General features: G+C 46.8%; 115 protein-coding genes, 2 pseudogenes and 1 riboswitch (1 of these 118 running past the window's edge). Of the genes and pseudogenes, 40 read left to right on the forward strand and 77 right to left on the reverse strand.

What is annotated here, in order from left to right:
• Nucleotides 1-174: a hypothetical protein gene (locus AC6CIF_RS09240; RefSeq protein WP_498199219.1), complete on the reverse strand. Its 174-nt coding sequence runs from the start codon at nt 172-174 to the stop codon at nt 1-3.
• Between the two features lie 263 nt (nt 175-437).
• Between AC6CIF_RS09240 and AC6CIF_RS09245 the strand changes: the two genes are divergently transcribed.
• Nucleotides 438-1,103: a zinc-dependent metalloprotease family protein gene (locus tag AC6CIF_RS09245; RefSeq protein ID WP_498199220.1), complete on the forward strand. Its 666-nt coding sequence runs from the start codon at nt 438-440 to the stop codon at nt 1,101-1,103.
• A 16-nt stretch (nt 1,104-1,119) separates the two neighbouring features.
• Complete coding sequence (locus AC6CIF_RS09250; protein ID WP_498199221.1) at nt 1,120-1,785, forward strand: hypothetical protein; 666 nt, start codon at nt 1,120-1,122, stop codon at nt 1,783-1,785.
• 169 nt (nt 1,786-1,954) lie between these two features.
• Here the strand turns inward: AC6CIF_RS09250 and AC6CIF_RS09255 are convergent, their stop codons facing one another.
• The 8 genes from AC6CIF_RS09255 to AC6CIF_RS09290 form a co-directional block, all read right to left on the reverse strand.
• Nucleotides 1,955-2,434: an SRPBCC family protein gene (locus AC6CIF_RS09255; RefSeq protein WP_498199223.1), complete on the reverse strand. Its 480-nt coding sequence runs from the start codon at nt 2,432-2,434 to the stop codon at nt 1,955-1,957.
• A 20-nt stretch (nt 2,435-2,454) separates the two neighbouring features.
• On the reverse strand, nt 2,455-2,763 hold the full coding sequence (locus tag AC6CIF_RS09260) for a hypothetical protein (RefSeq protein WP_498199224.1): 309 nt from the start codon (nt 2,761-2,763) through the stop codon (nt 2,455-2,457).
• Nucleotides 2,764-2,825: 62 nt separating this feature from the next.
• On the reverse strand, nt 2,826-3,197 hold the full coding sequence (locus AC6CIF_RS09265) for an aspartyl protease family protein (protein WP_498199226.1): 372 nt from the start codon (nt 3,195-3,197) through the stop codon (nt 2,826-2,828).
• A complete protein-coding gene (locus AC6CIF_RS09270) occupies nt 3,187-3,444 on the reverse strand; it encodes a hypothetical protein (RefSeq protein ID WP_062833241.1) in 258 nt (85 codons plus the stop codon). The genes AC6CIF_RS09265 and AC6CIF_RS09270 overlap by 11 nt, the downstream gene beginning before the upstream one ends.
• 227 nt (nt 3,445-3,671) lie before the next feature.
• On the reverse strand, nt 3,672-5,393 hold the full coding sequence (locus tag AC6CIF_RS09275; RefSeq protein WP_498199228.1) for a helix-turn-helix domain-containing protein: 1,722 nt from the start codon (nt 5,391-5,393) through the stop codon (nt 3,672-3,674).
• 45 nt (nt 5,394-5,438) lie between these two features.
• The gene (locus AC6CIF_RS09280; protein WP_498199229.1) at nt 5,439-6,215 is read right to left on the reverse strand and encodes an IucA/IucC family C-terminal-domain containing protein; all 777 of its coding nucleotides are present in this window, start codon (nt 6,213-6,215) and stop codon (nt 5,439-5,441) included.
• Nucleotide 6,216: 1 nt separating this feature from the next.
• On the reverse strand, nt 6,217-7,257 hold the full coding sequence (locus AC6CIF_RS09285; protein WP_498199231.1) for an ABC transporter substrate-binding protein: 1,041 nt from the start codon (nt 7,255-7,257) through the stop codon (nt 6,217-6,219).
• Nucleotides 7,258-7,393: 136 nt separating this feature from the next.
• Nucleotides 7,394-7,687, reverse strand: a complete 294-nt coding sequence (locus tag AC6CIF_RS09290; RefSeq protein ID WP_498199233.1) for a hypothetical protein — start codon at nt 7,685-7,687, stop codon at nt 7,394-7,396.
• Nucleotides 7,688-7,847: 160 nt separating this feature from the next.
• On the opposite strand from AC6CIF_RS09290, the gene AC6CIF_RS09295 reads away from it, so the two are divergent.
• The gene (locus AC6CIF_RS09295; RefSeq protein ID WP_498199235.1) at nt 7,848-8,219 is read left to right on the forward strand and encodes a hypothetical protein; all 372 of its coding nucleotides are present in this window, start codon (nt 7,848-7,850) and stop codon (nt 8,217-8,219) included.
• A gap of 43 nt (nt 8,220-8,262) precedes the next feature.
• Here the strand turns inward: AC6CIF_RS09295 and AC6CIF_RS09300 are convergent, their stop codons facing one another.
• Both AC6CIF_RS09300 and AC6CIF_RS09305 read right to left on the reverse strand, forming a co-directional pair.
• The gene (locus AC6CIF_RS09300; protein WP_498199237.1) at nt 8,263-8,847 is read right to left on the reverse strand and encodes a chloramphenicol phosphotransferase CPT family protein; all 585 of its coding nucleotides are present in this window, start codon (nt 8,845-8,847) and stop codon (nt 8,263-8,265) included.
• A 254-nt stretch (nt 8,848-9,101) separates the two neighbouring features.
• Complete coding sequence (locus tag AC6CIF_RS09305; RefSeq protein ID WP_498199239.1) at nt 9,102-9,341, reverse strand: hypothetical protein; 240 nt, start codon at nt 9,339-9,341, stop codon at nt 9,102-9,104.
• 338 nt (nt 9,342-9,679) lie between these two features.
• Between AC6CIF_RS09305 and AC6CIF_RS09310 the strand changes: the two genes are divergently transcribed.
• Nucleotides 9,680-10,282 (forward strand): hypothetical protein, encoded by a 603-nt coding sequence (locus AC6CIF_RS09310; RefSeq protein ID WP_498199241.1) that lies wholly within the window; start codon nt 9,680-9,682, stop codon nt 10,280-10,282.
• A gap of 69 nt (nt 10,283-10,351) precedes the next feature.
• Here the strand turns inward: AC6CIF_RS09310 and AC6CIF_RS09315 are convergent, their stop codons facing one another.
• The 8 genes from AC6CIF_RS09315 to AC6CIF_RS09350 all read right to left on the reverse strand — a co-directional run bounded on the left by AC6CIF_RS09315 (nt 10,352) and on the right by AC6CIF_RS09350 (nt 16,438).
• Complete coding sequence (locus AC6CIF_RS09315) at nt 10,352-10,831, reverse strand: hypothetical protein (protein WP_498199242.1); 480 nt, start codon at nt 10,829-10,831, stop codon at nt 10,352-10,354.
• Nucleotides 10,832-10,946: 115 nt separating this feature from the next.
• Nucleotides 10,947-11,594 (reverse strand): DUF3885 domain-containing protein, encoded by a 648-nt coding sequence (locus AC6CIF_RS09320; protein ID WP_498199244.1) that lies wholly within the window; start codon nt 11,592-11,594, stop codon nt 10,947-10,949.
• A gap of 137 nt (nt 11,595-11,731) precedes the next feature.
• Complete coding sequence (locus tag AC6CIF_RS09325; RefSeq protein WP_260632869.1) at nt 11,732-12,061, reverse strand: DUF3024 domain-containing protein; 330 nt, start codon at nt 12,059-12,061, stop codon at nt 11,732-11,734.
• A gap of 463 nt (nt 12,062-12,524) precedes the next feature.
• Nucleotides 12,525-13,442, reverse strand: coding sequence for an NAD(P)-dependent alcohol dehydrogenase (locus AC6CIF_RS09330; RefSeq protein ID WP_498199245.1), 918 nt, complete (start codon nt 13,440-13,442; stop codon nt 12,525-12,527).
• A 105-nt stretch (nt 13,443-13,547) separates the two neighbouring features.
• On the reverse strand, nt 13,548-13,874 hold the full coding sequence (locus tag AC6CIF_RS09335; RefSeq protein WP_498199247.1) for a hypothetical protein: 327 nt from the start codon (nt 13,872-13,874) through the stop codon (nt 13,548-13,550).
• On the reverse strand, nt 13,871-14,542 hold the full coding sequence (locus AC6CIF_RS09340) for a dienelactone hydrolase family protein (RefSeq protein ID WP_498199248.1): 672 nt from the start codon (nt 14,540-14,542) through the stop codon (nt 13,871-13,873). Before AC6CIF_RS09340 ends, AC6CIF_RS09335 begins: the two co-directional genes overlap by 4 nt.
• Nucleotides 14,543-14,976: 434 nt before the next feature.
• On the reverse strand, nt 14,977-15,543 hold the full coding sequence (locus AC6CIF_RS09345) for a histidine phosphatase family protein (protein ID WP_498199250.1): 567 nt from the start codon (nt 15,541-15,543) through the stop codon (nt 14,977-14,979).
• 325 nt (nt 15,544-15,868) lie between these two features.
• Nucleotides 15,869-16,438, reverse strand: a complete 570-nt coding sequence (locus AC6CIF_RS09350; protein ID WP_498199252.1) for a TetR/AcrR family transcriptional regulator — start codon at nt 16,436-16,438, stop codon at nt 15,869-15,871.
• Nucleotides 16,439-16,616: 178 nt separating this feature from the next.
• Between AC6CIF_RS09350 and AC6CIF_RS09355 the strand changes: the two genes are divergently transcribed.
• Nucleotides 16,617-17,318, forward strand: a complete 702-nt coding sequence (locus tag AC6CIF_RS09355) for an NAD(P)-dependent oxidoreductase (protein WP_076209390.1) — start codon at nt 16,617-16,619, stop codon at nt 17,316-17,318.
• 435 nt (nt 17,319-17,753) lie between these two features.
• Here the strand turns inward: AC6CIF_RS09355 and AC6CIF_RS09360 are convergent, their stop codons facing one another.
• The 5 genes and pseudogenes from AC6CIF_RS09360 to AC6CIF_RS09380 all read right to left on the reverse strand — a co-directional run bounded on the left by AC6CIF_RS09360 (nt 17,754) and on the right by AC6CIF_RS09380 (nt 26,471).
• Nucleotides 17,754-19,796, reverse strand: coding sequence for a B12-binding domain-containing radical SAM protein (locus tag AC6CIF_RS09360; protein ID WP_498199254.1), 2,043 nt, complete (start codon nt 19,794-19,796; stop codon nt 17,754-17,756).
• 408 nt (nt 19,797-20,204) lie between these two features.
• Entirely contained in the window at nt 20,205-22,085 is a 1,881-nt protein-coding gene (recQ, locus tag AC6CIF_RS09365) for a DNA helicase RecQ (RefSeq protein WP_036610632.1), read from the reverse strand.
• 345 nt (nt 22,086-22,430) lie between these two features.
• Nucleotides 22,431-22,700 (reverse strand): annotated as a pseudogene (locus tag AC6CIF_RS09370) (Rpn family recombination-promoting nuclease/putative transposase); the annotation flags it as partial.
• On the reverse strand, nt 22,697-24,658 hold the full coding sequence (locus AC6CIF_RS09375; protein WP_498199256.1) for an ABC transporter ATP-binding protein: 1,962 nt from the start codon (nt 24,656-24,658) through the stop codon (nt 22,697-22,699). The gene AC6CIF_RS09375 and the pseudogene AC6CIF_RS09370, both read right to left, overlap by 4 nt.
• Nucleotides 24,651-26,471 carry an ABC transporter ATP-binding protein gene (locus AC6CIF_RS09380; protein ID WP_498199258.1) on the reverse strand — a complete coding sequence of 607 codons (1,821 nt, stop codon included), beginning with the start codon at nt 26,469-26,471 and terminating at the stop codon, nt 24,651-24,653. The genes AC6CIF_RS09375 and AC6CIF_RS09380 overlap by 8 nt, the downstream gene beginning before the upstream one ends.
• A gap of 114 nt (nt 26,472-26,585) precedes the next feature.
• Here AC6CIF_RS09380 and AC6CIF_RS09385 point away from each other — a divergent pair, with 114 nt between their 5' ends.
• Nucleotides 26,586-27,479, forward strand: coding sequence for an AraC family transcriptional regulator (locus AC6CIF_RS09385; RefSeq protein WP_498199259.1), 894 nt, complete (start codon nt 26,586-26,588; stop codon nt 27,477-27,479).
• Between the two features lie 23 nt (nt 27,480-27,502).
• Complete coding sequence (locus AC6CIF_RS09390; RefSeq protein ID WP_498199261.1) at nt 27,503-28,027, forward strand: DUF5412 family protein; 525 nt, start codon at nt 27,503-27,505, stop codon at nt 28,025-28,027.
• Between the two features lie 277 nt (nt 28,028-28,304).
• On the opposite strand, the gene AC6CIF_RS09395 is transcribed toward AC6CIF_RS09390, so the two are convergent.
• The 6 genes from AC6CIF_RS09395 to AC6CIF_RS09420 form a co-directional block, all read right to left on the reverse strand.
• The gene (locus AC6CIF_RS09395; RefSeq protein WP_498199263.1) at nt 28,305-28,439 is read right to left on the reverse strand and encodes a hypothetical protein; all 135 of its coding nucleotides are present in this window, start codon (nt 28,437-28,439) and stop codon (nt 28,305-28,307) included.
• A 180-nt stretch (nt 28,440-28,619) separates the two neighbouring features.
• On the reverse strand, nt 28,620-29,750 hold the full coding sequence (locus AC6CIF_RS09400) for a glycosyltransferase family 2 protein (RefSeq protein ID WP_498199265.1): 1,131 nt from the start codon (nt 29,748-29,750) through the stop codon (nt 28,620-28,622).
• 227 nt (nt 29,751-29,977) lie between these two features.
• Entirely contained in the window at nt 29,978-30,724 is a 747-nt protein-coding gene (locus AC6CIF_RS09405; protein ID WP_498199267.1) for a class I SAM-dependent methyltransferase, read from the reverse strand.
• Nucleotides 30,711-32,123 carry a nucleotide sugar dehydrogenase gene (locus tag AC6CIF_RS09410; RefSeq protein WP_498199686.1) on the reverse strand — a complete coding sequence of 471 codons (1,413 nt, stop codon included), beginning with the start codon at nt 32,121-32,123 and terminating at the stop codon, nt 30,711-30,713. Before AC6CIF_RS09410 ends, AC6CIF_RS09405 begins: the two co-directional genes overlap by 14 nt.
• A gap of 66 nt (nt 32,124-32,189) precedes the next feature.
• Nucleotides 32,190-33,179, reverse strand: coding sequence for an SDR family NAD(P)-dependent oxidoreductase (locus AC6CIF_RS09415; RefSeq protein ID WP_310342424.1), 990 nt, complete (start codon nt 33,177-33,179; stop codon nt 32,190-32,192).
• 18 nt (nt 33,180-33,197) lie between these two features.
• On the reverse strand, nt 33,198-33,887 hold the full coding sequence (locus AC6CIF_RS09420) for a glycosyltransferase (RefSeq protein WP_498199269.1): 690 nt from the start codon (nt 33,885-33,887) through the stop codon (nt 33,198-33,200).
• A 319-nt stretch (nt 33,888-34,206) separates the two neighbouring features.
• Between AC6CIF_RS09420 and AC6CIF_RS09425 the strand changes: the two genes are divergently transcribed.
• Complete coding sequence (locus AC6CIF_RS09425) at nt 34,207-34,917, forward strand: GT-D fold domain-containing glycosyltransferase (RefSeq protein WP_498199271.1); 711 nt, start codon at nt 34,207-34,209, stop codon at nt 34,915-34,917.
• Nucleotides 34,918-35,144: 227 nt separating this feature from the next.
• Here the strand turns inward: AC6CIF_RS09425 and AC6CIF_RS09430 are convergent, their stop codons facing one another.
• Nucleotides 35,145-35,552 (reverse strand): hypothetical protein, encoded by a 408-nt coding sequence (locus AC6CIF_RS09430; RefSeq protein WP_498199273.1) that lies wholly within the window; start codon nt 35,550-35,552, stop codon nt 35,145-35,147.
• Between the two features lie 190 nt (nt 35,553-35,742).
• Here AC6CIF_RS09430 and AC6CIF_RS09435 point away from each other — a divergent pair, with 190 nt between their 5' ends.
• The 13 genes and pseudogenes from AC6CIF_RS09435 (at nt 35,743) to AC6CIF_RS09495 (ending at nt 45,941) form a co-directional block, all read left to right on the forward strand.
• A complete protein-coding gene (locus AC6CIF_RS09435) occupies nt 35,743-36,891 on the forward strand; it encodes an RluA family pseudouridine synthase (protein ID WP_498199275.1) in 1,149 nt (382 codons plus the stop codon).
• A 36-nt stretch (nt 36,892-36,927) separates the two neighbouring features.
• Nucleotides 36,928-37,506 (forward strand): SLOG family protein, encoded by a 579-nt coding sequence (locus AC6CIF_RS09440; protein WP_442031603.1) that lies wholly within the window; start codon nt 36,928-36,930, stop codon nt 37,504-37,506.
• Nucleotides 37,507-37,673: 167 nt separating this feature from the next.
• Nucleotides 37,674-38,489 carry an adenosylmethionine decarboxylase gene (gene speD / locus AC6CIF_RS09445; protein WP_307538777.1) on the forward strand — a complete coding sequence of 272 codons (816 nt, stop codon included), beginning with the start codon at nt 37,674-37,676 and terminating at the stop codon, nt 38,487-38,489.
• Between the two features lie 183 nt (nt 38,490-38,672).
• The gene (flgB, locus tag AC6CIF_RS09450) at nt 38,673-39,083 is read left to right on the forward strand and encodes a flagellar basal body rod protein FlgB (RefSeq protein ID WP_498199276.1); all 411 of its coding nucleotides are present in this window, start codon (nt 38,673-38,675) and stop codon (nt 39,081-39,083) included.
• 150 nt (nt 39,084-39,233) lie between these two features.
• Nucleotides 39,234-39,722 (forward strand): annotated as a pseudogene (locus tag AC6CIF_RS09455) (GNAT family N-acetyltransferase); the annotation flags it as partial.
• Between the two features lie 210 nt (nt 39,723-39,932).
• Nucleotides 39,933-40,337: an NUDIX domain-containing protein gene (locus AC6CIF_RS09460; RefSeq protein WP_498199687.1), complete on the forward strand. Its 405-nt coding sequence runs from the start codon at nt 39,933-39,935 to the stop codon at nt 40,335-40,337.
• A gap of 34 nt (nt 40,338-40,371) precedes the next feature.
• Nucleotides 40,372-40,899 (forward strand): ankyrin repeat domain-containing protein, encoded by a 528-nt coding sequence (locus AC6CIF_RS09465; protein WP_498199278.1) that lies wholly within the window; start codon nt 40,372-40,374, stop codon nt 40,897-40,899.
• 217 nt (nt 40,900-41,116) lie between these two features.
• Nucleotides 41,117-41,632, forward strand: coding sequence for a sigma-70 family RNA polymerase sigma factor (locus tag AC6CIF_RS09470; RefSeq protein WP_498199280.1), 516 nt, complete (start codon nt 41,117-41,119; stop codon nt 41,630-41,632).
• Entirely contained in the window at nt 41,629-42,945 is a 1,317-nt protein-coding gene (locus AC6CIF_RS09475) for a DUF4179 domain-containing protein (RefSeq protein WP_498199282.1), read from the forward strand. Before AC6CIF_RS09470 ends, AC6CIF_RS09475 begins: the two co-directional genes overlap by 4 nt.
• A 111-nt stretch (nt 42,946-43,056) precedes the next feature.
• Nucleotides 43,057-44,100, forward strand: coding sequence for a S66 family peptidase (locus AC6CIF_RS09480; protein WP_498199284.1), 1,044 nt, complete (start codon nt 43,057-43,059; stop codon nt 44,098-44,100).
• Between the two features lie 64 nt (nt 44,101-44,164).
• Nucleotides 44,165-44,470 (forward strand): acetyl-CoA acetyltransferase, encoded by a 306-nt coding sequence (locus AC6CIF_RS09485; protein ID WP_498199286.1) that lies wholly within the window; start codon nt 44,165-44,167, stop codon nt 44,468-44,470.
• 235 nt (nt 44,471-44,705) lie between these two features.
• Nucleotides 44,706-45,467: a threonine/serine exporter family protein gene (locus tag AC6CIF_RS09490; RefSeq protein WP_339790746.1), complete on the forward strand. Its 762-nt coding sequence runs from the start codon at nt 44,706-44,708 to the stop codon at nt 45,465-45,467.
• A gap of 18 nt (nt 45,468-45,485) precedes the next feature.
• The gene (locus AC6CIF_RS09495; RefSeq protein WP_221819265.1) at nt 45,486-45,941 is read left to right on the forward strand and encodes a threonine/serine exporter family protein; all 456 of its coding nucleotides are present in this window, start codon (nt 45,486-45,488) and stop codon (nt 45,939-45,941) included.
• 130 nt (nt 45,942-46,071) lie between these two features.
• Here AC6CIF_RS09495 and AC6CIF_RS09500 read toward each other — a convergent pair whose 3' ends face one another.
• The 10 genes from AC6CIF_RS09500 to AC6CIF_RS09545 all read right to left on the reverse strand — a co-directional run bounded on the left by AC6CIF_RS09500 (nt 46,072) and on the right by AC6CIF_RS09545 (nt 56,224).
• Complete coding sequence (locus tag AC6CIF_RS09500) at nt 46,072-46,617, reverse strand: DUF2569 domain-containing protein (RefSeq protein ID WP_498199288.1); 546 nt, start codon at nt 46,615-46,617, stop codon at nt 46,072-46,074.
• 110 nt (nt 46,618-46,727) lie between these two features.
• Nucleotides 46,728-48,596: a transglycosylase domain-containing protein gene (locus tag AC6CIF_RS09505; protein ID WP_498199289.1), complete on the reverse strand. Its 1,869-nt coding sequence runs from the start codon at nt 48,594-48,596 to the stop codon at nt 46,728-46,730.
• Nucleotides 48,590-49,330: a hypothetical protein gene (locus AC6CIF_RS09510; RefSeq protein ID WP_498199290.1), complete on the reverse strand. Its 741-nt coding sequence runs from the start codon at nt 49,328-49,330 to the stop codon at nt 48,590-48,592. The genes AC6CIF_RS09505 and AC6CIF_RS09510 overlap by 7 nt, the downstream gene beginning before the upstream one ends.
• A gap of 101 nt (nt 49,331-49,431) precedes the next feature.
• The gene (locus tag AC6CIF_RS09515; RefSeq protein WP_498199291.1) at nt 49,432-50,562 is read right to left on the reverse strand and encodes a sensor histidine kinase; all 1,131 of its coding nucleotides are present in this window, start codon (nt 50,560-50,562) and stop codon (nt 49,432-49,434) included.
• Nucleotides 50,563-50,617: 55 nt separating this feature from the next.
• The gene (locus AC6CIF_RS09520) at nt 50,618-51,352 is read right to left on the reverse strand and encodes a response regulator transcription factor (RefSeq protein ID WP_017689932.1); all 735 of its coding nucleotides are present in this window, start codon (nt 51,350-51,352) and stop codon (nt 50,618-50,620) included.
• A complete protein-coding gene (locus tag AC6CIF_RS09525; protein ID WP_498199292.1) occupies nt 51,349-52,305 on the reverse strand; it encodes an aminoglycoside phosphotransferase family protein in 957 nt (318 codons plus the stop codon). The genes AC6CIF_RS09520 and AC6CIF_RS09525 overlap by 4 nt, the downstream gene beginning before the upstream one ends.
• 106 nt (nt 52,306-52,411) lie before the next feature.
• Nucleotides 52,412-52,870, reverse strand: coding sequence for a DinB family protein (locus AC6CIF_RS09530; RefSeq protein WP_017689934.1), 459 nt, complete (start codon nt 52,868-52,870; stop codon nt 52,412-52,414).
• 363 nt (nt 52,871-53,233) lie between these two features.
• A complete protein-coding gene (locus AC6CIF_RS09535) occupies nt 53,234-54,175 on the reverse strand; it encodes a DUF1963 domain-containing protein (RefSeq protein WP_498199294.1) in 942 nt (313 codons plus the stop codon).
• Between the two features lie 343 nt (nt 54,176-54,518).
• Nucleotides 54,519-55,808, reverse strand: a complete 1,290-nt coding sequence (locus tag AC6CIF_RS09540; RefSeq protein ID WP_498199296.1) for an ammonium transporter — start codon at nt 55,806-55,808, stop codon at nt 54,519-54,521.
• Nucleotides 55,805-56,224 carry a hypothetical protein gene (locus AC6CIF_RS09545; RefSeq protein ID WP_036610699.1) on the reverse strand — a complete coding sequence of 140 codons (420 nt, stop codon included), beginning with the start codon at nt 56,222-56,224 and terminating at the stop codon, nt 55,805-55,807. Before AC6CIF_RS09545 ends, AC6CIF_RS09540 begins: the two co-directional genes overlap by 4 nt.
• 285 nt (nt 56,225-56,509) lie before the next feature.
• On the opposite strand from AC6CIF_RS09545, the gene AC6CIF_RS09550 reads away from it, so the two are divergent.
• Entirely contained in the window at nt 56,510-57,001 is a 492-nt protein-coding gene (locus AC6CIF_RS09550) for a DinB family protein (RefSeq protein ID WP_498199297.1), read from the forward strand.
• Nucleotides 57,002-57,151: 150 nt separating this feature from the next.
• On the opposite strand, the gene AC6CIF_RS09555 is transcribed toward AC6CIF_RS09550, so the two are convergent.
• Nucleotides 57,152-57,655: a GNAT family N-acetyltransferase gene (locus AC6CIF_RS09555; protein ID WP_427436086.1), complete on the reverse strand. Its 504-nt coding sequence runs from the start codon at nt 57,653-57,655 to the stop codon at nt 57,152-57,154.
• A gap of 107 nt (nt 57,656-57,762) precedes the next feature.
• Nucleotides 57,763-58,863, reverse strand: a complete 1,101-nt coding sequence (locus AC6CIF_RS09560; protein ID WP_498199299.1) for a M23 family metallopeptidase — start codon at nt 58,861-58,863, stop codon at nt 57,763-57,765.
• A gap of 220 nt (nt 58,864-59,083) precedes the next feature.
• Between AC6CIF_RS09560 and AC6CIF_RS09565 the strand changes: the two genes are divergently transcribed.
• The 3 genes from AC6CIF_RS09565 (at nt 59,084) to thrS (ending at nt 64,075) form a co-directional block, all read left to right on the forward strand.
• Nucleotides 59,084-59,845, forward strand: coding sequence for a response regulator transcription factor (locus tag AC6CIF_RS09565; RefSeq protein ID WP_498199301.1), 762 nt, complete (start codon nt 59,084-59,086; stop codon nt 59,843-59,845).
• Nucleotides 59,842-61,602: a sensor histidine kinase gene (locus AC6CIF_RS09570; RefSeq protein WP_498199302.1), complete on the forward strand. Its 1,761-nt coding sequence runs from the start codon at nt 59,842-59,844 to the stop codon at nt 61,600-61,602. The genes AC6CIF_RS09565 and AC6CIF_RS09570 overlap by 4 nt, the downstream gene beginning before the upstream one ends.
• Before the next feature lie 472 nt (nt 61,603-62,074).
• Nucleotides 62,075-64,075 carry a threonine--tRNA ligase gene (gene thrS / locus AC6CIF_RS09575; RefSeq protein ID WP_498199304.1) on the forward strand — a complete coding sequence of 667 codons (2,001 nt, stop codon included), beginning with the start codon at nt 62,075-62,077 and terminating at the stop codon, nt 64,073-64,075.
• Between the two features lie 47 nt (nt 64,076-64,122).
• On the opposite strand, the gene AC6CIF_RS09580 is transcribed toward thrS, so the two are convergent.
• Nucleotides 64,123-64,986, reverse strand: coding sequence for an SDR family oxidoreductase (locus AC6CIF_RS09580; protein ID WP_498199305.1), 864 nt, complete (start codon nt 64,984-64,986; stop codon nt 64,123-64,125).
• 104 nt (nt 64,987-65,090) lie between these two features.
• Here AC6CIF_RS09580 and AC6CIF_RS09585 point away from each other — a divergent pair, with 104 nt between their 5' ends.
• Both AC6CIF_RS09585 and AC6CIF_RS09590 read left to right on the forward strand, forming a co-directional pair.
• Nucleotides 65,091-65,633: a hypothetical protein gene (locus tag AC6CIF_RS09585; protein WP_498199307.1), complete on the forward strand. Its 543-nt coding sequence runs from the start codon at nt 65,091-65,093 to the stop codon at nt 65,631-65,633.
• A 56-nt stretch (nt 65,634-65,689) separates the two neighbouring features.
• Nucleotides 65,690-66,421 carry an MBL fold metallo-hydrolase gene (locus AC6CIF_RS09590; protein ID WP_498199309.1) on the forward strand — a complete coding sequence of 244 codons (732 nt, stop codon included), beginning with the start codon at nt 65,690-65,692 and terminating at the stop codon, nt 66,419-66,421.
• 722 nt (nt 66,422-67,143) lie between these two features.
• Here the strand turns inward: AC6CIF_RS09590 and AC6CIF_RS09595 are convergent.
• Nucleotides 67,144-68,355, reverse strand: a complete 1,212-nt coding sequence (locus AC6CIF_RS09595; RefSeq protein ID WP_498199311.1) for a PQQ-dependent sugar dehydrogenase — start codon at nt 68,353-68,355, stop codon at nt 67,144-67,146.
• 262 nt (nt 68,356-68,617) lie between these two features.
• Here AC6CIF_RS09595 and AC6CIF_RS09600 point away from each other — a divergent pair, with 262 nt between their 5' ends.
• Complete coding sequence (locus AC6CIF_RS09600; RefSeq protein WP_498199313.1) at nt 68,618-69,706, forward strand: M24 family metallopeptidase; 1,089 nt, start codon at nt 68,618-68,620, stop codon at nt 69,704-69,706.
• 291 nt (nt 69,707-69,997) lie between these two features.
• Here the strand turns inward: AC6CIF_RS09600 and AC6CIF_RS09605 are convergent, their stop codons facing one another.
• The 3 genes from AC6CIF_RS09605 to AC6CIF_RS09615 form a co-directional block, all read right to left on the reverse strand.
• Nucleotides 69,998-70,351, reverse strand: coding sequence for a hypothetical protein (locus AC6CIF_RS09605; RefSeq protein ID WP_498199314.1), 354 nt, complete (start codon nt 70,349-70,351; stop codon nt 69,998-70,000).
• 90 nt (nt 70,352-70,441) lie between these two features.
• Nucleotides 70,442-71,125, reverse strand: a complete 684-nt coding sequence (locus AC6CIF_RS09610; protein ID WP_498199316.1) for a queuosine precursor transporter — start codon at nt 71,123-71,125, stop codon at nt 70,442-70,444.
• Between the two features lie 374 nt (nt 71,126-71,499).
• Nucleotides 71,500-72,897 (reverse strand): L-cystine transporter, encoded by a 1,398-nt coding sequence (locus tag AC6CIF_RS09615; protein ID WP_498199318.1) that lies wholly within the window; start codon nt 72,895-72,897, stop codon nt 71,500-71,502.
• Between the two features lie 352 nt (nt 72,898-73,249).
• On the opposite strand from AC6CIF_RS09615, the gene AC6CIF_RS09620 reads away from it, so the two are divergent.
• Nucleotides 73,250-74,950: a methyl-accepting chemotaxis protein gene (locus tag AC6CIF_RS09620; RefSeq protein ID WP_341131368.1), complete on the forward strand. Its 1,701-nt coding sequence runs from the start codon at nt 73,250-73,252 to the stop codon at nt 74,948-74,950.
• A 127-nt stretch (nt 74,951-75,077) separates the two neighbouring features.
• Here the strand turns inward: AC6CIF_RS09620 and AC6CIF_RS09625 are convergent, their stop codons facing one another.
• From AC6CIF_RS09625 to cobD, 11 genes are all read right to left on the reverse strand, one after another.
• Nucleotides 75,078-76,622, reverse strand: coding sequence for a cobyric acid synthase (locus AC6CIF_RS09625; RefSeq protein ID WP_498199688.1), 1,545 nt, complete (start codon nt 76,620-76,622; stop codon nt 75,078-75,080).
• Nucleotides 76,623-76,747: 125 nt separating this feature from the next.
• Nucleotides 76,748-77,638: an adenosylcobinamide-GDP ribazoletransferase gene (locus tag AC6CIF_RS09630; protein ID WP_498199320.1), complete on the reverse strand. Its 891-nt coding sequence runs from the start codon at nt 77,636-77,638 to the stop codon at nt 76,748-76,750.
• Nucleotides 77,635-78,195 carry a bifunctional adenosylcobinamide kinase/adenosylcobinamide-phosphate guanylyltransferase gene (cobU, locus tag AC6CIF_RS09635; protein ID WP_427436059.1) on the reverse strand — a complete coding sequence of 187 codons (561 nt, stop codon included), beginning with the start codon at nt 78,193-78,195 and terminating at the stop codon, nt 77,635-77,637. The genes AC6CIF_RS09630 and cobU overlap by 4 nt, the downstream gene beginning before the upstream one ends.
• A complete protein-coding gene (gene cobT, locus AC6CIF_RS09640; RefSeq protein WP_498199322.1) occupies nt 78,192-79,313 on the reverse strand; it encodes a nicotinate-nucleotide--dimethylbenzimidazole phosphoribosyltransferase in 1,122 nt (373 codons plus the stop codon). Before cobT ends, cobU begins: the two co-directional genes overlap by 4 nt.
• A 45-nt stretch (nt 79,314-79,358) precedes the next feature.
• A complete protein-coding gene (locus AC6CIF_RS09645) occupies nt 79,359-80,171 on the reverse strand; it encodes an ABC transporter ATP-binding protein (protein ID WP_498199324.1) in 813 nt (270 codons plus the stop codon).
• Entirely contained in the window at nt 80,168-81,214 is a 1,047-nt protein-coding gene (locus AC6CIF_RS09650; RefSeq protein WP_498199325.1) for a FecCD family ABC transporter permease, read from the reverse strand. The genes AC6CIF_RS09645 and AC6CIF_RS09650 overlap by 4 nt, the downstream gene beginning before the upstream one ends.
• Nucleotides 81,211-82,209 carry an ABC transporter substrate-binding protein gene (locus tag AC6CIF_RS09655; protein ID WP_076209437.1) on the reverse strand — a complete coding sequence of 333 codons (999 nt, stop codon included), beginning with the start codon at nt 82,207-82,209 and terminating at the stop codon, nt 81,211-81,213. Before AC6CIF_RS09655 ends, AC6CIF_RS09650 begins: the two co-directional genes overlap by 4 nt.
• 437 nt (nt 82,210-82,646) lie before the next feature.
• A riboswitch (cobalamin riboswitch) is annotated at nt 82,647-82,795 on the reverse strand.
• A 147-nt stretch (nt 82,796-82,942) separates the two neighbouring features.
• Entirely contained in the window at nt 82,943-83,629 is a 687-nt protein-coding gene (locus tag AC6CIF_RS09660) for a histidine phosphatase family protein (protein ID WP_498199327.1), read from the reverse strand.
• The gene (gene cbiB / locus AC6CIF_RS09665) at nt 83,620-84,600 is read right to left on the reverse strand and encodes an adenosylcobinamide-phosphate synthase CbiB (RefSeq protein WP_498199689.1); all 981 of its coding nucleotides are present in this window, start codon (nt 84,598-84,600) and stop codon (nt 83,620-83,622) included. The genes AC6CIF_RS09660 and cbiB overlap by 10 nt, the downstream gene beginning before the upstream one ends.
• A 44-nt stretch (nt 84,601-84,644) precedes the next feature.
• Nucleotides 84,645-85,475 carry an adenosylcobinamide amidohydrolase gene (locus AC6CIF_RS09670; protein ID WP_498199329.1) on the reverse strand — a complete coding sequence of 277 codons (831 nt, stop codon included), beginning with the start codon at nt 85,473-85,475 and terminating at the stop codon, nt 84,645-84,647.
• Nucleotides 85,472-86,623, reverse strand: coding sequence for a threonine-phosphate decarboxylase CobD (gene cobD / locus AC6CIF_RS09675; protein ID WP_498199331.1), 1,152 nt, complete (start codon nt 86,621-86,623; stop codon nt 85,472-85,474). Before cobD ends, AC6CIF_RS09670 begins: the two co-directional genes overlap by 4 nt.
• A 189-nt stretch (nt 86,624-86,812) precedes the next feature.
• On the opposite strand from cobD, the gene lplA reads away from it, so the two are divergent.
• Together lplA and AC6CIF_RS09685 are read left to right on the forward strand one after the other, a co-directional pair.
• Nucleotides 86,813-87,817, forward strand: a complete 1,005-nt coding sequence (gene lplA / locus AC6CIF_RS09680) for a lipoate--protein ligase (RefSeq protein WP_237176486.1) — start codon at nt 86,813-86,815, stop codon at nt 87,815-87,817.
• A gap of 240 nt (nt 87,818-88,057) precedes the next feature.
• Nucleotides 88,058-88,861, forward strand: a complete 804-nt coding sequence (locus AC6CIF_RS09685; protein WP_062833159.1) for a Cof-type HAD-IIB family hydrolase — start codon at nt 88,058-88,060, stop codon at nt 88,859-88,861.
• Between the two features lie 327 nt (nt 88,862-89,188).
• On the opposite strand, the gene AC6CIF_RS09690 is transcribed toward AC6CIF_RS09685, so the two are convergent.
• Complete coding sequence (locus AC6CIF_RS09690; RefSeq protein ID WP_498199334.1) at nt 89,189-90,715, reverse strand: FAD-dependent oxidoreductase; 1,527 nt, start codon at nt 90,713-90,715, stop codon at nt 89,189-89,191.
• 156 nt (nt 90,716-90,871) lie between these two features.
• Here AC6CIF_RS09690 and AC6CIF_RS09695 point away from each other — a divergent pair, with 156 nt between their 5' ends.
• Nucleotides 90,872-91,441: a TetR/AcrR family transcriptional regulator gene (locus tag AC6CIF_RS09695; protein WP_498199336.1), complete on the forward strand. Its 570-nt coding sequence runs from the start codon at nt 90,872-90,874 to the stop codon at nt 91,439-91,441.
• Between the two features lie 64 nt (nt 91,442-91,505).
• Here the strand turns inward: AC6CIF_RS09695 and AC6CIF_RS09700 are convergent, their stop codons facing one another.
• Nucleotides 91,506-92,444, reverse strand: coding sequence for a DMT family transporter (locus AC6CIF_RS09700; protein ID WP_498199337.1), 939 nt, complete (start codon nt 92,442-92,444; stop codon nt 91,506-91,508).
• A gap of 120 nt (nt 92,445-92,564) precedes the next feature.
• On the opposite strand from AC6CIF_RS09700, the gene AC6CIF_RS09705 reads away from it, so the two are divergent.
• Nucleotides 92,565-93,986 (forward strand): aminotransferase-like domain-containing protein, encoded by a 1,422-nt coding sequence (locus AC6CIF_RS09705; RefSeq protein WP_498199339.1) that lies wholly within the window; start codon nt 92,565-92,567, stop codon nt 93,984-93,986.
• 55 nt (nt 93,987-94,041) lie between these two features.
• On the opposite strand, the gene clpP is transcribed toward AC6CIF_RS09705, so the two are convergent.
• The 4 genes from clpP to AC6CIF_RS09725 form a co-directional block, all read right to left on the reverse strand.
• Entirely contained in the window at nt 94,042-94,623 is a 582-nt protein-coding gene (gene clpP, locus AC6CIF_RS09710; RefSeq protein ID WP_017689971.1) for an ATP-dependent Clp endopeptidase proteolytic subunit ClpP, read from the reverse strand.
• Nucleotides 94,624-94,641: 18 nt separating this feature from the next.
• Entirely contained in the window at nt 94,642-95,517 is an 876-nt protein-coding gene (locus AC6CIF_RS09715; RefSeq protein WP_498199342.1) for an RNA polymerase sigma factor, read from the reverse strand.
• A 118-nt stretch (nt 95,518-95,635) separates the two neighbouring features.
• Nucleotides 95,636-96,442, reverse strand: a complete 807-nt coding sequence (locus AC6CIF_RS09720) for an MBL fold metallo-hydrolase (RefSeq protein ID WP_498199344.1) — start codon at nt 96,440-96,442, stop codon at nt 95,636-95,638.
• 284 nt (nt 96,443-96,726) lie between these two features.
• Nucleotides 96,727-97,173, reverse strand: coding sequence for a hypothetical protein (locus tag AC6CIF_RS09725; protein WP_498199346.1), 447 nt, complete (start codon nt 97,171-97,173; stop codon nt 96,727-96,729).
• A gap of 269 nt (nt 97,174-97,442) precedes the next feature.
• On the opposite strand from AC6CIF_RS09725, the gene AC6CIF_RS09730 reads away from it, so the two are divergent.
• From AC6CIF_RS09730 to AC6CIF_RS09740, 3 genes are read left to right on the forward strand one after another with little or no spacing between them, the layout of a single operon-like run.
• Entirely contained in the window at nt 97,443-97,643 is a 201-nt protein-coding gene (locus tag AC6CIF_RS09730; RefSeq protein WP_498199347.1) for a hypothetical protein, read from the forward strand.
• The gene (locus AC6CIF_RS09735; RefSeq protein ID WP_498199349.1) at nt 97,643-98,167 is read left to right on the forward strand and encodes a C39 family peptidase; all 525 of its coding nucleotides are present in this window, start codon (nt 97,643-97,645) and stop codon (nt 98,165-98,167) included. Before AC6CIF_RS09730 ends, AC6CIF_RS09735 begins: the two co-directional genes overlap by 1 nt.
• 60 nt (nt 98,168-98,227) lie before the next feature.
• Complete coding sequence (locus tag AC6CIF_RS09740) at nt 98,228-99,478, forward strand: hypothetical protein (RefSeq protein WP_498199351.1); 1,251 nt, start codon at nt 98,228-98,230, stop codon at nt 99,476-99,478.
• Nucleotides 99,479-99,651: 173 nt separating this feature from the next.
• Here the strand turns inward: AC6CIF_RS09740 and AC6CIF_RS09745 are convergent, their stop codons facing one another.
• The 4 genes from AC6CIF_RS09745 to cysT are packed head-to-tail and all read right to left on the reverse strand — an operon-like array spanning nt 99,652 to nt 103,417.
• Complete coding sequence (locus tag AC6CIF_RS09745) at nt 99,652-100,716, reverse strand: sulfate ABC transporter substrate-binding protein (protein WP_498199353.1); 1,065 nt, start codon at nt 100,714-100,716, stop codon at nt 99,652-99,654.
• A gap of 25 nt (nt 100,717-100,741) precedes the next feature.
• Nucleotides 100,742-101,806, reverse strand: coding sequence for a sulfate/molybdate ABC transporter ATP-binding protein (locus AC6CIF_RS09750; protein WP_127544178.1), 1,065 nt, complete (start codon nt 101,804-101,806; stop codon nt 100,742-100,744).
• 1 nt (nt 101,807) lies between these two features.
• A complete protein-coding gene (locus AC6CIF_RS09755) occupies nt 101,808-102,605 on the reverse strand; it encodes a sulfate ABC transporter permease subunit (RefSeq protein ID WP_498199355.1) in 798 nt (265 codons plus the stop codon).
• Complete coding sequence (cysT, locus tag AC6CIF_RS09760; protein ID WP_017689978.1) at nt 102,602-103,417, reverse strand: sulfate ABC transporter permease subunit CysT; 816 nt, start codon at nt 103,415-103,417, stop codon at nt 102,602-102,604. The genes AC6CIF_RS09755 and cysT overlap by 4 nt, the downstream gene beginning before the upstream one ends.
• Before the next feature lie 344 nt (nt 103,418-103,761).
• On the opposite strand from cysT, the gene AC6CIF_RS09765 reads away from it, so the two are divergent.
• A complete protein-coding gene (locus AC6CIF_RS09765; protein ID WP_498199357.1) occupies nt 103,762-104,163 on the forward strand; it encodes a secondary thiamine-phosphate synthase enzyme YjbQ in 402 nt (133 codons plus the stop codon).
• A 190-nt stretch (nt 104,164-104,353) separates the two neighbouring features.
• Here AC6CIF_RS09765 and AC6CIF_RS09770 read toward each other — a convergent pair whose 3' ends face one another.
• The 5 genes from AC6CIF_RS09770 to tkt all read right to left on the reverse strand — a co-directional run bounded on the left by AC6CIF_RS09770 (nt 104,354) and on the right by tkt (nt 110,010).
• Complete coding sequence (locus tag AC6CIF_RS09770; RefSeq protein WP_076209447.1) at nt 104,354-104,956, reverse strand: TetR/AcrR family transcriptional regulator; 603 nt, start codon at nt 104,954-104,956, stop codon at nt 104,354-104,356.
• Nucleotides 104,957-104,961: 5 nt separating this feature from the next.
• Nucleotides 104,962-105,594 carry a YigZ family protein gene (locus AC6CIF_RS09775; RefSeq protein WP_498199358.1) on the reverse strand — a complete coding sequence of 211 codons (633 nt, stop codon included), beginning with the start codon at nt 105,592-105,594 and terminating at the stop codon, nt 104,962-104,964.
• Between the two features lie 176 nt (nt 105,595-105,770).
• Nucleotides 105,771-107,126 carry a glucose-6-phosphate isomerase gene (locus AC6CIF_RS09780; protein ID WP_017689982.1) on the reverse strand — a complete coding sequence of 452 codons (1,356 nt, stop codon included), beginning with the start codon at nt 107,124-107,126 and terminating at the stop codon, nt 105,771-105,773.
• A 189-nt stretch (nt 107,127-107,315) separates the two neighbouring features.
• Complete coding sequence (ppnP, locus tag AC6CIF_RS09785) at nt 107,316-107,633, reverse strand: pyrimidine/purine nucleoside phosphorylase (RefSeq protein ID WP_017689983.1); 318 nt, start codon at nt 107,631-107,633, stop codon at nt 107,316-107,318.
• Nucleotides 107,634-107,967: 334 nt separating this feature from the next.
• The gene (tkt, locus tag AC6CIF_RS09790; RefSeq protein WP_036610788.1) at nt 107,968-110,010 is read right to left on the reverse strand and encodes a transketolase; all 2,043 of its coding nucleotides are present in this window, start codon (nt 110,008-110,010) and stop codon (nt 107,968-107,970) included.
• Nucleotides 110,011-110,444: 434 nt separating this feature from the next.
• Between tkt and AC6CIF_RS09795 the strand changes: the two genes are divergently transcribed.
• Nucleotides 110,445-110,924, forward strand: a complete 480-nt coding sequence (locus tag AC6CIF_RS09795; RefSeq protein WP_498199361.1) for a hypothetical protein — start codon at nt 110,445-110,447, stop codon at nt 110,922-110,924.
• A gap of 74 nt (nt 110,925-110,998) precedes the next feature.
• On the opposite strand, the gene purU is transcribed toward AC6CIF_RS09795, so the two are convergent.
• Both purU and AC6CIF_RS09805 read right to left on the reverse strand, forming a co-directional pair.
• Entirely contained in the window at nt 110,999-111,892 is an 894-nt protein-coding gene (gene purU / locus AC6CIF_RS09800; protein ID WP_017689986.1) for a formyltetrahydrofolate deformylase, read from the reverse strand.
• Between the two features lie 42 nt (nt 111,893-111,934).
• On the reverse strand, nt 111,935-113,041 hold the full coding sequence (locus AC6CIF_RS09805) for a deoxyribonuclease IV (RefSeq protein WP_498199363.1): 1,107 nt from the start codon (nt 113,039-113,041) through the stop codon (nt 111,935-111,937).
• A gap of 170 nt (nt 113,042-113,211) precedes the next feature.
• On the opposite strand from AC6CIF_RS09805, the gene AC6CIF_RS09810 reads away from it, so the two are divergent.
• Together AC6CIF_RS09810 and AC6CIF_RS09815 are read left to right on the forward strand one after the other, a co-directional pair.
• Nucleotides 113,212-113,679: a DUF2621 domain-containing protein gene (locus AC6CIF_RS09810; protein WP_036610792.1), complete on the forward strand. Its 468-nt coding sequence runs from the start codon at nt 113,212-113,214 to the stop codon at nt 113,677-113,679.
• Between the two features lie 159 nt (nt 113,680-113,838).
• Nucleotides 113,839-114,750, forward strand: coding sequence for a TIGR01777 family oxidoreductase (locus AC6CIF_RS09815; RefSeq protein ID WP_498199365.1), 912 nt, complete (start codon nt 113,839-113,841; stop codon nt 114,748-114,750).
• Nucleotides 114,751-114,762: 12 nt separating this feature from the next.
• Here AC6CIF_RS09815 and AC6CIF_RS09820 read toward each other — a convergent pair whose 3' ends face one another.
• Nucleotides 114,763-115,343: the 3' end of a DUF6382 domain-containing protein gene (locus AC6CIF_RS09820; protein ID WP_498199367.1), read on the reverse strand. 1,147 nt of this gene lie beyond the right edge of the window; the window shows 581 of its 1,728 coding nt (coding positions 1,148-1,728); its start codon lies beyond the right edge, outside the window — the gene reads right to left on this strand; the stop codon is at nt 114,763-114,765.

Raw genomic sequence — 115,343 nt, forward strand, 5'->3', positions numbered from 1 at the left:
TTAAAGAGGTTTTATTACCTTAATCTCGACTTCTTTTCGTTTCAAATAAACCGTGCCATCCACTTCAATGAGTCTATCGCCAAATGCAAATGCCATATCCTTGCAGTCTTTGTGATACTGGGTCTCTCTTGTTTCTGACCACTCCGCTTTATCAATAGAATGCCGTTTTCTCATAATTTTAAAATCCTCCTTTAAGGAAACACCACTATTTACAGCAAAAAGGAAGCCTGTCCCACATCATTAACACTTTGTTATACGATATTGATGAGCCTTAGGGTTCGTTTATTCCTACGACTCACGAATTTTTTACAGAGGAACTGTCGCACTTTTTTTACAATATGTCATATGGTAAGCCAATAATTGACATATTATGTATCATATTGTATTGTAAACCTCTAAGACTAGAAAACTATCCCATAAAAGAGAGGTGTAGGGTTGTGAATTTCAAGAAAAAGTATATGGCGTTCTTTCTAATTGCTGTAATCTTAGTATTCTCTAGTAGTCCGAGTCTAAGTGCCCACGAAATGTATTATTCCGGGTCAGCTCCAAATTGGACAGCAATCCCTGTTAAATGGAATAACTTGAATAACGGGAAACCTTATCTTAAGGTGAACGGGGATCGATTAAATTCCGATTATACAAGCGCTTACACAACAGCAGCTACGTTATGGTCAACATATTCTCAGAAAATTGTAATTGATAAAGTCGGTTATGGTTCTTCAAACGTTGACATAGCCACAGGAACAAAGGCATATTGGTCTGATAGATTTGGTGTGGGTGGAGCCGGGACACTAGGAATAGCAGATCTGAAGACAACAGACGGAATTGTTATAGATTCATCAACTGTGCAACAGTCTTCGAAAAGGATTTCGTCAGCTCAAATATATATGTCACCATATGTCGCTAACTATAGCAGTTCTAACCCAGGCAATCACAAGGTTGCTACTATAGTCCATGAAATAGGCCATGTTCTGGGTTTAGGTCATCCCAATGTTAGTTACTATCCTACAAGTGTTGAGTCAATCATGAGATCTGGTGGCCAATATGAGGGTTATTATGTACCTAGACAACACGATTTAAATGATATTAACAACAAATATTAAGATGGAGGAGATTAAGATGAGAAAAATCTTGATAACTATATTATGTTTAAGTGTAGTATTAGTTGTAATGGGTTGCTCAAGTAATAAACCAATTACCTCAAGTCTTTCGGATGAAAGAATTTTAGAACTTCGCAAAGAATATCCTCTTTCAGAAGGTAATGCTAGTTTAGCCCAATCCGTTGATGTTCCCTTCGAACAAATATTAGAAATGTCAGATGCAGTAATTATTGCTGAAGTTGTTAAGCAAAACCCTAGTTTTCAATCTACCTTAACTGCAGAACCAGGAACACCAGAGGGTGATGCAGCAGAGAAAGATAAAGCTCAAGGTATTGAGCCATATAAACCTACTTTTGTTTCATATGAAGTAAAAGTGGATGAGGTGATTGTGGGGGAAGAGGTTGATGAAACTACTAACTTGTTCTACAATGCTGATTTCATAGGGGTTGAACCAGATTTAGAACCAGGTATGAAGATTGTTGCTTCAGTGAAAAAAGGAACAGCGCCAGAACAACAAGGTAGTTATTCTTTCACTAGGTATGCCACTTATTATGTTGTTGATGATGATTATGTTTTGTCTGCGTACCAAGGGAAATCTGAAGAAATGAAAAATTTCACAAATCAAACAGATGGTAAAACGTTAAATAACTTGGTAGAGCAGATTAAAGAACTCTGGTCTAATTAGTAATGAAAAATAGAAAAGTTCACTATTATCCCCTTTAAGACTATTTGGAGGGGATTTTATGATCTGATGGATTGTAATATGAAGTGCGACACTACTGTAAATAAATAAAAAAGCGCCTAAAGCCGGATTCGTGTAGAATGAAGGTTCCTATACCACATTCACACTTCATTTAACTTTCCAACTTAAATACTTCACTATAGATTTTACGCAGCTCAGTGGAGTTATCATGCCACTGAATGGGCTTACCATTGATAATTTGGACCAATACATCCAGGCACCTATGCCATCCTGCGGCGGTATTCACTGCCCATGAATCATCGTTAAACGTATGGGTAAAGATCATTCGACAGCCTTTATCTTCTTTCTGCAATGAAATGTTAACAAGATCATCAACTTCACGGAAACCAAATACATATGGCTTTTCTAACTCTGTAATTGTCCCCTCATATGTCGTTCCTTCACCATCATCGAAGGCAATCCTGCCACCAATTCTCAGATCCATCTCTCCTGTTGCGAAAGGATACCATTGGACGAAGGAACTAGGCTTCGTGATCACAAAGAAAACATCTTCTGGATTATGATGAAGAAATCGTTCAAACCTCAAAGCATAACGACCGTTTGACTCAAGTAATGCACCATATTCATTCACCTGTTCATCCTCCTTTTTCATCACATATATCCATCTTCGGGTTCACCAACATCGAAACCCAACACTTTTGACGCTTCCAACTTAAATGTTTCTATCCAAGACATCCATACATCGTTATTCATCTGTGCATAAAATGATAATCCACTAGGTTCAACGGATGCTTCAATAAAAACATCATCCTCTTCAGACCCAAACCAATATGGAATTCCACTTTTATAACCAATCCACCCTGGCATGCGCTCATATACTTTAGAAACTTTATCCCATACCTCATCAGGTAGGTCATACCTTATATTTAGGTTGCAATTATGAGAGTTTATGTTGTTCATTTACATTCTCTCCTTCTAAGTCGATTTCACCATAGCCGTTCAAAAGAGTTTTATTTCAAAATTCACTTATGTAACTCTAATCTCTTCAAGTCAATAATAAACTGTTGTTGTTTCAGAATATCCAACCCGAGAAGACCTTTATGATCTTTGGGCAATATGCCTACATCAATCTCTATATTCTCAATGCTGTTTGTGCCTATTACAATCCTGTCCATGATTTTGGTATAGAAAGGAATACTCCCTCCAATCCCATATGCTTCAAAAATCGAATCCCCTGTTTCATAAGTCACGCCGATTTCTTCTAAAACATCAGGACTAATAATCGTATGTGAAGATCCAGTGTCTATAATAACATCGTCTATTTTCAGTGTTCTTCCTCTAAATGTAACGGTAAGTGACGTTGTAATTAGCTGTCCATCATAGTTAATTTTCATTCGTATTACGTCTCACTCTCATTAATGGATCTTTACGGAGATGAATCACAAAGTCTTGATTCGAAGTATGATATACAACGTTACCAGGCTCTACTCGAAAAAACTCTTTATTCGCATCTTGTTCTGATACGGTGCGAATTGGTGCAACTTCATCTACGATTTTTTTGTTATCTTCCTCATGATAATGAATGATAGAAACCAAAACAAATTGGTCAGGGAACAGTTCTCTAACCTCTTGCCATTTCATGTGTCATACCTCCTGTTATTCGTATTGGTTCAACTTTCTATCATTTTAACATATACCTTGCTTCATATATCATTCCTGTATTCATAACACCAAACCTAGTCCAATGTATTCTTACTCAAGTATGTACAATGTACAAAGAAACCGTCTCCTTTGGTATATGGTTGCTCTCACTTCCATTTACTACGGAACGGTTTCTTTTGTTTTTCCTTCATGAAAAAGCTACCTGCTCAACCCAACAAAACCTGCGCGACCTGATCCACAATACCATTGATGCCTGTTGGCCCATAACAACCGATCCATGTCGCGGCATCTACGGAGTGTATTTGCTGTCGCTCATCCGTATCAAGCATCCCCCAGACACGTTGCTCTGTCGCAGATATCCCATCCTGCATGAGTTCATTGCTCAGCAAAAAGTAATGGCTTGCCTGCACAGCCGGTAATCTCTCAACCGAGATATGATAGGCCGTGTCGGTGGTATCTGCCACAAATAACGGAACGGGCAGACCCAGATCCCGGTACAACACAGCGCCTGTGCGATGAGCAGCAGAATGGACGCGCACGAGGGAATCGAGTGGACGAATCAATGCCACACTTTTTCCTGCCAGTACAGAGGACAATTCCTCGGATAGCAAAGCTGTTCGGCGATGATAATCCGCGATAATCTGCTTGGCCTCTGCTCGCTTGGCTGTCAGTTCACCGAACAGACTCAGGATGGTCTGCCAGTTTTCATTACGCTTGAACATGAGTACTGGAGCGATCTGGCTTAACCATTCATGATGCTGATCATGCACCTCGGTGCAAATAATCAGATCCGGCGCAAGTCGCTCTACCGCCTGGAGATCGGGGTATTCATACGTACCAAGTAATGCTGTATGCTGGAGTCCTGCCCGGAGTGATTGAGGGAACGTTAACACGGTACTTCCTAGTCCGACACTTCCTACCGGAGACAAGCCCAGTGCAAGCAAATGATCAGCATATTGCACATCGAGGACAGCGATACGCTGTGGTATCTCGGTGACGGTGTACTCCCCGCGCATATGGCAGATGACCGGGCCTTCGGCTGATTCATAGGAAGAAGCTGTACGATTTTGCAGCAAAGCATTTGCATAGTCTGCATCTCTTCTCGAAGCGGCGGCATGCCGGTAGTGTAGCGGTGGGACGCCATTATATTTTTTAAATGCTCTGCTGAAATAATACATATCGCGATAGCCCATTTTGTCCGCAATTTCACCGATGGAAGCATCCGTATGACGCAGCATGCGTGAGGCACTATCCATACGCAGCTGAATGACGTATTCCATCGGTCCGAGCTGCTTCTCCTGTTTGAAGCGGCGCTGCAACTGTCTTACACTACAGCCCGCCAGGGCTGCCAGCTCTTTTAGCTCCAAATTCTGACGATAGTGCGATGTGATATAAGAAGCGACTACATCCACCATGTCGGACTCCGCTCCCCCTTGACCACGTTCATACTCCATGATCAGCTCGTAGATCATTCCTTGGAGCAAAGCGTTGGCATAGAAACGTTCCAGTCCTTCACCGCGGCGCCATTTGGCAACGATTTTCTCGGCGTTTTCGATCCATTCCGCATGGGTTGCCGAGTTTTGAACAAATGACCTGCGCAGCGGATGCTTGCGATATGAAGGTACAACAAGAGAGGCTCCCTCTATGGAAGAAGCCTTGTACATAATGACAATATAATGAATGTCCTCTGATCTGGCCGTCAGTGTAAAGGATGATCCCTTCACCACATGACAGGCAAAAGAAGCTCCAATGTGGCTATCCTCGCCATCCATTGCAAGCTCCCCTTCCCCTCCATATGCCAGCAGCAGCACATTTGAAGTTAAATCCGTTTCGTGTAAAACGCTGCCTGTCTGCAAAGTACCGCTATACCCGTCAAGCATCTTGATCGTTGTATCACTCCATAGACTTGTCTGTTCTTGCAGCGGCATTTCTCTCATCTCCTGACAATAGCAAAGGTAAAGTTGTTGCTGTTGTCATTTTAGTTGAGATTCTTTCTCATTGTCAATTTTCGGACATTTGAGACAATATTCGCCTGACATCTGGTAATAGAAACAGCAGGTAATTCGCTCGCTTTTGGCAACATGCACATTGTCCTTACAATCGGTGAAGCGGGTTAACGGATTCTTCCTCTCACCAAACACTTCCCCGGATGCCACCTGCGTCAGATATGAAAAGTCCTCTCGAATGATCTTACTTTCCTGCTCAGTCTCGGCTTCATCAGGAGCGAATAGTCGGCCGATACGTACCATGATATTCTCCCAGAGAATACTCATCGAAAGAGGTGCAATTGCAGCAAGCGTTTTTAACAGTGGTGTAAGCTGTACCGCAAACATCTCCTGGGCCACCTTTTCCCGCCACATGGCTCTGTCTCCCGTTAGTTCTTCAGCCTGAATTCCATTCACCGCTAGAAAAGGAAACCGTGTACCGCCCTCCTGATCTGAGAGCACCGGATGATAGAGAAAGCTGTTCTCCAGCTGAAAGGTTACATGCTGATGATGAAATGTCATTGCGGTCACCAGCGGAGCCGTCCACAGATAGCCAAGTCGCTTGGCTAACATGGAGGCTGCGACTTTCATGTCAGGCGCATCGATATAGTTCTGAAACCAGCGGATATACTCTCGGCACGCCTTTTCGTCATGCAACTCACTCAAAGCAATGGTACGGACACTATGTTCAGGCGGCTCACCGAGCAAAATCGAATAATCCTCTACCGTCTCTTTCCATAAGTTTGTCGAGAGATATCGGTTCATATTAATTCGATCCGAGCAGGGCTTCCGATGCCTGATCTACAATCAGATTAATCGCAAGCGGTCCGTAGTATGCAATCCACAGTGTGGAGTTTACATCATACGTGCGGTTATTTTTCACAGCATCAAGAGACTGCCATACCGGATTGTTCACCATCGCCTCCGCTTCTGCCGCAAACAGTTCATCCGACAGCACAAAATAACGATCTGCCCCGATCTCAGGCACTTTTTCCATCGAGATTTCTACGGAACCATCTTCATTAATCTCCTGTACCAAAGCAGGCATCTTCAGCCCCAAGTCATTGTACATAATACCGCCAATGCGGTGCTCAATACCGTGAACACGAATTCCTTCTTTTCGTGGACGAATGATCGCCACCGTTTCATCGCCCAGCTTCTCTGACAATTTTGTCTTCAGCCCGGCGATTTTCTCTTCATACGCTGTAAGCACTTTCTCTGCCTCGTCCTGCTTGTCTGTAATCTTAGCCACTGTAGCTAACGTATCCCGCCAGTCTTCGTAGAAATCGAGTACCAGGGTAGGAGCAATTTTACTTACACCCTCATATTGCTTCTCTTGAAAGTCGGTCATGATGATCAGATCTGGGTCGAGTGCTACAATCGCTTCCAGGTTAGGCTCGTCCCGTGTACCCAGAACTTCTACGCCATTCGGTTGGTCTCCTAAATATTCTGGAAAATCGGTATTCCCTCCTGCAATAACACTTCCTGCTGGCTTCTCGCCAATCGCTAACATCTGATCCAAGAACTTAACATCAAGAATTGCAATTCTCTTCGGTTTTTCGTTTAGAATAATGTCCCCCTTCATGCCCTTGATCGTTACGGGAAAAGCTCCATCCGTTTGCGTTTCCACATTCGCAGGTGTCTCCGCTGGCGTTGCTGCAGATTGCTTACCGCTATCTGTACCTGTTGCGGCACCGCAAGCCGTCAGGACTAGAATAAGGGCCAACATCAAGCCCATGAATAATCGTGATTTGTGAGCAGCATATGTCTTGCTTCCGGCAGCCTGCCCCTTTGTTCCTTGATTCATGATGAATCCCCCTTATGTATAATACTGATAATGATTTTCATTATCGAAACATAAAGAGAGTATAAACGATCTCCACATCACGTTACCATGTACTTTTGCGACATTTGAGCCGGACTAATGCGACATGGCGAGCGACTTATCCGCCCTTTAATGTCTCAGCGATATACGCTTGCAGTCGGTAAATGTCTGAAAGAAGCTCTTCTTCCTCCGGCGTATTTCCATACTCCCCTAGCCAGCGCGGTGTGCGGATATGCCACTCGTTAGACATGTATTGTTGTTCATCCCGATACGCTATAATGTGCTCCAAGAAATATTCCAAAGAGCCAAAGGATTGTTTATGACTATCTTTGATAATGGATTTTGTTTTCTCAATGATTGCCTTTAACATGTGTTGGATATGATCTTCTGGATTCTTAGCGTTAATTTCCATCGGTGACCTCCCCCTATCTCTACAAAAAAAATGAATTAGTATATTATTTAAATGAGCCTAATATTTCTAAACGTAGAATTCTGTTCTGATTAAATACAATAAATCGATGCCCAATGAGTATTGAGACATCGATTCATATCATCTAATTATGAGGTGAATCATGAGTATGCGACCAAACATGAAGTATAGCATTATTGTTAGCGCAGTTATTATTGTCGTTATTCCTATTATCATTGGATTGTACATGTTGAATAAGGTTGTCGATCCTGACGAGACAATGGTTACGAGAACTGAAGTTTCTCCTGAGCTTATTACTATACAAGGTGGATTTGCAGACAGTATTAGCAGATATCACGGCTACTACCTCTCACATCATAACGATTCACTTTTCATTCAGATTAAAGGCAGTAAACTTCCTATCGGTGGTAGTAAAGACTTCACAATTTCATTCTCTAATACTTATGGGAGTGTTGATGAAATATACTTATTAGGTCCTGGCAACTCTAAGAAAAAGATTTGGTCGAATCCCTAACTTTCATTTGCAATAGATATCATATGATCTGACGCAATCAGCTTCAACCTCTTCTGCTTAACTTCTTAAATGCCAAGTATTCCTGATCAGATTTCATATAACTTAATATCTTTTCTGCACATGCAGCTGAGCTAAGCTTTTCCGTATTCACTTCCAGATCATATTCATCATAGGAGTAGATGTAGTCGAACTGGGAATGGGCAAGTCCAATCTCGCGATCTCCCCTGCTCTGCTCTCTTCTGGTGAGTTCTTCTTTCGAGCACTGCACACCTACAAACAATATCGGATAATCCGATAGTAACTCATAAAAATCATTAAACCACTTGTCATTGCTGATGACCGTATCCACGATGACATTCAAACCCATCTCCGAGAACAGTTTAATGGTTGCACAGTACAACGAATTGATGGGGTCGAACAGGATATCTGTCATCACATGGTGTTCCACTTCTCTTGTTGGCTTCATATCTGGATATGTAGTATCGATGAATTGATCATAGTTATGCAGAAATTGATCTACAGATAGATGGTGAAACGGAACCTCTCCCTGATTTTTCATTTCCATCGCGATGCTGGTCTTCCCCGAACTTGACGTTCCGTTCAAAAATATAATGAGTCCTCGTTCCATATTGATCACCCTTATCTATGAAATTAGTGCTGCAATTCAGGTACATACCAAAGAAGTCTCAACTCATTTGATCTAATGTTTCCAAGTTCCTTCAAGTGATTTCTCATAATGTATCGCATTTAATCGCTGAAGCAAACTTATTTCCATCATGCTTTGGCCTTCCCTAATAGCTGTTATTCTTACTCCTCTATTTCTTTTGGTTCAAAATTACGTGTCCTGAATCACTTTTTCAAACGACGAAATCATATACAATTTTATTTTGATGCTTCTCTTTCCTTCATAATATATTGTTTAAAATACTCCCTAAACACATCATAGAGCTCCTGCATTTCATGAATTTCGCCCCGAAACTTACCCCGTATCTCTTCTCTTTGTTTATGCTCAAGCTCAATGTTGAATTCTTCGGCTTCATATTCATTCAATAATTCAAAGAAGTATTCACAAGGCTCTTTCACAGCTGTTGATCCATTCGTACCATCTCCTCCTCTGTTCACCGGATTACCACTCTTTCCATTCTCCGTAATATCTTCATCCTCTTATTTTCTAATCCTGCCATCCTAGCTCCTTGTCGAAAAAATCGGCCAATTCTTCACGTTTCATCGTTTCTATGAAATAGCCATTTTCCTCATTTATCTCATTAAAAATAACCACACAACTTCTTATACGGCTTTCATAATATGTTCAGCATTTTTCGTTTCTTGTACTGCTATTAACTGGTTTGAAAAGTTATAGGTTTCAACAATTAATTTACAATAATTTTCAGATTTGTGTATAGTAGAAATGAAGCAAGATGCTTTCAACAGAAGTTAAATCTAACGGAGAGGATGAGATCATGTCTTTTTTCAAAAAGAAGGTTGTACTAGTCTCTTTATTTGTATTGGCTATCTCTGCTGTTGCACTCGCTTACGCAAGTGGTCAATCGAAACCGGACGTGCCCATTCATAAAGTCGTCAATCTTTCAGCCAACGCTTTAACATTTCATGAAATAGATAAGCTGGATGCATTCGCTGAACTGATCGTTATTGGTTATGCAACAGAAGATTTCAGAGATCGAGAGCATGTTCTTACTGCATTTGATGATGGAACGATGCAGTCCTTTCACACCAATACAAACATCACAATTGAAAAGATATTGAAGAAACCCGAAGATTTCCCTTCAGATCAGAACGAATTGACAATCATTGAACCCGTTAGCCTCGAAGGAGACGTCAAATATACAGTTGATGACTATGTAGAACTGCAGAAGGGTGATAAAAGTGTGCTCTTCTTGATGAAAAACTCCTTTGGTGATTATGGATTAATCAATGATAACTTAGGTAAATTCAGCCTTGAAGGGATAAGTCAATATAGTTTACCTCAATCCTCCACTGTACAAGAGTTATCAAAATACGAAACTTTCCGTGATTCCGTTATGGAGAAGTACCATTTGAATTAAGGTTTTATCATACAACACTCATCCCTTTAACAGTTGTCTTAATCACCGGTAATAGCAGTCCTCTTCTATCTATTGCACTTCTTTATCAAGGCTTACGTCAAATGATGAAGTTATCGATTTTTGTCTAAAATCATTAGGTATCACTTTAATCTCCACGTTTAGATGTATAGATTCAGGCAGATTCATTTGAGTTATATTCTCATAACCAATGAAGTAATAATGCTTTTTGTCCAGTTCTATCAAACCTCCACCTGTTGAGCCAGAAGTTGAAATCAAATGTCCGTCACGATAAAGCTTACAAGCAATATTATATTCCTCCAAGCTGAACCCTCTCACTTCATATCCAACCTTGATTTGATTTTCCGTGTAATCAGCATTTCGTAAACTGATCTTACCGCCATCCACCATTTGGGTCTGAATTGCAATATTTGCTTCGGGCATCTCCGGTTTCCTTAATAGATAGCCTACTTTCAGGTACCATATAACTCCTAATACAACTACAGCAAGTACAATCATAACAATGAGTAACTTCTTTTCTTTTTTATCCATAACCCTAACTCCTTACATCTGAACACCCTTGAAGTTCTTTCCAAACCTGTGTTTCAAATAATACATTATCCCTGCGCGATCAACATCAGAAAATTATCTTGGATCATCCACCCCATTATCCTATAAATATATTGTTAATTCTGTCTCTATCATAATCTAAAATCCAATCGTTATATTCTGTATAGATATCCGTTAGAGCTTCTCTTGATGCTGAAATAACATCGCAACCTCTATCATCATAGATATGAAATATCGTTTTCTTACTTATATTAATGAAATACACCCTATGATAAATCATTGGCTTTATTCCAACATCATGATTACATATAGCTTTAATTAACTGATTATATTTCAAGTCCTCAACTCTACATTTAGTCCAGTACCTATACATGTTGTTCCTTGGGTCTGGGATTTCATCCGGTTCACAATCCAAACCTGAAAGTATCTCAAGTCTCAAGGCTCTAATCGGCTCTTTCTTCTTGATATATTTCCTATACAGGTTCAACTTCTTCACTTTGTGTTTAGATTTATCTGCAAAATAAGCTTGAGTTATTAATAGGACTTCATCTTCTTGATCATGAAGAGCCTTAAATAATTCAAGTGATCGATGATAAACTCGTTCCATGTAATGCTCCGTATTCATTCCAAACATCAGAGGATTGCCAAGTTCGAATCGTATTGCAACATCCCAATCATAGAAAAGAGGCGGTTTTTCTAATGTTAGGTTTGGAAAATGCTCTACCAGGTATGTCTTCAGGTCCATTTTGTGGCCTCCAAATTCTCTTAAAAATGAATGCCAGCTAAAAAATGAATCCGTCTCTTCAATGGTTTCCGGTTTGACATTCATATCTTTTAATGTTAATTATCTTACTCAACTCTCCAACTCTTTTTTTCGAAAAATTAATTCCAGAACATTCCGTTATGACCTTCGTCAACGATCTTGAGTTGTGTTTCAAAATCTTCGTTCGGTTCGATATCATCGATGAAATGCCATCTGCCTTTACTGTCCTGCCAATACACTTTCCATGCCTTCTCATCCAATCTGAACTGTGCTACCGGCATCTGTACCCATTGCTCGCTTCGAAAGGCTTGCCTTTCTTCAATCAACGTCACATGATTTCCTCTAATTTTATAACTTATCTTCATCTGGCTTTTCACGTGCTCGGGTACTGCATTTTGGGTGTAATTATCCATAATCTTTTGAATCCGCTTCTTAGTAAAATCATCCATTTTCTATAGCTCTCCTGCCCTAATCGGTTTTGGTTTAATTATATCACGATGTTTTCTCAGACCTATATGATGCTTTTAGTGATGTAAAAGGTAAAACGGAGCTCAGCTTATACAATGGCAAGCCGCGTCAAGGTGAGGTGCTGCGTACAATGGGTGCAGCACCTCATAGAGTTGCACCGCGTTTTAATAACCGCGGTGCTCATCATTCCAGCAGCATTACGGTGGACTACGCCGTGATGCATGCAATAAAAGCGCCACGACCGCATAGTCGTAGCGCTTCTCTCTGCTGCATGTCGCCAATTGGCCATGCAAGCTAACCACAGAGCCGCTGCATTTACATGGAAGCGGCTTTACGCTCCCTGTGGTATCGCAGGGATTGACCTTTTCCTCAGCCGATCTTCAGCACCTTTTTCCCTAAAACATGGCCTCAGCGTAAAGCTGATTCCTATATACATCCTTCATTCTATCTGATCGTTATTGCCACATTGCCTTTCTTTCGCCCAGTATCCACATATCGGTGGGCCTCCACAATTTCATCCAAAGCATAGGTTCGATCGATGATCGGTTTTAGTTTGTTTTCCTCGATCAACTCTTTGAGAAAGAGTAAATCGGCTTCTTCCATTTTCGGAAGGCGACTGTTGTTTAGAAAAACACCATTGGGTGTTAGGATTTTTTGGCATTGTGAGGGTTTGGCTTTTATTACGGCATCATAAACGATATCGTATTTCGTTTCTGATTGCGTAAAGTCTTCTTCGGTATAATCGATTACTTTATCCGCTCCTATAGATTCTACCAATCCAAAATTACTTTTACTGCACACCGCTGTGACTTCTGCCTCATAGTATTTCGCAAGTTGAATTGCATACGTCCCAAGGCTACCGGATGCTCCATTGATCAATATTTTCTGACCTGGCTTGATTTTTGCTTTTTGCAAATTTTTCAAAGCTGTAAGTGCTCCTGATGGAACGACCGCAGCTTCTTCGTAGGATAAATGGTTGGGCTTTATTGCAACCATTCCTTTTTTTTCACCGGTTCCGTTTTTCACTTTTTCAGGTAAACAAATGTATTCGGCATAACCCCCACAAAACCCTGTAAGCCCAAAGACCTTGTCTCCTTCCTTAAAGGATTGTACGTCTTTCCCTACCGACTCAATCACACCGGATATTTCCAGGCCAAGTATTAAATTTTTCCTGGGCTTCAGCATGCCAAATACAAGTCTCACCAAGAATGGATCAGCTCTTCGAATACGGGTATCACCAATATGTGCAGTGGCTGCAAAAACTTTAATTAAAACCTCATGGTCTTTCGGTTTAGGCTTTTCAATCTCTTTCATCTGCAGCACTTCTGGCGGTCCGTAATTGGTGCATATCACAGCTTTCATATGAACCCTCCTATTTCTTAGTGTTTCACTGCCCGGTTCCATGATCGTTGTTAATACATCTGCAGTCCATACTGTTGAGCCTCTCGTGAATATGCTGTTTATTACTCATGATTTATTATCTTTCTCATTGCCGCGTTTAAAATTTCCAGTAATTTTGGCCATTACTAATTGGGTACCCTTATGATCCTTTCCTTCTATTGCTTTTAAAAATTTATCACTCGCCTTACCAGAAAGTATAGTAACTTGCTTTCCCTTCCAGTAAATGAATACTTTATTGTCTTTAGCAGTTTTATAAGTGAACACTTCTTCACTAAGTCTATTTCGCTTGTCAATTTTACTAATACGATCACTTCCTTTCTCAATAAGTAAAGAGTAAACAGCGTAAATCAGAACTAATTGTTCTGATATCCCGCAGCGTGAATACATTGTCATCGGATGACTGTGTCTTCTTCGACGATTTGCATAATAAACTCCTTGCATTTCTCTATACATTCCACACACTCATGGTTATTGTATGCACTATAATATGGGTTCATAAATCCATGTTCGGCTTCTATAACTTTTATATTCGTATGCTTTTTAATCCGTAATTTTGCTTCTAAGTCTAATACATTCACTGATTCCTCATGTCTTGCGAAAATTAATAAGGTTGGACAACTTGGTTCTATCTCTAAATAATTTCTTATTCTCGATCCATAAAATCCAATAATTCCATCGACTCCATGCTCGCTACTCATCCATGCAATTGTTGCACCTACGCTAAAACCTATAATGAAAATATATTCATACTTATCTCTTTTAAGATTTACTACATCTACTACTTTAGATAATGCTTGGGTTAATCCAATTTTGTTATAAAAATGTTGATATGCCCTATCCTCTTCATCATATGTAAATGGCTCCCGACCAATGAGATTTGGAATTACGACATCAAAACCTTTCTTGATCAACATGTCACTAAAGTACTTAATATGATCGTTTATTCCATAAATCTCGTGAAGTATAATCATTAAAGTTTGTTTGGAATTATCTTTATTCATAGGTATTCCATCTTTCATAATATACTTTGCACAGGTTTCCGATAACGTTCCTGTATTCATGACCTTATCAGCTTGGATAGCTCTATATCCTAACTTCCTTTGAAATTCCACTAAATCACTTTCATTTGCTGGTACATTAAACTGACAGGTGGCTTGAGTTAAATAACCTTCTTGTATTCACGACGGCTGATTCCGCTTCCTTGCTGTTGGCATGCCTTTCCGAATCCTCTTCTAACTTCGTACCAGACCGAGGGCGGATGCCCGATGCGTGAATATGGTGTTAGGTAATGTTCCCATATTCTCATACATACTTAACCGTTCGATGCTTAAAATAATTTATGCGGTTTCAGAACACAACAATGTAATATTATTCTCAACCATTCGCATGTTTTCTTCATTTACTATCCAGGTATGCATCATCCAACACCAATCACCATCTAACCTTTGACGTTCTGTTCAAAAATATAATGAGTCCTCGTTCCATATCTTTCACCCTATTCGCTCCATAGCCTTGTCACGTTCTCTAATTCCATCTCGTCAAATTGTAATCGATAAATGTCCGGTTTCTTGGTTTGATTCATGAAATCCAATCCGTAACTCGAATCACAGTAATTCATCATCAACGTCATTACATGTCCGTGTGTGCCGATCGCCACTTTTTTACCCTTGTATTCTTCTAAAATCTGTTTCAAAACGCCCACTGCTCTATTCTGACAAACCGTGTTCGACTCGCCTCCTGACAATGCATAATCCGGGTCATCAAACATCTTCTTCGAAGCAGGCTCGAACTCTTCATCCGCAATCATATCATCTGAAAAATGCCTTTCCCGCAGATCCTCCATGATCTGAATATCGACGTCCAACACGGTTGCCAACCCCTCCAAGGTTAGGACAGCTCGGGCATATGGACTTGAGATAATGGTATGTATTCCTTCGTCTTTTAACATTTCTGTTATTTTAGCTGCCTTCACCTTGCCCTCCAAAGTAAGTCCTCTGGTCCTTTCCGTTCCTTCCGTATACGGTGACTCCGCATGCCTAACCATATACACAATGGTTTTCATAGGATCCTCCTTGAACTCTTTCTGACTTATACAATTAAATTTACAATAAATTTCAGATATGTGTATAGTAGAAATGCAATAAAATCCCTTACGCCAAATGATAAAGTTATCGAATTCATTCTTGGCGCTGTCATATTTATAAGTCACATTGAAGTCACACATATAACTAGGTGACTGTCCGACAGACCCTCGACGGCTACCTTGAGATGCCCAAAATTCACAGCATCACGTTGGCTAAACTGTGATGCACGCCAATAAGGGCCACGATCTCGTCGTCGCGGCCCTCCTCTCCGCTGCATGATGCCAATCGGTCATGCAGCTTCTTTTAACTATCCACATCAAGATTCCTTTCAAGCAATGCACCTATACGCTCGGCCATCACGTATCGAGGAAGTGGCTTTTCTTTTTTAAACCACCATTCTACTACGCCAACAATTGCCGCCCCCAGAAACTGAACCTCCACATTTATCCCTTCCGTTTTTGCTGCAATGTTTCCCTCTTCGGACATACTGTTCCCTTTCCCCAGTTCTTCAATGAAAAAGACCAGAAACTGATTGCGAAAAAAAGAACTTCCCTTACTCGCCAGCAATGCGGAGAAAAACAAAGAGTGCTTTTCGAAATACTCGAACCACATTTCTACCATATCTCGATAACTGTCATCATCTTCTGTAGCTTCACAGATCTCCCGCAGGTTCGTAATATGTTCTTCGATTAGTTTATCGAGAAGATTGAATTTGTCCGTGTAATGAAGATAGATCGTTCTGCGGCTAACATCCGCTCTGTCAGAGATGTCTTGTATTGTGATTTGATCAAAATCCTTTTCATTCATCAGTTCAATAACTGCCATTTTGATGGCTTCCTGGGATTTACGTACCCTTCGATCCACCTTTAACACTTGAACCCCCCCAGTTTTCTTCATCGTTCATGCACAATTTCATTGAACCTGTGAACTAATGCACGAAATTCTACTTTTTAAGAATGGTAATGTTTTAATTTCAGTATACCATTATACATAGATGATAAATAATACACTACTGTGCATTTATGTAGAAATAGGAATGGAGTTAATAAACATGAAAATTGCAGTTGTTGGGGCTACAGGAGGAACTGGAAGGAAAGTAATAGAGCGTGCGCTTGTTTTAGGACAGGAGGTCATCGCGGTCGCTCGTCGACCGGAAGCGGTATCGCCTGCCGAGGGACTCACCGTAAGAAAAGGAGATGTACTAGACGAATATAGCATGGTCAACGCCATTGCGGGGGCAGACGTTGTGATCAGCTGCATAGGTCCTCCTAGTAATTTGTCGCCAGAGTCTGCAGCGAAGAGCTTGGGAAATATCAGAGCTGGAATGCACACAATCGGGGCTAATTTCTCACCCGGTAGGGTCATGTCCGAAGGAATCCCGAATATCATATCAGCATGTCAGCGTACAGGTGTGAAGCGCATTGTTATGCAGAGCGGTATTAATTTGAGCGATGGGAAAGAGCTTTCTCTTATCAACAGGTTGGCGGTGCGTTTGATGCGCAGCATCTTTTGGAAGGCGATTCAGGATAAAGGTATGGCAGAGCAAGCACTCATCCAAAGTGGACTGGATTGGGTCATTGTACGTGCATCCGTGCTTCAATATGCGGAGGGTACGTTGAATTATACAGCAGGACCACTGGCTCGCATCAAACCGCTAGGGGCATTGCCCTTTGCAGACTGTGCCGACTGCCTGGTGCGGGCGGCGACCAGTGAGCCCGAGTGGAAAAATAAGATTGTTAATGTAGGAAGGTAACATTGATAGCGATGACATGGTACATACCACACATCCTGCCAGATATTTCAACTACGTATATGATAACTTATGCGGTACTCTCTTTTTACTGAAATTGGATATGCGATGTTATGGATTGTGAAAAGAAAAAAGAAAGATCATACTCATCCCATAGGGGAATCCAATGATCTTCCGATGCTTTGTGAACTATGCTGTTGTAAAAGGTTGAGCTTGGCGCGGCTTGTGCAATGGCAAGCCGCGTAAGGGTGAGGTGCTGCGCCCAATGGGCAGCACCTCATGGGATGGCACCGCGTCCATAACCGCGGTGCTCACCGTTATAGCATCACGAGCGCATAGCCGTGATGCGTACAAAAAGCGCCACGACCGTTAAGCCGTGGCGCTTCTCCCGTTGCATGCCGCCAACGGGCCATGCAGCTAACCCCAAAGTCGCTGCATCTACATAGCAGCGGCTTCTTCTCCCAGCGGCAGCGTGTAATACTGCGCCTGCTGCCCTTCGTGCTGCTGGTACACAACGACCAGCAGCGTCCGGCCTTTCGCGGCAAGCGGGCTGGCGCCAGCTAGCACACGCTCAAGCCGGAACGGAAGCACATCCAATACGGTGTGCTTCTGCAGTTCCTTTTCGCCGAGACCAAGGTCGGCGAAAGCACGGGCACCCATGACCGTCTGTGCGGTCATGGCCGAGGTCATCGGCAACGCACGCGAAGCGTTGCCGTCCACCATGTCCGCCGCTCCATCCGCGGCGGACCCTGTTGCGTCGCCCGAAGTGAGCGACGCTGCACCCCCGGCTTCGCTGCCGATCACACCCGCCGCATCTGCGGCAGAGTCTTCTCCGGCAGCAGCCGAACTTGCCCCAGCGGCACTCGGACCCGTGCCGCTGCTTTCCAGCCATGCCGTGCCTGCGGCACCGGCAACACGTGGCAGTCGAACGTCTTCCGGACGTTCAGCCAACGTTTTCATATAACCCGCCCACTGGTCTTTCTGCAGCGGATCTTCCCACCAGATTTTGCGTGGTTTGTATTTGTGACCAAGGAAATAATCCAGCTTCATCAGGCCGAGCACGATATCCATATGCGGCGTGTTCCGCGACTCCAGGAAGCTGTGCAGACGAGTGAACAGATCCTCCAGTTGGTGACCGATCTTCTGCCAGCCCTGACCTTCCCAATAATCCCCAAACGCCTGGAAGAAATCAAACGGCGAGTTGAACTCCTGCTCCATCAAATACTTCAGCGTATGGTCCATCCGGTGTGCATTCCAGTATTTCTCCAGTACATCTTCCAGCCGCTTCAAGCGCACGATGTCACTGAACGGCAGGACATCACTGCCCAGAATCTCATACGGAGCGTGATCCATATACGTATAGTTGTACTTTTCCGCATCCAGACGCAGACCTGTACCACGCAGCATTTTGAGGAATCCGAGTTGAAGCTCTTCTGGCCCCAGTGCAAACACATCATTAAACGTTTTGCGGAACGTATTGTAATCTTCCTCCGGCAGTCCAGCGATGAGATCCAGATGCTGGTCGATTTTGCCGCTGGCTTTTACCTTGTTCACGGTCCGGCTCAGCTTGGTAAAGTTCTGGCGACGTTTCACCAGTTCATTTGTCGGATCGTTCGTAGACTGTACCCCGATTTCGAACCGGAATGTGCCTGGTGGCGCATTCTCTGCCAGATAGTCGAGTACCTCGGGACGCATAATATCCGCCGTAATTTCAAACTGAAATACTGTCCCCTGATGATTCTCGATCAGGAATTTGAACATTTCGAGCGCATAATCCCGCTTGATGTTGAACGTCCGATCCACAAACTTGATCAGCTTTGCGCCCTTCTCGATCAGGTACAGAATATCCGACTTCGTTCTCTCAATATCGTAATACCGCACGCCGACCTCAATACTGGACAGACAGAACTGACAACTGAATGGACAGCCTCGGCTGGTCTCAAAATAAACAACCCGTTTTCCAAGCTCCGGGATATCCTCTTCAAATCGATGCGGTGACGGCAGATCATTCAGATCCGCCTTTGGCCGTCCTGGCATGAGAATGACTTCTTCCCCTTTGCGATACGCCAGTCCATACACGAAGTGGAACTTCTTGCTTCCTTCCAGCTCCGTCAAAAGCTGATGCAGCGTCTCTTCCCCTTCACCCATCACGATGAAATCCACATTGGGAATCCGGTTCATCCAATATTCCGTGTCGTAGGACACTTCCGGCCCGCCCAGCAAAATTTTCACGTTCGGCATAACCTTTTTCAGATTATCAATGACCTTAATCGTCTCTTCGATGTTCCAGATGTAACATGAGAAACCAATCACGTCCGCGCCGCGCTGGTACAGATCAGACACAATGTTCATCACCGGGTCCTTGATCGTATACTCCGCCAGGTCAATATCAAAATCCTTCTCACTGTACGCCTTCAGACAACGCAAGGCCAAGGAGGTATGGATGTACTTTGCATTTAATGTAGAAAGAATAACCTTCATGGTTCACAACCTTTGCCTGGACACCCAGACCATATTTTTTTTGGTAAAAGGAAAGCTGCACAGCCATCCTACCTCGGATGCTGTTCATCTAAACCTCTTTTGAACTAGCCATTCCATGTCTCATGGACATATCCAACTTTTGTCTTTCAAAGAGTGGACACTCTTTTCAAAAAGACATATACACCTCGCCAAACCAAAACCACAACATACATTATAAAATTCGCACCTTCAAGCTACATGTTGTATACGATACGGTCAGCCATTCCTAACGCCAATGTCCACCCTTTGAAAGACAATTCGCCACCATTTGTCCACTCTACAGAGACGCGGCAACCAACTTTAAAGATTGGAAAGTGAACTTTTTAACAATTCATACTCAATTCACACTTAATCATACTCATTTCACACTCACTCGTACTCGTAAAACGCATCATCATCCGTATCCACTTCTTCGCCCGATTGCTTCTGGAAAAACTCCAGGAACGGCAGTCCGTACTTGCGGTATTTGACCTCACCGACCCCTTTGATATCCAGCATGTCACGTTCTGTCTGTGGACATACCACACTCATCTCACGCAGGGTCGCATCATTGAAGATAATGTACGATGGTACATGCTCTTTCGCCGCCAGATCACGCCGGATCAGGCGCAACTGTTCAAATACCGTCTCATTAACCGCAGATGGCATTGCATCGCGTCCGCGGCGTCCGCCATAGTTCGTACCCGAAGCCGTTGCCGCTGTTTTGCGGACAACACGTTGCATCACTTCACGCTGGCCTTTGAGCACTTCCACCGCTAGTGGTTGCAGACGTACAACCGGATACTGTCCCTCAGACAGCATCAGATACCCTTCGGATACCATCACGTTGATGATCTCCGATATCTCACGCTCTGTCCGATTACCCATCACGCCGTAGGTTGGCAGTGAGTTGAAGCCGTAATCAAGCACTTTTTTGGCACGGGAACCTTTGAGCACCGAAGCAACCAGCGATACACCATACCGTTCGCGCATGCGGTGAATGCAACTGAATATTTTTTGTGCATCAATCGTCATGTCTACCAGCTCGCGGTCGTCCGTACAGGAACTGCAAGTACCGCATGGTGTATCGTCATGCACCTCACCGAAATAATCCAGCTGCGCACTGCGCAGACAGCGCGTCGTGTAACAGTAATCCACCATCTGTTGCAGCTTCCGGTAATCGTTCTGTTTGCGGTCGCCGTCCATCGGATTCTGCTCAATCAGGAACTTCTGGGTGATAATGTCCTGTGCCCCGAATAACAGAATACACTGGCTTGGCTCTCCATCCCGGCCTGCACGTCCGGCTTCCTGCACGTATGCCTCCATATTTTTCGGCATGCTGTTATGAATAACGTAACGCACGTTCGACTTATCAATCCCCATCCCGAACGCATTGGTCGCCACCATCACTCGGATATCATCGTACAAAAAAGCTTCCTGGCTCTGGGACCGTTCATCGTCCGTCATCCCGGCATGGTAGCGTCCCGCGGGCAATCCCGCTTGCAACAAACGCTGATGCAGATCGTCCACGTCCTTACGAGTCGCGGCGTACACAATGCCCGGCTCGCTGGCATGCTCGCGCGCATAATTCAGGACAAAATCCTTCTTGCTCTCGCCACGCAGCACGCTAAACGCCAGATTATCCCGCCCAAGTCCGGTCACATATGTCTGCGGGTCCTGCAAACGCAGCAACCGCAGAATATCGCCCATGACCTCGGGCGTCGCTGTAGCCGTGAAGGCCGCAACCACCGGCCGCTCCGGCAAACTATCCACAAACGGCGCTACCGCCAGGTAGCTTGTCCGAAAATCATGTCCCCACTGCGATACACAGTGGGCCTCATCCACGGCAACGCAAGAGATCGGCAAATAGCCCATCTCCTCGCGGAACCAATCCAGCTCCAGTCGCTCAGGCGCGACATAGAGCAACTTCAGCTCACCGCGCTGCGCCGCGCGGATACGATCATTCACTTCTTTGCCGCTAAGTGTACTATTAATATACGCGGCAGCAATTCCGGCGGTCGTCAACGCATCGACCTGGTCCTTCATCAATGAGATCAACGGGGAGACAACAAGCGTCAGACCCGAATATAACAGAGCGGGGATCTGATAACAGATCGACTTACCGCCCCCGGTTGGCATAATGCCCAACGTATCTTCACGTTCGAGCAGGCTGGCTACGATCTTTTTCTGTCCCTCACGGAAGTCGGGGTAGCCATAATATTTTTGCAGGAGACCCTGCGCTTCTTCTAATGTAGGTGTTTGCACACTCATGTAAAGACTCCTTACTTATCACCGGTGTTTTTCCACCAGCTTGGTCCGATCCGATTCTGACATCCGAAAGCGGCTCATATCCCGCATCCTTGACAACAAAATGGCGTTCTCATGACTTGTCCGTCAAGCAAACGCCGCTCCCTTTAGTTTAACGGCCCAGCCCCGAATGAGCAACCGCGTTTTACTGTAAATGTTTGAAGCTTCTTCACCAAAATAAAAACAACCGTCCTGCCCTAGTTGGACAAAACGATTGCTTTAAACTTATATTTACGAGCCACACTCATATCACGCTAGTGTATCCGTACCAATTCATCTGGTGGACCTACTACACATTATAACTTTACTTTAATCTTTTAACGACTCTACCTCAGACTCCGGCAAGCCACTTGCCTTTGCAATAACAGCAACTTCGAGACCTAATGAGAGCATGTTTTTCGCAATTTCTATAGCCTTCTTTTGTTCGCCTTTTGCTATTCCCTTTTCCGTAGCCCACTCAATCATGGAAACTTCATCATGCAAATACTTCTGCCGCTTTTCATACAAACGACGTGCTTCACGATCCTGACTCAAGAACTCCAGCGTATCCATTACTTTCTTAACCCCAGATTCATTCATGTTGTATCACCGCCTCTTGCATTCATGCGATAATACATTCCTTTCCTCTGCATTAGCTGTTCATGCGTTCCATCCTCGGCAATTCGGCCATGTTCCATCACAAGGATGCGAGAACACTGGCGAGCAACCTCCATGCGATGCGTGACAAGCAATCCTATGCTGCCTTTCATAAAGTTCAGCAAGTGATTCATCACCTTCTGTTCTGTCTGAATATCCAGTGATGACGTTGGTTCGTCCAGAATATACAGGTCAGATGATCTCATGAAGAGTCTAGCAAGCGACAATCGCTGTTGTTGGCCTCCAGATAGATTGGCTCCTTTCTCATGCAACATTGCTGCGTATTGTCCTTCCTGTGCCTCTATATATTCATGCAAACCTGCCTGCTTTGCCGCAAGCTTCACTCTGTCCAATGTAACGTCTGAACTCAGACGAATATTTTCTTCGATCGTTCCTGTAAAAAAAGTTGGTGTCTGTGGCATATACGTCAGTCTGGATTGATTATCCATCTCTATATACTCTGCAACATGTTTATCACCCAGCAACACACTTCCGTTTGTAGGCTCAATCAGCCCTGCACACACTTGGCACAGTGTAGATTTGCCAGCACCGCTGGCGCCAACTACCGCAACCAGTTCACCAGGAACCAGATTAAGCGTAATGTGATCCAAAATCTTCCGACCACTGTCTTCATCGGTTACTGTTACCTGTTGAAGACGTAGCATAGCAATTTCTTTCTCTTGACATGCTGTTTGTTGTGTATACCCTTGATTTTCGTCATAACTTCCTTGTACAAGCTCGTCGTGCTTAGTATTGGATACGTCTGTCTTCTTGTTCTCCGCCAATTTCAACCATGCAGAGATACGTCCAAATGCACCCACGCTGGCTTGCATCTGACTCCACTGGCTGGACAAGCCGAGTACTGGCCACACCACCAGTTCAAACAGCAGACTACTTGCAACAACCATGCCCGGAGACAAAGTACCCCTAGCCGCTGACAAAGCAATAAGGAACAACGCTGCCAATTGAGCCAGACCAAACACCGCCATCGCCACGTTATCCGACATGCTCAGGGTCATCTGCAACTTAGCCTGAACACGATTCAGTGATTGCTGTTGTGTCCGAAAACGAGCGAGAAACCACGGTGAAGCATTATACATCTGAATCACCGGTATCCCTTCAACATACTGTTGGATCTGTTCTTGGGACTCGCCTTCCCTGGATTCGACCTCATCGGACAGATGTACAATTCGCTGATCATACAACCTCGCCGTAAACCAGATTGCCCCTGCACTTACCAAGGCGATAACCGCAACCCATGCATCTGCTCTGTACAAGTATCCCAGCGATAGAGCAATGATGAATACAACCGTAACACCCTCTGCAATAGCCTCCACAACTTCTGCACCATGCTTGGTGTCTTCCTTGATGCGAAGCATCACATCCCCGGACTTCTGTCTGCGCACCCAAGAATAAGGCATCCGGTTTAACAGTTTCAACAGATCCATGGACATATCCCGTTGCATCGATTCTTTGAGCCATACCAGCACGTAACGATGCATCGCGAGCAATACAATAAACCCTGCCAGAATGGCGATAAAGATCAACGCTGTAGCATTAAGCTGCTCCTGTCCCCCATCATGAATAGCATCCACGAAGAATCCCTGTACAAAGGCAAGTCCCCAATCAAAGACCGCATCTGCTGCGATAAAAATGAGCAAGATCGCTACAGCTAATCCATAAGGCTTCATCCAGCGAAAAATAACGGGCCATACCGTTGCCAATGATACAGCTTGTTTTGGGTCATCTGGAACATCACTTTCGTTCATCTGATGATGAGCTTCATTTTCAATATTTTCATTTTCATTATTTTCATTTATCTCATATGCTCCGCTTTTCTCATGACTGCTTTTCATTTCAACCTCATCGGCATATGCTGCATCTTCGATCTTGTTACTCATGCTGTTCCTCCACTTCCGTATCCTGCTCCGCAATATAACTTCGATATCCGTTTGGACGATGCAGCAATTCACGATGAGTCCCCATATCTTCGACGCGTCCCTTCTGAATATAGATGACCTGGTCCGCCCGTTCTATCAGCGATAATCGATGAGTAACTGCAATAACCGTTGTGCCTTTGTCAGCAGTGATCCGGGCAAAGAGATCATTCAATCGTTGCTCATGCCACGGGTCTTGAGATGACGTCGGTTCATCCAACAATAGAATATCCGGGTTCCTCAGCATCGCTCTGGCTAGACTGATACGCTGAAGCTCACCACCCGACATCGTCCCGCCTTGCGGCTGAAGCTCTGTCCCATAACCGAGCGATTGACGCATAATCGCGTCATGTGCATGCGTCATGTGGGCCGCAACCTCTACTTGATCGGCAGATATCTCCTCTTGTCCAAAAACAATATTCTCTTCCACTGTACCTGTGAAAATAAAGGCTTGCTGCGGAACATACACCTGATTGACATGTGCTGTCTGAACTTCGTTCGCACCATTCAGTGAATTCTTCTGATTCATGACCTGAATCGAACCAGTAACAGGTGTATCTAATCCGGCTATTAATTTCAATAACGTGGTTTTCCCGCATCCACTTGGCCCCGTGATTACAGTAAGCTTTCCTTTCTTGGCCTCAAAAGAAATATCTGTTAACACTTCTTCTTGCTCCGCATACCTGTAAGACACATGCTGCACGTTGATCCCAGCTGGTTTAGATTGCTTTTCATGTTCCACTGAACCCGGTTCGGATCGTACATATGCATTGGTATCGGTATGAGCAACCGTGTTCTTTTTCTCCAGATCCAGAACTTCAAAGATTCTGGACGCATGAGAAGCAGAACCGATAAAATTATTCCACAACCCGGATAGTGACTCAATCGGACGAGTTAACTGACTGCTCGCCACCAGAAAAGCCGCCAATCCTCCCACATCCATATGTCCGTTCAACACCTGCATGCCGCCTAGATAGAGAATCAGAATCATCCCACCATACGTCGAGACCCGTCCAGCTGCCTCCGACAGACGTTGTAACACAGATACGGACATCGTATGTCTGAACACTCGATCCATTCGATCTTTAAAATGTTGGTGCACATAACCCGCGAGTCCGTAGCTCCGGATCTCCACAGGGGCTTGAATGATTTCAGTCAGCATCTCATCTCTTGACGCCGCACTGGCATTCAACTGATCATGTCGTCGTTGCAGACGTCTACCCAGTCCTACCGTTACAAGAGGATAGATCAACGTGAATGCAATAATAGCCAATGACAATGGCAGGTTCACCCAGCTGAAATAAGCAAAAGCAAGAATCAGTTGTATCACATTTTTTGCAAGTTCAATGCCGTGTTGGTTTATCCCTTTCTGTGCTTCCTTGGCAGAAGTCCAAACTCTGGAAGATAGATCCCCCGTATGATAGTTTGCCAGATCCCGTGTTTCTGTGTTGCCAAGGGATCCAAACAACAGGGACTGCACAGACAATAATGTTTTTTGCTGGAATAACGTCTCAACCCACGTCATGAATGCGGTTACAATAAATCGTAATACTACAATGGACACGCCTATGATCATACCTGAGTAGAGTAACGAAAACTTTGATTCGGTAGCTCCTTTGACTAATCTTCGGATCGATTCCAGATATCCGACCTCAATCAGGGAGACCATAAATGCGGCGAAAAGCAATAGAATAATGAACATTCGGTACTTACCTGTTAATGTCCACAATCGAGTTAGCATGCCTGTCGTCGTATAAGTTCTTTTGTCAGCTAACATGGATGGTTTCTCCAATCTTGTCATTAAATTATGTACTTGGTTATGATATCATCGGTGATAAGGAAAAAATGAACATTTATTGCTGTAAGTACTATTAGAAGTAGGGAGATTGATATGCAACACGATCTGCTAGACACATTGGATAAGCTATTCGACTACATAGAAGATCATATTCAAGACAAATTAACGCTGGATCATCTGGCATCTGTGACTCATATATCCAAATTCCACCTGCATCGCATGTTCAAACATGTAAGCGGACAATTGCCTGGAGAATACATTCGTTCACGCAAATTGGCACGCAGCCTCGAGCAATTGGTGAATCTGAACTGGAAGATTATCGATATCAGCGGACATTACGCTTTTGAACATGAACAATCCTACATACGTGCTTTCAAACAAGCCTTCGGCATTACACCCCTGCAGTATCGCAAACAGGGAGCTGGAAACCTTGAATTCACAGCCCGCATGACTTCGTCCATGATCACAACGCTTCCATATGGATATATTTTCAAACCAACGTATGTACGAAAACCGGCTATGAAACTTATTGGGCAACGGTCCCACATTCGGTATGCAGATAACGAAGAGCACTATGAAGCCAATTCAGCAGGCAACGACTTTTTTGAAAAACACTTTCATTCGATTCCTAACGTGTTGCAACCCAACGTATATATCGGATTTACCAATGAAATTAACGAGGATTACAGTACATATCAACCTTCTGTGGAAGTCACCCACCTGGATGATATCCCCAACGAACTGGATGGAATCGAAGTACCGGCCAACCAGTATGCTGTATTCAAATTCGTCTGTGATTTCCACCCAAGTCTGATCAACATCGACCACCTGGACAGTGTCTGGACATTTATTGATGAATATTGGCAGAGCCATTCGGGGTATGAGAAGAGTGATCCATACTATTTCGAAAGAATTGATGGCAGCCTGGCTCAAGACCACTACGGAGAGATGGACATATATATCCCTGCTAAGCAAATTTCACTGTAAGCTGTCAATGGAGGTTCGATCCTATGAATCAAAATACTCAAACTAATTCAAGTTCATCCCATACAGATTCTCGCAAATCTTGGATACGTAGACACTCGATTTTCACTACATTTACATTATTGATGATTGTGCTGTTTACCACCGTATTCCTGTATTTCTGGCTCCGTCCATACTTCTCCACATTTGACCGTTCTGAGAAAGGCGAATTGAGCTATTCCATGCCTTCACAGAATGGTGAGTATACTGCCGAGATTTATGGTGTGCCCTATGGTGGTGCGGCAGGCGGGGTTACGATGTGGGTCGATGTGAAGAAGACGAATGCCCCTGAGGACTCCACATCCCAAACGATATATCGTGCCGAGCACCACGGGAATAACCATTTGGAATGGGAAAATGAAAACACACTCCGAATCGAAAACTGGAATGAATACACGGATGAGACCATTACCCTCAAGATTGATGATGAAATATATGATGGATGGGGCTGGGCGTGCAAAAGCTTACGTATGAAAGACCATTCTGTGCGATGCCTGGCACCCGAAAAGTAAAACAACTTAGCAGCTAATATGACGGCCCTAAACACTCGACAGCTGATCTTGATGCGTAATCCTCACTGCACCGCATGTCAGAAGTTCCAACGCGGCACGAGAAGCATAAAAAGCCCCACTCACCGACTCTTTCGGTTAAGCGGGGCTGCTCTTGTTCTACAAGTTATCGTTTATCAACTTATGCTTCATTGTGGTCTGCATAAGCTCAGTCACTAACAATATCGTAGCTATCGGACTTAAAACATATGGTAGCATTATAATTTATCTATTATATCTCTTAATCCTCTTCTGCTTCTGCTTCTGCTTCTGCTTCTGCTTCTGCTTCTGCTTCTGCTTCTGCTTCTGCTTCTGCTTCTGCTTCTGCTTCTGCTTCTGCTTCTGCTTCTGCTTCTGCTTCTGCTTCTGCTCGCAATTGTGCCTCACACTCTATTTCCACTCAACCCTTATTTTCACTGATCCGTCCTATCGTATCCTACCAGCAACGGATTAGTTTTTGTGTTATTTCACTTCTACTTCAATCTATTTCCCCTATTTCCTAATCCCGCTTCAAACCCTTCTGTCTCATCTGTCTCATCTGTCCCAGTTCGTCTCCCTACTTACCCTGTGACACTTCACCACGTTCTTCCCGCTCCTTCATCTCTTTGCGTACCACAACTTCGAGCTTCTGCCGATTGGCAAGTAATCCGGGATCGTTGGGCAAGTACTCACGGGCTTTGGTGTTATGCATGAGTGCCTGCTCCCAGTTGCCCAGATGAGCATAACAAAGGGATAAACGGGCATGTGGCAGCCATGTACGGCAAGCCATAGGCACCGGGCGCAGACCCGGATCGCGGCTGCTCACGTCCACCGCCTGCATATACCAATAGATCGCAAAGACAGGTTCCTGCCGTTCATGGAAGCAGGCCGCAATGGCGCAGCAGAAATCGGCATGCGGCAGGTCATACTGGAACGACTGCAGCAATGCACCGAGCTTACGCCCCGGCTCACCCAGTCGTTCATAACATTCCGCCAGCCGCGCGCAGGCAATCAGGCGATCCTCGCGGTAACCGCTTGGCTGTTCCAGCAGCTTCGCGTACCCGCGTGCCGCCGCCACATAACGCTGGCGGTCATAACATTCGCCTGCATAATAAAACAGCAGGCGACCTTGGGCTACGCCCTCTTCGGCGATCCATTTGCGCAGAATGCGCACGTTTCGCGCCGAATGATGTCCCGCTTCGCGGCGATGCGTAACGGCAATGTCTGCCGTAATGACCTCGCCCCGCGGGAAGTTAAGCTGCTCGTGCAGCCGGCCATGCCAGCGGCACCCGGCATCCCGCTTGACCAGGCGAAGGCGTCGGTCCGTCACAAGTGGACTCCCCTCCGCTCCCTCGGCCAGCGTGTAGTTCAAGATCACAGCTTCCGTCTTCCCCCCGGACGGAAGCTGCTGCTTCAACACCTCCAGCTTCGCCCGTTCCGCGGGCAGCAGCACATCATCCGCATCCAGCCACAGGATATACTCCTGCGTGGCCATGGCGAATGACTCATTCCGCGCTGCGGCAAAGTCTTCCTTCCATTCATACGTGTAGACATGGTCGGTATACTGCGCAGCGATGTCCATCGTGCGATCCGATGAACCGGTATCCACAATGATGATCTCTTCCGCGATGCCGGCAACCGAGTCCAGACAGCGCGCCAGCGTGCGTTCCTCGTTCTTCACAATCATGCACAGACTGATGGTGATCACGTTTTGAGCCCCTTCCTGTCGTACGCGTATTGCAAAATGTCATAACGATTTGCTTTCGTTGGTTAAATACTTCGAACAAAATACTATCGTAAGTTGAACTAAAGAGATTTACACTGGACACTCCGATGACAGAAACTTTCTGATCGTTGTTATCCATGCAGTGTCCTTAGCTTTGGCTCCTACCCTTGCCGCTGTCGCTGTCTTTGTCTCTGTCCCTACCTTCACCGCTACCCTTCCCCACTCTCCTGACGGCGAAGCCGTTTCACCTGCTCCACAGCACTGTCCAGTGTCTTCTTGCGCTGTTTCATTACGCGGAGATGATTATGTTCCACCTCGGCAAAATGGACATGATCCAGTTCCATCCACTCCATCAGTTGATCCAAAGTCGGCGACATATGCAGTTGTGTACTCCGCCGTTTGCGGGCCACGCAACATAGATATTTATGATGAACTTCGAGTTTCAAGACTTCAAAATACGGCATCAGGGTCATCGCCAGACTTCCCGCATAGAAGGTCTGCTTGTGGTCATAGAACGGGTGATACCCATACGGCACGGTCACAACCAGCGTCCCATCCTCTTGCAGCAGCCGATAAATCTGGATCAACAACGTCTCCGGATGAGCAAAATGCTCCAGCACTTCTCCAAGCAGCACAGTATCAAAGGTAGTCCTTACTTTCCATTGCGTAATATCCAGCATTCGAAAATCCACATTGTTCCTAACTGGCCTAGACTCTTTGGCAAGCTCAGCTTGCGCATATCTTACACTTTCTTCTTCCAAATCAATGCCAGTGACACGAAATCCTTCACGTGCCAGCAGAATGGACGTAATGCCCTGACTGCACCCGACATCCAGGATGCGTTTGCCTGTCGCCTCACGACACATCCAGTGGATACGCGTTCTTGTCGCTTCATGAGAATCCTCCGAATTGATCTCGCCGTAATAGCGTTCACTCACTCGATCATGATTCGCCATAGGTTTCTCCCGTTTTCACTCGGTGAATCGGCTGACCCATCACCACAATATTTCCCCCGTGGCATCCGGCCGTTGCATTGCGTGTATCAAAAATCAGCTTGGCATGATCTGCCATCTCCTGATAATCGAATCCCGAATGATCCGTGGTGATGATCACCAGATCAGCTCCTGTCCACAATTCCGCTACAGCAGGCCGAGACTGGAGCATCGTACCGTCATCCTTCCGGAAGACAGGCACCATTGGATCGGTGAAAACCACATCTGCACCCGCTGCGCTCAGCAGCCGAAAAACGTCCAATGCTGGCGATTCGCGTAAGTCGTCAATATCTTTTTTATAAGCCATACCCGCCAGTACAACACGTGCTCCTCGCACAGTTACACCATGCTGCTCCAGCAGCTCCGCGGCACGCTTCACCACTCTCTCTGGCATTTGCCGATTGGTTGCATCCGCCAGCTGGATGAACTGCAGTTCCGATCCCTGCCGGTTTGCAGCCCAGGACAGATAGATCGGATCGATTGGGATACAATGTCCGCCGATGCCGGGACCGGGATAGAATGGCATATAACCAAACGGCTTGGTTGCCGCCGCATTCAGTACCTCCCAGATGTTTACCCCCATCTGTTCGCAGGCCGGGGTCAGCTCATTCACGAGTGCAATATTGACACTGCGAAATGTATTTTCGAACAACTTTGCCGTCTCCGCTACCGTTGTTGAACTAACCGGAACAACTTCGTTCAGGAACGAGCCGTAGAACTGTTTACCATAATTCAGACACGCGGGTGTGGAGCCACCAATAATCTTTGGGGTATTTTTCACACCATAATGCACACTGCCCGGATCTACCCGCTCCGGAGAATAACAGACGTAGAACTGTTCTCCAGCTCGCCAGCCTTTTGCCACTTCAATTGGTTGTTTCACGCGTTCCTCCGTTGTGCCCGGATAGGTCGTGCTTTCCAATATAACCAGGCTGCCTTCCTGCAAATACGGAGTCATGCCATCCACCGCGGCCGAGATATACGAGATATCCGGTTGATGCTCGGCAGTCAGTGGAGTGGGCACACAGATCACAATGACATTGGCCTGTGCCACCGCTGCATAATCAGTGCTTGCCGTGAATAACCCAGCCTGCATAAGCGACTGCACAACATCATCTTCTATACCTATGACATACGAATGCCCGGCACACAGCTTAGCTACCTTCGAAGTATCGATGTCAATCCCGTGGACTTGATAACCTGCCTGTGCCATCTCTACGGCCATGGGTAAACCAACATAGCCTAGACCGATGACAACAGCCTTCAGGGAGCGGTCATTAATATGTTGTATGAGGGTACGTTGCTGTAACTCTTCATTACCTTCGTGCTGGTTGTGCTGATGATTCTCTTCCATTCCTTCCACCTCCAAACGCTCCGCCTCCCCTCGGTGGGCGTGTCTGAAAACTCCGAACGAGTTTTGAGACACGCCCTAGTCGATATAGCCACCTGCACGCAAAAACCGGGCAATCGCTGGTTTGTTCATCATGGCACTGTCCGAGCGATACTCGGAGAAGTTCACACGTGGCAGACTGCTGTACTGATCTGTCAGCCCCTTGTCCGGGTGCTCCGGCAGGATCACATAATACTGCGCATCGTATTGACGAGTGCGTGGTGCTTCAAAGGGCGAGATCAGCACCTCATGCAATTTCTCGCCTGGACGTATGCCCGTCACCTTATAATCGAAGGATGGACGACCTGCCTGTTCCAGCATGACGGAAGCCAGATCCGTCATCTTGCAAGCTTTCATTTTCATCACAAATGTCTCCCCGCCCACAGCCGCCTCAGCCGCCTTAAGCAGTAAATGTATAGCTTCGGTACGTGTCAGGAAAAAACGGGTCATGCCTTTGTCCGTAATGGTCAGGCTCTTGCCTTCATCGATCTGACGACGGAACAGAGGCACGACACTACCGCTGGTTCCAAGCACATTACCGCCGCGGATGCAGACAAACCGGGTACCTTCACTCAGCCAATTGGCACGGATCATCATTTTTTCACCCAAGGCCTTTGTCATGCCATATACGTTAATCGGATCTACCGCCTTATCGGTGGACACATCAATGACTTTGGGAACCTGCATCCGAATTGCAGCCCGAATAATATTCTGCGTCCCGATCACATTCGTCTTGAACGCTTCATCCGGCTGGTCCTCGCACACTGGTACATGCTTCAGCGCAGCCAGATGAAAGAGTACATCCACGCCTTTGCACGCATCTTCCACTGCCCGATAATCCCGGATATCCCCAATGATGAATCGCAGACGCGGGTCATGGTTGAACTCACGCTGCATCGCAATCTGGGCATATTCGTTACGAGACAGGAGGCGAATCTCTGCCGGGTCCTGTTCCAGCAGCACCTCGGTCAGCTTTTGACCCCAGGAGCCTGTGCCCCCGGTAACCAGAATCGTTTGTCCTTTAATCATGCATATACCCCTCCCTGATCAGATCATGAATTCGCGTAATACCTTTGCCATCTCATCTTGGCTTAACCGGTCTTTAGCTGGTACCTTTTTGACCGAAGTATTGCTCGAATGGACGATATTCACGTAATTGCGCGGAGCCAGCAGCTCATGCGGCAGATCAATGACATTGCCATGCGTACCTCGGCCCGGCAGCTTCACCCGATACCCGGATGCGTACTCCGCTGTTTTATACAGGTAGACATAGAATTGCGGAGAACGATGGAACGTCGGTGCCATATCGTTGTTCACGCTATCCCAGAGATAGCCGTTCTGGTTAATCAGCGCCATCGTCTGCGGCTGTGGCTGCACGTCATATAGCTGCTGTACAAAGGTCCGGTGATAGAGGTCATCTGAATCCAGACGGGCAATATAGATGTGCTCCGTCCCTTCAGCAAATGCCAAAATTGCACGTACACTCTCAATATGAGTTCCGAAACGAATGTTGGCTGGCAGCGGCTCCTGTTCCGCGAGAATCTCCTGCACTAATTCTCCCGATTCCTTGGATAACTTCACCACCGTCAGGAAATCCTGATTCGTCTGAGCTTTCAGGCAGTGCAATGTAAATGTGCGAAAAATGCCCATCCGCCGCTCCAGCCATTCTCTCGTCAATCGCTGTGGGTCGAACCCATAATTGTTGAAATTAATCTCAATAACCACTTTCCTTGACATAATATTCCTCCTCATGAACTCTGCCATTTTCCTTCAGCGGATACAGACCATTTTCATAGTTTCAACAGTCGCTTCCATGCGTAACACAACCTCAGGCTGTCTGGAAGCCGACAATCCATCCGGGTCTCGCTTGCGAATCCTGCCGACTCTATAAAGTATGAAATGTTAATAGAAGCGGTACGGACATATGCACTGATTCTCACCGAAATAGATTAGTATACAGCTGAAAATGGTGCCCTGCGGGTCGAACGTACATATCATTGCTGCAGCCGCAACATAGAATAGAGCAGTTCAATTTTCAAAGGAGGCAATCACTCGAATGGATTCGATCTATCTTGAAATGGATGGTGTGCTTGATCAGCTTGAAGCGGCACTGGTTGAACAGCGCCCTCTCTCTCTTGTGCGAGTCGGCGATGGCGAGAATATCGTCATGTCTCAAGAGACCGTATGGACCACGGAACAGGTCCTTCAGGAGCGTTGGGCCATTAAGGCCAATTTAGGACAAAAAGGACTAAGCCTTCCCAACCCGCAGCTACGGGATGAAGTCGCCGCTTCCTTGCAGCGGGCGGATATCGTCGGCATTCTTCCTCGTGGTGACAACACTATTAATGCTCCGGATTATCTCAAAAGACCCCTGACCGATATGGTATTTGCACACTTTGGCATCTCTCCTCCGATGACTTGTCATGCCTGTGTCAATCGGGAACTGGCGCAGAACCCGCGTTTCTGGCAGATGCTTGCAGGCAAGCGTGTGTTACTCGTTACTCGTGAGATTGAGGCACTGCGTGTCATGCTTGAACGTGAGCCGTATAATCTGAACATTGTGACTGCCCTGCCCTTCGACAGCTATGATCAAATGGATGAAACGCTGCACTGGATTCAGACCAATCAGCATACCTTTGATGTCGCTCTCTTCTCCTGCGGTGTCAACGCGGTTATTCTTGCTGAGCGAACAGCCTCACTCGCCGGTAAAGTCGCCATCGACTTTGGCAAAGCCAACAACATCATTCTGAAAGGCCGTGCCAACTGATTTTCAGGGCACCTTCAACCTCGAATCGCTGAGTTGCATCGAAACATGCTTATGCTTGTAAGACATAACCCCCCCGGCTCATTGAGCCGGGGGGGTTATGCTGAGCGATAGTCAAACTGGTCGCTACATTACTTTGTACGTCTGGTTTTTCTGAGGTATGAACCGAACTCTGCCGTCAACAGAAGTGATGACGAAGCACTCTGCCTGTCATATTACGCCTTTCACTACTAGCCGGTGGCTGCAATACCATAGAACATCTCCGGCCCGGTTCTTACTACTGTGGACACCCCCGAAATAAACGAAGTATACACACTCTCCAGTGCAGGTGGTGCAGACAGATCCTGAGCTGTGAACGAATGAAATTCGGCACCGCCGTTCTGTCCGATCGTACCTTCAGCACGGTAGATGACATAGAAAGGATCATATAAAAACCCCCGCACAAGCTCTACAACAAAGGTATCTCCCAGTTCTCCCGTAACACCTACTGTCCCGTTCAACGTAATAATGGGATTCACCACTCCCTGCGTCTGTAGACCAATGGTCCCGAACGCTGCCGGGGATACCGACAGAGACAAACCGGGCTGTCCTACGGTTGCCGAGTTCATCGAAGTTCTCATATCGAGAAACACGCCCATGAGTAACACCTCCAATGCTATGGGATACCCTATCCTATGAATCTCATTACTCTTATGATTGGATGTATAGCAGATTGCATGAACCTATTTTTATTTGTCGACGGTTAATGGTATATTGAACTGCATAACGAAAATGAACGGATCGTATGCACACAAGCGGTACAGGCTGTTCAGAAGGAGATTACTATTCATGAATAAACGCAAACGTCCAACAGGCAAGACATCGGCCTCGGCCAAGGGGAAATCTTATGCAGGTTCATCTTCAGCACGTTCCGGCAAGTCCAACTTCTCATCTGCAAAATCATCAGGTGCTTCTGCATCACGCAATACGGAGGATAATAAGAAGCCATTAGCCGCGAAATCGTCGGGTGCACCCAAGAAAGCTGGAGGCAACAAACCCAAAAATGCCAGCGCATCCAAACGACCAGGCAATTCCTATTATCGCAAGCAGGAACCACCACGCCAGTACAAAGTAACCGAACCGGATGAACTGTTGAACTTCCTGTTGCAGCATTTGAAATCCGGACGGAACGCAGTGAAGTCCATTCTGGGTCGTGGACAGGTATCCGTGGATCAGAAGGTCGTAACCAAGTTTAATGAAGCGCTGACGCCAGGTCAGATTGTCTACATTCGAAAAGAAGGTGCAGTCGCTGCTCCATCCCTGACGGGTATTAACATTTTGCATGAAGACGATGATATCATTGTGATCCGCAAGGAAGCTGGACTGTTGTCCATTGCCGCTGACAAGACGGATGACCTGACGGCTTATCGCCAACTGACAGAGCATGTACGCCGCACCAATCCGCTCAACCGGATCTTTGTTGTCCATCGACTGGATCGGGATACATCGGGTGTGATGATGTTTGCCAAAAGTGAAGAGGTACAGCAGAAGCTGCAAAACAACTGGAAAGAAAATGTGCAAGACCGCGTTTACGTTGCCCTTGTTGAAGGTTCGGTAGCCAAAGAAGAAGGCACCATCTCTTCCTGGCTGAAGGAAACCAAAACGCTGAAAATGTACTCCAGCTCTCGTCCGAATGATGGACAACATGCCATCACACATTACAAACGTCTGAAGTCGAACCGTGAGTTCTCCCTGCTCGAAGTGCGTCTGGAGACAGGGCGTAAAAATCAGATTCGTGTGCATATGGAAGATCTCGGACATCCGATTGCCGGTGACAGAAAATACGGCGCACGCACAAGAGACCTTGGCCGTCTTGGACTTCATGCACGCATACTCTCGTTTATCCATCCCACAACAGATGAGTTAATGTCATTTGAAACGGATATTCCGAAGCCATTCCTGTATCCGTTCCGTGCAGATGCTCCACCTGCGAAATAACTGCATCTTGATCATGCCTGAAAGGAGGAACGGACACTGAAAAACCTGTTAATTACCGGTTACCGGGCACATGAATTGCAGATTTTTGGACAGAAGCATGAAGGTATTCCTTTTATCAAAAAAGCCATCTCCTCCCGCCTCACTCCCCTTGTCGAGGATGGTCTGGAATGGGTGCTGACGCCGGGACAATACGGTGTGGATCTGTGGGCCTGTGAAGTGGTGATTGATCTGAAGAAAACGTATCCGCATCTGAAGCTGTCGATCATCACTGCCTTTCAGAACCCGGAAGAACAATGGAAAGAAGACAAGCAGGAGTATTACCGTTCCATCCTCTCGGGTGTGGACTATTACGGTGCGATTAGCAATCAACCTTATATCGGGCCGTGGCAGTTCACTGCACGGGATGACCTGTTGCTGCGTAAAAGCGACGGTCTTCTGCTCGTCTATGACGAAGATGCCGGGGAAGGCAGTCCCCGTTTTGTGAAGGAAAAAGCCGTGAAGAAACAGCAGAACGAGGATTATACGATCATCAGTGTCACTTCAGAGGATATCCAATCGGTAGCTGAGGATGAGCGCATGAACGATATTGTAGACTTCGACGATTCTTCCTTCTGAATCATGCTGGATCAATGCAGACCGTTCAAGGTCCATCCGTTCACATCCATCATCAGAGGAGATTAGCATTTCGTATGACGTACATATGTTTTTTTTCGAGGCAGGTTGGGTATAAGTAGTATTATAACTGCGATGAAATGTCGTATGGGATAAGGGGAACTGCAACCATGACAATTACGCCAGAGCAGCGTCTTCAACTGCATGGATTTAACAACCTGACCAAGTCGCTGAGCTTCAATATGTACGATATCTGTTATACCAAAACCAAAGATGAACGCGAAGCTTACATTGAATATATTGATGAACAGTATAACGCCGCCCGGCTGAGTAAAATTCTAAACAACGTTTCCGATATCATCGGAGCCCACGTTCTTAATGTTGCCCAGCAGGATTACGTGCCTCAAGGCGCGAGTGTTACGATGCTTGTCTCGGAGGGTCCAATCGTGGAGATCCCCGAAGAATCACTCGATGAATCTCCCGGCCCTCTGCCCGATAACGTTGTCATGCAGCTGGATAAAAGCCATATCACTGTGCACACCTACCCTGAATTTCATCCTAGTGAAGGTATCAGTACTTTCCGTGCGGACATTGATGTCTCCACCTGCGGTGAGATCTCACCGCTTAAGGCGCTGAATTATCTGATCCACTCATTTGATACGGACATTATGACGATGGATTACCGGGTGCGTGGTTTTACACGGGATACAAGCGGACGCAAGCTGTTCATTGACCATGAGATCGGCTCGATTCAGAATTATATTCCGGACGAGATCAAGAGCAGCTTTGACATGATTGACGTGAACGTCTATCAGGAGAATATTTTTCACACCAAGTGTAAACTGAGGGAATTTGATCTCGACAATTATCTGTTTGGGTACACCAAAGATAAGCTCAGCACGAAGGAACAACAGGAGATTACGGAGTGGCTGAAGCTGGAGATGGACGAGATCTATTACGGCAAAAATATTAATCGTCCCTCTTAGAGAGGTTGTTCAACGTTGATCCATAAGGGCAAGGGCTAAGACAAGACTTCATGAAGGCAGGGTTCTTCTTTTCGGGGGACCTCCGGCATGTACTTGTCTTTTTCTTTGTTTTGTTGACAGTGTGCAACTTTATTTCTTATTATAGAAGTAACTGTACAATCTACAGTGAAGGAGACTGAGCCCGTGATCGAAACGAATACGACAAGACGTAACGAATCACTGTTACAAGCACTGACTGCACAACACAATGCCATCACCAATAACATTGCCAATGCAGACACGCCCAATTACAAAAAGAAAACGGTAGAGTTTCAGGAAGAGCTTAGACGTATCGTTGAAAATGGCAAAACAGATCAGCTCGTCATGAAGCGGACTCATGACAAACACTTTCCTGTCAGTAATCCCCATTCTTCCATCGTACAGTACCGAATTGTCGAGAACAACGAAACAACAATGAACAATAACAACAATAACGTTGACATTGACAAGGAAATGGCGAATCTTTCGGAGAACCAGCTCATGTATAACTACATGGTTGATCGGGTCAGTGGACATTACAAAAAAATGAAGAATTTATTGAATGATCTGAAATAATGAATGTACAAGCAGCCCGAAATGGCTGCTTTTTTTTATGGTCTTTTCCCCTGAGTGTAGCTCGTTTGGTGCCATTTTTCGGTATCCTCTCCTGTTCGTAGTATAATGGGAAGAAACGAATGATTTCATATCGTATAAAAGAGGTGCAACATGTCTCCACGTCATTTAAATGGTTTTCAAGGTTCCAAAGTCAGATTAGCGGCCCCATGCCCGGAAGATTGCATGCGTCTCTCCCGCTTCACAGACGATTATGAATATTTGCGCAACATGGATACTGATATCGCGATCCCGTTAACGCCGGATGAGACGGGGTCCTCCTCTGTCCGCCGAGACAACGGATTTGAATTTGCATTACGTACACTGGAGGGAAACCGATTCATTGGATTCACAGCCCTATACCGGATTGAATGGAACAATCGATCCGCTCGTCTGGCCATTGGTATCGGGGAAGAAAATGATCGGGGGAAAGGATACGGAAGCGACGCTCTGGCTCTGATTCTTCGGTATGGCTTCCATGAATTGAACCTGAACCGGATTGCGCTGGAAGTCATCGAATACAATGAAGCCGCGAGACGCGCATACCTGAAAGCCGGATTCCGGGAAGAGGGTCGCCAGCGTTCTGCAGTTTTGCGGGATGGCATGCATTATGACCTGATCTCGATGAGTATCCTTGCCGAAGAATGGTCCGCACAGGCTGGGCTTCCCTTGTCATTCCAGTCTACTCGTACTCCTGAATCTGGGGAAAGGGTAGCGGGTGGTTTCTCACAGCGTAATGGGAACGAACAAGCTGCGCTGTCCCTGTCGGAATTAAGTTCAGATCCAAAAGGTGAATCTGAAATTTCACCTCGCATCGGCGTAGGTGCGGTCATCCTCAATGAACGGGGCGAAGTGCTTCTCGCCTGGCGGAATCGTCAGCCCGAGCAGCACACCTGGAGTATTCCCGGCGGGAAAGTCGATCCCTACGAATCACTGGAGACTGCCGTCATCCGTGAAATCAAGGAGGAAGTGAATCTGGATATCGCCATTGACAGTCTGCTCTGTACGGCGGAGACGATCCAGCCACAACAGAAGGAACATTGGATATCCGTGCTCTATTCCACCAAGGTGATTGGCGGCCATGCTCGTAATCTGGAAGAAGGCGGAGCCATCGGTGAGATCGGCTGGTTTCCATTGAATGATCTGCCCTCTCCACTCGCTTGCTTTGCAGTGCCTGGGCTGGAAGCTGCGAAGAAGCTGTATAATGAATCCCTTTAAATTCTAATATCTCATCAGATGGAGGTATTCCTTTATGAATCATGCAGAACAGATGAATCAACTATTTCAGGCTGCACAGGCTGGAGATGTGGCCAACCTGCAATTATTGCTCGCTTCTCACCCGGAACTCACCAATACTGAAAATCAGGATGGGTTAACTCCGCTGGGATATGCCTCTCATTATGGACAAGCAGAAGCAGTTCGTCTCCTTCTGGAGCATGGAGCAGATGTTAACACCCTTTCTCATTCCAAGATTTCCTTTATCCCTTCCAATACTGCACTGCATGCCGCACTTGCCGGAGAACGTTCACCAGAAGTTATCCAACTTTTACTCGAACATGGGGCATCCACGAATATTCTGGACAGCGATGGACAATATGCGTTGCACTCCGCTGCATTTCATACGGATCAGATCGAACTTATCGAGATGTTACTTCAGCATGGAGCTGATCCAAACGCGCTAAACTCGGCGGGCCAAACCGCACTGGAGATTTCACTTGAGCGTGGTAACACGTCTACAGCTTCATGTCTGCGAGCAGCTGTTACAGCGCATCAGCAATAATGATTAGATAACGTGAGCAGTACCGCGAATAACCGTCAGGACTCTTTTTGGAGTACAAAGAGAAGGTCTGGCGGTTATTTGTTGTCCTCTACGTTCTCGTATACATACGTAGTTCAACTTCTATAGAAATCCGATACATTATATTTTTTAGAAAATAAGAACCGTTTGGTGCCTTACGCGGTCTAATACTCAACATATCCATGAAAGGAGGAGCCATGTGACCCCTACTCAGCTCACCATAGCCGCAAAAAAAGGGGATGCCGAGGCTTTTGCAGCCTTAATGGAATTACATCAGAGCCAACTGTACCGTATCGCCTATGCCTACCTGCATAACGAAAGTGATGCGCTCGAAGCGATTCAGGAATCAACGTTCAGGGCGTTCCATAAACTCAAAAAATTAAAAGAGCCCTCCTACTTTGGCACTTGGCTCATCCGCATTCTGCTCAACTACTGTGCGGACGAACGCAAACGTAAAAGTCGGCTCAGTCCCGTCACCGAGATTATTGAATCCAGCAGTTGGGATCGTCCTGCGGACCCCGATCTTGCTGCCGCCGTATCCACTCTTGACCGGGATTGCAAACAGATTATTATTCTAAGTTATTTCGAAGGTTTCTCCTTAACTGAAGTTGCCGATATTCTCGAAATCCCGACCGGAACCGTAAAATCCCGATTACATCGGGCACTCGGACAGCTCCGTGATCAACTTGAAACGAAAGGAGATGTACCCTCATGACGGATGAACAAAACTCATTTGACACATTGGAAGAACGGCTGAATGCTCGCAAGACGGAGTACGAAACAATGCCCGTACCGGATGCCTCATATCAGGCTGTTCAGTCCGGAATCCGCCAGGCTGCCCGCAAACGTAAGTCCCGGCTGCGCTGGTATATGAGTTCCATCTCAGCAGCGGCCCTCATCCTGCTGTTTACTGGATGTATCCGCGTCTCTCCCGCCTTTGCGTCCTTCGTGGAGCAATTGCCCGGTATGGAAGGCATTGTGAGTATGATTTGCCAAGATAAAGGATTAATGATGGCGATTGATCAGTCCCTTTTACAGAAGGTCGGGGTAACCGACGAGCATGATGGGGCTTCCGTGACCGTTGATGGCATTATCACGGACGAGTCACGTATGGTTATTTTTTACACGATGAAAGGCATGAAAGATCTGGAGAAGGGTAGATATGACATCGATTTGCTGGATGAGAACGGTAAAGATCTTCCGGTTGGATTTAGTTATTTCTCTCCTAATCCAGATTCAGAAAGTGGTGTTTACGAGGACAAAATCGATGTCTCATTCACAGAATCTTTACCGCCACAAGAGCTGACCGTTGTATTTAAGAAACGAGGTAAGGACCCGAATAATAAGTGGAAGGTCACCTTCCCCGTGGATCACAGCTTAACAAAAGGCATGAAAAAAACCATTCCCGTAAACCAAACTATGACCGTGGACGGGCAGCGTATTGATGTAAAACAGGCCGTTCTGTATCCCACTCGCCTTGTACTTGATATCGAATATGATCAGAACAACACCAAAAAAATCTTCGGAATTCGTGATCTGCACTTGGTAGATGAGCAAGGCCGAGCATGGAGAACAGATTCATCTTCCATCGGAGGATCTGGAAGTTCCGTCTTTTTCGAAAGCATGTACTTCTCCACTCCGAAAAAACTGACTTTGCAAGGGTCTGGCCTTTCAGCGGTGGATAAGGATGAACTGGTTATCAGCATCGATCCCTCTTCAGGTGAAATACAAGGCGGCCCATCGAGTTTGAAATTGCTGCAAAGCACGGTCCAAGGCAAAAATCTGATCCTCGAGTTTTCAATTGCAGACGCTCAAAATGCTACTTCAGGGCTATCATTTACCAATATCCAAGACAGTAAAGGAAACCCTTTCGACATTAATGAAGTAGGCTGGAGCCCTTCCGTCTTTGAAGCAAGAGTTGTCATTAAAAATGGAGCCGCAGCCAAAGGAAATCTGACAATGGAGATATTCTCTTACCCTGATCAAATTCGTGCACCGTTCTCTATTGAAATTCCTGTGACTCCCTAAAGAAAATGTAACAACGATAATTGCAAGCCACACGACGTAGTCATGCACTATAATGAAAATATTAAACAACTACATTAAATCGATATGTTCACAGGAAAGGGTGGTTCCACAATGAATAATCGTTCTATCCGTTATCCGCAATCACTCGCGCAAGGGGACATGATTGGTGTGGCAGCCCCCTCCAGCGGTGTAGGCGAATCCCTATACCACTATCTTGAGGAAAGCAAACGAAATATGGAGCGCCTTGGTTTTAGCGTGATGGAAAGCCCATCGCTCCGCCACAACATCAAATGTGTGAGTGCCTCCAAAGAGGAACGCGCTGCAGAGATGAATGAATTTTTCCGCAATCCAAATATTCAAGCGATTATCCCTCCATGGGGTGGGGAATTCCTCATAGATATCCTTCCCCTGCTGGATTGGGAAGCTTTAAAAACATTGCCGCCCAAATGGGTCATGGGATATTCGGATATCAGTACATTCCTGTTCGCTTATACCCTGATCACCGGAACAGCATCCGCACATGGTACCAATTATGTTGATCTAAGATCAAATACCCTCGACCCCGTGACTGCGCGCTGGATTGATGTGTTACAGACCAAATACGGCGGACAGATCACACAATCGTCTTCCACACATTATCAATCAGCATGGAAACCGGAATCTCCCGGATTTAACCTGGATACACCTTCCCTCTGGAAACAGCTCGGCCATTCGGAGGATGCAGATACCGATGTGTCATTCTCCGGTCGGCTGATCGGCGGTTGTATGGATACGATCACTTGTCTGATTGGTACGCCGTATGCACCCGTCCAATCGTATTTGGATCAGTACTGTGCAGACGAAGGGACGATCTGGTATCTGGAAAGCTGTGAGATGAATGCGGGGGATATCTACCGTCATCTGTGGCAGATGAAACAGGCTGGCTGGTTTGCTGGTGTGAAAGGTTTCATGTTTGGCCGACCTGCGGGTTATTCCGATATAGCCGATTTCAATTTTACCGATGCCCTATCCTCTGCACTTGGGGATCTGGATGTCCCTGTACTGTACGATGCGGATCTCGGCCATGTTCCACCCCAGCTCACCTTTGTGAATGGAGCATTAGGCAAAGTCGCTTATGAAAATGGACGCGGGAGCCTTGAGATGGCGTTTGTGTAATCACCTTTTATAGGCAGATGCATACCTTGAAGTAGGAACTTATTTTGAGGAAGGGTTGTGCATCATGTCTGAATCCACATCCACGCCATCCACACGTGTCGTGTATCAAGCCAATCAACCGATGCTTCAATCCGTGCAAAGTGTGCGGAATATGCTTCATCATACAGCTCGGCAGTATATAGGCAAGAAGGTACAAGTTCAGAATATCGATGGGCAAGTGTGGGAAGGTGTCATCATCAGTGCAGACCGGGGGATTTTGTATCTCCAGGTTACCCCGATGCATGGATACCCTGAACCGCGCGCCTTGTTTGGACCAACAATTTTGCCGCTTGTGCTGTATGAATTGTTGGTTATCACACTGTTAATGTAGTGGTACTGTGCCTTTATATCCAATCCTGTTCCAAGAAGCTTCGCTCCTGAGATCTTCAAGTCTTGGGAACGAAGCTTTTTTATGGTCTTGGCAATGGTGCGTTATGATTCCTTGCGAGCGTGTGAAGTATGATACAATGGTGTCGCACCATCCCATATCTCATATGAAACGGAGCTTGATCCGGTTGGAATACATACGTCATGATTCTTCACCCGTATCACAAGTCGAGACGGGTATGATTGGAAGCAACCCTACTGAACAATCCCGCGTGATTGCCATCTGTCTGCTCGCAGGCAAAATCATGCTGCAAAGCGGTGGTGAAACCTACCGTGTGGAAGATACGATGAAACGTATGGCGGCGGCGCTGGGTTTACCCCATTCGCACAGCTACGTTGTTCCGACAGGCATCTTCTTCTCTGTTGATGCAACCGAACCCGCCAAGCTGATTCGCATCTCTGAGCGTACAACGGATCTGGACAAGGTGTCCGAGGTGAATGCGGTATCCCGTCGCATTGGACAAGGTGAGCTATCCGCTCAGGAAGCCCATGATCTGTTGGTACAGATCGAAGGCAAGCCCTCCTCCTATTCAACGGCTGTGCAGCTTACGGCCGCGGCGTTATCCAGTGGTTGTTTTACCATTATGTTTGGCGGGGGCTGGAGCGACTTTCTTCCGGCGCTGATCTGCGGGGGTATAGGTTATGCAGCCGTTATTGCCTTTCACCGGTTGGTACGGGTCAAATTTTTCGCCGAGCTTACAGCATCCTTCGTTATTGGCATACTCGCTTTTCTCCTGATCTATATGGGAGTGGGTCATGAACGGGACAAAATCATCATTGGTTCGGTTATGCCGTTGGTTCCGGGTCTGCTGATTACCAATGCTGTACGCGACCTGATGGCCGGACACCTGGTCTCCGGATTATCCAAGGGAGCCGAGGCATTTCTGACTGCTTTTGCCATAGGTACAGGCATTGCAGTTGTATTTTCACTTTTTATGTAAGACGGAGGAATGCAGGATATGCTCCATTTTATTGAACAAGCCTTAACCAGTTTTGTCGCTTCAGCCGCGTTTGGAATCATCTTCAACGCACCACGGCGCATGCTGCTCCACGGTGGATTTGTCGGCATGATCGGCTGGATTATCTATATCGTGCTTGAATATGCAGCGGATGCGGTGCCTGCTACACTTGCAGCGACCATAGCCGTAGGTGTCATCAGCCAGGTATTCTCTCGCATGTTTCGCGCACCCGTTATCATCTTTAGCGTTGCAGGCATCATTCCTCTGGTTCCTGGTGGACTCGCGTATAATGCGATGCGAAGTTTTGTGCAAAATGACTACAGTGCCGCTATGGAGATGGCCGCCAAAGCACTCATGTTATCCGGCGCTATTGCCGTAGGCCTGGTGCTCTCCGAGGTATTAAACCAGATGATACGCCGAATTCCTGCCTCAATTCGGGAAAAACCATCGAAATAATCGTTCTTTTCACATATCTAGCACACGTAAGGCCCGTTAGCATACAGGATGAAATCTTGTATAATTACGGGCCTTACGTATCACTATCCTATAGAGCACTATAGTTCAGTGAGACAATCAAAGCAGTCTATTACTTCACAAACGTATTCTTCACACGTACCGACTTTAGGAAATATGGGATAAAGATACAACATGTCAGAAGCGATCGGATTGTTAAATTAAATGCTGATGTTGGATCGAGCACATGCTGCTCTCTTGGAACTTCGATTCGTGCGATCAAGATCCATGTCACAATTCCAATCAATACATTTGCAATGTACAGAATAATCATCATGCGCGGAAACTGTTTCTTTTTCTTATACAACAATACGAGATTCACGATAACAACTATTAGTAAAATGACGCTGCTTATAACCCCGAACCAAAGGAGCGGGCGTATCCCTTCAGTATAAAGTTCCGGATCGACACCACGAACACCCTCCCATCTTACCGGATCCATAATGACATTTACCTGCGACATATCCGCGAACAGAAGCACCAGTGAGACCCATAGGCCAATTTGAATTAAAATGAGCCAGCCGCCTAATCCGGAGATGCCAGGCCGTTCCGGTCTGATACCACTCTTAGGCTGCAGCGAGCTTGTATCCAGTTCCGAGTTCCTATATTTATAGTTCATTTCAGCCTCCTTTTACGATAGATAAGACACATATTATACATTAGAAGCTATTTTCTGTGTTATCCAAGAGAAGGAAGGAACCGTATGGGCTATGGTCTCTCTCTTGCATTCTATTGGGTAGCACGTCTCATTACCGTCGCGAACAACTCCGCTGCAACACCACTTCCTGATCTCATATAATGTTCTTCATCCGTATGATCAAATCCCATCCAAACCGCCGCAGTCCAGTTACTCGTATAGCCCACAAACCACAGATCCCGATTGGCCTCTCTTCCCACACCAGGTAATGCAGCCTGTGTTGTTCCCGTTTTCCCTGCTACCTTGTGCTGACCGAGTTGTGCCCGGCTTCCTGTTCCCTGACTGACTACATTTTGCAGCATTCTGGTCATGGCATTCGCCGTACTGGAGGAGATTACCTGCTTATTTTCCGACTTATGAGCAAATATTGTCCGTCCTTGTGAATCTGTAATCTTGCGTATCAGATGGGCTGTATTCAATTTCCCATGATTCGCAAACACCGTATAGGCCTGCGCCATCTTCATTGGCGACACTCCCTGATGCACACCTCCCAAGGCAATTGAGAGGTTTAGATCTTCTTTCCCCAGTTCAATACCGAGCCGCGCTGCAAATTGATGTGCATCGTTCAGTCCGGTCTCATGAAGCAGCCATACGGCTGGGGCATTGATGGACTTTTGCAAGGCTTGGGACATGGCAATTGAACCACTGTAACGCCCACCGAGATTGGAAGGTTGATAGCTACCATATTGCATGTGTTTATCCGGTAGTATGCTCTCTGGCTTGAACTTCCCCGACTCCAACGCAGGGCCATATGCAATAATCGGTTTAAAAGAAGAGCCTGGCTGCCTTGCATCCATAATCGCCCGGTTGATGCCCCCTTTTAAAGGATTACGTCCACCCATCATTGCTTTCACTTCACCGTTGTGCTGGTCGATAATAACCATACTTGCCTGGACCTGCTCGTCTTGGCGATCATCGGGGAATCGGGTAGCGTCTGCAAATGTTTCTTCCATCGCCAGTTGTGCCTGTTCGTCTAGCCCAGTTTGAATAACCCAACCTGCCGATTGAATCTCTGCTTCACTTTTACCTGTGAGCCGAGAAGCCTCCTGAATCACAGCATCCACGGCAGACACATATGCGGGCTCGCTCAGGCCCGGTGAAGTTGCTGCATTTAATACGGTTTCAGGCGGCGTGAAATCGACGCTACGGGCTTCGAGCATCTGCTTTCGTGTAATTAGTCCCTGTTCATGCATGAGTCCAAGGATAACGGCACGTCTTTGTTTGGAAAGTTCAGGATGATCTACTGGATTGTAGATGGATGGACCTTTGGGCATTCCGGCCAATGTAGCAATCTGCCATAGTTCCAACTGGTGCATATCCTTAATTCCAAAATACCGCCAGGCTGCAGCTTTCACACCATACTGCTGGCGCCCCATGTAGATCTGATTCAGATACATTTCCAGAATTTCATCCTTGCTGTACTTCTTCTCCAGGGCCATCGCAATCGATATCTCATTCACCTTTCGACTCAACGTTTTATCCCCATTCAAATACAGATTTCTTGCCAGTTGCTGCGTAATGGAGCTTCCTCCCTGACTCAGATTCATATGTAAGATGTCTTGCATAATGGCCCTGCCAAGTCCGATGAAATCCAGTCCATCATGGTTGTAGAAACGTCGATCTTCTGTAGCCAAAAAAGCCATCTTTAATAAATCCGGCATAGCGTTCAGTTCAGCATATTCGGAATACCCTTTGGTCTGCGTATGCAACCTCGAAATTTCGGTCCCCTCTGCATTCGTAATAATGGTTGAAGAGGCCACCTGCATGGCCTCTTGACGATTGCGAAGTATTCCTTCGCCATAAGTAATCAGATAGAGATAGAAAAGGGTCAACATCAAAACGACAACCACTGCTGCATCGAATACGTAATACATCCATTGCTTGCTCCCCAGCTTCAACATTCAGTCTCCTTGTGTACCCTTTCAATAGAAACTTCGTGCACCTGACTATCTCGTTGTGTAATTTCCAGAGCTTGATGAAGCAGCAATGTCTGTTCATACGCCAACTTGACCCAATGCTGAACTTCCACCTCGTCCTGACAGCGCCCTTGGATGATCTCATCCAGAGAAGATTGAATACAGTAGAGAGTAAGTTTTATCGGTAAGTCCACCTGTGTAGATATAGCTTCAGCATTCTCCTTGTCTTCTGCAATGTGTTGCTGAAGTCCGGGTTGCTCATGCTTAATAGACGTTCCCTCTATCTCTCTTCTCTCCTGTTTCGGTTCTGATCTACTCAGCCCATCCTCATGAAGGAGAAAAGCAATCGTATTCAGATTGGCAGCAATTTGTCGTAGTTCACCACCACTGAGAACATCAATTCTTCCAGGATGGTGGCCCAATGCAAGTTCGGCTGTTCCGCGCGCAAGTTGACTGAGATCTTCCGCAATCTTCTGGGATCGAATCCAGAAAAAGACCGCAAACACGGCTCCACCAATGAAGATGAAGAACGGCTTTGTTCCGATATGGTTAATTCCCCAGTTCATCATACGCGTTATCCATGCTGTATCAGGAAGGACATGGTTATGCGCGAATCGCAGCACATGATAAACGACAAAAAGGAGCGCTGCGCTCAGTAACGCGCTTGCTCCTCCAATGTATATGTATCTTAGTCTTACAGTACTGAATTGGGTCTTCATATTCGGTATCCTCCTCTATACAACAATAAGTAATAGAGGTAGCATACCGAATATTTCTTAATAAGGAAGTAGTTAACTTCTTACCAAATTCTTAATTATTACTACTCTTCGTAATTACTTGGCGGAGCAGTAGTTACAGGGAATCGGGTAACAAAATCCGTTCTGCCCTTTTCACTGTAGGCAACGATACTTCCTCGATGTAATTCAATCATCGATTTGGCAATCGCCAGGCCTAGACCCGTACCTCCCGTTTCACGGGAACGTGATTTATCCACACGATAGAATCGATCAAACAGATGTGGCAGATCTTGTGCCGGAATCGGTTCACCATAATTACTGATGCGGACTACAGCCTCTTCACCTTCAAGGGCCAGCCCAATCTCCATTAGTTTACCTTGCGAACCATACCGAATGGCATTGCTGAACAGATTCTCATACGCTCTTACAAGCTCTCCTGGAGCAGCTTGTATCCATAGTGGCTCTTGCCCGCCGATGATCTTGTAGGTCATGCCAGCATCCTCCAGCATGGGAGCAAACTCTTCAGCCAGCTGCATCAGAAACGAATTCAGGTTCAACGCTTGCAAAGACAACGGAAGACTCCCGCCACTCACACGCGTATATTCGAACAAGTCATCGATTAACTTGCGAAGGGTCAAGGATTTCTCATAGGCAATGCTAACGTAATAGCGCATCTCAATCTCATCCTGGTAGCGATCCTTCTCAATGTACTCCAGAAATCCCAGAATAGAAGTAAGTGGTGTTCTCAGATCATGTGATATACCCGTAATCAGATCGTTTTTGGCAGCAACTGCATTACGCTCTTCCTGAAGCGATAATTGCAATTGTTCAGCCATCTGATTAATGCTTGCAGCAACCACTCCGAATTCATCCGAGGTTTTTACCTCGATGCGATGGGATAGCTCTCCTTTGGCGACTTCCTGAATTCCTGCCGTTATTTCATCCAGAACTCTCATCACCTTGCGAGAGAACAGGAAAAAAAACAGCACAAAACTGAGCACGCCTATCACAATCATCAAAGGCACCGAACCAATATTATTCACCAACCACCTGATCCCCTGGGCCGGAATGGAATAATCCGGATACGTCTGAGCTTCCAGGATGGTCTGCCCCACCTGACTGCCCCCGTACAAAATAACTGCAGTTAATATGCCGCTCAGCAGAAATGCATAAATAAATTTCCATCGGACTGTATTAATCAACTTTGAATTCATAGTAGGTACTCCCTGAATGTGTTCATGTCACATGACATCCTGTGGATGTACATGTTTATTGCGGTTTGATCATCTTGTAACCCACACCCCATACGGTCTGAATGAACTTGGGATGTTTGCTGTCGAGTTCAATCTTCTCACGAATCTTGCGAATATGTACCATGACGGTATTATTCGACTCCATGAATTCTTCCTTCCAGACCTGACGATAGATCTGTTCCATACTGAGTACTGAACCTTGGTGGCGAGCCAGTAATTCAAGAACAGCAAATTCACGCGGAGTCAGACGAACCGGCTGCTCATCCACCCAAACTTCATGTGTATCGGTATTAATGACCAGATCATCAATAACCCACTCGTGCTCTTTGTTCTCCCGACCTTCATTGAAGGTATGATACCTGCGCAGCTGGGATTTGGCCCGTGCCACAAGTTCAAGCGGGTTAAATGGCTTGGTCACATAATCATCAGCACCGATGCTTAGCCCTGTAATTTTATCCATATCCATACTTTTGGCGGACAGCATAATAATCGGCATTTTCTGCTCTTCCCGAATTTTCATACAAGCTTCGATTCCGTCCATATTTGGCATCATAACATCCAGAATAATGAGATCAATCGACTCTTTTTTCAATTGTTCCAGCGCTTCAAGCCCATCATTTGCAGTGAGAATCCGATAACCCTCGTTGCCAAAATAAATTTCCATCAGTTTAATAATCTCCTGCTCATCATCCACAAGCAGAATGGTTGCTGGCTGTGCCACGGCATTATTCCTTTCCCTTCCATAATTCATGATCTGTTCAAAGTATACCACCGAGGGATGAAACTGCGAAAATCATCGTGATCTTCACGAACACGCTCGATCTTGGTCATCATCTCATGTGTCTCTTCCGGCTTCACCTGCTGAATCCACACCACAGAAGACACCAGCGCCATAGCCGTATACAGTGAATACAATCTCCAGAATAACTCATCCGGTTCATTGCCATCGAAATAGCCCTGAATTTGACCTATGGAATATGGAATACTGATCTCCGAAGCAAACAAACCCAGCTTCAAAAATTCATGAATGGGATCACCTTGATCATAACGATTAAAATCAATCACTCCTGCGAGTTTGTCCTGCTTAACGACAAGATTGCTCGGGTGGAAGTCATCATGTTGAAATCCATCTGGACGATTTTTCATCCAACCGAGATGGTCTGCAATAAACGTTAGAATGGCCTGATCCTCTTTCATCACGATAGGACACTGTTTATAGCGCTCCACATAACGTTGATGCTTCGTGCTCTTGCGTATGTACCATGATTCGGTCTGTTCCTCCATCGGCGACTGGTGAATCAGCTGTAGCTGCGCTCCTGCTTCGAAACCAACCGCCCACTGCTGCTGTTCATTCAGTTGAGGCAGTCTCTCGGAAGCATCTTCGCCTTCAATGTAGCTAAGAATCATATATCCGTTCTTCTCATCCAATCTCCCTGTGCCCAACGTTGCTGGACACAGTACACCTAATTGTTGCATGCTCTTCAAACATTGATATTCCCTTTGCTTCATCCATTCCTCAGCAACATCATATACCCTCACCAACACATGGCCTTGGCCAGGGACAAACATTTTGAATTTAGCATCCGCTGAATACCCCTTCATAACGGGTTCAATCCGTGTAGCCTGATCAAGTTCAGGAATTTGTTTTAACCTGTCAATCAACGTATTGTCCATCGATGCATTCCATGTATCATGTCGTTCCATACCAGAATCCTCCGTTATTTCACGTATAACGTGTAGTATCGTCGGTCTATTTCCACTTTAACCCATGATGTTTCCTATAACATGCTTATATGTATTCGATCTGTTTCTATTTAAAAAGTACTGATTCGGGTTCTTTGCCCGTTAGGGTCAGCATCGTATACAATTGTCCTCTGTGATGATATACATGCCCCATAATCTCAAGTAACCACTCCAGCCGACTATAGGAAGCTCCCCAGTACGAATCCGTCACATGCAGTAACTCTTCCGTGTTAAATTGCCTGTACCGTTGGTATAGATACATCTGGTTATCAATCAAAGCCTGCTTGATCTCACGGAGCGAATGCACCTGATTCTCTGCATAGAATTGAGCCATCTCTTCCTCCGATGCACCTTCGGAAATATAAACATCCGCTCGGCAGATCACAGACAGATGGGCTAGTAGTTCTCCAACAGGCCGTTTACCTTCAATTGGAGTCAAAGCCAAATCTTCTTCCGACAACTGATCACATATATCAATCAACGATGTTACAGCCACGTCAATATGTTTGAACGCAGATTGAATCAACAGATACACTTCCTTTTTATCCCATTATACAGAACATATGATCGGTTATCAACCAAGATATCCCTCCTTAATATATACCCCAAATCTATATAAATTGAACAAAACATTTACACAAAACGGAGAAGACAGAAAGGACCTGAAGAAGCGGAGCGTTCGCCTTTATCCCCGGATTTCCCCTTTATAAGAGGAATCAAAAAAATCTGGGGATAACAGCGATCGGAAGGTTGTTCTGTCATCGGAGTGTGCAGTGTAAATATTCTTTAGTTCAATTTATATAACAATCCACGAACAAAAAAAGTCCTTCCTCCTTCTTATAGACGGGATTCAGGACATTTTGTTGCCTATTTGTTTTCAAATCTTTGCTCAACTTGAGTATAACGAACAATACGTTTGCTCGAATCGTCCAGCCTCCAAGTCAGACTTGCGAATGAAAAATTGCAGTTCCCCGCAATCCCACCATTGGAAACCAATAGCATCATGCGTATCTATCTTCAACAGCAGCAGCGTATCGGATAGTTCCTGCCATGTTCGATCCTCATCACCGCCGTAATGCTTGGTCAGCTTCTTCTCACACTCCTGCTCATTATAATCGTACTCTTCTCCCAGTGCGATCTGTAACAAGGCACGATGCTCGGCATCCGGATGCTGCCCGTCAGGATATCCAAACATACCACCCCAATTCAGCGTACTCGGATGATTCCAGCTCGACTCGAATTCAAGGTATCGGTCATACAGACTCACTTCCGATTCGGCCTCATCCGTCTCAAGCCGAAGCGGCGAGAGCTCATTCAGCGCGTTGGCGTCAATATATGCATATGTAGGAAACTCAAGATTAGGTAGCACGGTCACTGAATGTGCAACAAACGGGGCTCCATCCAGCGCGGTATCACCTTCAGGCTCTCGCCTTATCAGGTTATGAGAACTCGGCTCAAAAATCACACGATGTTCAATGGGACAAGCAGATTCATCCTTGCCAACGAAAAAGTATAACATGCCACGTTCAGGCAAAGTCCCGCGCCCATCATTCGGCGTATACGGCGACAAGTCCACCAGGTTCAGTTGGGCCAGGAAAGTCATCGGGACTCCTTCTTGTGTTACGGGCCATTCCATGCGACTTGGCAAATCCGGATGTCCACCCACACGTGAGTTTCCTGTTCTGCGATATTCGTCCAGTGTGGATACATCGAGACGAATTCCCCAGCGGCTTGAAGACAACAGCAGATCGGCAGCAACTCCCAAACCATACTCCTCAAGTGTTTTACGGGCTTTTCTGGTCAGACGTTCACATTGTTCTGGCTTAATCATATAGATCCTCCCCTTTTGACAATACACCTATGCTGAGACATATTCAGGTTCACACCTGTATATTCTTCCGCCCAGACGTCTTTCCCTGCTTCTATATAAATTGAACTTAAGAATATTTTACACTTACCACTCCGATGACAGAACAACCTTCCGATCGCTGTTATCCCCAGAATTTTTTAGATTCACCTTTGCAAAGGTAAAAATCCGGGGATAAAGGCGAACTCTTCGCTTCTTCAGGTTCTTTCTGTCCTCTACGTTCTCGTGTAAATATGTAGTTCAATTTGTATAGAAAAAAGAGACTGACATCCCCTGTCAGTCTCCTTCCTTAATTTTATATTCCATTTCAACGATTCGGATCAGAAGACTTTTCCTGGTAAGCACGCATATGCTCCTCACCGTCCAGGAATTCATGGGCCTGATGGGCTGCCATCACACCATGATAACTGATATCCAGACCTAGATCTTCCTCTTCTTCTGTCGAACGTACAGGCACAATTTTTCCAATCAACTTTAACCCGATCCAAGTCATGGCGAATCCCCAGATGACCAGGGCTGTAAGGCCAAGTGCCTGAACACCCAGCAACCTCCAGCCGCCGCCCATAAATAATCCACCGTCCGTGGCAAACAGACCTACAGCAATCGTGCCCCACACTCCTGATGCAGCATGCACCGGGAAAGCACCAACTGGATCATCAATCTGCCGACGGTCCAGCCAGTTAGTGGCAGCCATCATCAATAAGCCGGATACTGCCCCAATGAATATCGCTGCTACATCACCAACAAAAGCACAGCCTGCCGTAATACCGACCAGTCCCGCAAGCGAACCGTTAATGACCGAGGGTGCATCTGAACGATTGAAGCGGAATAACGTATACAACAGCGTAACTGCACCACCCGAAGCCGCAGATAACATCGTGACAATCGCAATGTGACCAATTCTTACATCTGTCGCGCTGAGTGTACTACCAGCATTGAAGCCAAACCAGCCGAACCATAACAGAAATGCACCTACAGATGCCAGTGGCAGATTGCTTGGGAGTGCAATGGCACTTACGCCAAGTGGCGTGTATTTGCCTTTACGTGGTCCAATGATAATCGCAGCCGCCAGTGCCGAGAATCCGCCGAGTGCATGGATAACAGCAGAACCGGCAAAGTCCTGCATCCCCAGCTGACTAAGCCAGCCGCCGCCCCATGCCCAGTGTCCACCAATTGGATAGATAATCGCCGTCATCAATATGATATACAACAGATAGGCACGGAAATTGATCCGCTCGGCTACCGCTCCTGAAACGATGGAAATAACAGCAATGGTAAAGGCAGCCTGGAACAACCAGAATGTCTCCAGAGATACCGGTACGTTAAGGTGAGACAAATCCCCATTCAGGAAAAACCCCGTTACTCCCGCAAAACCACCCACGTCCGAACCATACATCAGTCCAAAACCGATAGCATAGAACAGTAACGTCCCAATCGTAATGTCAGCAAAAACCTTCATAATAATGTTCACACTATTTTTATAACGCACAAAGCCAGCCTCGAGCAGGGCGAATCCACCCTCCATCAATAAAATCATTGCTGCACTCAGTACGACCCAGACCGTATCAATCCCGGTGCTTAACGTCTCCAAAGTCATGCTTGTACATCCTCCGTTTCACTAAGCTGTCTGAGCTCACGGATTGTATCGGGCGCAAGCTCAATCTCGTCCCGCTCAATGCTGTCCGGATGCTTAATTCGTTCTGCGATCTGATCCAATTCACGTATGCGTCTGCGAATCTGTTCCATCTTGCGAAAACGTTCCTTCACCTGCACCATATACTCTACCGCCTGATGATGGGATGCGGGGCGTCCCGCAAACCATTTGCGTACGGGCGACAACGATTGATAAGCAACCTCTTCCGCTCGTCGCTTCTGTTCGAACTGTTCGATCTTCTGCTTGAGCGTTTGGATCTCATTTTCTTTTTTGACCTTCAGCCGTTCGATAAGGTACAATAAATCGGACGATGATATTTGCAATGCTGTATGGTGATACACCTCGTCGATTACTAACATATCATGTCAGGACTCCTTACATATCAAGTTACTTGTACCGATTATAGTTTGCCGGGGTCTGCCCGTCAATCTTTTTTTGGACTTGGGATGGATTTAAATGAACCGTTCATGGAGAACGGCTTTTTTTATTTGCCACGAATTACATCTAACAAGGATAATCTTGCCTTGGTTCGCATTCACTCTTTCCATTCTCAATGTTATAGAATAAGCATCCACATTTGGGGTAATGAACATACACAGACTACTCGCATCATAGAACCTGTATATAAAGGAGAGGATTGCACAATGTTTACTCGTAATGACAATATACGCAACCAAATCTGGGAAGCAGTCTCGGGACTCGAAGAAGAACAATTGAACCGAAAACCTTCACCCGAACAGTGGAGTATTATGCAAGTACTACGTCATCTGAATCTGATGGAAAATGTCATTGGAAAACAAGCCCGCCTGGCACTCGAGAAGGAACAGACCGTGTCTGTGGACAAAAAACCATATGAATTATCGTTGGACCGCAGCCGCTCCGTCGAGGCACCACCCCATCTTCAGCCTCCAGCAGCGCCTGAAGCACTTGCACACGTACGCAGTGATCTGGACGAATCTCACCAAGCGTTAAACAACTTTACATTGGATCATGATCCTGACCTGCTGCGCAGCAAGTCCTTTCCTCATCCCGTATTTGGTGAGATGGATCTTACCCAATGGATTGACTTTGCAAGTTATCATGAGGAACGTCATCTCGGACAGATTCAAGAGATTAAGCATCAGCTTGGCGTATAAACACGCCCCTACTTTCACATAGCGAAGAATATAGTTGAACGACAAAAAACCTCCAATCCTATTAATTTAGGTTGGAGGTTTCAACGTTTCAATATAGTGTTGAACCATTCAGACATCCCCATGCTCTCAAATCACAAATAAGCACAGCACTTATATTTTTTTGCCCAAAATTGCCAGATCTCTATTCACACCATCCAACACGGCCACTTCGGGATAATAACCCCACTGTTCAAAACCATGCTTGCGCAATAACCCCAGACTCGGTTCGTTATGCCCGAAGACAAATCCCAGAATGGTCGTAATCCCAAGTGCAGGACATGCCGCAAATACCGTTTCGAGCAAACGTCCACCAGCCCCAATTCCGCGACATTGCTGATCCACGTATACACTGACTTCCACCGTTCCGTTATATGCAGGGCGCCCATAGAACGAGCTGATACTTGCCCAAGCTACCACCTGCCCTGCCTGCTTCATCACCCAAAGAGGACGATGATCGGGTGAATGTTCCTCGAACCAAGGCACACGTTGCTCCACTGTCACCGGCTCCAAATCCGCTGTTGCCATACGGCCCTCAATGGTAGAATTATATATTTCCACAATCCTCGGCAAGTCCTCAAGGCGCGCATATTCAATCTGCACATCTTCCAGTTTCATCGCTATTCCTCCATCATTCCAGATCGTTCTATTATCATAGAGGATATTATAACGGAGAAGAGAAGTTTTCGTCACCTCTAACATTCTCACAGAGAATTACTCCATCATTACTCTGCCAGTCCCTGTATTGTGTTCCCACGAGTGAACTGCTGACTCTGGTCTGCCCAACGAATGTTAATTGAGCGAGATGTGAACAGATCCGGGCCGTCCGACACTTGGAAATGCAGATGAGCTTCACTGGAGTTACCCGAATTACCGAGCTCACCGATAGGGTCTCCTTGCTTGAGCTTATCTCCTTTTTTGACCGAAACACTGCCTTCCTTGATGTGTCCTGTGATGCTGTATTCACCATTTCCATGATCGATCACCACATAGTTACCCGCCGGCTCTTCCGGATTCATGACACCCGGTACATTGTCCGGAATATCGTTTTTGATTTCGACGACTGTTCCGTCCGCAGCAGCATAGAGTGGTTCACCAAAAGCATAGTAGTTTTCGTTTGCCGTTGCCTCACCTTGATAACTTGAATTATTCTGTGTACGAACAATATCCAGGGCGTAGCGCTGGGTTTCATGCGCATAATGATAGTTGGACAACACATCATTGCCTCCCCAGAATACGTACCATTCCCCCTTCATCGGCAATTGAAATTCCGTTTTGGTGAATTTGGCATCCGTGTCCTCATGAGCTTGCAGCGGTTGGATCGAGAGACCTTCAATTTGATTTTCTTCGGAAAAATAGGCTCGAATCCCTTTCGTCCCAGTCTGATCCTTCCAGGCCACCTCGGATATTTGATTCATTTTGGCGTCTACCACTTGCTCCCACGATTCAACACCCTCCAGAAAAGGATCAGCGGTCGTTTTGAACTGTTCAAGTGTTACCGTTTCCTTCAATTCCGGAGAGAATTGATTATAGATTACATCCTTTGAACCGTTCATCAGCGTATCTATGAAATTGTCCGGTGTAACCACCGCGCTCACCTCTGAACTTGAGTTCTGCTCCTTATTGGAGTTCTCGCTCGCTTCATTATTGGACGCCTGTTCGGCTGACTGCTGCTCCGCCTGGTCAGAAGTAATGGAGTTACTGTTGCCGCAAGCAGACAGCATTACGCAAGCTCCAAGGGTAATCGCAAGCACCTTCCAACCCCTTTTATTCTGTAATTTTGAATGTGTATGTTGCTCTGATTTCAGATGACCTTCTCTGTTCATTCTCAACATCCCTTCTGCTAATCATTAACCTTTCCAGTTAAGTGTACAGAATGAGTCTTATCCTTCGTCTAACCCCAACTTAACAGTAGTTAAACTTGCAACGCCTTTTGAGGCTGCATAATTAAGATTCCGTTAAGATAGCTCGTACGCTATACAGCCCTCTTGGGTGGTATGATTAGCAATACACACAACGGAAGGATCAGGAGGTCATTTTTAAACTATGGATAACGTCTCATTACTGCTTGTGGATGATGAACAGGCTATTCTGCATATGCTCAAAACCGTTCTGCTCAAAGAGCAGTTTCTCGATATCGATACCGTTACAACAGGCGAAGCTGCCATCGAGGCATGCAACAACAAGACGTATCAGTGCATCGTGCTCGACATCATGCTTCCTGGCAAAAGCGGACTGGAAATCTGTCCTTTTCTACGGCAGGTTACCGATGCGCCTATCCTGTTTCTGACGGCCAAAACAACCGATTATGACAAATTAACCGGATTCGCTGTTGGTGGCGACGATTATGTTGCCAAACCCTTTAATCCGCTGGAAGTCGTTGCTCGAATTAAATCATTGCTGAAGCGTTATTTACCTTCTAAAACCGCAGCGATCTCGGAACCCATCCCATCCAACGTAAATACGTCATCTCCCAGCATGCCGGAAGGCGTGTACGACTTTGGACGATTCCAGGTGCTGGAATGGGCTGGTGAGCTTCGGGTTGAAGGAGAGTCCGTATCCTGTCCGGCACTTGTGTTCCAACTGTTACTCTTTTTCTGCAAGCACCCCAATCGAATCTTCACCAAATCAGATCTATATGAGCGAGTCTGGGGCTCTGAAGCCATTAGTGATGACAATACCGTGATGGTTCATATTCACCGCATTCGGGAGCGCATTGAAGCCGATCCTTCCAATCCGGTGTTTCTCGTTAACGTCCGAGGTTTGGGATACAAGCTCATTCAGCCGGAACATGTGTCACGCCCATGAGTATTCGTCGCAGATTAATGACCCGGTTTATCGGGATGCTTGCGGGAGCCGTCATTCTCATCATCCTGCTTGGGGCTGTGGCCACCTACTGGGTCGTGCAAAAGGTAAATGAAGTGAATCTGGTGGATGATTTTGCCGTTAATGGTCTGGATCAATTGATTAATACAGCAGAGATCATGCCGGATAACACCATCCGATATGACCCCGAATTGCTGAAACAAGTGGATAAAAATCAAGGCTGGCTCCAGGTCCTGGACGAACAAGGTTACGTCATTGATGAATACCACACCCCCGACGATGTTCCCACTCACTATAAACCGGGGGAATTGATTGCATACTGGGAACTCCAGAAGCCGTTTCCTTATCAGATTGTCATGCTGATCCGGGAGAAAAACGGGAAGGAATTCACCTTGTTATATGGTGAGAGTAACCCGGCCAAGTCCTTAATGAATAAGATTCGTTCAGACCTTGCTTTCACCAACGGGAAGCTTGATCTTCAGCCCCACCAACAGGAGGCCCTCCGTGCCGTCAATGCTTATCTTCAAGTATTGGACGCATCAGGAAGAGAACTCTCCTCCTTCAACAAACCGGCCATGGGCATACCAAGCGAATACACCATTCAGGAACTGGTTCTGCAAGTTCGCTATCCGAGTCGATCAGGCATGTCTGTTGCTACGTGGTACGACGAACAGAATGAAACCACCTGGCTGATTAGCATACCTATCGATCCACTGGCTACCGGAAATCAGAATCCATACCGTTTTATTCTGGAACCGGCATTGGTTGTATTGATCGTGTCCATCATCATTTTGCTCATTTTGCTTGCCTTCTGGTATGCCAACCGATTCGGTTCACCCATGCTGCATATGCTCCAATGGTTACAGCGTCTGGAACGAGGACATTACGAGGAACCTACCGGAGCCTTAGGAGTGCCTCGCAGTCAGCGTCGTAACGGAAAGTGGAAGCGAAAATACAACGTGTATGCTGAAGTGCTTCGCTCCATGCAGGCCTTGTCTCACACTTTGAAGCAAGATGAAGAACTTCGGAAACAGACCGATTCTCTGCGGGAGGAGTGGATTGCTGGCATAACGCATGACCTGAAGACCCCCCTCTCCTCCATTCAGGGATATGCTCATATGCTTGAGGCGGATAAATATAGCTGGACCGCGGAGGAAGTCAGGGAATTTGCAGGCATAATGCTCGATAAGTCCATGTATATGGACAGGCTTGTCAACGACCTTGCCATGACCTATCGATTACGCAGTGGAGGATATCAACCTGTGGTGGAAGAGACTGACGTAAATACGTTGCTCCGTGATCTGATCCAGCGCGCTGAACGGAATCCGGCATACGGGGAAGGTCGCATCCTATTCCAACCTTCTGAAGTGCCAGTGTATGGCCTTGTCCATATTCCGTCGTTTGAACGAATTGTGGATAATCTGGCCGCCAATGCCCTCCTTCATAATCCGACCGAGTCCATCCTGGTTGTCAGCGTGCATTCTGGTGAACACGCAGATGCATTCAGCATTCAGTTTGCCGATAATGGACGCGGCATGGACCCCGAGACGGTATGGAAGTTATTTGAACGATACTATCGCGGTACAGATACAGGTACATCAGACGTTGGATCAGGGCTGGGTATGGCGGTAACCAAAGGGTTGATCGAAGCCATGAATGGTCGTATTGAGGTACATTCCACGCCTGGTGAAGGAACGATTATTCGCTTAATATGGGATGGGCCGTCCGAAACGAATTAAAATGTTCCGCTTGACCTTTCCATTTTCAATCTATATAATCGACACTCAATAACACTTGTTCCAATATATTGATATTGAATGCAACACATTTCAGGATAACTGTAATGAGTTGATCTAACATATTTGGCGATGACCAGAGACAAGATTTCGTTTGCGTGCTGCCCAGAGAGAGAGGGGATTGGTGAAACCTTCTTCAGCGAACGGACCGGAATTACCCCTCTGCAGCCGTGACCTCGAACCTCAGCATTTCGAACTTCCCTCGGATGTTTGGCTTGCTGCCAGTAGAGTTCACCGCCTGATCCCCGATAACGGATTCCAATGAGGGTTATGATGTTTTCTGTTCCGGCGGCTGGCCGAGAACAGGGTGCACCATAACCAAAATTAGGGTGGAACCACGAGCCAAGCGCACTCGTCCCTTTTCCGGGACGGGTGTTTTTTGCGCTTTCATTTTAAGAAATGGAGAGTGGTTCACATGAGCAAACAAGAAAACAGTAACTCAGTAAGCAACAAATCAGGTAACGAAATAAACAACCAAGCAAATGATCTTCAACCATCCAGTCATTCCATTGAGGTCCATCTGCAAGGTGGCGCGATACGTTCTTACGAAGCAGGCATCACTGTAGGTGCGGTTGCCTCATCTATCAGCACAAGTCTTGGGAAACAGGCTATCGGCGGTATTGTAGATGGTCAAAATGTCGATCTCGATTGGGTGCTCCAGCAAGATTGCGAACTTGTTATCGTTACTTTGGACAGTGCGGAAGGTCTGTATCGTTATCGTCACAGCGCAGCACATGTGCTCGCACAGGCACTCAAACGCATTTACGGTGCAGAACAAGTGAAACTGGGTATCGGCCCAGTCATTGAAGATGGATTCTATTACGATGTTGATCTGGAGCATGCCTTGTCCATCAGTGATCTGGCTGCCATCGAGCGGGAAATGAACAAAATCATTCAGGAAAATCATAAGATCAGTCGCCGGGTCGTTAACCGGGAGGAAGCCCTCCGTATCTTCGGAGAAATCCAGGACCCTTACAAGCTTGAACTCATTCGGGATTTGCCAGAGGACGCCGAGCTTTCGATCTATGATCAAGGAGAGTTCTTCGATCTGTGTCGCGGTCCCCATCTTCCATCCACTGGTCGGATCAAAGCGTTCAAGCTGTTGAATGTAGCTGGTGCGTACTGGCGGGGTAACTCGGATAATAAGATGCTGCAACGTATCTACGGCACTGCTTTCCCGAACAAAGCCCAACTGGATGAACATCTGCACATGCTCGAAGAAGCAAAGAAACGGGATCATCGTAAACTTGGCAAAGAGCTTGAACTGTTCATGTTCTCCGAAGAAGCGCCCGGCATGCCCTTCTATCTGCCCAAAGGTATGACTGTTCGCACTGAACTGGAGCAGTTCTCCCGTGAGTTGCAATTGCAGGAAGGGTATCAGGAAGTTCGGACTCCTCTCATGATGAACAATCGTCTGTGGGAGCAATCGGGCCATTGGGAGCATTACAAGGACAACATGTATTTCTCGGAAGTGGACGATGCCACTTTTGCACTGAAACCGATGAACTGTCCTGGGCACATGCTGATCTTCAAAAACACACTTCATTCCTATCGCGAATTACCCATTCGCATGATGGAATTTGGTCAGGTTCACCGCCATGAATTCTCAGGTGCCCTGAACGGTATGATGCGTGTGCGAACATTCTGCCAGGATGATGCCCATCTCTACGTCATGCCAGAGCAGATCGAAGACGAGATCAATCAGGCGATCTCACTGATCGGACGTATGTACGATATCTTTGGGTTCGAATATAAGATTGAATTGTCCACTCGTCCAGAAGATTCCATGGGATCTGAGGAACTGTGGGATCAGGCGGAACGCGCATTGCAAAATGTTCTGGATCGTCGGGGCGTGGAGTATCGCATTAACGAAGGGGACGGTGCCTTTTATGGACCGAAAATTGACTTTCATATCCTTGATGCGCTGAAGCGTAGCTGGCAGTGCGGAACAATCCAGCTTGATTTTCAAATGCCGGAGAAGTTCGACCTCACTTACATTGGCGAAGATAGTCTGAAACACCGTCCTGTCGTGATCCATCGTGCCATCTACGGTTCCATCGATCGTTTCATCGGCATCCTGACTGAACACTATGCAGGAGCGTTCCCACTCTGGCTCGCACCTGTACAAGTGAAGCTCCTACCTGTGTCAGATCATTATGCAGACTATGCGATCCAAGTACAGAGCCAACTCCGGGCTGCGGGCATTCGGGTAGAAACAGATCTGCGGAGCGAGAAGCTCGGGTACAAAATCCGTGAAGCCCAGATGGAAAAAGTTCCTTATTCGCTCGTGCTTGGTGAGAATGAAAAAAATGCCTCATCCGCCTCTGTCCGTGCATACGGTCAGGGAGATCAAGGCATCCAACGTATTGAAGCTGTTATTGAAATGATCCAACAAGCTGTGAAGGCAAAAGTATAAAAGATGTAACGACTCTATTCATTGGTCACTCATCAGCTTGTGCTGAATTACAACTTCTCGTCATCTCTTAGCCCCACCTGTTCTTCGCTCCACGTCCAGAAACGCTCAGCTGAAGCATCGTCAACGGCATGTGCCTTCAGCTGCTGCTCTTTCTGTTGATAGAAGTAACGACCGGTGATGCCGACGACTTCAGGGCTTGTGGCCAGATAAACAGCCGTTCGCGCCCCTTCTTCAGGGGACAGAAAGAATGGAAGTTTACCTGCAAACGCCATAATGCGTGTGCCAAATCCGGTATTGCGATCTACGCCAATACTCGTTCCCACCGCACCAGGGTGTAGACAGTTCACTGTGACAGACGTACCTGACAGTTTGCTAGCCAGTGCACGAGTGAACAGCACGTTCGCCAGTTTGGATTGAGCATAACTTTTGATCGGATTATAACCTTTGTGCAGATGTGGATCTTCGAAGTGGATTTTGCCGGCCTTGTAGGCACCTGACGAAACGTTCACAACCCGTCCCTGCTTCGCAGCTTTCAGAGGTTCTATCAAAAGTAAGGTCAGCAGGAAATGTCCCAGATGGTTAATACCGATACTTTGTTCGAACCCGTCTGAGGTTTCCTTCCGCTTAACCATCACTACCCCCGCATTATTAACCAGAACGTCAAGGTGATCATGACGCTCGCGGAATGTGCCGGCAAACTGGCGTATACTTTTGAGTGAACCCAGGTCACACAGCATCAATTCAATCGCAGAAGAACCGGACTGACGCACAGCTTCCTGAAGAGCCTCCTGTCCGCGCTTCTCACTGCGGCATGCCATAATTACGCGATATCCTTGCCTTGCAAGTTCAATGGTGGTTGCCAACCCCATACCTGAGTTAGCTCCTGTTACAATTGCTGTCTGATTGGACATGAGGTACTTCCCTTCTGAACCTGAGGTTCCGAAATTAGAGGCGCGACGACGGACAATATGAGATAATGATAGGATCACATCTCGGTTTCCATGGGAGGACAAGTATGCTGACCAAAGAGGATTTTAAAAAAGTTAAAAAACAAGCCAAACTTGAAATCGCACTACTCGAACAGGAATATCAGGAAATCTTGCAGAACGTTGATTCTACGCTGTATGAAAAATACGGTATTTTGGACAAAGAAGAAACACGTGAGCTCACCCGAAAACGCAAAAACCGAAGATATGCTTCACTGGTCATCGAACTATGCGCCATTATTGAACAAATGTTACATCAACTGTACAGAGACGTATATCAGAAAAAGTTTAATTCGACTCAGCTGATGAAAACTCCTGCCTACCGTGCACGCTCCAACATGGAGATTATTCAAGCCGAACTGAGTAAAGAGTTCATTGCTCTGGAATCCGAAAAGGAACACTTCGCTGAAGCCCTTAGTCTGGTGTTTCAGACGAGGAACAAACTTGTTCATGATAACTTCTCGTTTGTCTCCATCGTTAAAGATGGCAGTAATGAAGAAGAAACGTTCGAAGCACTGCTCCATACCGTTAAAAAATATAGAAAACACTTAAAATACAATCGCCCTGAATAACAACAATCATCGCTAAAAAAGAAAAGGAGGTGTACCGGACTACGGTCCGAATAACCATGAGCCATCCAACAACTTCGATTACTGTGCTAAATCTTCAGATTCCTACGCCTTCTGGGAACAGCCCCATATTCCCCGTCATGCTTCGTGATGTAGATGGCGTTACCCTGGTGGATACAGGCATGATTGGACAATTCGCTGAACTTCAATCCGCATTGGAACAAGAGGATGTACAGCTCTCGGACGTCAAACGTGTGATTATTACTCATCAGGACATCGATCATATTGGTAATTTGGGCGCTCTGCTGGATGCCATCCCTGATCTGGAAATCTGGGCACATGCCGATGAGATTCCATATCTAACAGGTGAGAAACCTTTGATCAAATTCACGCCTGAACGTCGTACTCTGCTGCCCGCGCCCGTTTTGGCACTGGCAGACCAACTGCTCCTGCAGCTGCCCGAAGTGAACATTAGCAGAACTCTGGCAGACGGAGACTTGTTACCCCTTCAAGGTGGTACACAGGTCATTCATACACCGGGACATACGCCAGGTCATATCTGCCTGTATTTCGGGGAGCAACAGTTCCTGCTCGCTGCCGATGAACTTCGTGTGGTCGATGATGAACTGGTTGGCCCTGCACCACAAGCGACACCGGACATGCCTGAAGCGCTGCGAAGCCTGAAGAAACTGACCAACCTTAAGCTCAATAAAGTTCTCTGTTATCACGGTGGAGAGTACATGAATGATCCGACTCAGCGTATTGCCACACTTGCGGAGAGCGCAGAATAGTAAAGAACGCGGAGCTGTGAGTATTTTGGGAATGACACAAGCATCCTATTAACGCTGTTTCTCTTCGTGCGGCACTGTGCGTTGTAGCTCATTCAAGATTAGGATGACACATACATTACAATCAAGGAGCTGTCCCAATGTCATGAACTTGACAGGGACAGCTCCTTTAATTAATTAACCATGTGTATCTACTACTCTACTGCACTGGTGTTGACCGTATGGTAGCACCTATTGCGCACGCTATTCATACAGTATGCACGCAGTATCTTATATTGCACCACGGCATGTGCACAGTATCTTTCCCCTGCCCGTTTGGCAAATCAATTCACCGGAAAACCGTAACGTAAGTGTCTACTTATTGACTGAGGTCCGTCTCTAACGAATTGGGCACAGTCTAAACGTTATAGTTGTTTTGTAACGAATCTCAGACACCCTAGTTACTCATTTCATTGGTTTTTCGGCAGGTTTCGAGTGAATTTTGGCGATATAGCGCGGCTGAGGTTCGTTAAATTCTACGAACGCCACCAAACCTCTATTTAAGGTGCGTCAGGTTCTTTAGAAAAATTTTATTTAGAGCGATTCAGATTCAGGGCACTTCAGGGCTTTGACTCAAGTTAAGCGGCATCCGTTAATTTAAACTCACTCCATCCACTTCCTTACGGAGAGACGAGTTCGGTTCGACGCTGTCCTGCAACACTGATTTTCTCTCCCTTGCCCCCGACTCAGCTCTCCGGAGTAAGTACAATCAGCTTGTCATCCCCATCTCGTGGCGATCCCCGTCCATCCCGATTGTTCGTAAGCACATACAACTTCCCGTCCTCACCAGCACTCACATTGCGAATTCGACCCCACTCATCTTCGAAGATCGGTTCCACCTTCTCCACCTGTGTGCCATCTTCCGAAAGAGTGACCTTCAGCAGCTGCTCTCCACGCAGATTTGCAGCAATCAGTGATCCAGCCCAAGGTCCTTCTTCTACAAAAGCTACACCAGACGGCGCCCATGTATCGTTCCCACTATGTGCAAGCGGAGCCTGATATGCGCCATTGTCATCGTCGTCTCCCTCCACCTCGGGCCAGCCATAATTCTCACCAGCTACAATCCGGTTAATCTCATCATGATTACGCTGACCATGCTCCGTGGCATAGAGATAACTGTTGTCCGGGTTCCATGCCAGTCCCTGTGCGTTGCGGTGTCCCATACTGTATACAGGTGAATTCGGCCATGGGTTGTCTGCCGGGATCGATCCGTCGAGGCCTATCCGCAATATTTTACCTCCAAGGCTATCTTTGTTCTGTGACAGTTCCGGTTCATAACGCTCACCTGTCGTAATATAGAGCAACTTGTCCGGGCCAATTTTGGTCCGCCCACCGTTATGATTTGTTCCGCCTGGAATGTTACCAAGCAGCTCTTGATCTATGACGGCTTTGCCATCATTCACCTTGAGGCGTAACACTCGATTGGCAATGTCATCGCCTTCCAGATAGGAGTGGTACGCATACAGATAACCGTTATCCTCGAAGTCCGGATCAGCTGCAAGACCCAACAGACCTCCCTCACCTTCTTCATTAAACGGGGCTGAGAATTCAATCAGTGGTTCAGGGGCTAGTTTTCCATCCTCAATGACCCGAATCGCACCAGGGCGTTCCGTTACAAACATCCGACCATCAGGCACACTCACAATCTCCCATGGTGCATTCAGTCCTTCAACCAGTATGGAAGCCTGATACGGAATAACAGTCTCTCCCTGCGCTCCACTCTCATTTCCACTTGCACCGGTATTGCCTCCGTTGGCCGTCTGTCCCTGACCTGTTCCCTGTCCCTGAGACGTCTGCTCTGTTCCTCCCGTAGAAGGTTCGCCTGAAGAACATGACGCGGTTAACAGTGCCACACTTAATAATGAAGCATACAGTGGAACGGTTACTCGATTATTCATGATTACATCTCCCTTCGCATATCGTTCTTTTGTATAAAATAACTAAGCCAAGCTTCAACGTATTGTTAATGTATTGTTCTCTATAGTTGTAATGCTATTATTCATCTGTAAAGCGGTTTCGCCCTGTATTACCCTTCACACCAGCCACTTAAACGGCGAATTCAAGGGATTCCGAGGACATGAAATCACTGCGGTTTGGAATTCCATCATAATCTTTTATAATAGAAGGATAGTATGAATGGAAAGGTGGACAACTACACTTATGAATCAAAACCCTTTATCTCGTCTCGAAGCCGATCTGTCCGGGCAAGGATTGGACGCCATGCTGATCACAGATCCAAAACATATCTACTATTTTACTGGATTTGCGAGCAATCCGCATGAACGTTTCCTTGGTTTGCTTCTCGCACGTGGCGAAGAACCCTTGTTGATTGTACCCGCACTGGACGCTGAAGCTGCCGCAGCCGCTTCCTCGGTATCCAACATTGCCACTCACACGGATACGGATAATCCGTACGCTTTGTTTGATCGTTATCAGGGGCGCTTGGGCCGGGTAGGTCTCGAAAAAGAATACGTGACGGTCGCACGTTATGAGCAGCTGACCGCCGCTCTGGGTACTGCCAGCTTTGAAGATGTTGGCCCGTTGCTTCGCACATTACGTGTGAAAAAAACACCAGATGAGGTAGCCCGCATTCGCCACGCCATTCACCTGATCGAAGAAACATTGCGTCAAGGACTCTCTCATGTTCGCACAGGCGTAACCGAGATTGAACTTGTCGCCGAGATGGAGTATCAGATGAAAAAGCTGGGTGCCGATGGCCCTTCCTTTGATACCATGGTGCTCACAGGACCCAAAACAGGTCTGCCACACGGTACACCGGGTGAACGGAAACTGCAACATGGTGACCTGTTGATGTTTGACATGGGTGTGTATGCTGGAGGATATGCCTCGGATATCACACGTACATTCGCCTTTGGTGACATCTCACCTGAACTCAAAACCATCTATAACACTGTACTCGCAGCGAACGAAGCTGCTATCCAAATCGTGAAACCAGGCATCACCTGCGCCGAAGTGGATCGTGCAGCACGCCAGGTCACGGAAGAAGCGGGATACGGCGAGCGTTTTATGCATAGAGTAGGCCATGGATTGGGTATTGACGTGCATGAGTATCCTTCTCTCCATGGAGAGAATATGGACATCCTGAATGAAGGTACCGTATTCACGATTGAACCGGGCATATATACCGCAGCAGGCGGCGTCCGTATCGAAGATGATGTAATTGTAACCGAGACGGGTGTGGAAGTTCTGACAACATATCCAAAAGAACTGCAAATCCTTACTGACTAATCCAATTGGATCTATGTCAAAAACAGCCCATATACATCAATGCTCAGCCGATATTGTGCATCATGAACTAAACTGCACGAAACTGTGCTGAACTGTATCTTCTAAATAATATACTCCTTTCGCGTACGCCTCAGGCCTGTATACAGAAAAAGTAGCACGTACACACGCGAACGCAAAAATCCCGCAACTCCATGAATATCATGGGTTGCGGGATTGTAATTAATACGAAGCATATCCTAAATTACTCTGTCTGTATTCTACGTAATCTTATTCCTGCTCACTCATTTACCATTAACCAAACTCATGCGTGATATCCTGCCAAGACTCCAGCTGTGGCAACTGTTGCTTCCCCCAGTAATCCAGAAACCATTGAATAATCCCAGTTGTATCTGTTGTGCTGCAGCTGTAATGCCGGAAACCGTCCTCGCCTTCCTGCAAACGAATCTCCGCCACCATTTGCCCTGGTTCCTCAAGCGCAGCAGCCTGCATATACATACTTCCCTCCACCAGCTCCGAAGGTTTAAGTACTACGTATTCATGCAATTCCAGATTGGAGATCAACTCCACCAATAACGAGGCATTAATGCTATCATTCTCGTAGGTTGTGCCATTGCTTTCCAGTGTATAACGCAGTGTAGAGTACATGTGCGATTCCCCTTTGTATGAAGTCATTGTTGGCTAATAATAAATGATACACGCTCATAACGACAGGTCATTATACTCTTTGAATATTGTCTAAGCTTCATCCTTAAACTTAAAGCTGCGTGCGGCATACAGAAATGGCGTTCCGACCGCAGTTAATACAAATTTGATAATATACGTCGTCAGGAAGATTTCCAGCCAAACATCCCAAGGATAGATGAACGCAAACGCGATCGTACAGAACACCAGTGTATCCACAAATGAACTGATGATCGAACTACCGTTGGTGCGAATCCACAACTGATTGCGCCCTGGGGCCACCTTGCGCAGCCAAGAGTACAATCGAACATCCAGGAACTGGCTTATGAAGTATGCCGTCAGACTTCCGAGTGCCAAACGTGGCAGCAGTCCAAACAGCTTCACCATAGATTCCTGTGCAAAGTCCGTTGGTGCCGGGTCAAAGTACAACACCATCTGCATCAGAACCGTTGTCATGATGAGCGTGAAAAAACCGAACCATACGGCTTTGCGTGCCTCACCTGGTCCATACTTCTCATTAAGAAGGTCACTGGTCAGGTACATGCTGACATACATCGTGTTACCAAGCGTCAGCACAATTCCCATGATATCTATCGTTTTGGTCACCTGAATGTTGGCTATAACCGTAGCCACACCAATCCAGGCATAGAGACCTTTTTTACCGAACAAGCGGTAACACAGCAGGAAAAATCCATAAGTTACGAGAACAAAAACTGCTCCCCACCCTAAGTTAAACATAAATACATACACTGCCTTCCTAGTTTTGATTACGCGGGATGGTTACGAACCGCGGTTTGGCTCAGGGCCAAAACATGAATACTCTATCACATTTCTCGTCCCATGAACAGAACTAAATAACTCCAAGTGTGCCTGAGTGACTACGATCCCTTTTATATTCCTCCTCTGTCTCTCTCGACCATACTAGTTTTTCCTACCCCGATTCCCCTTGCCCCGTTTATCGAAAAAGAAAACTGCTTCACCACCGTGCACAGCATAGTTTGATTGCCGCAAAAAAACCGCCCTCCGGATTTACCCGAAGGACGGCTTTTCTCACTTGATTTGTAGACGGCTCTAGCTATCTTAATGTGAGCTTTTATCTACTCCATTCTGTATTAAGCGTGAGCCGCAGAATCCAGTTCACGGCTTTGATCGTTAAACGTGTCCCGATCGTTTTCCTTCAAAATTCTGCTCGTCACGAGTCCTGATGTCATTGACCCGTTCACGTTAAGCGCTGTACGACCCATGTCGATCAGCGGCTCCACGGAAATGAGCAGTCCAACCAGAGCCACAGGCAGATTCATGGTGGACAATACGATCAGGGAAGCGAAGGTTGCCCCGCCGCCAACGCCAGCCACACCAAACGAACTGATCATGACTACGAGGATCAAAGTCACAATGAAGTCCCAGCTCAGCGGGTCGATGCCGACCGTCGGAGCAATCATTACCGCCAGCATGGCCGGATAGATCCCGGCGCAGCCGTTTTGCCCAATCGTAGCCCCAAAGCTTGCAGACAGGTTCGCAATACCGTCCGATACGCCGAGTTTCTTCGTCTGTGTCTCCACATTCAGCGGGATCGCCGCTGCACTTGAACGGGACGTAAAGGCAAATACCAGTGTTGGCAGCACCTTCTTCAAATACGTAACCGGGTTGAAGCCGGACAGAGAGATAATGATCAGATGAATAATAAACATGATCGCCAGCGCGATATAAGACGCAATCACGAATTTGATGAGCTTTAATATCTCTTCCGCATTGGTTGTCGCCGTTACCTTTGTAATCAGTGCTAAAATCCCGTAAGGCGTAAGCCTCAGCACCAGTGTAACAATTCGCATAACCACCGCATATACCGCATTAACCATACCGCGGAACGTCTCCGCCTGCTGAGGTTTTTTGCGATCCAGTCCAAGTACGGCTACACCGATAAACGCGGAGAAAATAACCACCGCCAGTGTGGATGTACGGCGTTCTCCTGTCATATCTGCAAATGGATTCGAAGGAATGAATTCCAGCACTTGCTGCGGGATGGTCTGATCCTTCACATCAACAAGCCGTTCCTCCACCTTCTGAATCTGCGCATTCTCCCGGTCTCCTCCTTGAATCTCAATGGAAGTCAGGTTGAAGCCCAGACTGGTCACAATGCTGACCCCTGCGGCAATCGCTGTCGTGATCAACAGAATGGCAATAATGGAAACACTCATCTTGCCGAGATTTTGTTTGCCCTTCAGATTCATAATGGCCGAGATGATGGACACCATGATCAATGGGATCACGACCATTTGCAACAAACGAACATATCCTGAACCGACCAGATTGAACCAATCGACTGATTTCGTAACTACATCAGAACCTGATGTGTACACCAATTGAAGAATAACCCCGTACACAACCCCCAGTCCCAGACCCGCAAATACGCGTTTCGTAAAGGAGATATGCTTTTTCTGCATCCAGTAGAGGATGCCAAGTAAGACAAGCATAACCACTACATTCAATATGATTAGAAAAGTATCCATTTCTTTAAATCCTCCTCAGGCATGTGTGTAACCGGAACATATCCGGTTTTCTCTTCTATCTTTTGTACTTCCGACAAAGACATTTTACAATATAACATATAACAAACTATTCTGGTAGGTATTAATTGATATTATGTAATATGCATGTAACAGATTCATCTATTTCTGAAAAAAATACATCAAATCGTGAAAATTGTTCTATTCAACCTCCGGTTAATTTTGTAATATAGGTATATCCGCTTATTCCCAAGTTTTCTCAATGTTCAATTTAGGTCTTTCTTCATTGGTAGATAGGTCTTAGGATTACGGAAAAGCGACAATGTTAATGAACTTGACGTGAAAGGATGATCATATGTTTCGTAATCGCACCGTTGCCGGTAAAATCAGAGGCACCTTGTTCCTCGTCTTGCTGGTTGCTTCCCTGTTGTTCAGTATCAGTTTTTATGCCGTATCGATGAATATTATTCAAAGCTACGTGCTGCCGCAGTTTGACAAAGTCCTTAACACGTCCATTCAGGATATATACAAGAATACTTCAGCATCCAAAATCCTACAGGTACAGAGTGGCGGAGCCGGTTCTGAAGGTGCTGCCATGACCGTGGAATCGTACCTGGCAGATAAAGCAAAAGAACATAATCTGGATGCGGCTTACGTTGTTGCTATTCAAGATGGCTCAGCCAAAGTCGTTGTGGCCAACCCTTCTTCAAACATGAAAGCCCAGGATGAGATTAGTGTAGAACCCGCAATGAATGCAGCTATTGAGAACAAAGAAATGGTAATCAGCGAGGTCTACTCCGATTCCTTTGGTGTACATAAAGCAGCCTTTATCCCCATTGCAGGAAGTAACATGATTATGGCTGTCAGCATGGATGCCCAGTTCATTCAAGACAAGATTACCCAGATTTTCTGGTTGTGTCTTGGGATTACAGCATTAGTGTTTGTGCTCGGCTGGCTTATCTCCACTAGTATGATCAAAAGAGTGACCAAACCGATCATCAAGCTGGTCCAACATAGTAAACAAATTTCCCAAGGTGATCTGACCGCTGAGCTAGAGATCAAAGGTAAAGATGAAATTGCCCAGCTTGCCGCTAGCTTCCAGACGATGACGCATAACCTGAAAGAAATGATTAGCCGTGCCTTGTCTACGTCCAATGAAGTTGTATCAGGCTCCAATGACCTGCTTCAGCGGGTTGAATCGATGTCCGGTATGGTTCGAAACTCCAGCCGCTCCGCAGAAGATGCAGAAAAAGGAAGCATCAGCATTGCGTCAAGCGCATCCGAGAATGCCAGAGCTATGGAAGAAATTACGCAAGGTATCATGCATATTGCTTCATCTTCTGCCGAAGTGTCTGACCAGATTGGTGAAGCAGCGAACGAGGCAGTTAACGGTAACCGACTGGCTCAGAATGCCATTGAGCAGATGGAGCGTGTAGGCCAGACAGCAAGCGAATCGTTGCGTTATGTGGAAACTATGAATGAACGTTCGGTAGCCATCGGCACCATTGTTGCTTCCATTTTTGAGATCACCAAACAGATTAACATGCTGTCACTCAACGCCTCCATCGAAGCAGCACGTGCCGGAGAGCATGGTCGCGGATTCGCTGTTGTTGCTGGAGAAGTTCGCAAACTTGCCGAGCAATCCAAGACAGCCACCGAAGAAATTTCGGATTATCTGGGTACCATTCGTGAAGACGCTGAACGCTCCGTTGACGCCATGAACCGTGTAACCCGGGAGATTGGTTCAGGCACAACTGTCGTTCAACAAGCAGGCTCAGCCTTCCAGCAGCTGAATGAATTGATTCAGAACGTGAATCTGACCATCCAGACCGTCTCTGCTTCTACACAACAAGTATCCGCTGGTGCTGAAGAAGTGAGTGCATCCGTAGAAGAAACGGCACAGATTACGACCAAATCTCGTGAGAGCATGTTACAGATTGCTTCAACAGCAGACCTGCAGCTCAGCGAGATGGATTCCCATTCGAATACAGTTCGTCATCTGCATGAACAAGCTGTAGAGCTTCAATCCGCCATGAAAAATTTCAAAATAAACTAACAGGTTAACCATTAACCTATCATCACCTGTTTTAAACCTCATACTAATCATAGGATATACAATGCCCCCATGCCGCTAACATTCCGTTTCTAGAGAACGGGTTGTCGGACATGGGGGTATTGTTGTTTCACTCGGGTGCCTGAACACCCATAATCTCGTACACACGCTTCATATCCAATGACGAACGCAATGATTCAGCTACTCGATCGAACTCCATCTCCTTACGTTCATGCGCACTATATGTCTCCTGAAGCGGCGGCAGTCCTTTACCTTCACGCAAGGCATTCAGCCACGAACGTCGGAATTGATCACTTTCAAACAAACCATGCAGGTAGGTTCCCCACACGCTGCCATCTACTGAGCCCCAGCCTTCTTGGAAAGGTTGACCACCTGGATGTGAGATTTCAAACAACGCGGTTACCCGTTCAGGCTCGTGGCACTCCGTAACACCCATATGAATCTCATATCCATTAACAGGTAATGAAACATCTGTTACATCTCGCTCACCATACAGACGAATCGGGTGATCAGGCTGCACCCGTCCGGATGCTCTGACAGTCTGCTTTTCCTGAAGAAACGTTGTCGATAGCGGGAGCCAGCCAAGTCCTTTTGCTTCCTGGATCTGATTCGCCTCCACAGCAAACGGGTCCTTCAGATGACGTCCCAGCATCTGGTATCCGCCACATATTCCTACGAGCTGAACATGCTCACGCTCGGTCTGACTGGCAATCGCCTGCTCCAGCCCAGACTCACGCAGATATGCCAGGTCACCTATGGTATCCTTCGTACCCGGTAGAAGAATGGCATCCGGACTGCCCAATTCCTCTGGCGAGGTCACGTAACGTACATTCACATCCGGTTCACGGGAAAGTGCATCAAAGTCTGTAAAGTTGGAAATTCGCGGATATCGGATCACCGCCAGATCCAGCTCGGTTTTGCCGGATTTTCCATGGCGCATGGAGTCCAGCACCACTGAATCCTCTGCTTCAATCTGAATATCTCTTATGTAAGGCAATACACCCAATACTGGAATGCCTGTCCGTTCTTCAAGCCAGTCGAGTCCTGGCTGCAACAGGGACAGATCACCGCGGAACTTGTTGATAATGAACCCTTTGACACGCGCCACCTCATGGGGTTCCAGCAGCTCCAGCGTACCTACAATGGAAGCAAACACCCCGCCCCGATCAATATCGGAGATCAGAATCACCGGTGCATCGGCCCAGCCTGCCAGATTCATGTTGACGATATCCCGATCCTTCAGATTGATCTCGGCCGGACTACCCGCTCCTTCCATCAGCACAATATCATAGGTATCCCGTAGCCGGTTCAGCGCATCCATCACCGTCTGCTTTGCTTCAGGCAGGAAATGCTGACGGTAGTCCGATGCACTCATCTGGGCAAAAGGTACACCATGTACCACGATCTGCGAATGCATGTCCCGCACCGGCTTGATCAGGATTGGATTCATATCGGTTGTCGCCTCAATACCGCAGGCTTCGGCTTGTGCCCCCTGAGCCCGACCAATCTCCTTGCCATCTTCTGTCACATAGGAATTCAGTGCCATATTCTGTGACTTGAACGGAGCAGGCTTGAAACCATCCTGCTTAAAAATCCGGCATAATGCCGTTGTGATGACACTTTTGCCTACATCCGAAGCCGTTCCTTGCAGCATCAGTACCGCCGCTGGTTGTAATGGCCTATCTTCCACGCTCTCTCCCCCTGTCTCCGTGTTATATCCAGATCACCTTGCTCCCAACCTCATGCGTAACACTTTCATACTGCTTCATACTTCAAAAGTTACAGCCAGAACAGTCCTTGAAGCACACTCAGCACGGTCAACAAAGCCGCCTCCAGCAGCTCATTCATGGCACCATACGTATCCCCGGTCAAACCGCCTAGCCGTTCACTGATCCGGGCAGCCACGAATCGGCCGATATAATAACACGCCACAGGCAGTATAATAACTGCCGCCACCGGGTATAGCCACCATGGCAGTGTACCCAGACCACTCACCATTGCATCCGCAATCCCCATATCCGGCTTGAAAAGCCACACCGCGGCAAACGTAATTGCCCCTGCGATTAAGGTCAGGCCCACAGCTGAACTTCGTGCACGCTGGACCTCCTTCCGCTCACCCAGACCTTTGAACAATACAGCAAGTCCATCATCTTCGCGCGCATTCGGCCAGGCGGACATTGCATACACCATGAACCAGCGGCTCCAGATCATGGGCAGGATCAGCAGCGCACCATACACCCAGTGGCCCCGGGCAATAAAATCGGCGATCAGCGCAGCTTTCATCATGAGTAGAAGCACACAAGCAATTACCCCCATCGCCCCGACACGGCTGTCCTTCATAATCTCCAGCATCCGTTCACGGGTACGATAACTGAGCAAGCCATCCGCCGTATCCATCCATCCGTCAAGATGGAGTCCTCCGGTGAGCCATACCCATAACGTCAAGGTCAGGACGGCAGCCGGAAAGGCCGGAAGCACTGCACCACTTAAGGCTCCCGCGAGCCAGACACACAGACCGATTGCAGCACCGACCAGCGGATAAAAGACTACACTTTCCCGCAGCAATGGCGGGACAAAATCGATTTGCATTTTGACAGGGAAACGGGACAAAAATTGAAAAGCGGCTGCCGCCGCATGTTTACGCTGAGGAGCAGGCGTACCATCCTTCATAAGCGGTACTCCTTGCTTTTTAGTTCAATCGCAATGCCTACGGTCACCAGAAACACTTCACCGCATATCGCCGCAATACGCTGATTCAGTACACCGGCCAAATCCCGATATTTTCTGCCAAGGGCATATTCCGGTACGATCCCATCTCCCACTTCATTTGTAACCAAAACAAGCAAACCTGGATAGGTTCGAATCGCTTCAACCAGCGCGTCCAAATGTGCCTGTAACACCTGCTTCTCGTCATGCTCATGTGCTAACAAAACATTTGTCAGCCACAGCGTCAGGCAATCCACCAGAATGGTGGGTGCAGAAGTCCCTGTATGCCCTTCACCCATGCGGCTTATCAAAGCAGGCAGATGTATCGGCTCTTCCATCGTGTGCCACAGATACCCTGATGCCTCGCGCTGATGCTGATGCATGGCGATACGCTCACGCATTTCATCATCGTACGCCTGAGCTGTCGCCACATACCACGCCTCCGAGGAACGCTGCATGCAGAGACGCTCGGCAAAGGAGCTTTTGCCACTGCGTGCGCCGCCTGTCACCAGTACGCTCATCGGGAACTCTCTCCTTGCAGCGATGAATCAACCGACGCTGCGGAGTCCGAAGCATGGCTTGCCCCGTCTGAGACACCCGCGCTTGCAAAGGTAGCCATCTCGTTCAGAATGAGACATGCTGCGTCAATCAGATGAAGACTAAGCACGCCGCCTGTGCCTTCACCCAGACGCATATCCAGATCCAGCATCGATTTTAAATCCAGTTCACGCAGCAGCGCTCCATGTCCATTTTCGTGTGAAGTATGTGAAGCGATCATATAAGCTGTACTCAGAGGTGCAAGTTGTCTTGCCACCAGCGCTGCGGCGGTAGAGATGAACCCGTCTACAACGACCGGGCAACGATGAGCCGCCGCCGCGAGAATAACCCCTGTGAGTCCGGCAATCTCCAGTCCACCCACCTTGCACAGAACATCCAGTGCATCTTCCGGGTTCGGTGCGTTTACGCTAAGCGCCCGGCTGACTACAGCAGCCTTGCGCTGCAAGCCTGCATCATCAATGCCGGTTCCTCGCCCCACGGCGGCAGCTGGTGCAACTCCGGTTAACGCGCTCATTACCGCAGCACTTGCAGTGGTGTTGCCAATTCCCATCTCCCCGGTGACAAACAGCTGTGTTCCCTTCGCCACTTCTGCCGCTACAACTTCGGCTCCTGCAAGGATAGCCCGAACTGCCTCATCCCGGGTCATCGCTGCCCCTCGGGCCATGTTGGCCGTGCCTTTGCGAATTTTACGGGAAAGCAGGTCCGGATGTTCAAGATCGGCATTCACACCGATATCCACACAGATCACATCAGCTCCGGCGTGACGAGCAAGCACATTCACCGCAGCGCCTCCAGCGAGGAAATTCAGAACCATCTGCGGGGTCACTTCAGCAGGAAAAGCACTGATGCCTTCTTCCACTACGCCGTGATCTGCGGCCATGACAATGACCGCCCTGTGATCAAAACGCGGACGTGCATTACCCGTCATGCCTGCCAGGCGGATCACCAGCTCTTCCAATTTGCCCAGGCTCCCGGGCGGCTTCGTCAACGAATCCACATGCGCAGAGGTTTCTGCCGCGACTTCCTGATCAGGAGCAGTAATCTTACTTATTAAATGCTCCAACACCTGTTCATTATTCATACAACCAGCACTTCCTTCATCAAAATATGGGTTGCCCCGCTTCATTTAATCGATGTCCCGCCGCAGCAGCAATTGAGGTATGGCATGGTCGGGATGGGAGACAATCGCGGGTTTGACGCGAAATATGTCCTGGATATTCTCATCGTTGATCAACGTATGAGGCGTGCCCTTTCCAACCGTCAATCCCTCACGCAGCGCCAGAATGTGATCGCAAAATAACGCGGCCAGATTCAGATCATGCAGCACAGCCACAATTGTAATGTTAGTCCTCTGTCGCCATGCCGATAACAATTCCATGAATTGCAATTGATATTTAATATCCAGAAACGTGGTCGGCTCGTCCAGCAGCAGTAACCTCGGCTCCTGAGCCATAACTTTGGCTAGTGCGACTCGCTGCCGTTGCCCGCCGCTGAGTGCATCCAGCGGTCTGTCCGCCAGCTCTGTCAATCCTAGATCTTCAAGCACCTTGTCCACTACAAGTGCCCCATCACCCGCTTCACGCCCCAGCCAGTTCTGGTACGGATACCGCCCCATCTCCACCACATCCCGCACGGGATAGGAGATAGCTGGCAGGCCGTCCTGCTGCAATACAGCGATCATGCGCGACAGGTCCTTACGGCTGTAAGAGCCGATGTCTCGACCATCGATACGGATCTGACCTTCGCTTAACTGTTCCGTTCCGGCAATAAGCTGGATCAGGGTGGACTTTCCGCTGCCGTTTGGACCAACAACTCCCCACCAGTCACCTTCACCAACATTCCAGTCTACACTACGCAATGCCTGATGATTGCCATATGACTTCCCTGCTCCCTTAATGGAGATAAGTGAAGTCGAGTTGGAACTGGTACTGGAATTCATGGCATCATCCCCTTCTGCAACTTTTTGTTCCGGTGCAGCAGGTAAGCAAAGAACGGTGCACCAACAAAGGCGGTGACAACACCGAGCGGAATTTCAGTTGGCGCCAGCAACGACCTTGCGATGGTATCGGCCCACACCATGAAGATCGCTCCACCAATTGCAGACAAAGGTACCAACAGTCGGTAATCCGGTCCCACCAGCAGCCTCAACATATGCGGGATCACCAATCCAACGAATCCGATGACACCCGATACCGAGACAGCCCCAGCAGTCAGCAGTGTGCCAACTGCCAGCACGGACAGCTTGAGTCTGTCCACTCCGATCCCGATATGTGCGGCTTGACGTTCTCCCAGTGCAAGCACATTCAACGAGCGTGCGCGGCTCCAGAGAAAGACCAGCCCTAACAGAAAATACGGGAAAAGGATGGCCGTATACGACCACCCACGCAGAGCCAGACTTCCCATCGTCCAGTATATAATTTCATTAATCGTCTGTTTCGACATGGTCGACAGGAAGGAAACAACTGCGCCCAGGAAACTTTGCATGACCACACCAGCCAGTATGAGGCTATGTGTAGGTATTTTACGCCCTTCACGAGCCAGTGCCATAACAAACCATAACGTGATTACACCCGTCAAAAACGCCACCAGTGGCAACGTCCAGATTCCGATCAGTGCATACTGCAATCCGAAGAAAATCAGAAAGGCTGCACCCACCGAAGCACCGGATGATACGCCCAGGGTGAACGGGTCTGCCAGTGGGTTCCGAAGAACCCCCTGGAATCCCGCACCGGCAATCGCCAACGATGCGCCCACGAGCACAGCAAGCAGTACACGTGGGAATCTGACTTTCCAGATAATCTGTTCGGCTGCCTTATTCCAATCCGGTGTAATCCAATCTCCCACCCAGGGGATTTTGTGAATCAGGATGCCTGCAATATCCCGGATCGGCAACGCTACTGAACCAATGCTCGTGCAGATGAGCACGGTGAGCACCAGCAGCACCATGCCCGTCGTTCCGAACAGGATCAGCTTTTTACTCATTGGAACAAGTCAGGGTAGATCGCTTTGGCTACTTCTTTCAGCCCTTGAGTTACCCGTGGACCCGGACGGCTCAGCAGGTTGGCATCCAGGCCAATAACCGCGTCATTTTTCACAGCGGTAATTTGATCCCAGCCGCTGCGCGCCTTGATGATCTGATCCAGTGTTTTGGAGTTTTCATCAATGACATCATTAGCATACAAAATCACATCCGGGTTGGAGGCGATCACATTTTCTTCATTGATCTGGTACCAGCCTTCTTTGTCCGAAGCAATATTGGTTCCTCCGGCTACGGTGATCAGTTCGTCCATGAACTCACCTTTACCTACCGACCAACCTGGGGAGAATTCAACGTATACTTTTTTCTTCTCTTCCGGTTTAACGGCCTTCACCGCTTCGGTTACATCTGTCACGTCCTGTTTCATCTGGGTGATGATTTCTTGTGCTTTTTCCTGATGATCGGTGATTTTACCGAAGGTTTCGATATTATTCATCACATCGTCAATGGATTTAGGATCCGTTTTGAAAATGGTAATGCCCAGTTCGCGCAGCTTTTTCACTGCATCTTCGCTCATCGAGATACCTGTGAAGACGATGTCGGCTTCTGCGGCAATGATGGACTCTTCATTGGGCTTGGTGATACCGCCCATTTTAGCTTTGGTTGTTGCTGCTTCCGGATAATCGTCATAGTCCGATACACCAACGATCTGATCGTCCAATCCAAGGGCAAACAGGGATTCCGTCTCAGCCGGAGACACGGATACAATTTTGGCAGGTGCCTTTTCAAAGGTGAATGATTCACCCGTTGCATCCGTAACTGTCAGTGGATATTGTGTTTTGAGGTCCGTCTGCGCCTGGCCTTGGGACTGCTCCTGTGCCGGTTGCTGTGAAGTACCTGTGCCCTCGTTTGTTGTTGCATTGCCACATCCGGCCAAAGCCAGTGCAAGTGCCGCTGCACTTAGCAGTGACGCTACGCTTTTCCAATTTTTGAAATTCATTCTGTTATTCTCCCCTTCTCTATCTGTACTATTTTCTTGCATCGTGCTTGAACTCTTACTCCCCATGTCTTGGTGTTCCTGTACAAGTTAAACCCATCCATTTTACACAAGTCCACTCCGATTGCAGTACCATCTTCCGATCGCTGTTATCCCCGGATTTTCCCTTTTCGAAAGGGAAAATCCGGGGATAAGCTTATGCTTCCGATGTAGCTTTCTTGTAGAAAGCTTTAAGCGAACACTCCGTTTCTTCAGATCGGTCCTGCACTCTTCGTTAACGTGTAAAAATTCGGTTTATCTTACATGAACAATAAAAAATCCCCAATCCTTGGACAAGGATCAGGGATGACGTCTCGCATATGGCGATCTGTACATGTTCAACCAAGGGTTGTCCATGCGCATAGAATAGCCCGAAACGCTGTCCTTTCCTCGAAGGAACACCGGTTTGTACGTCCAGGGCAGGTAACCTGACTTACAGGAATCATCCTGTTTTACAGTGGCGGGACCGTGCCGGATTTGCACCGGCTTCCCCATTTCACCCTGTGTGTTTCATGACTCGTAGTAATCTGCCATGAAAACAGCCTTCACACGCGGGACCCTTGGTCGCTGATATGGTAAACCATTGCCGTGTAATCTCTGCATGCTACATACTCGTTCAGGCTTCACAACCTGCAGCGTATCTGTATCCATGCTGAAGTCACACTTCTGTTGTGATTATAGGGTATATTGTACATCCTTACAACCCGATTGGCGGAAAAGTCACTCTGCTGCCAAACCACTGATTCCCCTGTTGATCAAGCTGAACCTGAATCGCCTGTCCCGGTACGACATGTGTATCCCTGAACCCAAGCCCGGCAATCAGACGGGACAAGGCATACCGGATGACACCACCATGTGTGACCACAACTATGGTTGGCACTCGCCCCTCATTAACGTGCGTCGAAGGACGGCCCTCCAACAACATCTCTTGGAGAAAGGAGTTCAACCGTCCAGTAAAATCCTGCCACGATTCCCCCTCAGGCGGAGTGACCTCCTGCGGGGCATCTATCCAGTTTCGGTACACACGGTTATCCTTGAGCTGATCATAGGTCAGCCCTTCCCACTGTCCAAAATCATTCTCACGCAGGCGTGAGTCGAACTTCACCTGTCCGCTAGCATCAGGAAGAATCTGTTCCAGCGTCTGCCGACAGCGAAGCAGATCACTGCAGTATACCTCGTGCCACGAAACACTGCTCAATTGTTCATGAAGCGGAGCCAGTTCTTCTTTGGCATTTGGCAGCAGACCGATGTCGGTATGCCCCAGATATCTTTTTTCCACATTCCACAGCGTTGTCCCGTGACGGACCCACAGAATGTTTCGCTTCAGTGAGCCGGGTTGATTCGTATGTACTTCATTGCCTGCATTCCCTTTGTTTACGGCCATAACAGCGTCCCTCCTGCCATCCACACACCCAGCGTTATGAACACGCACAGTACAACAAAAGCCCCTGCCGACCAGAACATCAGACGTGACGTTTGCACAATATCCTCGGCTTCCATCGGCCTTGTGGCCTCGCCCATGTAGGCACGAAACGAAGCAACGCCGTGATACACGTTATGTCCGCCAAGCCGGATGCCCAGTGCTCCAGCCACTGCAGATTCGGGAAAACCGCTATTCGGACTTGGGTGCAGTCTTGCATCCCGTGCGACCATGCGTGCTGCTCCTTTGGCGTCCTGCTTCATGACCCAGGCACCCACGATTAACAGAATCGCGGTCAGCCGGGCAGGTATCCAGTTCGCCACATCATCCAGACGGGCCGAGGCCCAGCCAAGATGCAGATACTTGTCATTTTTATATCCGACCATGGAATCCAGCGTGTTGACGGCCCGATAAGCCATGGCAAGCGGAGCGCCTCCAATGAGCGCATAGAATAACGGTGATACAATGGCATCCACGATATTTTCGGCAACTGTCTCTACCGTTCCCCGCACAACCTCCGGTTCGTCCAGATGCGCCGTATCACGTCCAACAATCATGCCCAGTGAACGTCTTGCCGCTGGCCAATCCTGCTGCTTCAGATGACGATACACTTCCATACCTGCATCCTTCAGCCCTTTTGAAGCAATGGTCGTTGCAATGAGTACCACTTCAGCTGCCGCTGCAATGACAGGATGAATCAGCCCAAGCACATATACGAGTCCCCAGGTGATGGCAAAAGAACCCCCTGCAATCACAATTGGGAACAACAGCCCCGCTCTCTTCAGCCCCAATTCTGTGCGCACACGCGAGCGAATGACACGCTCCAATGCCGAGATGCCTTTTCCCATGCCAATCACCGGGTGGGGAATCCACCGCGGATCTCCGATACATCGGTCCAACAGGTACGCCAGTATAATAATCCAGGCTCCCGCCATGCCTGTCCAGAATGGCCAAGTCCATAGATGCTCCAGCTCAAAAGTCATTTGTGCCTGATCCTCTCTTTCCATAACAGTCCGGCCTGAAGGCTCTCCGTCACCGTGTCGTATACCAATCTGCCAATCGCCGCCCCTGCCGTAGTCGCTGTCCCGGCATAAGTGATCATCAGCTGAGGTTCCTCCACTGCCTGACGTACCGCCAACACAATGGCATCGGTTGTGGTGCCGGTAGCAGGCAGCCCATTCTCCGAATCCAGAACACCCGCATCCGCCAGCGCTGCCGCTTTGGCTTCCACCGCTGTCTGTACCGCATTCACCATCGCCCCGGTGGTCAAGCGTCCATTCAACCAGAGCATGATGTTAATTGTACCCGGGACATAGGGTTGCATAGTTAGATCCCGTGCTGAAGGAGCAGAGCGCTCCCTGCCGGAAGACATCGTCTTATTTCCCGCCGTATCAAATACCGTTCTCTCCGACCCCGCTCGTGCGGCATTTGATACACCCGCAGTGGTGCAGCACAGAAGACCAAATTCATCACTTGTATATTCCTGAATGGAGGTATGCTCCAGCCTTACGGCCGTCAATAATCCGGCACATTGATCGCGTGGCTCATACCATTCGTTCAGCGCTTGTTCGATATCACGCGGCGGATCATCACAGCGGTAATGCCTGTCCACATAGATGTTAAATATGCGATCCAGTTCAAGCATCCCGCCGCCATATACCGCACTCGACAGCGCTTGGGCAGACCTTGGGCTCTGAGCTTTGATATGTCGTTCATGTGCGGATATGTTCAGTCCCGGCCAGGAAGAGGAAGCATATTTATTCTCTCCTGTTTCTCCATTCGCAAAGTAGTTATAAAACGGGAGTGTCATTGCCGCTCCCCTCCCTGTTCCTCATCTTTCGTCTGATCGACATTCGGAAATCCCTTGGTTTCCAGCACGCTGCCCAGCAGTTCGAGTAATGTAGCATTGGCGCCTGCATCCTTGACCGCGAAACGTACATGCCCTTTGTCAAGCCCCGGATACATGGCACAACTGCGAATCAGAATGCCCCTTCGGCCCATCGCCTCCTGCATTGATGCTGCTGTCCAAGGGGCCGGTACACGTACCAAAATAAAATTCGCCTCCCCCGGTGTCACCGTACATCCGTACGCCTGCAGTCCTTCGATGAGACGCCCCCGTCCCCGCGTGATCTGTGATATGGTCTCCTGTTCGTACCGTTCTCCGCTGCGCAGACAGGCTTCCCCTGCCATGAGCGCCAGACCGTTGACACTCCAGGTCACCTGTTTCTTCGTCATCGCCTGGATGTATTCCGCACGGCCCAGAGCATATCCGAGGCGCAAGCCCGGAATGGCATAAAACTTCGTCATCGAGCGAATGATGATCACATTAGAATAGTCATTCAGATGTGCTGCCAGGGACTGGCGCCGGGCTACCGGAATAAAATCCATAAATGCCTCGTCAATGACAAGTACGGTTCCCGTTTCTTCCGCTTTGCGGGCAAGCCTTTGTAATACCTCAAGTGGATATTGTACACCGTTTGGATTGTTGGGTTGGCCGAGGAAGAGCAAGTCTACCTTTTCCATGAGCTGCTCGATGTCCTCGGGTTCCGCTCGCCACGCCAGTTCTTCTCTGCCCTCCGTATGTACAACCTCGGCACCGAATTGTCGTGCCAACGCCCGGTACTCCGAAAACCCCGGTTCCACCGTACCCACCTTGCGCGGGGCAAGCCCCAGCAGAATGAGAGCCATGCTTTCGGCTGCGCCGTTGCCCACGGAAATCTGCTCCTGCATCACACCAAGACGCTCGCTCAGCAGTGCTTTGAATCCACGATGCGCCGGATCGGGATACCGAATCACCGACTGCAATCCTTGCTGTATAGCCTCCAGCACCCCTCCCGGCGGACCGAGCGGATTAATGTTGGCACTGAAATCCAGAAAATCAGCGGCATCCCTCCCAAATCGTGACGCAGCCGTCTCCACGTCCCCACCATGTCCGAACACTTCGATATAACCGGTCATTCTTCCGTCATCCTTTCTGTATGTCCTTTTTATTATGGATGGCACGGGAGGTGTGGGTCAATCCTGTTTTCTTTGTGTCCCAACCATAATTCGTTTACAATAGAAGAGGAATTTCGGTTCCTTTTGATAAACAAGGTTCACTACATAAGGGACTAACAATCCCTCACATACATTAATGGAGGAATGACCATGCTGTTTGTAGACAACCAGGGCATTACAGATCCTTCTGTAAACCTTGCCATTGAGGAGTACATTCTGAAACATCTGCCGATGGAGGATGACAGCTATCTGCTGTTCTACATTAACCGTCCGTCGATCATCATCGGAAAACATCAAAATACGATTGAAGAAATTAATATCGAGTACGTTCAGGATAACGGTGTGCAGGTGGTTCGTCGTCTTTCGGGAGGCGGAGCGGTATATCACGATCTGGGCAACCTGAATTTCAGCTTTATTACAGCGGATGACGGTCAATCCTTCCACAATTTCCGCAAGTTCACCCAACCTGTGGTTGAAGCTTTGCACGAGCTTGGTGTAAATGCCGAGTTGACCGGGCGTAATGATCTGCAAGTCGGCGAAAAGAAAATTTCGGGCAACGCCCAGTTTTCCACACGTGGGCGCATGTTCAGTCATGGCACATTGATGTTTGATCTGAATCTGGAGCATGTTCAGGCTTCCCTGAACGTCAATCCCGAGAAGTTCAAATCCAAGAGCACCAAGTCCGTCCGCAGCCGGGTCGCCAACATACGGGATCTGATTGACACCAACCTGACGATTGAGCAGTTCCGCGATGAGCTGTTACGTCACATTTTCAGAATGGAGCCTCAAGACGTTCCGCAATACAAGCTGACTGACAAGGACTGGGACAAAATCAAGGAAATTTCCGCTGAGCGTTATAACAACTGGGACTGGAACTATGGCTTGTCTCCGGAGAGCAATGTGAAGCACACACGCAAATTCCCTGTCGGTATCATCGATCTGCGCATGAACATCAAGGATGGACGCATCGAAGATATCAAAATCTTTGGCGACTTCTTCGGTGTAGGTGATGTGGCGGATATCGAAAATATGCTGCGTGGCAAGCGGTATGAGGAATCCGAGGTGCGTACTGCACTTGAGGGCCTGGATGTAAAACATTACTTCGGCAACCTTGAGCTGGAAGACTTTATCGGCCTTGTTTTTTTGGAAGAGTAGGATTTAGATGTAAGTATAGTTTTAGAACGAAGTCTAAGATTACACGTTAACGGAGAAGACAGAATTCATCGGGAGAAGCGAAGCGTTCGCCTTTATCAACGGATTTTCCCTTGGGGAATGGAATCAAAAATCCGGGGATAACAGCGATCGAAAGATGAATCTGTATTCGGAGTGGCCTCGTGTAAAACTTATTTTTTCGTTCGTTAATATAGATACAGATAAAAAAGGAGAGAAACACAGATGACCTACAAATTAATCGCAATCGACATTGATGACACACTGATCAACGACAACAAGGAAGTAACCCCTGCTACACAGACTGCACTGGAACAAGCAGTTGCCCATGGTGTAACTGTAACGCTGGCGACTGGACGTGCTTATGCCTCCGCACAAGCGCTGGCTCGTCAAACCGGACTTAACGTGCCGATCATCACGTATCAGGGCGCACTGGTGAAAAACCTGCTGGACGAAAAAGTACTTTATGAGCGTTACGTTCCACAGGAAGCTTCCCGCAAATTGTATGATTACTGCCTGGAGAACAATCTCCACCTTCAAACATACATTGACGATAAGTTATATGCCCGTGAGGAAAACGACAAGCTGCGTGATTATGCCAAATTAAACGGCACCCAATATTACATCGAATCTGATTTCATCAAAGTCATCGAACAAAAAACTCCGAAGCTGCTTATTATTGATGAGCCAGACTACTTGGATAAGGTTGCCGTTGACCTGCGTGAGTTGCTCGGACCACAAGTGCATATTACAAAGTCCAAACCTTACTTCCTGGAGATCATGCACAATGAAGGAACTAAAGGCCACGCCCTGACCTTCCTGGCTGACCATTTCGGTCACCAGCTCAGCGAGTGTATTGCCATCGGCGACTCCTGGAACGACCATGAGATGCTCGAAGTTGCTGGTCTTGGTGTAGCGATGGGCAATGCCATTCCTGCCCTGAAAGAGCTGGCGGACTACATTACGGCAAGTAATAACGAAGACGGTGTAAAAGAGGTTATCGAGAAGTTTGTGCTGAACGCAGAGTAAATAAGATCAACGAACAGCCCAGTCCGGCGAATTTCGCCGTGCAGGGCTGTTTTTTTGATTTTAAAAATATGTTCATTATCCTGTTTAAACGATTATATTAGGTATATTTTTCTGTTATTTTTTATGTTTTGAGAGCAACAATGCAGTAATCAAGGATAATTGTAGTGAAATCGTAATCGCCATAGATAAGATGACACGAGTTGTATCTGGGACATCGGCAAAAAACAAAACAATAAAAAATACAATAAATGAGATGACAATGCTAGCTATGAAATTTAAAATTATTCGTTTCATGTTTTGCCTACTTTCGCCCCACGATTCATTGTTTTACTTGCTCATGGCATGCTGGAAAGACTCCAGCAGTTTCTTGATTTGCCCATCAAATTCCAGTTGAAATGACGGAATGATCTCATCTATTCTTTGCTGGAATAACTCCGGATCTTGGACACCAAGCTCTGCTCTTAACTCCATTTCTTCTTTGGAACCATTGTCGTTCAGGATCATGTTCAGGATTTCACCTTTAAAGTATTCACTTGGAGGAAGGATTAGAGCATTCATCAGGAACTGGGTAAAAAAGAGATGTTTATTATTTTCCTGACTCGCCTTTTTCATCGCCTGCTTAGTAAACAAGTTTATATACTTCTGAGCAAACGTAACCCCTTTCATTCGGGAAGGCCCAACATGTTCGACCCCTTTCCAACGCAGATCGGCCACAGAACTAAGCCACCAGGCCGGTTCAATGGCCTGCTGCATACGAAGCAACACTTGGCGCTCAAACTGCGGCTCAGGATGCAATCGCTGCTCATCCAAGCATTTTCCTATGGTCTCGACTTCAATTGCAGCGACCGTCATGCCTTGACCATGGATTGGATCGAAGCTGCAAAATGCATCGCCAAGGACGAGTAATCCGGAGGGCCAATTCTCCATCAGTTCAAAATGTTGACGAACAGACTCGGAAATACGGTATCCCCTCGGTCCTTGAAAAGGCTCCAGCTGTTCTGCCAACGCTACGATTTCATCCGAAGCAAACAGATGTTTGATTTGCTCTTGAAACTCATCCGGATGGGTTGGAGGATATTCATCTCCTCCTGCGTTGAACAGTAATAGTCCAGCGATATCATTTTCAATGCGCCACAACATGCCTGCACGAGTTCCTTGCACAGGATCGGACTCTGTTATCACCGTGCCCCAGTCATTTTGAATAGAGGATGGTATCTTATAATAGCGGGTGCTGTAACCAAGCGACACCTTCAGCACTTCCGGCTCAGGCACGGACAACCCTATCTGATCAAGCCATCTGATCAATTTGGAAGAACGTCCCGCGGCATCAATAACCATATCTGCTGCAAGCATTGCTTCCCGGTTATCCCGACCTCTTTCTTTGGTATACACGCCTGTAATCGAACGCTGATCTTCTGATGCCATTAACCCAGTAACTTCCGTGCTCGTTAAGAAGCTTATATGATCTATGCTCTGGACTCGCTGACGCAGTACCCACTCCAGCAGGGCTCTGCTGCTTGATGCAATTTTAAATGAGGAATCAGCATTTGCCTTATTGACTAATGTACCGTAGCGATTGACAATCACAATTTTCTCTTCATGTGAAGGAATGGCACCAAGCGCGACCAATTCGTCATTGTATCCGGGAAAGTACTTTTCCAGAATGAGTCCGCCGCGCGGTAATACACGATGTGGATGAAAGGATTGAGGCACACCCTGCCGATTCGCCGGCTCAGAAGGTAATTCATCTCGCTCAATGATACATACCTCATCATAATAATCAGATAACATCCTTGCAGTGATTAACCCTGCAATACCTGCCCCAATTACCACAGCTTTTTTCATATCGGGCATCGCCACTTCACCCTCTCTAATCCATCATATTTTATCTACACTTGTAGCCCTATCAAAAAATTACTTATAATACCAATATACACTTAGAATCTCGTATCATGTAAGAATCAATGTGTTGATACTATATAGCTAAACTACAATAAGGAACTGATGTAGATGAAAATGATTGATAAAAAGGTGGATTTGAGAGTTACCCGAACTCATAAATTGTTAACGATGGCGCTACTTGATCTGTTATGTGAGAAAGGCCAACTATTCAGCAACATCACAATTAATGAGCTATGTGACAAAGCTATGGTTCACCGAACAACGTTTTACAAACATTTCAAGGATAAATTTGCTCTACTGTCCTCCACCCTAACTTGGGTCCTTCGGGATTATTTACACATGAATGTAGAAGACCGGTTACAGCAGCCTTTGCAAAGCGTATCTAAAATTCTGTTTGGAAATGTACTGGAGACAATTGTGCAGAATCAACAGAAGGATGAGGGGTTTAACAACTTTTTCATACATTATATCGGAGAGATATTCAGACGGGATTTTCTGGAATTGAAGAGAAGAGGTAAACAATTTTCACTTCCCATAGAACTGGTAGCCGAGTTTCACTCGGGGGTGATTCGTTTACTTGTGACGTGGTGGATACAACATTTCGAAGAAAATGTTACGGCAGAACAGATGGATGAATATTACTACCTACTGGTTAACGAGAACATCATGTTGGAATAACAAACAGCTCAACCTAAAATCAATGGCTGATTTTGAGATTGAGCTGTATACCTTCCAACTTTACCTATTTCAAAACAGATTCGGAAGCCTTCACTGTCATCCTCGTACGACTTCTTTTCTTCAACCAGCCGCTCACCTTCTCATTCATCGCCAGCAGACCTGAAACAACCAGTACCACGCCGATCCATGTAACCCAGCTGACATGCTCACCATAGACAACAGCACCAAGACCTACAGCAATGGGCGGAGAAATGTATAACCAGGTTGCCGGAAACAACGGGTTGGTACGCAACATGATCCAATAGAACAGACTATGCCCCACCATGGAGCCAATGACAGTCAGATAGATGACCGACGAGACGGCAGGCACCCAGTCCAGAGCAGACATATTCCACGATTCCGTTCCGACCGAGAGCAGGGATAACAGCAATCCCCCATACATCATCTGCACCGCATTGATCGCTACAGGACTAGCCTCCTTGAACTGATGAATAACCTTTTTGGAGTACAATGCACCTGCTGAATAACAGACCTCCCCCACCAGTACCGCGATACAACCCCACATGAACAGGGAACCTGCACCAAGCGATACACCTGGCAACACAACCAGTACCACACCAGTGAACCCGATCAGGCAGCCTGTAATCATACGGGCAGATGTTTTTTGCCGTAACAGCGCCGTCTGCATCAACATAATCATCAGCGGCCCTGTCGCTGACAAAATGGCACCCACACCCGAGCTCACATGCTGTTCAGCCCAATATAATGTGGCAAAGGTGCCGAAGGTCAACCCCGCTCCCGTTAACAACATCTCCTTGCGGAACAGGAGCGACCAGCTCACTTTGCCCTTCATCCTCATCCATGCAAACATCAGCGCTCCCGCGATTACAAATCGCAATCCGGCTGACAGAAAAGGCGGCATGCCTGCCTCTACTCCAATTTTAATAGCCAGAAATGTTGTACCGAAAATAAGACACATAACCGTAAATGCAATCCCCACCATGATAACCACTCCTTTATCTGTTCTCCATCATATCTCATGGTCTACAGAACAGAATGAACAAAACAGAACAGTTTTCTCCCATTAGCTGTTACAATAGAGTTCAAAAGGAGTGTGAGCCGGGTGGGCAGAACCATGATGATGACAGATAACAGCCTGAAATTATATGAGCAAGTCATCCATTATCTCGTTGTACGTATAGAAGCGGGAGAGTGGGCCGAACATGAAAAACTGCCATCTGTACGAAGCCTGTCCGAGCTACTCGGCGTACATCGTCTGACTGTTTTCAAAGCCTATCAGGAGTTAAAAGAACGTGGGAATGTTTATGTGAAAGATAAGTCTGGCTATTATGTCAGCCCAGCGACTCCATTCTCAGTAACGGATCAGGCGGATGATCCCGCCGTGTCTGCCTGGCTGCATTGGGATTCACTTGCACGGGTACAGTCCCTTGAAGCAGAATACCAATTTTCCAAATCGTTAATCGATCCCTCTCTGTTGCCCAACCGTTATTGGGGAGAACTGATGCGTGATCTGCTAGATCAATATCCCCGTTTGCTCGGAACGTATTCCACGATTCAGGGTGATCTGGAATTGCGAAGTGCGCTGGCAAGCCATCTAACGAAAAAAGAACGCTTCTATCTCTCTGCAGACGAAGTGCTCATTACTTCGGGGGCCCAGCAAGCGATTGACGTCATCTCGCGGACGCTGGTCAAACCCGGGGATCGGGTGTTGATGGAACGCCCTACGTATGGACCAGCAATGGAGATTTTCCGCAAACAAGGTGCTCGTCTGATCTTTACGGATATTCACTCGGACGGGTACGATCTGGAGCAGATCGAACATCTGATGAAAAGTGAGAAGCCGCGCCTCTTTTATATGACACCGACCTTTCAGAATCCAACCGGCCTTAATGTTCCAGTAGAACAGCGTAAGCAGTTACCCGAACTTGCAGAACAGTATGGTTGTTTTCTGCTCGAAGACGATAGCACCTATGATATCTATTTTAAGGAGAAACCTCCTGCACCCATTTTCACCTACGATACCACTGGACACACCCTGTACATTCGCAGTTACAGCAAGTATGTTGCACCCGGACTGCGGATTGCAGCCATCATATGCCGTCAGCGTTTCATGCCAGGACTACAGGCTGTAAAATCACTGACAGATAACGGATCGCCCCTTCTGAACCAGAAGCTTTTTCTCCGTTATTTTCAGTCAGAACGTATGCATCAGCATCTGTCCAAGCTGCGGACCGCGATCCAGCTACGTATGGAAGTGATGGAACAATATCTGCTGGAAACGGACTGGACGTGGACCCTGCCGGAGGGCGGACTCAACTTTTGGGTGGAGCTTCCTGAGGGTGTGGATACAGGAAGACTGCTTCACCGATGCATGGAACAATCCGTTGCCTTTGTACCCGGAACCGTATTTGATTCTTCGGATCATTCAGCCAGTCGCAAGCTGCGCCTGTCCTTCTCTTATGCACATGAGCAGCAGATTCGGGAAGGCATGAGTAGACTTATTACGCTGGCTAAAGAAATGTAAGGTTTGGTTATAAATCAAAAAAGCCCGGAAGGTCACATGACCTTCCGAGCTAATGTTATGAGCTGGATATGACCTTATCCACCAATCCATATTCGACTGCTTCCGCAGCGGTCAGGAAATAATCTCGATCCGAGTCCTTCTCAATCCGCTCAATTGACTGTCCTGTATGGTCGGCTAACAGCTTGTTAAGACGTTGACGATGCTGAATGATGCGGTTAGCATGAATCAGCATATCGGACGCCTGCCCTCGTGTACCGCCATGTGGCTGATGGATCATAATCTCACTGTTTGGCAGCGCCATACGTTTACCTTTTGTTCCACCCACCAGCAATATCGTACCAAAGCTTGCCGCCATCCCTGTACAGATCGTGGAGATATCCGGCTTCACAAATTGCATCGTGTCATAGATCGAAAATCCCGCGGTCACCGACCCACCAGGGCTGTTGATGTACATCTGGATGTCCTTCTCCGGGTCCTCTGCAGTCAAAAACAACAACTGGGCCACAATGGCATTTGCCATCTGATCCTCAATCTCTCCGGACACCATAATGATCCGGTCTTTGAGCAAACGTGAATAAATATCATAACTCCGCTCTCCACGAGCTGTTTGTTCCACTACATACGGCACTACATTCATATGTGTCGCCTCCTCGATTTAGGCAACCATGTTGACCGTGTACCCACCTCCATATGACATCGAGTTCATGCCAGAAGTAGAGTACCCGTACATCATTGGCTGCATAGATGGAGACGGCAAAGTCTGCTGCAAAATCGTTCCCGCCACAGCCATCGGATCATCGGTCCGGTTCAGGCACAGATCAATAATTCGGGCTGTATCTCCATTACGAAATGCCAGCAGATAGCTGCGCAGTTCCTCCCGATTATCCTCCACTGCGCCTTCCTCATACTGCAATTCTGTGTCGTCCGATTGTTCCAACCTGTGCCTCACTTCAGCTATGGCAGAGCGGGCTCGACTTAACGCTGCTTTCACAGCACCTTCTGTCGTATCCAACATCTCCGCAGTCTCTGCCGCCTTATAACCCATTAATTCACGTAATACATATATCACTCGCTGCCACGGTGGTAGCTTATCTACAAGAAGTTGAACGGCAGACTCCAATTCTTCGAATCGCCTTTCCTCCTCCATCTCGTGCAGGAGCGGCTTCAAGCTATCCAGTTTATATGCCAATCTCTCCCGCTGACGTAGGATATCAATCCAACTATTGCGTGCAATACGAATCAGATAAGCTTCCCAGTTTATATCTTTATTCATCCCGGAAGTTCCAACCACTCTCGACGACAAGACTTTGAGACAGGTCTCCTGTACCAGATCCTCCGTGTCTGGAACTGATTTCGTCAGAGATAAACAATACGCATACAACGAACCCATCAGATCGGGTAGTACAGTATGGATGCTTTGATTCAATTGATTTTTTCTGTCGTTGCCCTTGAATTCAATATCGAATTTATCTTGTTTACCATCATCATGTGGTCTGTTGATTCTGCAATCCACGGACTTCACAAAGGCCATCTTGGGGGCCCCCCTTTGCTGGTTCCTGATTGATTTTGACTTACAATATGTAAACGAAGAACCCCTTGTAAAGGATACGCTCTTCTGAATTTATTTTTGTTACGCTAGTTAAGTTGAGTTACGCATTCGTTTCCACCTTTAATGTTCCAAGCGGCACCTTCATCCCGGTAAGGGCAATCGTAATGCCTTGATCCAGATTATAATTCTGCCGTACATCGACGTCATGAGACATATGTGTAAAATAGGTATGACCTGGCTTCAGTTCCCGCAGCAGCTCCTGCGCCTCGCGCATATCGTACACGGAACGTGTCGAGAATTCCGCAAGCTCATGCACAAAGCTTGTTCCAAGCACCAGCATATCCAGTCCGTGCAACGGCTCTTTCTCGGTTGTTTTCAGGTCAATGGCATCCGAACAATATGCCCAGCTATACCCTTCCCGTAAGAGTCGATACGCATAGGAATAACCGTTTTTACCGTGGCAGACCTTCCATGAATGTACCTTCCAGCCGCCCAGTTCAATACCGTCATCCGTTTCCAAAAAGTCCATATGACGCCCCAACCAGGGAAACTGTCCCTGAATGGTGGCAATCACTTCACGTGGTGCATACAAACGTCCCTTTACCCCCAACCAGCGGCATGCATCCGCCCATTCTGGCAATCCTCCAATATGGTCAAAATGGGCATGAGTGATGAGCAGCGTATGCACCATACGTAATCCCTGATCCTCCATCTGTGATCTCCAGTCTGGTCCGCAGTCAATCATGAACTGTTCACTCGCACCATCCCCACCACCGTCAATCAGAACAGAAGAGCGTTTCCGTTTATTTTCTCCCGTAAGCCTCGCCTCTGTACATACTTCGCAATCACAATACACACGTGGAACGCCCATCGCATCGCCAGTGCCCAGAAATGTTAGCTGATTCAATCCGCATTCCCCCTGAATTAATGATATGTAGATTGTAATCGTCAACCTCTGTTTTTGCAAAAAAAAAGACCATCCCGCTGCAGTTCTCCACTGCAATTCGGGACAGTCTGTGGTCTGACCGTTCACCGTCAGACTTTAATTCCATGCTTCGCTCCATTCGGGAGCGTACGCTTCGTCAGCATGTGATGCAACCTTATAAGCGGGTCATCCGCATGAAGATCAGGCCTTACCTTTTAAACAGGCCACGACCGATTAATTCGAGTCACATCCACTCCGCGCTGGAACTATACCAGTGCCCGCAGCTTCAACGTCAGTTCCTGACCCGCAGGTACATCCTTCGAATCCGTAATGACCCAGTTCGATGCAAGCCGCTTCGCCAGTACCTCTGCCTGCTCCGGTTTCAACTGTAATCCGGTGATGATTCCTTCACCCACTGTGAAGTCTTTCTCAGGCTGAACCTTGAAGGCTTTCTCCAACCAGATTCCGAGTCCACCACGCGTGTTAAAGGTAATCCGGTAGCCATCTTTTACTGCTGCCTCCAGATTTTCACCATGTTCATCCGCATACGAGAAAAATTCGGTATATCGGTATTCCTCTTCAGACACGGCGTCAAAAGCGGAAACGTCTTTCGCTTGAATGGCTTTTAATAGTTCTTCCTCAGGCATCCCCTTACTGCGGGCCTGCTCCAGTCGAATCGCTGTACTTTGGGATAATTTGATCTCTGCACTCATCCAATTCACACCTTCCTGCTAGTACTATGTAACAATCATGATTCAGTATACCTCTATTATAACCTTTTGGCAGTAAAAAACCTCCATCTCTACTTCCATTGAAATGAAGAGTGAGCTTCCGGTCTCAAGTTTACTTTCATTATTTTGAAATAGTAACTATCATATTTAAATAGAACAAAATAAAAATATTTACAAAATATACAATTTAACCTAATATATAGTTGTCCAAACTTAGTTCAAATAATCACATTGTTAAGGGAGGATTTTTCATGAAATTTGGAAAAATTTTAAAAAGCACTACTTTCACTCTGATTTTCACTGGTTTGCTAGCATCAAGTGCTTTAGCTGCTGGTACCGGTGATAATCCAACACCAACGAAAGATATTCCAAGCTTAAAACAACAACAAGTGCTTCCAAAAAAATTAAAAGATTTACAAATTCACAAGGATAAAGCCGAGGGTTCCAAATAATGGCAATAGTTGACTTAAAAACGGTAGGTGTTACCCCTTTCAAACAGGAAACAACATATTGGTGTGGACCAGCTACGTCTAAGCAAGTATTAAATTACCTAAATGGCAGTTCAGAATCACAATCATATTATGCGCAAAAATTAGGAACCACAAAAGATGGAACTGACTTTACAGTTGTTGATGACGTACTAAATAATCTTCAATCAAACTATACTTATTCATACTCTACGTCACTTCCAATTGAATCATGGAAGTATGCCATCATGTATTCATCGGATAACTACCATCCAGCTGTATTAGATTTAAAAATTACCGGAAATGAATTAGAAAATTATACGGGAACTGTAAGCGGTCATATAATAAATGTCTCAGGTTATGATTTTAGAACAAATGATGCAAAAGTAAGACTCACTGATCCTTACGATCAAGGAAATAGAGGGAAAACGCATGGTAATAAGTGGTACACGCTTGAAAAAGTGTGGCAAGCTAATCAAAACCACTTTAGACAAGCAATTATATGGTAAAATCAGGTTAAAGAAGGGAAGCATGCTTCCCTTCTTTACTACTCTACAGGAGGCTTCAACATGAAAGAGAAGTATAGATGCATTTATTTCTATCTCATCATTGTGCTTATATTACTACTTACAGCCTGTAACCAATCAACTCCAGCAAATCAAACTATAGATCAACATTCACTTGAAAAACCTTCTAGTACATTGGAAACTGCACCTGAAACTAATTTAACAGATTTATCTCAAAAGCCAACGTTATCCGAACTTCCACAAGCTAAACCCGATGTTAAATTTAAGCTTCCTTACACAATCGATTCAATTACAATTAAAAATGATATTCTAGAGCGTAACACCATCGTTTCCAGCTATAAAAATGACAACGGCATCGTCACTTTTAGTAGAGATTTTTCTACAACTGAAGAGATGGAGATGGAAATCATTCAGTTTGATACGAAAAATAATACCTATATCTCCCAATACCGTGCTGCGAAAGGCATGATTATTAATACCCTAGTGTCCGTTGGCGATGACTTATTTTGGGTAGAAAATCCATCCAAGTCAACAGATAATACTACTCCATGGAAAATTAAACGAATGAAACGAGATGATCTTGATGCAACCGCTACCGTTTTTGCCGAAGGGATTAGCGAAGATCAGATAGCCGTTCCAGTATTAAGATCCAATCAAGATGAAATTAGCTGGATAGAGAAGAAGATTACCAATCACATCGTGAAGAACGAAGCTTACATTTATAATGTAAAGACTCGTATTAAGACCACGGTAGCCACACAATTTCTAAATGAACAATCAAAGAACAGAGAAGGTATCTTCCTTGATTTACAAAGGCCTGTAAAAGAAGGATTATTGATACAACAAACGGTTTTTGAAAATAAAGATCAGAATAATGAAAAACGGTTTGACATTGTTATGTATCCTAAAGACCATTCCAAACCTGAGCTTATTGTTAAAGATCGTGAAGACATTTATGATTTCACAGTAAATGAGCAATGGATTGTATTGACAACGGAGAGTACTACTGAAATCTTAGATAGAAAAACTAAAAAACTGATATATTCCATTATTCACGACAGCTCGCTACTCGGTGGATACTCGCCTTTTTTATTTAAAAATCAGCTTATCTACAAACAATCCCCCTATATTATGGCTGTAGATTTAACCACAGGTAATAAACAACGGTTAACCACAAAAGAAGGAAGTTATACCCCTATTACTAATTTCGGGGATATTCTTACCTTTACTCGTATGGATCTTGGAAAGGACAGGACTCAAGCAGAATTATTTTTTGTCAACTTGAATCCCTAGAATACCAACAATACTGATTAATAATATTTCTAGAGAAATCCTGTAAATGGCCTCCCCATGGTTAGACATTATCTAACCATGGGGAGGCCATTTCAATAATATTCTAAACGATTATCATACAAAACTTTAAGACTCTGTACTAAGTAAACAAACGTCCAAATTCATAATTCAACCTATAATCCAGCAAGCACCTGATACCACACCCCGCGTTTGGAGTACAACGTACTGCGTACCTCATCCCATCCCCCTAGATAATTGATATCAAATAGTCCTTCTGGCGTTGGGAATGTCGACTCGGTCTGTGCAAATACATCAGGATCTACTGAACGAAAACCATGCTTGGCAAAAATGTGCTGTGCTTCTGGTGTACGCAGATAGGCGACAAAAGCTTCCGCCAGTTCACGATTCCCATGTTTATCGGCATATTTATTCACCACAACTGCCGGGTTTTCAATCAGGATCGTATTTTTCGGAATGACGATGTCATAATCTACACCTTTGGCGATCCGGGCAAGCAATTCATTTTCATACGTGACGATTACATCACCGACACCATACTCGAATGCCGCCATCGAAGAGCGCCCACTCTTGTCCAATGATTCAACGTTACGATGTACCTGTTCGAGAAAAGCCTTGGCTGCGGCAGGATCTTTCTTCCCCTCTTGCTCCTCCGACAGTTTCAATCCGGCACCATAAATGGCATTAATGTCCCATTGCGCGCCTCCGGATGTCTTTGGATTGGGGTACAGTACCTTCACTCCTGGCTTGGTTAAGTCCTGAAAATCACGAATACCGAGCGGGTTGCCCGCTCTTGTGCCCAGAACAACAATTGAACGGGTGATCATGCCCTCATTAGGGGTCTGTTTCCAATCGGAGCTAACCAGATCGGCTTTGACCAGCTTCTCGATATCACTCTCCATCGCGAGCAAGGCCACATCAGCCTCAAATCCACCAACGATGGCTCTTGCCTGTGTACCCGAAGCTTCGTAGGACTCCTGGAAGTTAATCGTCTGTCCGGTTTTTGCCTTCCACTCCTCCTGGAACTTGGGCAGCATTTCGCCTACAGCATCTTTCGCTACACTATAAGCACCAATCACCAGCGTATTGGATGAATCGTTACCAGCGGGCTCGTTCTGTTCGCTTGCCCCCTCCTGCTTGCTGCATCCAGCGGTCATGCAGACGAGCAGAAGCATGAGGGCAACATATAAGAGTATGGCTTTCTTCTTCCTCGTCTGCATGGGCAGCCCCTTTCTTCCACTTGATCTAAATCATCACCGGCATCGGATCTTCCTTCAGTCGGTTCTCAACCACCCAACTGTTGGAGTCATTGAACAGGTATGCACGGTGTACAAGGACTCGAATCTGTTGACCGATCTCCAATGTCGTTTTCTCCAGGGAACGATACGTGATTAACTTGTGACCCTGTACGTCCACCTCTACCATCCATTCACTGCCGCGGAAATGAAGATGTTTGACTGTACCTTTTTCGGTTGCAGACAACATGGTGAATTCATTTTTCAAGCCGATCTCAATATACTCCGGTCGGATCAGCGCTTTGGTACCTTCACCCTCAACCGCATGTTCGAACCCTTTCAGCTGTGAAGCATCCTCCACAACCGTTGACTCCCCGATAAATGTAGCCACAAATGGTGTCTGCGGGTTTTTGTAGATATCCCAAGGTGTGCCCTTCTGCTCCAGACGACCTTGGCTGATAATCATAATCTCGTCCGCCACTTCAATCGCTTCATCCTGGTCATGCGTTACAAAAATCGAAGTGATTCCCACTCGCTCAATCAACTCACGTAACCATGAACGCAGTTCCTGACGGATCTTGGCATCAATGGCCGCGAACGGTTCGTCCAGCAATAACAGCTGCGGCTCCGGGGCGAGTGCTCTGGCAAAAGCAACACGCTGACGCTGCCCACCAGATAACTGATGTGGATAGCGCTGTTCGAAACCTTTTAACCCGGTCAGTTCAACCAGTTCCATCACCCGATCACGGATCTGGGCTTTTGGCGTCTTCTTGACCTTGAGTCCAAAGGCAATATTCTCAAATACCGTCATATGTTTGAACAAGGCATAGTTCTGGAATACAAATCCGATGCCCCGCTCCTGTGGAGGCAGATGGTTCACGACTTTTCCGTGAAAGCGAATCTCTCCGGAACCCGGATTCTCCAGACCCGCCAGCATCCGCAGAATGGATGTTTTCCCACCTCCGCTGGGTCCAAGCAGACCGATCAGATGGCCTTTGGCAATATCGAATGAGACATCTTTTACCGCATGAAAATCACCGAAATGTTTGTTCAGATCACGGACTTCTACATGCATATCAATGCACTTCCTTTCGCTTCTTGGCCCATTCCATCATAAGCAGCAGCAGGGCGGAGAAGGTGACCAGCACCAATGCCACACCATTTGCGGCAGCCACATTAAAATTCTCAACATCCTGGTACACCAGGGTTGTTGCGGTCTGCGTTTTGTTCATAATATTCCCGGATACAACCAGCACTGCACCGAACTCCCCAAGCGAGCGCGCAACCGTCAAGACTAGACCATACACTACCGCCCAGCGGATCGAAGGCCAGGTCACACTCCAGAACGTCCTCCAGCCGTAGGCGCCAAGTGTAGATGCAGCCTCCTCTTGCTGTGAACCGAGTTCCTGCAGTACAGGCATAACCTCTCTGACCATCAGTGGAAAGGTAACAAATAACGTTGCGATCACCATACCCGGGAAGGCATAGACCACATTGAATCCAATCCCTTCAAAAAAAGCACCCATAATGCTGTTAGGTCCCAACATCAACACAATCATCAAACCGCCAATGACAGGAGATACGGCATAAGGCAGGTCTACAATGCTGTTCAGCAGCCCTTTTATCCGTTCACTCATCCATCCGGCACGAACCAGATACAGAGCCATCATGATGCCAAACAATGTATTTAAAAGGGTGACCACCAGAACCACCAGTCCGGTCATCATCAAGGCATGTAACGCCTCAGGGCGCATTAACCCTTTCAGGAATCCACCTGCCCCGTCTTCAAATGCGCCAATAAAAATGCGTCCAAGTGGGATGATCAGCAGTACAATAAATACCGCAAACGTCATTCCGATTAACAGTCGTCTCATCGTCTTCTCCCCCGCATCTGCACCAGATTGATCAGCCAGAGGATCAGGAAGGAGAGCGTCAGGAGCAACACGGAAACCGCAGCGGCTCCCGTTGGATTATCACTTTCAATCTCCCCGTAGATAAATACGGAAGCAGTCAGTGTTCTTCCCGGAATGTTACCAGCCACCAGCACAACAGCCCCGAATTCAGCGAGTCCTCTGGAGAAAGCCAACATCCCACCGCTGATCATACCAGGTGCCATGGACGGCAGAATCACCTGCATGAATGTGCGAGCCTTGGATGCCCCCATCGTGTACGAGGCCTCTTCCTCGGAAGGATCTATTTCTTCCAGCAAAGGCTGCACTGCACGGATAACAAACGGAAACGTGACAAAGGTCATCGCGATAACAATGGCGGGCTGGTGAAATACAATCTCAAATCCCATAGATTCTGCCAGTTTCCCAATGGCACTGACCGGACCCAAAAGCAGCATAATCATTAAGCCGCCCACCGCTGTTGGCAGTGCAAACGGAAGATCAACCAGACTGTTAAGAAACGATCGGCCCACAAAACGATACCTTGTCAACACCCAAGCGATCATCGTGCCCAAAACCACATTAATCAGCGTGGCAATAACGGCCAGCCGAATGGTCAACAGTACGGCTTTCCACGCGATGGGGTCCATAATGCTCTGAACAAAGTTGCTCCATCCTTCAGAGAAGGAATTGACGTACACACCGATGATTGGAAGTACAATAAGTACGATAAAATATAACAATACGGTACTGCGGAATCCCCAAGTCCATCCCTTATGACGAAGAACGGTATTCATTGCTGCGTTCCCTCCCAGCCTCCGGCTTTAACTCCGGTCGGCAGTCTTCCTGGCTTTAATACGACATTTTCCTAAGTTGGATGATATTACTTTAATATTATTCCCATTAGTCTACTTGGTTTTGCTTTTCTGATACTTTACCAGTTTGCAGTGCTAATCGTCAATGCTTTTATTGAATATAATTAGGCCACATCTGAGATTAATTAATAAAATCACTTCAGATTATTTCTGTCCTCTCCGTTATGATGCAATTCCCATAATCAGCGTTATATGTGGTTTGTTTGGTATGTAGTGGTTAAGGTACAATCGTGGGTAAGAAATGAGATCCTAAGGAGTGATTTAACATGTTATACAAGAAGAATATATCCACTTCCACACGAGATGAAATGAAGGATATCACATGGGACGTGAAACAGGTTGTCCAGCGTAGCGGGGTGCAGAATGGGACGGTGCTCATCTACTGTCCACATACGACGGCGGGTATAGCCATCAACGAAAATGCAGACCCGGATGTGAAACACGATGTCTTGTTGCGCCTGGACGAAGTGTACCCTTGGGAGCACCCCGAGTATCGACACGCCGAAGGAAATACAGCCTCTCACCTCAAATCGATCACAACAGGACCATCACAGACGGTGATTATTCACGAAGGCAGACTGCTGCTTGGCCGCTGGCAAGGCATTTACTTTTGCGAATTCGATGGACCACGTGAGCGGGAGTACTTCCTCAAAATCATGGAAGGTTAGTTGGGTCCAATAGGCCTGCCACCCACTCGTTCATTTTTTGCAAACACAAACAGGCGGTCCACCCTCATTCCGGGTCGGAGTCGCCTGACTTGGTCTGCTGCGCACATTAACTTTCGCGAGACAACGTTATAAAGAATTAAAGTTATGACAAATCACCGCCCTGAAGTGTAGGGGTGCAACAACAGCGCCATTATTGGTCGCCAGGCTGCTGACCCAGATTGCGGCACAGCACTTTGACATGAGACAGCGCAGACGATTCAATCTCCACAAACGTTAAACGGTCCTGAATGTAATAAGAAATGAATCCGTGCATAGCCAAAAATAGCGTACGCGGTACCCTTTGAATGTCCTCTTCCGTACAGTTCTCTTCATTCATATACTGCCTTATAATCGATGCAAACAATTCGAAGCAACGTCCCTGTTCGGTACGACAATAAGACAACAGTTCTTCATCCCTGATCATAAACATAATTTCGTATTGGTATGGATTCTCCAGACCAAAGCGAATAAACTCCATCATAATGTGCTCTACCTTGCTCACATCATCACGAACCGGCCTGACCATGGCTTGCAGTAGCAAATGCCCCAGATGATTAAAATCTTCAACCACGATGGCATAGAACAGCTCTGCCTTTTCCTTAAAGTGATAATACAGCGACCCATGACTATAGCCCAGATGCTGGCCGATGCTTCGCATCGAAATGGCGCGGTATCCTTTGGTAATAAAAAGGTGCCTCGCCGCCTCCAGTATCCGCTCCCTCGACAACTCCTGTTCGACTGCTCTTCTAGCCATATATTTTATTCCCCTTCAATAAAATAAAGCCGCTGTCCCTCCGTGATCCGGGATTGCCCTTGCGTCAAATCCATGATCCAGGCTATAAATGCCTCGGTTTCACTATCCGGCGGAAGACAAGTCAACGTAACCTTATCGGTGAATCCAGTTTCACCTGTACGGACTTCCCGGCTTCTTAACTCATTTTCCACTTTACCCAGCCACGTATAATCCAGTTCAACAAACACTTCACGATGCAACACGTTGGTAATGGCTTCTCCGGCTTCAATGGCTGCTACAGCTCCATCCGTATAAGCACGAATTAACCCGCCAGCTCCAAGCATAATTCCCCCGAAGTATCGCGTAACCACAATTGCCACATTTTTTAATTTCTGATTTTTGATCACTTCAAGAATGGGTTTCCCTGCTGTTCCGCTGGGTTCACCATCATCGGATTGCTTCTGGATCTCGTCCCGCTCCCCAATCATGTATGCAGAGCAGTTATGAGTTGCATTCCAATGTTTTTTCTTGATCTCATCGATGAAGGCAACAGCCTCTTCCTCTGTCGTGACCGGCATAATATGACCGATAAATCGCGACTTCTTGATTACAATTTCCAGATTGCCCGGTCCTCGAACCGTGCGATAACGTTCAATCATCCTAAATCCAACTTTCTGATCTTTTCCTGAGTCCATTTTACAAGAAAGCAGTTCACCGCGCGAACGCGGACGAACTGCCCTGGTTATCTACATCCGGGAACCCTGCATCTTACACGAACAGTGATTCCCGGTTAGATTTACATTACCTTATTCAACTATATGAGCAGACCGATGAATTATTCGGAAAGTCTCGCTTCGAGCGCTGCTTTCTCTTCTTCAAAGCCTGGTTTGCCCAGCAATGCGAACATATTTTTCTTGTAAGCTTCCACGCCTGGTTGGTCAAATGGATTGACGCCCAGCAGGTAGCCACTGATACCGCATGCTTTTTCAAAGAAGTATACCAGATATCCGAAAGAATATGGAGTCATATCTGGAATGTTCACAATCAGATTTGGTACTTGACCATCTGTATGTGCAAGCAGTGTTCCCTGGAATGCTTTTTTGTTAACAAAGTCCATAGTTTTGCCTTCAAGGAAGTTCAAACCATCCAGATCGTCCGGATCGGATTTGATTGAGATATGCTCAGCAACTTCAGTAACCTGGATAACAGTTTCGAAAATATTCCGGCTACCTTCCTGAATGAATTGACCCATGGAGTGCAAGTCTGTAGAGAAATCAACGGATGCAGGATAGATCCCTTTGTAGTCTTTACCTTCACTCTCTCCAAACAGTTGTTTCCACCACTCGGATACGAAGTGCAGGGAAGGCTCATAGTTTACAAGAATCTCAGTTCCTTTGCCTTTGCGATACAATGCGTTACGAACAGCAGCATATTGATATGCTTCATTCTCAGCTACATTCGGGTTGCTGTATTCTTTGGATGCGTCAGCCGCACCTTGCATCATTTCTTCGATGCTGATACCCGCTGCTGCGATTGGCAGCAAACCTACAGCTGTCAGAACGGAGTAACGTCCACCTACATCATCCGGGATAATGAAAGATTCGTATCCTTCTGCATTTGCCAGTTCTTTCAATGCACCACGTGCTTTGTCTGTTGTAGCATAGATGCGTTTGCGAGCTTCTTCTTTACCATATTTCTCTTCCAGTGCTGCACGGAAGATACGGAAAGCAATTGCCGGCTCTGTTGTAGTACCGGATTTGGAGATGACGTTGACGGAGAAATCTTTGCCTTCAACCAGATCCAGCAAATGAGTTACATATGTGGAACTGATATTGTTTCCTGCAAAATAGATTTCAGGCGTTTTGCGTTTGTCTTTTGGCAGATTGTTATAGAAAGAGTGGGTCAGCATTTCAATCGCTGCACGTGCACCCAGGTATGATCCACCGATACCGATAACGATCAGTACTTCGGAGTCGCTTTGAATTTTGGCAGCCGCTTTTTGAATGCGGGCGAACTCTTCTTTGTCATAAGCCGTTGGCAGGTCAATCCAGCCCAGGTAATCGGAGCCTGTTCCTGTTCCGTTGTGAAGCTGCTCGTGAGCCAGACGAATCGGTTCTGCGAAATAATCCACTTCGTGCTGATTTACAAATTGCAATGCCGTGCTATAGTCAAATGTCACTTTTTTTGCCATGATCTCAAAAACCTCCTGATTTCGGTTATATTTTTTCCATATCCGTATTCCATTCTAAACAACTTGCCTTAAGGATACTTCAAATCCACGGGGCTGACAAGCTTGCAGCTCGAACTTTGTCGTTAGAATTCAAGAAGCAAAAAGGGTAAACCGAATCCGCGGGTTGCGGTTCTGCTTACCCTTCTTATGTTATTCCGCCGGGTACGAGCAGACGTAGTCAGTAACGCTGCGTATCTCCAGTTTAAATTTGGATTCGGCAGGCACGTGGAACGTAGCTTGGCCTTGAATCTCTTGCCATTCTTCTTCTCCGGGAAGCAATACTTTCAGATCTCCGGACAGAATCTCCATAATTTCACGGGAATCCGTACCGAACTCATAACTGCCTGGAAGCATGATACCCAGAGTCACTTTGCTGCCATCCCCCAAAATAACCGTTCTGCTGGTTACCTGACCATCATAATAAATGTTGGCCTCTTTCACTACACTGACTTGATCGAATTGTGACATGCGTACCCGCTCCCCTGAAGTTAATGAAAACAAAAGGCAAAACAGATCAGGGCGATAACAAGTTACCGCCCATGCTCTGCGGAAATAACTACTGCCATGGATCAGGACAGCATGACGCCCTCCCAACCACAGCAGCGCTTATGAAGCTATAATTGCGTGTTCAAAAAGTCAGGTTTTCAGTACCGAGAAGATGGGATGAAGCTAGAAATGGAGTAGCGGAGCGTAGGAGAAAACTACGTGAGCAACGGACATTTCGGCTGAATCCCATCTTCGACGCTGATGACGCCGTGAGGCATCCTTCGTAATCAAAAGCAGACTTTTTGAACAACCTCTATTACAGCAATGCTTTTACGCGGCTAACCACGTTATCCACTGTAAAGCCATATTCTTGGATAACACGGTCGCCAGGCGCGGATGCACCAAATGTGCTGATTCCGAGAATGTCACCTTGATCTCCAACATATTTCTCCCAGCCCATTGGATAAGCCATTTCAATCGCAAGACGAGCTTTAACATCCGGAAGAAGAACGGACTCTTTGTAAGCTTTGTCTTGTTTCTCGAACAGATCCCAGCTTGGCATGCTGATTACGCGAACTTGGATGCCTTGTTCAGCAAGTGCTGCTTGAGCTTTAACAGCCAATTGCACTTCAGAACCTGTAGCGATAATTTGTGCTACCGCTTTGCCATCTTTTGCATCAGAGACAACATAAGCACCACGTTTCACGTTCTCACGTGAACCTTCAACCGTACCTTCCAGGATCGGCAGGTTTTGACGAGTGAGTACGAGTGCAACCGGGTTGCTCTTGTTCTCAAGCGCGTAAGCCCAAGCAGCCGAAGTTTCATTACCGTCAGCCGGACGAATAACCGTCAGGTTAGGAATGATACGCAGGGATGCCAATTGCTCGATCGGTTCGTGCGTAGGACCGTCTTCACCAACAGCGATACTGTCGTGAGTCAGAACATACGTTACAGGCAATCCCATCAGGGCAGCCAGACGAACAGCCGGACGCAGGTAATCGGTAAATACGAAGAACGTACCTCCGAATACTTTCACACCGCTGTGTAGTGCCATACCGTTCATTGCTCCAGCCATACCGAATTCACGGATACCGAAGTAGATGTTACGGCCGGAGTAATCTTCAGGTGTGAAGTTCTCCAGGTTGTTCAAGTGAGTCATTGTGGAGCTTTCCAAGTCAGCAGATCCACCTGTCAGTTGTGGCACGTTGTGCGCCAGACCGTTCAGAGCGTTACCGGACGCTACACGAGTGGAAAGAGCTTTGTCTGTTGCTGCATATTTAGGAAGATCACGGTCCCAACCTTCTGGAAGGTCGCCGTTAATCGCTGTTTCGAATTGAGCTGCCAGCTCAGGGAAAGCTTTTTTGTACTCGGCAAATTTCTCATCCCAAGCTTTGTTAGCAGAGATACCACGATCTTTCACTTGTGCAAAGTGATCGCGAACTTCAGCTGGTACGTGGAAGTTTTCTTCGTAAACCCATTTGTAATACTCTTTCGTCAATTTGGCTTCGTCTGCACCCAGTGGAGATCCGTGAGTACCGCCGTGGCCGCCTTTACCTTGTTTGTTCGGGCTACCATAACCAATAACCGTTTTAACTTCGATCAGTGTAGGACGCAGTGTATCTGCTTGACCTTCCTGAATTGCTTTTTCGATTGCAGGCAGATCGTTACCATCTTCAACGCGCAGCACTTGCCAGCCATAAGCTTCAAACCGCTTCGCGATGCTTTCGGAAGAAGACAGATCCAGTTTACCATCCAACGTGATGTCATTGGAGTCGAACAACATGATCAGTTTGCCCAGGTGCAAACGTCCAGCTAGGGAAGCTGATTCATGAGATACGCCTTCCATCAAGTCGCCATCACCACAGATTGCGTAAGTGTAGTGGTCAACTACGTTGAATTTGTCTTTATTGTATGTTGCGCCCAGTTGAGCTTCAGCCATCGCCATACCTACAGCCATTGCAATACCTTGACCCAGTGGGCCAGTTGTTGCATCAACACCTGCAGTATGTCCGAATTCCGGGTGACCCGGAGTTTTGCTTCCCCATTGACGGAACTGTTTCAGTTCTTCCATTGGAAGATCATATCCGCTCAGGTGCAGCAAGCTGTACAGCAACATGGAGCCATGTCCTGCAGACAGGACAAAACGGTCCCGGTTAACCCAAGTTGGGTGGTCCGGGTTATGAGTCATCGTTTTTGCAAAAAGTTGGTACCCCATTGGAGCGGAGCCCATAGGCATACCCGGATGTCCCGAATTTGCCTTCTCAATTGCATCAATCGCCAAAGTACGTACGGTAGTAATCGACAGGTTGTCGATTGTAGTGTTCTCGTCCTTTTGAATCGCTTCGTTCTTGTCAGTCATGGTTTGTCCTCCTCATGTCTTTAGATAAGTCGGGTGCGCAAGCGAATCCCTCTCATCATACAAGCAAACCGAATTTCACAATAAGTGAATCCGCTTGAGTGTTTCATTTTGACTTATTCACTTTTGTATTGTATCACTTGGCGTGAAGCTTTTCCATAACCTTCTTTGAGAAGTTCATGAAAAATCGATTGTTTGTGATGAATAATCCTTGGCCAATCAAGCAAAAATCGTACTTTAAAAGGTACTAAATTCCAAAAGCAGACTTAAGGAGCCTCACAAATCCATCGCATGAAGTATAACCTTTAACCTGAAAACCATGCATTTTTTAGATATTCATCCTCAATTCACATATAATGTTCCTGAATATGGATTACGAAATTTGGCTGTAGTTTACTTTTCAGATGTACACGCGTCAATCATAGGAGGTCACGGTCATGCCAGATCCTGCTGCTCACCCATCAACATCGGTAAAACAATCATTACCCTGGCTATCCGGTATTTTAACGGGAATTCTCTCGGGAGTTGTCCTGGGATTTTTCCTCAAAATGATTCAGGCCATCACAGGTGAACAAGTATATACCCTGCTGCTGAATATTGATTTTGTGCCTGGTCTTCCGCCAACCTTACCCGAATTCATTGAATTTGCTTTGCATCTCATCGTGTCCGTTGTCATCGGTATCTTCTATCTGTGGTGGGTAAGGCATTCAGGCCGCCCTATGATCAAAGGAATTTTACTTGGTTCAGTCTCGTCACTGCTCTACATCCCACTCTCTCAACTATCGCCACGTGTGCCGAACCTGTACGATGTGACCGCCATCCTCTGCTGGATTGCAGGACATCTGCTATTTGGTATTGTGCTTGGTTTGTGCGGAAAGTATATCAGCACAACAAAAAAAACGACTCCCGTTTCGTAAACGAATTGGGGTCGCTTTTTAGATAATCTATTGCGTGGTTCCGAATCAACCTTGCGCAGTATTAAAGCGTGAGCTTAAAATACAACGGTTTTATTTTCGTGAACAAGAACACGGTCTTCGACGTGCCATTTCACGGCACGTGCAAGCACAACACGCTCAATGGTACGTCCAATACGCTTCAGCTCGGTTACATCGTCCCCGTGGCTAACTCGCTGCACGTCCTGTTCAATAATCGGGCCGCCATCCAGTTCTTCCGTAACATAGTGCGCTGTCGCACCGATAATTTTAACACCGCGGTTATACGCTTGCGCATACGGTTTACCACCCACAAAGGCTGGCAGGAACGAATGGTGAATATTAATGATACGATTGCGGTAGTGCTCAATGAACATCGGAGAGATAATCTGCATATAACGAGCCAGAATGATCACATCCACATCGTTGCCGATGACGTCCAGTTGACGCTGTTCTGCTTCTTTCTTCGTATCTGCTGTTACCGGAATATGATGATATGGAATGCCAAATGATTCTACATAATCCTTCATGTCCAGATGGTTGCTGACCACAAGAGCAATATCGGCATCCAGGTCGCCTGCCTGCCATTGCCACAACAGTTCAACCAGACAATGATCTTCTTTGGATACAAAGATAGCCAGTTTCTTCTTGCGGCTAACCGCAGATAACGTCCATTCCATCTGAAAACGGCTTGCTACTTCTGCAAAATCAGCTTCCAGTTTCGGCAAATTGACCAACAATTGCGGAAGATCAAACTCAATCCGCATAAAGAACATGCCGCCAGCAGGGTCCATGGTGTACTGGTCCGACTGAACAATGTTTGCACCATGCTGGTGCAGGAAGTGAGAGACGGCAGCTACAATTCCTGGACCATCCGGACAGGAAATAAGCATGCGCGCACGATCGGCGCGGTTTTTAGAATCAGGGCGTACTTGTTTAGCGTGGATCTCCATCGGGTTATTCTTCCTCCTTCAATTAAGCCATGACCTGCGGGATTAACCCGCAAGCCATGCAATCAAGCGATGATTCAGTTGTTCTTCATTCAAATGCGGGAACAATGCAGCTTCAGTCACCATGTCATAGAGACGTTCCAGCGGTTCGCGCGGATCTGCCTTTTTGGCTTTGGCATCATTTTTGAGCAACGTCCACACATCCAGAATATACGAACGAGACTCAATCTCTTTACCTTTGAAAAAGTGTTGCAACTGTTCTACTTCTGTCAGGAATTCCTGGCCGAATCGACCGGCAACATCCCCACGAAGCAGCGCAATCTCCACCTCATACATTGGACGCTGTGTCTTGGCCTCTTTACCAATCCAAGGTGTCTCCAGAATAAATGGACGTCCTTGAAGCTTCTCATGGTTGACGATGCGGTTAATCGCCTCAAACCCGATCCAGCCAGAGCCAATTGGTGTATGACGGTCCTTGTGCGCACCCACAGCATTCTTACTATCATTAATATGCATTACGGCAATGCGGTCAAGTCCTACCGTACGATCGAATTGTTCCAGTACACCGTCAAAATCATTAACGATATCATATCCGGCATCATGAATGTGGCATGTATCCATACACACAGTCAGGCGCTCGTTATATGTTACTTTCTCGATAATCTGAGCGATCTCTTCGAAACTGCGACCCATCTCCGTACCTTTGCCAGCCATGGTCTCCAGAGCGATGTTCACATCCGTGTCTTTCACACCCTCCAGCACTTCATTCAATCCTTCTGCGATCCGTCCGATCCCATAGTGGGCATCTTTGTCTGTAAATGCGCCGGGATGTAATACGATGTTCTTCACACCAATAGCATGTGTCCGACGAATCTCTTCCTGAAGGAAATCTACAGCCAGTCTAAACGTATTATCTTTGTATGAGCCAAGATTAACAATGTACGGTGCATGGACAACGATATCTTCCATTCCACCCTCTTGCATGGCAAGTTTGCCTTCTTCAATATACATGGATTCAATTGGCTTGCGACGTGTATTCTGTGGTGCACCCGTATATATCATAAACGAACTGGAACCGTACGAAGACGCTTCCTTCGTTGCACTCAATAATCCCTTGTCCGAAAAGGACACGTGGGAGCCGATTTTCAGCATTATTGATCCCCCTTAATCTGAATTATCCCTTATTCTAACGCGATTATCGAAATAAATCTAGAAATGCGCTATAATTCGGGATAGAGGCTATTTTTTACAGCTAATATGTGGAACATGGGTAGGCGGAATCCGTCTTTCCGTGAAAATCAATGAACCGAGGTGACTCCGCAATGATTTTCGACTCCTACGCGATAATACTGAACAGCTATTCCCCCAGCAATTGGTTTATGAATACGATCGCATTCTGGACTTTTTTATTGCTAGGCAGCATGTGTATCGGTGGATTTTTCATGATGCGCAAGTTTTTGAAAGTGCTACCAAAAGCAGACGGAAAGTCCAAACTGGATTGGCAGAATTATTGGGTTGAAGCCAGCCGTCACTTATGGACAGATGAAGCCAAAGCTTTTTTGGATCAACTAGTGGAGCCTGTGCCCGGGCCATTTCGTGACATCGCCAAACATTCCATTGCTGCAGAGATCGGTAAGATTGCAGTCGAAGACAATGCCACGGAAGTATCGAGAGATCATTGCATTAAAGGATACATTATTGCCACACCGAAGCGGGATAATAAGTTTTTGGTAAAATTTTTGGAGAAAAACAAAATCGATTATTCCCCTTATCAACATTTGATTAAATAAAATAAAAGATGAGTTAAGTGGCATATAGATTTGGTTAATTAGATACAGATATGCTCCGTCAGGTAAGTTGTTCCCAACAGGCATTACTTACCGTACGGGGCTGTTTGTCGATCCAACGGTATATATCAGCGCAGTGAAAATACAGAAAGGATGTTTGATATGAAAATTGCCATTTGTGGAGGTACCGGATTTGTGGGAGGAGCACTTGTAGATTACTGGCTGCAAGCCGGGCACCATGTAAAAGTTATTACACGAAAACTGCCTGACTTGCATAATCCAAGTAATAATCTTACATATATATCGTGGGAACAAGTCGAAGAACAACCTCACTTGCTGGAAGGTATGGACGCTCTCGTTAACCTTGCCGGAGAAACGCTGAATCAACGTTGGACAACCAAGGCGAAGCTGGAGATTGTTGAATCCAGAGTCACGACTGTAGCGCGGGTAGCCCGATTGGTAGAATCCCTGGAACAAAAACCGGAAGTGGTTGTTCAGGCTTCGGCCATGGCCATCTATGGAACCTCCCCTAACGAAACCTTTGACGAGAATAGTCCGCAAAAATCAATGAATTTCCCTTCCCGGGTCTCGGAACAATGGGAAGTTGCTGCAGATGCAATCAAAAATGTAAGACTCGTTAAAATTCGGGTAAGTCTGGTTCTTGGACATAAAAGAGGGGCTTTTCCATTGATGAAACTTCCTTACATGCTGGGTGTTGGTGGCAAGATCGGCAGTGGCAAGCAATGGACTAGCTGGATTCACATTATGGATATCGTAAGACTCATTGATTTTAGCATTCAAAATAAACAAGTGTCAGGTCCGGTCAATGCTTCCTCACCAATCCCTGTCACCAATGATGAATTCGGTCGCACGGTGGGCAAGGTGTATCATCGCCCTCATTGGTTCCCCGTACCCAGCTTCCTAATTAAAACCTTGGTCGGAGAACTATCCGTTGTCGTGCTTCAGGGGCAGAGAGTCATTCCGCAAAAAGCTCTCGACCACGGATTCCAGTTCACCTTCCCAACATTAACACAGGCTCTTGAAGATCTGAAGCACCGCGGCTTATCTGACTGATTAAACTATGCCTTATCCAACCGACCGATAAGTGTAGACTGATTCCGCAAGTGTAAATGTGTCTCCATCCGCCAATGGATACTCCTTATACGGAGCAAGAATATTGCCCTGAAGAATGGTTCCATTGACGGAACCCAGATCCTTAATCACATAGCCCGATTTGTTCCGGCTCAATTCCACATGAGCACGGGACACCCCGGTCGCTGTGTCCACCCACTGAACCATGTCTGCTGATCTTCCGATCACAAAAGATGCTCCTTGCACATCCATCCGTTCATGTTGGTCACTGCTTCCCGATCTTCGTTCAAGATAATAAGACGCCATCACCGGGCCTGCCCCTGTAACATTACCTCCACTCAGATTCTGCAAATTCACGGTTGCCTCTGCAACTGCATCCTGTCGAATTAGCTCTGAAGTTGAAGCTACCGTTTCCACATGGCGTTGAACGAACGGTGGTTCGGAGTGTTCAGATGCCATATGCAAATTTTGAAAACGGGAATGCTCGCTACCACCTTCTGAGGCGGATGCAACCGTTTGGTTTATGCGTTCCACTGGCCTTTCAGCTGTATTCCAGCGCCAACTTTCCTGAAATT

Source organism: Paenibacillus sp. GQ49, assembly GCF_059759055.1.

Bases quoted from the DNA above. Each gene is read 5' to 3' on its own strand.
- AC6CIF_RS09650 (WP_498199325.1), bottom strand. From the start codon at position 81,214: ATGAGTAAAAAGCTGATCCTGTTCGGAACGACGGGCATGGTGCTGCTG.
- AC6CIF_RS09335 (WP_498199247.1), bottom strand. From the start codon at position 13,874: ATGACAATGTATTCACGCTGCGGGATATCAGAACAATTAGTTCTGATT.
- AC6CIF_RS09420 (WP_498199269.1), bottom strand. From the start codon at position 33,887: ATGTCAAGGAAAGTGGTTATTGAGATTAATTTCAACAATTATGGGTTC.
- AC6CIF_RS09390 (WP_498199261.1), top strand. From the start codon at position 27,503: ATGAATCAAAATACTCAAACTAATTCAAGTTCATCCCATACAGATTCT.
- AC6CIF_RS09310 (WP_498199241.1), top strand. From the start codon at position 9,680: ATGTCTTTTTTCAAAAAGAAGGTTGTACTAGTCTCTTTATTTGTATTG.
- cobT (WP_498199322.1), bottom strand. From the start codon at position 79,313: ATGAATAATGAACAGGTGTTGGAGCATTTAATAAGTAAGATTACTGCT.
- AC6CIF_RS09285 (WP_498199231.1), bottom strand. From the start codon at position 7,257: ATGAATCAAGGAACAAAGGGGCAGGCTGCCGGAAGCAAGACATATGCT.
- AC6CIF_RS09380 (WP_498199258.1), bottom strand. From the start codon at position 26,471: ATGTTAGCTGACAAAAGAACTTATACGACGACAGGCATGCTAACTCGA.
- AC6CIF_RS09655 (WP_076209437.1), bottom strand. From the start codon at position 82,209: ATGAATTTCAAAAATTGGAAAAGCGTAGCGTCACTGCTAAGTGCAGCG.
- AC6CIF_RS09480 (WP_498199284.1), top strand. From the start codon at position 43,057: ATGAATAATCGTTCTATCCGTTATCCGCAATCACTCGCGCAAGGGGAC.
- AC6CIF_RS09355 (WP_076209390.1), top strand. From the start codon at position 16,617: ATGAAAATTGCAGTTGTTGGGGCTACAGGAGGAACTGGAAGGAAAGTA.
- AC6CIF_RS09345 (WP_498199250.1), bottom strand. From the start codon at position 15,543: ATGAAAACCATTGTGTATATGGTTAGGCATGCGGAGTCACCGTATACG.
- AC6CIF_RS09625 (WP_498199688.1), bottom strand. From the start codon at position 76,622: ATGCTGCAAGGAACGGCTTCGGATGTAGGCAAAAGTGTCATCACAACG.
- AC6CIF_RS09325 (WP_260632869.1), bottom strand. From the start codon at position 12,061: ATGGATGATTTTACTAAGAAGCGGATTCAAAAGATTATGGATAATTAC.
- AC6CIF_RS09555 (WP_427436086.1), bottom strand. From the start codon at position 57,655: ATGAAACTGGAAGATGTGCAGATTGAATATGCGCGCCTTGAGGACTTG.
- AC6CIF_RS09375 (WP_498199256.1), bottom strand. From the start codon at position 24,658: ATGAGTAACAAGATCGAAGATGCAGCATATGCCGATGAGGTTGAAATG.
- AC6CIF_RS09270 (WP_062833241.1), bottom strand. From the start codon at position 3,444: ATGAAATGGCAAGAGGTTAGAGAACTGTTCCCTGACCAATTTGTTTTG.
- AC6CIF_RS09505 (WP_498199289.1), bottom strand. From the start codon at position 48,596: ATGTTGAAGCTGGGGAGCAAGCAATGGATGTATTACGTATTCGATGCA.
- AC6CIF_RS09615 (WP_498199318.1), bottom strand. From the start codon at position 72,897: ATGGATACTTTTCTAATCATATTGAATGTAGTGGTTATGCTTGTCTTA.
- tkt (WP_036610788.1), bottom strand. From the start codon at position 110,010: ATGACTGACAAGAACGAAGCGATTCAAAAGGACGAGAACACTACAATC.
- speD (WP_307538777.1), top strand. From the start codon at position 37,674: ATGACAATTACGCCAGAGCAGCGTCTTCAACTGCATGGATTTAACAAC.
- AC6CIF_RS09580 (WP_498199305.1), bottom strand. From the start codon at position 64,986: ATGTCCAATCAGACAGCAATTGTAACAGGAGCTAACTCAGGTATGGGG.
- AC6CIF_RS09275 (WP_498199228.1), bottom strand. From the start codon at position 5,393: ATGCCGCTGCAAGAACAGACAAGTCTATGGAGTGATACAACGATCAAG.
- thrS (WP_498199304.1), top strand. From the start codon at position 62,075: ATGAGCAAACAAGAAAACAGTAACTCAGTAAGCAACAAATCAGGTAAC.
- AC6CIF_RS09360 (WP_498199254.1), bottom strand. From the start codon at position 19,796: ATGAAGGTTATTCTTTCTACATTAAATGCAAAGTACATCCATACCTCC.
- AC6CIF_RS09550 (WP_498199297.1), top strand. From the start codon at position 56,510: ATGTTTACTCGTAATGACAATATACGCAACCAAATCTGGGAAGCAGTC.
- AC6CIF_RS09750 (WP_127544178.1), bottom strand. From the start codon at position 101,806: ATGCATGTAGAAGTCCGTGATCTGAACAAACATTTCGGTGATTTTCAT.
- AC6CIF_RS09685 (WP_062833159.1), top strand. From the start codon at position 88,058: ATGACCTACAAATTAATCGCAATCGACATTGATGACACACTGATCAAC.
- AC6CIF_RS09290 (WP_498199233.1), bottom strand. From the start codon at position 7,687: ATGGAAATTAACGCTAAGAATCCAGAAGATCATATCCAACACATGTTA.
- AC6CIF_RS09740 (WP_498199351.1), top strand. From the start codon at position 98,228: ATGAAAGAGAAGTATAGATGCATTTATTTCTATCTCATCATTGTGCTT.
- cobU (WP_427436059.1), bottom strand. From the start codon at position 78,195: ATGAGCGTACTGGTGACAGGCGGCGCACGCAGTGGCAAAAGCTCCTTT.
- AC6CIF_RS09715 (WP_498199342.1), bottom strand. From the start codon at position 95,517: ATGGCCTTTGTGAAGTCCGTGGATTGCAGAATCAACAGACCACATGAT.
- AC6CIF_RS09295 (WP_498199235.1), top strand. From the start codon at position 7,848: ATGAGTATGCGACCAAACATGAAGTATAGCATTATTGTTAGCGCAGTT.
- recQ (WP_036610632.1), bottom strand. From the start codon at position 22,085: ATGAGTGTGCAAACACCTACATTAGAAGAAGCGCAGGGTCTCCTGCAA.
- AC6CIF_RS09515 (WP_498199291.1), bottom strand. From the start codon at position 50,562: ATGAATTCAAAGTTGATTAATACAGTCCGATGGAAATTTATTTATGCA.
- AC6CIF_RS09730 (WP_498199347.1), top strand. From the start codon at position 97,443: ATGAAATTTGGAAAAATTTTAAAAAGCACTACTTTCACTCTGATTTTC.
- AC6CIF_RS09465 (WP_498199278.1), top strand. From the start codon at position 40,372: ATGAATCATGCAGAACAGATGAATCAACTATTTCAGGCTGCACAGGCT.
- AC6CIF_RS09250 (WP_498199221.1), top strand. From the start codon at position 1,120: ATGAGAAAAATCTTGATAACTATATTATGTTTAAGTGTAGTATTAGTT.
- AC6CIF_RS09300 (WP_498199237.1), bottom strand. From the start codon at position 8,847: ATGGAACGAGGACTCATTATATTTTTGAACGGAACGTCAAGTTCGGGG.
- AC6CIF_RS09585 (WP_498199307.1), top strand. From the start codon at position 65,091: ATGCTGACCAAAGAGGATTTTAAAAAAGTTAAAAAACAAGCCAAACTT.
- clpP (WP_017689971.1), bottom strand. From the start codon at position 94,623: ATGAATGTAGTGCCGTATGTAGTGGAACAAACAGCTCGTGGAGAGCGG.
- AC6CIF_RS09435 (WP_498199275.1), top strand. From the start codon at position 35,743: ATGAATAAACGCAAACGTCCAACAGGCAAGACATCGGCCTCGGCCAAG.
- AC6CIF_RS09495 (WP_221819265.1), top strand. From the start codon at position 45,486: ATGCTCCATTTTATTGAACAAGCCTTAACCAGTTTTGTCGCTTCAGCC.
- AC6CIF_RS09605 (WP_498199314.1), bottom strand. From the start codon at position 70,351: ATGTACTCTACACTGCGTTATACACTGGAAAGCAATGGCACAACCTAC.
- AC6CIF_RS09385 (WP_498199259.1), top strand. From the start codon at position 26,586: ATGCAACACGATCTGCTAGACACATTGGATAAGCTATTCGACTACATA.
- AC6CIF_RS09700 (WP_498199337.1), bottom strand. From the start codon at position 92,444: ATGGTGGGGATTGCATTTACGGTTATGTGTCTTATTTTCGGTACAACA.
- AC6CIF_RS09330 (WP_498199245.1), bottom strand. From the start codon at position 13,442: ATGAAAGCTGTGATATGCACCAATTACGGACCGCCAGAAGTGCTGCAG.
- AC6CIF_RS09260 (WP_498199224.1), bottom strand. From the start codon at position 2,763: ATGAACAACATAAACTCTCATAATTGCAACCTAAATATAAGGTATGAC.
- AC6CIF_RS09670 (WP_498199329.1), bottom strand. From the start codon at position 85,475: ATGACACTCCCGTTTTATAACTACTTTGCGAATGGAGAAACAGGAGAG.
- AC6CIF_RS09620 (WP_341131368.1), top strand. From the start codon at position 73,250: ATGTTTCGTAATCGCACCGTTGCCGGTAAAATCAGAGGCACCTTGTTC.
- AC6CIF_RS09485 (WP_498199286.1), top strand. From the start codon at position 44,165: ATGTCTGAATCCACATCCACGCCATCCACACGTGTCGTGTATCAAGCC.
- cysT (WP_017689978.1), bottom strand. From the start codon at position 103,417: ATGAATACCGTTCTTCGTCATAAGGGATGGACTTGGGGATTCCGCAGT.
- AC6CIF_RS09600 (WP_498199313.1), top strand. From the start codon at position 68,618: ATGAATCAAAACCCTTTATCTCGTCTCGAAGCCGATCTGTCCGGGCAA.
- lplA (WP_237176486.1), top strand. From the start codon at position 86,813: ATGCTGTTTGTAGACAACCAGGGCATTACAGATCCTTCTGTAAACCTT.
- AC6CIF_RS09545 (WP_036610699.1), bottom strand. From the start codon at position 56,224: ATGTTAGTAATCGACGAGGTGTATCACCATACAGCATTGCAAATATCA.
- AC6CIF_RS09590 (WP_498199309.1), top strand. From the start codon at position 65,690: ATGAGCCATCCAACAACTTCGATTACTGTGCTAAATCTTCAGATTCCT.
- AC6CIF_RS09475 (WP_498199282.1), top strand. From the start codon at position 41,629: ATGACGGATGAACAAAACTCATTTGACACATTGGAAGAACGGCTGAAT.
- AC6CIF_RS09340 (WP_498199248.1), bottom strand. From the start codon at position 14,542: ATGAATACAGGAACGTTATCGGAAACCTGTGCAAAGTATATTATGAAA.
- AC6CIF_RS09525 (WP_498199292.1), bottom strand. From the start codon at position 52,305: ATGGAACGACATGATACATGGAATGCATCGATGGACAATACGTTGATT.
- AC6CIF_RS09725 (WP_498199346.1), bottom strand. From the start codon at position 97,173: ATGAGTGCAGAGATCAAATTATCCCAAAGTACAGCGATTCGACTGGAG.
- AC6CIF_RS09660 (WP_498199327.1), bottom strand. From the start codon at position 83,629: ATGGCCGTAAACAAAGGGAATGCAGGCAATGAAGTACATACGAATCAA.
- AC6CIF_RS09775 (WP_498199358.1), bottom strand. From the start codon at position 105,594: ATGATTGAACGTTATCGCACGGTTCGAGGACCGGGCAATCTGGAAATT.
- AC6CIF_RS09265 (WP_498199226.1), bottom strand. From the start codon at position 3,197: ATGAAAATTAACTATGATGGACAGCTAATTACAACGTCACTTACCGTT.
- AC6CIF_RS09315 (WP_498199242.1), bottom strand. From the start codon at position 10,831: ATGGATAAAAAAGAAAAGAAGTTACTCATTGTTATGATTGTACTTGCT.
- AC6CIF_RS09520 (WP_017689932.1), bottom strand. From the start codon at position 51,352: ATGAATTATGGAAGGGAAAGGAATAATGCCGTGGCACAGCCAGCAACC.
- AC6CIF_RS09770 (WP_076209447.1), bottom strand. From the start codon at position 104,956: ATGGCTAGAAGAGCAGTCGAACAGGAGTTGTCGAGGGAGCGGATACTG.
- AC6CIF_RS09695 (WP_498199336.1), top strand. From the start codon at position 90,872: ATGAAAATGATTGATAAAAAGGTGGATTTGAGAGTTACCCGAACTCAT.
- AC6CIF_RS09810 (WP_036610792.1), top strand. From the start codon at position 113,212: ATGATTTTCGACTCCTACGCGATAATACTGAACAGCTATTCCCCCAGC.
- AC6CIF_RS09510 (WP_498199290.1), bottom strand. From the start codon at position 49,330: ATGAAGACCCAATTCAGTACTGTAAGACTAAGATACATATACATTGGA.
- ppnP (WP_017689983.1), bottom strand. From the start codon at position 107,633: ATGTCACAATTCGATCAAGTCAGTGTAGTGAAAGAGGCCAACATTTAT.
- AC6CIF_RS09320 (WP_498199244.1), bottom strand. From the start codon at position 11,594: ATGGACCTGAAGACATACCTGGTAGAGCATTTTCCAAACCTAACATTA.
- AC6CIF_RS09755 (WP_498199355.1), bottom strand. From the start codon at position 102,605: ATGAGACGACTGTTAATCGGAATGACGTTTGCGGTATTTATTGTACTG.
- AC6CIF_RS09415 (WP_310342424.1), bottom strand. From the start codon at position 33,179: ATGATTAAAGGACAAACGATTCTGGTTACCGGGGGCACAGGCTCCTGG.
- cbiB (WP_498199689.1), bottom strand. From the start codon at position 84,600: ATGGCGGGAGCCTGGATTATTATACTGGCGTACCTGTTGGACCGATGT.
- AC6CIF_RS09595 (WP_498199311.1), bottom strand. From the start codon at position 68,355: ATGAATAATCGAGTAACCGTTCCACTGTATGCTTCATTATTAAGTGTG.
- AC6CIF_RS09795 (WP_498199361.1), top strand. From the start codon at position 110,445: ATGCCAGATCCTGCTGCTCACCCATCAACATCGGTAAAACAATCATTA.
- AC6CIF_RS09765 (WP_498199357.1), top strand. From the start codon at position 103,762: ATGTTATACAAGAAGAATATATCCACTTCCACACGAGATGAAATGAAG.
- AC6CIF_RS09780 (WP_017689982.1), bottom strand. From the start codon at position 107,126: ATGGCAAAAAAAGTGACATTTGACTATAGCACGGCATTGCAATTTGTA.
- AC6CIF_RS09805 (WP_498199363.1), bottom strand. From the start codon at position 113,041: ATGCTGAAAATCGGCTCCCACGTGTCCTTTTCGGACAAGGGATTATTG.
- purU (WP_017689986.1), bottom strand. From the start codon at position 111,892: ATGGAGATCCACGCTAAACAAGTACGCCCTGATTCTAAAAACCGCGCC.
- AC6CIF_RS09280 (WP_498199229.1), bottom strand. From the start codon at position 6,215: ATGAACCGATATCTCTCGACAAACTTATGGAAAGAGACGGTAGAGGAT.
- AC6CIF_RS09535 (WP_498199294.1), bottom strand. From the start codon at position 54,175: ATGATTAAGCCAGAACAATGTGAACGTCTGACCAGAAAAGCCCGTAAA.
- AC6CIF_RS09610 (WP_498199316.1), bottom strand. From the start codon at position 71,125: ATGTTTAACTTAGGGTGGGGAGCAGTTTTTGTTCTCGTAACTTATGGA.
- AC6CIF_RS09490 (WP_339790746.1), top strand. From the start codon at position 44,706: ATGATTGGAAGCAACCCTACTGAACAATCCCGCGTGATTGCCATCTGT.
- cobD (WP_498199331.1), bottom strand. From the start codon at position 86,623: ATGACCGGTTATATCGAAGTGTTCGGACATGGTGGGGACGTGGAGACG.
- AC6CIF_RS09500 (WP_498199288.1), bottom strand. From the start codon at position 46,617: ATGAACTATAAATATAGGAACTCGGAACTGGATACAAGCTCGCTGCAG.
- AC6CIF_RS09630 (WP_498199320.1), bottom strand. From the start codon at position 77,638: ATGAAGGATGGTACGCCTGCTCCTCAGCGTAAACATGCGGCGGCAGCC.
- AC6CIF_RS09690 (WP_498199334.1), bottom strand. From the start codon at position 90,715: ATGCCCGATATGAAAAAAGCTGTGGTAATTGGGGCAGGTATTGCAGGG.
- AC6CIF_RS09570 (WP_498199302.1), top strand. From the start codon at position 59,842: ATGAGTATTCGTCGCAGATTAATGACCCGGTTTATCGGGATGCTTGCG.
- AC6CIF_RS09240 (WP_498199219.1), bottom strand. From the start codon at position 174: ATGAGAAAACGGCATTCTATTGATAAAGCGGAGTGGTCAGAAACAAGA.
- AC6CIF_RS09560 (WP_498199299.1), bottom strand. From the start codon at position 58,863: ATGAACAGAGAAGGTCATCTGAAATCAGAGCAACATACACATTCAAAA.
- AC6CIF_RS09745 (WP_498199353.1), bottom strand. From the start codon at position 100,716: ATGCAGACGAGGAAGAAGAAAGCCATACTCTTATATGTTGCCCTCATG.
- AC6CIF_RS09430 (WP_498199273.1), bottom strand. From the start codon at position 35,552: ATGGGCGTGTTTCTCGATATGAGAACTTCGATGAACTCGGCAACCGTA.
- AC6CIF_RS09565 (WP_498199301.1), top strand. From the start codon at position 59,084: ATGGATAACGTCTCATTACTGCTTGTGGATGATGAACAGGCTATTCTG.
- AC6CIF_RS09815 (WP_498199365.1), top strand. From the start codon at position 113,839: ATGAAAATTGCCATTTGTGGAGGTACCGGATTTGTGGGAGGAGCACTT.
- AC6CIF_RS09540 (WP_498199296.1), bottom strand. From the start codon at position 55,808: ATGACTTTGGAGACGTTAAGCACCGGGATTGATACGGTCTGGGTCGTA.
- AC6CIF_RS09735 (WP_498199349.1), top strand. From the start codon at position 97,643: ATGGCAATAGTTGACTTAAAAACGGTAGGTGTTACCCCTTTCAAACAG.
- AC6CIF_RS09645 (WP_498199324.1), bottom strand. From the start codon at position 80,171: ATGAATTCCAGTACCAGTTCCAACTCGACTTCACTTATCTCCATTAAG.
- AC6CIF_RS09425 (WP_498199271.1), top strand. From the start codon at position 34,207: ATGGATTCGATCTATCTTGAAATGGATGGTGTGCTTGATCAGCTTGAA.
- AC6CIF_RS09405 (WP_498199267.1), bottom strand. From the start codon at position 30,724: ATGGCGAATCATGATCGAGTGAGTGAACGCTATTACGGCGAGATCAAT.